This is a genomic window from Methylobacterium nodulans ORS 2060 (genome assembly GCF_000022085.1).
GTDB classification, from domain to species: domain Bacteria; phylum Pseudomonadota; class Alphaproteobacteria; order Rhizobiales; family Beijerinckiaceae; genus Methylobacterium; species Methylobacterium nodulans.
Genome location: NC_011887.1, coordinates 1 through 114,979, shown reverse-complemented (window position 1 = coordinate 114,979; position 114,979 = coordinate 1). Strand labels below are relative to the sequence as shown.

Genomic DNA, 114,979 nt, shown 5'->3' with positions numbered 1-114,979 from the left:
CTGGACATCATCCTCCGTGCATCATCGCCGAAATGAGGCGCGAGGGGCGCGCCTCTCGCTCCAATTGGCCCGGTTAGACGGTCGGCTCGATTTGGGCGTGTCGCACACTCGGGTACAGGCCGCAGAAGGGTCTACTCGGTCCCTCTTTCACGCTTTGTTCGCGACGGGAAGTCCGAAGCAGTGCGCGAGCAGCTGGTTCTGCTCGCGCACGGTCCACGCCCCAGCAAAGCCGAAGCCCTTGCGCAGCCACCGCATGGCTTTGACGCCCTGGATCGTGCGCCGGGCCGTGTTGAACGACCGGAAGCCCCCGACCCGCGGCATCGGCCTCTTGACCCGAACGTGGTCGCTCTCAATGCCCTGCTGCAGGTGCTTGGTGACGTGGTGGGTCGGTGCGCGGGGCAGCAGGCCCTCCTCGTGGCTCTCGGCGATCGCCGGCGGGTAAGGACCAGCACCATCGGTGCCGATGCGATCCGGGGCGAGCAGCGGCTCAGCCGAGAGCATCTTGCGGAAGAACCGCTTGGCCGCATCGAGATCACGGTGGGCGGTGAGGAGGAAATCGACCGCTTCGCCGTGCTTGTCGATGGCCCGGTAGAGATAGCGCCACTGGCCGCGGACGCGGATGTAGGTTTCATCCACGCGCACGGATCCGCAATGTGGTTTGCGGAACCGGCGCAGCCGACGCTCGAGGGCGGGGGCGTAGGCCAGGACCCACCGGTTGAGGGTGGAGTGGTCCACCTCCAACCCGCGCTCCAGCAGCATCTCCTCGATGTCACGGTAGCTCAGGGCGTACTGTAGATACCAGGAGACGGCCTGGACGATGAGGGTTGCCTGGAAGTGCCGGCCCTTGAAGGGGCTTGTCCCGTTGATTGGGCGCTGGCTTGCGGAGGGCTGGCGCGCAGCGTAGCCGGGTCGCATGACCGTGCTCTCGTACTCCGGCTACCGCTTCCCGCGTGACATCATCCAACGCGCTGTGTGGTTGTATCTCCGGTTCACCCTCCGCTTTCGCGACGTCGAAGAACTCCTGGCCGAGCGGGGGATCACAGTGACGTACGAGAGCATCCGACGCTGGGTTCTCACCTTCGGTCCGACGATCGCACGCGGGCTGCGAGCCCGCCGCCCCAAGCCGCACGCGCGATGGCACCTCGACGAGGTGTTCGTGCGCATCAGCGGCACGCAGATGGACCTGTGGCGGGCCGTGGACGCCGAAGGCGAGGTGCTGGACGTGCTGCTCCAGACCAAGCGGGACAGGCGCGCGGCTCAGAAGCTGATGCGCAAGCTTCTGAAGAAGCAGGGCATGGCACCGGAGACCTGGGTCACGGACAAGTGCCCGGCCTACGGAGCCGCGCTTCGTGAGATGAAGCTGAGCCGAGTGGATCACGTCCAGCGCAAGCGGGCGAACAACCGGGCGGAGAGCTCGCATGTGCCGGTGCGACGACGAGAGGCGAAGTTGCAGGGCTTCGAGTCGCCTGGCTCAGCCCAGCGGGTCTTGTCGATGCCCGCGGCCACCTACAACACCTTCACCGTTCCTCGTCACCTCGTCTCGGCTCGCACGCACCGGCTCTTCCGAGCCGAGGCGTTCGCGATGTGGCGCGGTGCGGCGGGCGCGCCGGCCTGAAAGGGGCCAACGTCGGTTTTCTCGCGGCTATTCCGACAACGTGACAAGCCCCCGAGAATGCGGCAGGTACGGAATAGCCGGCATTCTCGACGGCGCCGACGAGCTTGCTGCGATCAACTGGCGCGTTGGTCGTGATGCTCGCGCGCTCGGTCGCTAAATTGACCGAGACCGTCTCCACCCCGGGGATGGCCTTCAGGGCCCTCTCGACACGTCCCACGCAGGATGCGCAGGTCATGCCCTTGATGGGCAGTGAGATTGACGCGGTGGAAAGGTTCGCAGGTCGAACGGGGGCATTCATAGCCACCTCCTTTCTCGTTCGGGAATTTTGCGTTTCGGGCTTCCAATCGTGGGAAGTCGGGTCCGACACGCCCGCGACGTGATCACAGGCGCACGCTTCGCAATCTCAGCGAGTTCCCGATGACGCTGACCGACGACAGGGCCATGGCCGCGGCCGCGATGATCGGCGAAAGCAGGATGCCGAAGGAGGGATAAAGAATGCCCGCCGCCACGGGCACGCCGGCCGCGTTGTAGATGAAGGCGAAGAACAGGTTTTGGCGGATGTTCTTCATCGTCGCCCGGCTGAGCTGCAGCGCACGCTCGATGCCCTGAAGATCCCCTTTCAACAGCGTGACGCCGGCGCTTTCGATCGCCACGTCCGTGCCCGTCCCGATGGCAATACCCACATCGGCAGCCGCGAGCGCCGGAGCGTCGTTGACGCCGTCTCCGGCCATTGCCACGACCCGGCCTTCCTTGCGCAGCCGCGCGACGATCGCGCTCTTGTCCTCGGGAAGGACCTCCGCTTCCACCTCGGAGATGCCGAGCCTGCGGGCGACGGCCTGTGCGGTCGTTCTGTTGTCGCCGGTCAGCATCACCACCCGGATGCCCCGCGCGGTCAGCTCCCGGACGGCCTGAGGCGTTGTGGCTTTCACCGGGTCGGCGATGGTGAAAAGCCCGGAAAGGACGCCGTCCGTCGCCATGAAAATCACCGTGGCCCCTTCGTCGCGGAGCTCTTCGGCCTCGGCGCTCATGGCGGAGATGTCGACCCCTTCCTCGCCCATGATCGTATGACTGCCGAGGATCAGCTTCCGCCCCTCCACCATGCCGGTCACGCCCTTGCCGACCGGACTGTCGAAATCCTGCGCATCGCCGAGAGCAAGGTTGCGCTCGAGCGCGGCGTTGACGACGGCGAGCGCAAGCGGATGCTCGCTGGAGCGTTCGAGGGTCGCGGCCTGACGAAGCAGCTCGGTCTCCGAGATGCCCTCGGCCGGAACGATCGCCGTGACTTTCGGCCGCCCCTCCGTCAGCGTGCCGGTCTTGTCGACCACCAGCGTATCGACCTTCTCGAAGCGTTCCAGGGCCTCGGCGTTCTTGATCAGAACGCCCAGCCCCGCGCCACGGCCGACGCCCACCATGATCGACATCGGCGTCGCGAGGCCGAGCGCGCAGGGGCAAGCGATGATGAGGACGGCGACGGCCGCCACGAGCGCATGAGCAAGGCGTGGTTCTGGCCCGACGAGGAACCAGGCAAAGAAGGCGATGATTGCGATCACGATGACCGCGGGCACAAACCAGCCGGAGACGTCATCCGCCAACCGCTGGATCGGCGCACGCGAGCGCTGCGCGTCGGCGACCATGCGCACGATCTGCGAGAGCATGGTGTCGCGACCGACCTTGGCGGCCTCCATCACGAAGCCGCCCGTCTGGTTCATCGTCCCGCCGATGAGCTTCGCACCGGGCGCCTTGGTCACCGGCATGGACTCGCCGGTAATCATGGATTCGTCGACGGAACTGCGCCCTTCGAGCAGCGTGCCATCCACCGGAACCTTTTCGCCCGGTCGCACGCGCAGCCGGTCGCCGACAACGACCGCATCCAGCTCGATGTCCTCGTCGGTCCCATCCGCCTTCACCCGGCGCGCAGTCTTCGGCGCGAGATCGAGGAGCGCGCGGATCGCGCCGCCGGTCTGCTCGCGGGCGCGCAGCTCGAGCACCTGGCCCAGGAGGACCAGCACGGTGATGACGGAGGCCGCCTCGAAATAGACCGCGACCGACCCGCCCATCGTGCGCAGCGTCTCCGGGAAGATGCCCGGCATGACCGTCGCCACGACGCTGTAGACCCAGGCAACGCCCGTGCCCATGGCGATGAGCGTGAACATGTTGAGGTGTCGGGTCACCAGCGACTGCCAGCCGCGCTCGAAGAAGGGCCACCCTGCCCACAGCACGACCGGCGTGGCGAGAACGAGCTGCACCCAGTTCGATATCTGGGGGCTGAGCCACATGTGCAGGTCGATCAGGTGCCCGCCCATCTCCAGCAGGAAGACCGGCAGCGTCAGCACAAGGCCCACCCAGAAGCGCCGGCGCATGTCGAGGAGTTCGGCGCTCGGGCCGGTCTCCAGCGTCGGCGTTTCCAGCTCGAGTGCCATGCCGCAGATCGGGCAGTTGCCCGGTTGCGGCTGGCGGATCTGCGGATGCATGGGGCAGGTGTAGATGACGCCCTCAGCGACCGGCGCAGCCTTGCGCGGCATCGCCTTGCCGGCCGCATAGGCGGCAGGATCGGCGTCGAACTGTCCTTTGCACCTGACCGAGCAGAAGTGATGGGTCTGGCCACCGTACTCGGTATGATGAGGGGTGGTTGCCGGATCGACGTCCATACCGCAGACCGGATCCTTCGCGGTCCCGGCCGGGGGCGATTTCTTGTGGTGATGGGACCCATGGCCTTCACGGTGATGCGCGTGCTGGTGATTAGACATCGGCGGGCATCTCCTAGCGCGCGTAAGCGACGGAGGTCATCATCCCAGCCGCCATGTGATAGAGGTGGTGGCAATGCAGCGGCCAGTGCCCTGCATTGTCCGCATCGAACGCGACCGTGACGGTCGCCATCGGCGGCACCAGGACCGTATCGCGAACCGCTCCCGAGAAACGGGCGCCGTTGATATCGACGACCTGGAAGTGATGGCCGTGCAGATGCATCGGATGCGCCATCATCGACATGTTGTGCATCGAGATCTCGACGCGGTCGCCCTGCTTCACACCGAGCCCATCGCCTGCGCCCTCGATGTTCCAGGTATAGCCGGACATTGTTCCGGTCAGCATCAGCGCGAAGGTCCGGTCTGCCTGCCGTACCGCCAGCGGCTGCACGGGTCGCAGCCGCTGCTCGAGCGCAAGGTCGAGGACCGGCCCCTTGCCCGCCCCGGTCGTGTCGATCTTTCGCACGCTGGCGCCGGCCGAAGCGAGGATGATGCCGGTCCGCTCCGGAGCGCCCTCCCTGAGCGCGAGCACCGGAAGGGCGCCTCCGTCGCGCGGCACTTCCACACGAAGATCGATCCGCTGCCCCATGGAGACCGGAAAGGTGCGGCCGGCGACCGGCTGCACGTCCTGCCCGTCAACCGCGATCAGCGTGGCGTCGAGCGAACCGGTATCGACGGTGAAGGCGGTCGCGGTCGCACCGTTGATGATGCGCAGCCTGACGCGCCCGCCCTTCTCGACCTGCACGACCTCAGGGTCGGCCAGCGTTCGGTCGTTGGCGAGATAGGCATCGTACTCGATATCGTTGAGGTCCATCGTCCCATGGTCCATCGTCCCAGAGCCCAACGCACCGGGTTTCATCGCGCCATGGTTCATCGTGCTCATGTTCGTTCCGCCATGAGCGCCGCCATGCCCCTCCTTGCCCTTGAGATCGGCGAGCAGCTCTTCCGGTGACTTGAACGAGAAATCGTGCAGCAGGATCACGACCTCCTGCTCGTCTTGCTTCAGGTCCTCGGCAGTGCGCACGATGAGCGGTGCGGCAAGAAGGTCCTGCTCCTGCAGCGTATGAGCGTGCATCCAATGGGTGCCGCCTTTCCCGACCGGAAAGCTGTAGCGCCGCGTCTCAGCCGGCTCCAACATGGCCGCAGGATTGTTCGGGACGCCGTCCTGCTCCCAGGGCGGCGTGAGCCCATGCCAGTGGATCAGCGTCGGCGCGTCGATCTTGCTTTCGAGAGCGACGTCGAAGCGATCGCCCGCGTTGAACGTCAGGCCGGATCGCCCGTGCGGCCCAACCAGACCGAAAACGCGGGCAGAACGGCCGTTCACATCGAGCGTGCGACTGACGAGGGTGAGTGAAGCGGAATTTGGTGCGGCGGCGAACGCTGCCGCACCAAACGGGTGCGTTAGGCCGACGGCCCCACTCGCGACGGCGCCCGCGGAAAGGCCTTGCAGAAAGTCACGACGTGTCATGTGTCTGTCCTCACAGAGTGGCGGCCGTTGACGAAGCGGACGAGCCGCAGGGTCGCAGCCGCGAAAGGGCGCCAGATCGCTTGTCCGCCCGGCATCGGAACGGGCCGATCGGCAGCCTCATTCCCGCGCAAGGAATCTGGCATCGTTGGCCGGCGGGTGAGGACCTGGTGCCCGCAGAGCGCGAACGCCGTGGAGCGCGATCTGGCATCGTCACGGCGACGCCGGATCGTGACACGACCATCTGTCTGGCTCCTTTTTCACACGACAAAGACCTACCTCCGCTCCATTCCGATCCCCGGCAGCGTGCAGGTTCCAACGGTGGGAAGGTCAAGGCCATATTATCGTTTTAGGGGGTTGACCTTCCAACGGTGACAAGCCCCAATTGTCTCGGAGGCGATGTAAGGAGACCTCCATGTATCACTTCAATATTCCCGACATGACCTGCGGCGGTTGCGCTAGGTCGGTCACCAAAGCGCTGCAGAGCGTCGATGCCAACGCCCGGATCGACACCGATCCGGCAAAGCGGGAAGTCCGCGTCGAAAGCTCGGCCGACGAAGCCGCTTTCCGTGCCGTTCTGATGCAGGCGGGCTACCCGGCAGACGAAAAGCTTCCAGCAGCCTGAGCATCTTCGCCGGGCGTCAAGCCGGGCGCACTCGGCGTAGTGAGCTGAGACACCGAGGCGCCCACTGAACGGCCTCTGAACCGTCCGCAACTGAAAAGGTCATTATTTTGCCACAAACGATACCCGCCGCATGATTGCGGGACCGGGTAGAAAACTATTTGGCCTGTGCCCCCCCTTGCACTTGCGTCACCCACACAATGCCGTATGGTCAGCTGTCATGAATCGTGGCTGCCGCACGTTCTGGGCTCTCCTCACCGCGCTCGCTGTTTTCCTGGCGAACGCGAGCTGGGCAATTGACAGTGCCGCCCTTGCACACGGCGCGGCGCCGGTTCATGCCCATCCGTCCGCATCCAAGCATTCGAGCGCCACGGACGGGTACCAGCACGACGAAATGAAGACGGGGGTCGCCGCTCACTGCGCTGACGAAGGGCGGTCAGGCTGCGAACCCGACGGCAATGCTGGGGACCGCGCGCAGTCTTGCTGTGGCACGATAGCCTGTCATGCTGTCATCCCGGCAACGAGCTGCGAGACAGCCTTCACCCCCTTGATCCGGAGCATTCGAGCCTTGCCGTTTGACGACACCGTCAAGCAGCAAATGCTTGGTCGTCTTGATCGCCCTCCTCGGTCCGCCGGCGTGTAAACGTCGGCCGGTAACCATGGCGATCTGAACCTCTGACGGATCCTATCCGTCACAACGTCCTGTCCCCGGATATCAGCCGACGTCCTTCGTGGCTGCGCCCAGCGCCGCCGCTGAAGGGTGCCATCCAAAGCCGAGCAGCGCCGCTCGCTCGGCCGACCTGGCTGATCTTCGAGGGACATAATGAAATTCATCTTCCTGATGGCGACGGCTGTCGTCCTCTCCTCCTGTGCTGAATTCCCAGCAATTCAGGTAGGAGCCGACCCCGCCGATCCCCGCGCGCCTGTGCGGCTCTCCCGCTATACCCCCGTCACAGCGGGAACCGCCGACTATCGGCCGGTCGAGCCGAAATCTTGGATTCAACAAAATGAGCGGGTCGCTCCCCGAAACGGGAGCAAGCCATGAAGCCGCCCATCCGAAACCATGCGGACTCGCGCCTTGCCGTTCCTGCGAAGAGGCTCTCTCTTATCGGCACCATCACCTTGGCATTGGGTGGGTGCGTAACAGTCACGCCCGACGGCGGAATGCAACCCGTCGCGCAAGAGGTCGCCGCGGCGATTTCGAAGGAGACAGTCAAGATTGCTTCGCAGGCAGACGCCGCAGATGCGCAAGCTCGGGCCAAGGCGCTTCTGAACAAGCCGCTCACCGCCGGCACCGCAGTCCAGATCGCGCTCCTCAGCAATCGCGGGCTGCAAGCGGAGTATAATGCGCTCGGCCTATCGGAAGTCGATTTCGTCGAAGCGAGCCTGCCGCCCAATCCGACGGTGACGCTCGGCCGCGCGGTGGTCGATGGTACGCTTGATGTCGAACGGCGCATCATCGCCAATCTCCTGGCGCTGCTGACGCAGCCGACGCGGCGGGCGATCGGCGAATTGCGGTTCGAGGCGGCGCGCTATCGCGCCATCGATGGGACGTTCCGCACGGCTGCCAATGCCCGCAAGGCCTATTATGCGGCCGTCGCGGCGCGGCAGAAGGTGAACTTTCTCGAACAGGCCCGTGCGAGCGCCGATGCGGCCGCCGATCTCACGCGCAGTCTCGGCGAAACGGGTGCAGCGAAGAAGCTCGATCAAGCCCGTACGGCCGCTTTCTATGCGGAGGTCTCCAATGAGCTTGCGGCGGCTCGGCTCGAAGCAGGAACGACGCGGGAAGCCTTGACACGCAGCCTCGGTGTGTGGGGCAGCGACATCAACTACAAACTCCCAAGCGAGTTGCCGCGCCTGCCGCAACGGCTGCTCTCCCAGCAGACGGCGGAAGCCGATGCAATCCGCAAGCGTGTCGATCTCATAGCCTCGCGGCTCGATCTTGATGCGCTTGCCACGTCGCTGCGTCTCGACCAAGCAACCCGCTACGCCTCGGCCTTCGAGCTCGCGGGCTTGTCACGGTTCGAACGCAGCAAGGTCGACGGTATCGTCGAGAAGACGAGCTCGGCGGGTCATTCGCTCGATCTCGCTATCGAGATCCCGATTTTCGATCTCGGCGAGACGACGCGGCGGCGCGCCGTTGAAACCTACATGCAGGCGGTCAACCGCTTTGCCGAACAGGCCGTGAATATCCGCTCGGAGGCGCGTGCGGCTTATCTGACCTATCGCGCCGCCTACGACATCGCGCTCGCCTATCGCAATAAGATCGTGCCACTGCGCCGGACGGTCAACGAACAGTCTCTGCTCGAATACAACGGCATGCTCATCGACATCTTCGTGCTGCTGACGACCTTCCGCGAAGGCATCGACAGCAATATCGCGGCGATCGGCGCACAGCGCGACTTCTTCATCGCCCGTGTCGATTTCGACGCGGCAATTCAGGGTGGCGGCTCAGGGCCCGGCGCGGCGATCCGCGTTGCCGCCGGCCAGTAATCGGGAGAACATCATGTCAGTTTCACGTCGAAATTTTCTCAGTGCTGCTGGCGGTATAACGCTCGTCAGCGCCAGTGCGGTCTCTGGTCGAACGGCCTTCGCTTCGGTGCCTGAGGCGCCGACGATGAAGAGCCCTCAGATGCAGCCGCCGCTCGTGCCCAAAACCGGACCTGACTACAATCCGGTGGTGACGCTCAATGGCTGGACCCTGCCATGGCGCATGAACGGCGATTGGAAGGAGTTTCATCTCGTTGCCGAGCCTGTGGTGCGCGAGTTCGCGCCCGGCATGGTTGGGCATTTGTGGGGCTATAACGGCCAGTCGCCTGGACCGACCATCGAGGCGGTGGAAGGCGACAAGGTCCGCCTCTTCGTCACCAACAAACTGCCTGAACATACGACGATCCATTGGCACGGGCAGCTTCTGCCCAGCGGCATGGACGGCGTCGGCGGTCTCACGCAGCCGCACATCCCCGTCGGCAAGACATTCGTCTACGAGTTTCAACTGCAGAAGAGTGGGACATTCATGTACCACCCGCATGCCGATGAAATGGTGCAGATGGCCATGGGCATGATGGGGTTCTTCGTCGTGCATCCGAAGGATCCAGCCTTCCGGCGGGTCGATCGTGACTTCGTCTTCTTGATGGCGTCATACGACATCGAGCCTGGTACCTATGTGCCGCGCGTCGCCGAGATGACCGACTTCAATATGTGGACGTGGAACACGCGCGTTTTCCCCGGCATCGATCACATCGTTGCTGGCAAAGGCGACAAAGTCCGCATCCGCTTTGGCAATCTTACCATGACGAATCATCTGATCCATATGCATGGCTACGATTTCAAAGTGTCGTGCACGGACGGCGGCTGGGTGCCGGAGGAGGCGGCGTGGCCTGAAGTGACGATCGATTGCGCGGTCGGGCAGATGCGCGCTTTCGACTTCGTTGCCGATAAACCGGGCGACTGGGCGATCCACTGCCACAAGTCGCATCATACGATGAATGCCATGGGGCACGATCTCAATACGTTCATCGGCGTCGACAAACGAAAGGTGGCCAAGAAGATCAAAAGGCTCGTGCCAGACTACATGCCGATGGGCACCGCAGGCATGGCGGACATGGGCGAGATGGAAATGCCACTGCCTGACAACACCCTGCCGATGATGACCGGCTGGGGGCAATTCGGCTCCATCGAAATGGGCGGCATGTTTTCTGTCGTGAAGGTGCGAGAGGGCCTCGCTGCCAATGATTACAAGGATCCGGGATGGTTCAAGCACCCGGAAGGTACGGTCGCCTGCGAATGGAAGGGTGAACCGAAGAAGACCGAACGCGCACCCTCCCCAACGCCTGCGCGCCGAACTGCCGAGTTCAATGTCGTGAAGCCCGGCAGAAAATCCCCCCACGACAATCATTGAGAAGGAGCCATCATGAAGATCCAGATCATCCTCGCTGGCGCCGCGGCCATGTTCTTATCAACCGCTGCGTTAGCAGACCCTGGCCACTCCCATGGCGATGACCGCGCCTATGGCAAGCCGGGCAACCCAAAGCAGCCTGCACGCGTCGTCCAGGTCACCATGCGCGAGTCGGACGGAAAGATGGAGTTCGTCCCAAATCGCCTTGAGGTTCTCCGCGGAGAGCAAGTCAGGTTTGTTCTTCGCAATAACGGCGAACTCGATCACGAGATCGTCCTCGGAACGCTTGAGGAGAATCTTAAGCACGGTGAGGAAATGCGAAAAAATCCGGACATGGAGCATGACGATCCGAATGCAAAACGGCTCGCTCCGAAGAGGACCGGCGAAATTCTCTGGAGGTTCACGAAAGCAGGTGAGTTTGACTTTTCCTGTCTGATCCCGGGGCACCGCGAGGCCGGCATGTTCGGCACAATCATCGTGAAGTAACACACCGTAAGAGAGAGACAAAACATGCGTAAGCTCATTATTGCCGTTGCCGCTGCGGCGTTCTCAACCGCCGTATCGGCGCAGACCGTGCCGAGCAACGGGCAGGTTACCAAGATCGATGCGGCCCAGAATAAGCTGACGCTCAAGCATGGGCCCATCAAGAATCTGGACATGGATGGAATGACCATGGTCTTCTCCGTCGCCGACCCGGCCATGCTGAAGACTCTAAAGGTCGGAGACAAGGTCAAGTTCGATGCCGATCGGGTGAATGGTCGTCTGACAGTCACCAAGATCGAGAAATCGAAGTGAATGGTCGCAGGATCGCGCCGACCAGACGCGCCCCTGCTTCCGTCCAGTGGCGATAGTAGCCACATGGCCGTAGCCTCCAGATCATGCCGGTTCCGGCTTCGCACTGACCTAGCCCGACCAAGCCACGTGTCGAGCGGGTCGTCGTCGCGTTACCCGAATATGCGCAGACGGCGAACTCGTGGAGCGGAACCCGTCATCGAAAGACCGATCATGACGAGACTATTGAACACACCTCTACTGCATCCGTTCATCACGGTATGGGCTTCCTTGTCACGCGCAGGCTTACTTTGGCTCGTGGTTGTCGGTGCCGCTGCTGCCAACGATGGCGGACTGGCTTCTGCGCTTCAAGCAGCTCAATGTCCGCTTGGGCGCGTTGAGCAGATTTACAAGTCGATGACGATGCAGGTGTACAAGGTCGACTGCAAAGACCGGCGTGACGGACAACTGATCGTCACGTGTACGCGAACGGGTTGCCGCCCATCCGATGGACCGACAAGCGCGGAGGAAAACGCATCAGGACCGTAAAGCGTGGAAAGGCAGTTCAACTACGGATTTCCTTTGTCCTCGATCGCGATTTCGGGAACGCGGCGCTTGCGCGCTTCCTCCTTAGGCGCCTGGTGAAATTGGCGCGAATATCTTGCCACATATAGCAAAGTACGATCCGGTAAATCTTAGCGACCGACTGTAGCGCTCATGGGTAGCTGGCGAAGAATTCCGTCGAACCGTCTTTGCGCAATAGGGGTTGCGTGGGAGTCTCTGCAGGATTGCACGCTAAGCGAAGCGGAACCGGGCTGGGTTGAAGCGGCCGGTGCGCAAGGGCCTGAACCTCTCGCGCGGGTGCTCGATCTCCGACCAGAGATAGTCGCCCGTGAGCGCGATGTGGTCCCATTTCACCGGCCCGACGTGCGAGAGTAGCTCGTCATCAAGCTCGACGCCCTGGCCGCGAACGTAGTGGACCGTGCGGGCGAGGTACTTCGTATTCCAGAGGATGGTGGCGTTCACGACCAGGTTGAGGGGCCTGTCGCAAACGCGAACGCGATGATGTTTACGGGTCGTCAGGCATACCCACCCAGCTTGCCGCCTCCGCTCCGGAGCCGGCCCATGATCCTCACCGCCCTCGGGCTTGTCACGTTGTCGGAATAGCCGCGAGAAAGCCGACGTTGGCCCCTTTCAGGCCGGCGCGCCCGCCGCACCGCGCCACATCGCGAACGCCTCGGCTCGGAAGAGCCGGTGCGTGCGAGCCGAGACGAGGTGACGAGGAACGGTGAAGGTGTTGTAGGTGGCCGCGGGCATCGACAAGACCCGCTGGGCTGAGCCAGGCGACTCGAAGCCCTGCAACTTCGCCTCTCGTCGTCGCACCGGCACATGCGAGCTCTCCGCCCGGTTGTTCGCCCGCTTGCGCTGGACGTGATCCACTCGGCTCAGCTTCATCTCACGAAGCGCGGCTCCGTAGGCCGGGCACTTGTCCGTGACCCAGGTCTCCGGTGCCATGCCCTGCTTCTTCAGAAGCTTGCGCATCAGCTTCTGAGCCGCGCGCCTGTCCCGCTTGGTCTGGAGCAGCACGTCCAGCACCTCGCCTTCGGCGTCCACGGCCCGCCACAGGTCCATCTGCGTGCCGCTGATGCGCACGAACACCTCGTCGAGGTGCCATCGCGCGTGCGGCTTGGGGCGGCGGGCTCGCAGCCCGCGTGCGATCGTCGGACCGAAGGTGAGAACCCAGCGTCGGATGCTCTCGTACGTCACTGTGATCCCCCGCTCGGCCAGGAGTTCTTCGACGTCGCGAAAGCGGAGGGTGAACCGGAGATACAACCACACAGCGCGTTGGATGATGTCACGCGGGAAGCGGTAGCCGGAGTACGAGAGCACGGTCATGCGACCCGGCTACGCTGCGCGCCAGCCCTCCGCAAGCCAGCGCCCAATCAACGGGACAAGCCCTGGCGGCCGTCTCCGCCTCCGGGATCGACATGATTCGCCTGGAGGAGGACCGACAGGCCCACCAAAGCGAGATCGCGGCGCTGCTCCAGCGCAACCTCGCCCAAGCCGACTCTCTCGGCCTACAGGGCACACCGGTCTTCCTGATCGGGCCGCTGAAGGTCGCCGCCGCGCTCGACTACGATGGGTTCAGGCAGGCCGTCGCGCAGGCTCGCGCCAGGGGCCGATCGTGATGCGGTCCGCCTCTCGTACCCGGTGCTGATGGCCTCGCTTTCGCTAGGCGCCTACACGGCCTCGCCAGGGGCCCAGGCATCAGTCGCGTCGGTTTGGTCGATTACCGGACGCAACGCCATGCACGGGTACATGGCCTCAACGGACGAGCCGTTCCTGGTGGGGGCGGCCGGCTCTCTTGACCTCAAGGCCCCGACGTGCACCGGGTCGACGAGGAGCCCGAAAGGGAGCCGGCTGGCACCCACAGGCGGTGAGTGGCCACAAATCGCTCCGGAGCAAGATCCGGGCTCGCGAAGTTCTTGTTACGAGCTAGCAGTGGGTGCCTTGATCGGGCGTACGTCCACGCATGTAGGCTTGGGGGCTGAACCCCATCTCGGTCCGAAACGCGTAAACGAACGCTGACGTTGATCCGTAGCCGAGCTCCATGGCTGTTCGGGTCACGTCCAGGCCGCCACCCATCAGCTCGATCGCCTTGAACAGCCGCAGGCGTCGGCGCCACGAGCGGAAGCTCATGCCCACCTCCGTCTCGAAGCGGCGGGCCAGGGTCCGTTCCGACATTCCGAGCTCCCGGCCCCACGCCGCCGGCGCACGTGCGTCGGCCGGGTCAGCGTAGAGCGCCTCGCACAATGCCGTCAGGGATGATCCCCCGCGCGGCCAAGGGAGCGCCCCCGGGAGGGGACGGGCGCGCCGAAGCTGATCTAGGATCAGATCAGACACTCGGCTCGCATAACCGTCACGGTCCGCCTCCCCCTCGATCGCGGCGGCCTCGACGATGAGAGCGTTGAGAAGCGGCGCGACACCGAACACGGTCGGGCTCTCCGGCAGGCCGCGGCCGGCTTCGTCGGCTATCCAGAGGCTGCGGAACTCTGCCCCGAGTAGGGACCCGACCCGGTGCCGAAGACCAGTCGGTAGCCAGACGGCCTGCTCGGGCGAGATCACGAAGGAATGCCCTTCCACCGCCACCGTTAGGACGCCAGAGATCGCGTAGACGACTTGGTTCCAGCGGTGGGCATGCTCCGGGAAGTAGTGTCGCGCCGGGATCGACTGGGCGCGAACTCTGATGGGCTGCGGTGGCGCCAAGCCGGATGGCACCTCGATCGCCTCCCATGTCATGCCGGTCCTCCACTTTGGCTCTTAATCTACACAGTTTGGCAGATCGTCAAAATACGGACAGGAAGCCATCCGCGATAACCAGCGAGAGCCAGCACCTCCCACCACGCTTGGTCAGTCCCCTTGAAGTGGCCCGCCCTGAAGTATGGCTTTGAGCCGACGGAGGACGGAGCGGCTGTGTTGAAGGTCAAGCGGCGAGTGGCCGCCAGGGCGTGCGTTCGCGGACGATGGCGTTGAGCGTCACCAGGAGCTTTCGCATTACGGCCACGAGGGCGACCTTCCTCGGCCGACCGCGCTGAGTGAGCCGCTCATAAAAGGGCCGGAAGGGAGAGCCTCGCCGGATCGCGGTCAGAGCGGCCATGTACAGCACGCCCCGCACTGACGTTCGCCCGCCCGCGATGGACCGGCGGCCTCGCATCAGGCCCGAGTCGCGGTTGATCGGAGCGATGCCGACGAGTGCTGCAAGCTGGTGGCGGCCAATGGTGCCGAGCTCAGGCAACTGAGCCAGAAGCGTGCGCGCGGTGACGTCACCGATCCCGGGGACGGACTTGAGCAACGCCTCGGTCTCGCACCAGACCGGAGAGGCCTTGATGGCTCGGTCGATGTCGCGGTCGAGCTCCACGAGCTCCCGCTCCAAGAAGGCGATGTGCCGGTCGACTCGCCGGATCAGTTGCTTGTCCACGGCTTGATCGCGACGGTTCGTCTCCATACCGATCATCCCGATGATCTGCCGCCGCCGGCTCACAAGCTCGGCAAAATGGCTTCTCTCCGGCTCCGGCAGGGGCCTGGCCGGTGGTCTGATGCGTTCAGCGAAGAGGGCAATGACCTCAGCGTCGAGCGTGTCGGTCTTCGCCAGACGACCCATGGCTCTGGCGAAATCGCGGATCTGGCGTGGGTTGACGATGCAGAGCGGCAGCCCGACCGCTGCCAACGCTGCAGCCACGCTCGCCTCGAAGCCGCCTGTGGCTTCAAGGACGACGAGAGCGACAGGGAGGCGGCCAAGACGGCGAGCGAGGGTATCCAGCCCTTTCGCGTCCCGTGGGACATGCAACGCCTCGTCCGAGGGTCTCAGATGAACGTCGAGGCGGTCCTTGGATACGTCGATGCCGACGAAGATGGTGCGGTGTTCGTCCATGACCCTACCTTGCAAATGCGGGCTCGGGCCCGAGCGGCTGTCCGGGTTCGGGACTGTGAAGGTGAGGGCCGCACCATGCTCTGTCGCGGGCTTGCAAGCCCAAGGCGAACGCGGGCTGACCCTCACCTTGTAGCCTCGCTGGCATCGCTCCAGCGGGCAACTCAGAGATACAAGGCGATAGGAACGAAGAAGCACAAGCCGGAAGAGGTCGTGGCCAAGCTGCGGCAGGTCAACGTGCTGGTTTCGCAGGGGCACAGCGTGGCGGACGCGATCCGCGCGATCGGCGTGAGCGAGGTCACCTACTACCGCTGGCGCAAAGAGTTCGGGGGCCTGAAGACGGATCAGGTGCGCCGGATGAGGGAATTGGAGACCGAGAACGCGCGCCTGCGCAAGGCGATCGCGGACCTCACGCTCGACAAGCTGATCCTGCAGGAGGAGGCCCGGGGAAACTTCTGAGCCCCGCGCGCCGCCGCGCCTGCATCGAGCATGTCCGGACCGTGCTGACGGTCTCCGAGCGCCGCGCCTGTCGCGCGCTCGGTCAGCATCGCTCGACGCAGCGCAAACGGCACTTTCATCGCCCTCCGGGTCGGATCAGCCCCCGGGTTGTCCGGATTTCGACATCACTTGGCATCTCATCGAGATACGGGTGGTAGGCGCTCCGTTATGCACTGCCGGACCCGACGCTTGACTGACCCCGGGTGGGTTCCACACGCCACGTCCGACACCCCGACCGATTTCAGGACCCTGCCATGGCCCCTCTCGACCGCCGCGGCCTGCCCCTCTCGACGACGTCCGATCGTGCCGCCGAATGCTACCGGGAGGGCGTCGACCTCCTCCTCACGGCGTGGCCGGGCGCAGCGGAAGCCCTGGAGGAGGCGGTCGCGGCCGATCCGGACTTCGCCCTCGCCCATGCAGCGCGGGCTCGCCTGCACGCGATGTGCGCCGAACCGGCGCAGGCCAGGGCGCGGATCGCCGCGGCGGCCGAGCGCGTCGCCCGGCGCGGCATTGAACGGGAGCGAAGCCACGTCGAGGTGCTGTCGCTGGCGATCAACGGGCAGCCGGCACGGGCGCTGGAGCGGGCGCTCGGGCACGCTGACGCGTGGCCGCGCGATGCGCTGATCCTGTCCCTGCCCCTCGGCGCCTTCGGGCTCCTCGCCTTCTCCGGGATGACGGATCACGACCAGGCGCGCGTGGACCTCTGCGAGCGCCACGCCCGGCACTACGACGCCGACGACTGGTGGTTCCTGACCTATCGGGGCTGGTCCCACGCCGAGAATGGCGCGGTTAAGCACGGGCGCGCTCTCGCCGAGCGCGGCTTCGCGCTCCGTCGCGCCAACGCCAACGGCGCCCACGCGCTGTCGCACGCGATGTTCGAAGGGGGCGCGGGCGAGGAGGCGGAGGCCCTGATCGCCGAGTGGCTGCCGGGCTACGACCGATCCGGCATCCTGCACGGCCACATCGCCTGGCACGCCGCACTCTCCGCGCTGGAGCGCGACGAGCCGCAGCGCGCATTGGCGATCTACGCCGAGCACGTCCAGCCATCGGTGACGGCAGGGTTGCCCATCAATGTCGTCTCGGACACCGTCTCGCTGCTCTGGCGCATGCAGGCCTACGGCTACAAGGTGCCGGCCGGGCTGTGGGATGACGCCAAGGTCTATTCGAGCAAGTATTTCACTAAAGCCGGCTTCGCGTTCGCCGATGCGCATATGGGCCTGCTGGCGGCGGCGACCGGCGACAAGGCTGCGGCGGTGGCGCGCATCGACGCGCTAACCGATCTCGTGGCGGCCGGCACCCTCGCGGCCGGCCCGGTCGTGCCCGCGATCTGTCGTGCAGTGCTGGCGTTCGCCGAAGAGGACTACGCGGGATGCGTGCGCATCCTGGAGCCGGTCGCGGCGGAGGTGACGCGCATCGGCGGCAGCGGCGCCCAGCGCGAGATCATCGAGGACACGCTGCTCGTTGCGCTGATGCGCAGCGGCGAGGCCGCCAAGGCCCGCGCCCTGCTCGACCGGCGCCTGCACCGCCGCCCGTCGCCGCGCGACACGCGCTGGCACACCCTTCTCATGGCCTGAGAGAGTCCATGTCCCAAGCTGCCATCGAACCGGCGCCTAAGCTCGCGCCCGCTCTCCCTGCGCGGTCCGGAACGGGCAACGTGGCCCGGCTGGCGATCGCCCAGGCGCTCGCCGGCGCGAACTCGACGGTCGTCTACGCGACCGGCGCCATCGTCGGCAACATGCTGGCGCCGAGCCCGGTCCTGGCGACGCTGCCGATCTCGATCTTCGTGGTGGGCATGGCCGCCTGCACCCTGCCGGCCGGCGCCATCGCCCGCCGCCACGGTCGCCGCGCCGCGTTCCTGGCCGGGACGGGATGCGGCGTGCTCGTCGGCCTGCTGTCCGCCCTCGCCATTGTGTCGGGCTCGTTCTGGCTGTTCTGCGCGGCAACGTTCTTCGGCGGTGCCTACGCCGCCGTCGTCCTCTCCTTCCGCTTCGCCGCAGCGGATTGCGTGTCGCCAGAGCAGCGCCCGCGGGCCCTGTCCGCCGTCATGGCGGGCGGCGTGTTCGCCGGGGTGATCGGCCCGCAGCTCGTCACCCACACCATGGACCTATGGCCGCCCTACCTGTTCGCCGCGACCTTCCTGGCCCAAGCCGTGGTGGCGGCCGTGTCGGCTCTCGTCCTGCTCGGCGTCCGGCTCCCGATGCCGAGCGCGGCGGAGACGTCCAGGGGGCGCCCGCTCGGCGCAATAGCGCGCCAGCCCCGCTTCATCACCGCCGTGATCTGCGGGGTGGTCTCCTACCTGCTCATGAACTTTCTCATGACGGCCGCCCCGTTGGCGATGCACCTGTGCGGCCTGTCGCAGGAGGACGCGAACCTCGGCCTGCAATGGCACGTGATCGCGATGTACGCCCCGAGCTTCGTCACCGGGCGGCTGATCGCGCGCTTCGGTGCGCCGCGGGTGGTGGCGGCCGGGCTCGCCCTGACCGCCGCCTCGGCCGCCGTCGGGCTCGCCGGCGTGGACGTGGCACATTTCTGGCTGACCCTGGTCCTGCTCGGCGTCGGCTGGAACTTCGGCTTCGTCGGCGCCTCGGCCCTGGTGCTGGAGTGCCACCGTCCCGAGGAGCGGACGCGGGTGCAGTCGCTCAACGACTTCATCGTGTTCGGAACGATGGCCTTGGGCTCGTTCTCCTCCGGAGGCCTGCTGGCGAGCTACGGCTGGGACGTAGTGCTCTGGATCTCATTTCTGCCCATCCTACTCGCGGTCGGCGCGCTCGTCTGGACAGCGGCTGTGCGCACCACGAACACCCGGCTGGGATAATAATTAAAAGAACGCTAAAGCGTGACAGTGACGGTTACGTGAAAGCCTAGTTATATGATCAGCCCGTCTGCACTCCTGCCGTTTTGTGCTGCCGTGCTCGTCCTCCAGGCTCTGTGTAGAGCATCGGACAAATACGAGAGCGATCATGATCTGGCAGACGATCGCCGCGCCACTTAGTGTACCTTCCCCAAGGCCGATGACGGTCCGTGCCCAGTCCATCCCAGCGCGACACTACTTCTCGAAGCATGTTCACCGTTGGAATCAAGTCGTCTACGCGATCGTCGGCGCGCTGACGGTCGCCACGGAGGGGCGCTCCTTCGTGATATCACCAGAGCAGGCTGTCTGGCTGCCGACTGGCCTGCCGCACCGCGTCGGGTCGCTACTCGGTGCGGAGTTCCGCAATCTGTGGATCGCCGATGAGACCGGCGTGGGCCTTCCGAAGAGCCCGACCGTCTTCAACGTCTTGCCACTGCTACAAGCCCTGATTATTGAGGCTGCGGAGATCGATGGACAGGAAGACCAAGATGGCTACGCGGGCCGCATTGCCGGTCTAATCCTCGATCAACTTCAGCGCGCGCGGCCTCTTCCTGCCGCCCTGTCCTGGCCTCGCAGAGGACCCTTGGCAAGAATATGCGAGGCCGTATACGCCGACCCTCGCGATCCACGCGGGCCCGAGGAACGGGGAAAAGAACTCGGCATGTCGGGGCGAACCCTGGCCCGCCACTTCCAAGCGGAACTGGGTATCAGTTTGCGCTCTTGGCGGCGTCTCCTACGACTTTTCAAAGCGATCGAATTGCTGGGTGGCGGCTTAGACGTGACACGCACGGCAATTGAACTCGATTACGACTCAACATCAGCATTTATCTACGCGTTCCGTGCCGAAATGGGATGTAGCCCACAAGCCTACGTGCGCGGACATGCGGCGCATCGCCGTTTTCCAACCTGCTGCGGAAACGCACCAGCGTAGGGAAGAAGCTCACCAGACTTCAACTCGGTCGAGAAGATTTTTCGCCAAGCTTCAGGATTTAGTTCGAAAGGCTGCAGCCAGCGCATCGTCCGACCAAGCTGACTTCGGTTCGTCGCAGAAATGCGGCTTATACCGCCGCGCGCTTGTGCTGCCCCGTGCTCCTCGACACCCGCATCTCCGCGCAACATGGTTCGTATGAACGGATCAGAGCAAAGGCGCGGCGGTATCATCAAGGCCCAGCGCAAAATCGGATTGCAACGCGGTCAGATCTTGCTCCAGCAGCGAGGAAACTCTCTGCTCAGGCAATTTAACGCATCCTCAGCTGCTTCAAGCGCGGGAAGTGTTGCAGCCACGCCGTGGTAACCGACAACGATGCAGACTGGGCAGCACTCCCCGGCATTGTTCGTCGAGCACGGGATGATAGGTGGGCGCGTCGACTCGTGTCCGGTAATCGATGAAGATTGTCAGCTAGTCGAAAGACAGACGCACTACCATGCGTATAAACGCACTGAGCAGAACCCATTGAGGGCTCGGAGCCAAACATGTGCGGGCGGAGTGGCCAACGAAGGCTACGCGTCCAGCGAGGCTCGCCACCAGTCGATCTAGCCCACGAGGCACAGGCGGTCGATGGCGGCGATAACCAGAAGATTTTCTAGGGAGGTATAGATGAACCGCGTTCTCGCTGGGGCTATCCTGTTCGGCGCGCTCGCCGCCTTTGCTGACCCGTCGTGGGCGCAAGGAAGCGGCTCCAAGACTATCGATGATATCCGCGCTCGCGGCCAGCTTGTCTGCGGCGTCACCGCGGGCGCCGCCGGCTTCTCGCTCCCCGACAGCCGGGGCGTGATGCGCGGAATCGACGCTGACATCTGCCGCGCGGTCGCAGCGGCGACCCTCGGCGAGGCAGACAAGGTCCGCTACGTGCCCACGACCGTCACCAATCGGTTCACGGCGTTGCAGTCCGGCGAGATCGATATCCTCGTGCGCTCGACGACCTGGACGCTAAGCCGCGAGGCCAATCTCGGCCTTGAATTCGCGGGCGTATACTTCTTTGACGGCACCGGCTTCATGGTGAACAAGTCACTTGGTGTAAAGTCCTCCAAAGAACTCAATGGCGCCACGATCTGCATCCAGCCCGGCACCAGTACTGAACTCGCGGTCGCCGACTACTTCCGCGAGCACGGCATGAAGTTCAAGCCGATCCTGATTCAGGACCCAGCGGAAACCCAGAATACGTTCATCTCGGGCCGTTGCGACGCTTACTCGATGGACATATCAGCACTAGCCTCCTTCCGTTTCCAGCAGGGACCGAAGAAGGACGACTACGTCCTGCTGCCTGAGGTTATCAGCAAGGAGCCGGTCGGCGTGATGGTCCGCAAGGGCGACGAGAAGTTCTTCGACCTGGTGCGCTGGTCCATGATCGCACTCCTGCAGGGCGAGGAGAGCGGTGTCACGCAGGCGAACGTCGACCAGATGCTGGATTCCAAGGACCCAACGATTCGCCGCATGCTCGGCTTAGAGGGTGATCTCGGCAAGGCAATGGGTGTTGATAACAAGTGGGCGTACAAAATCCTCAAGTCGGTTGGCAATTTCGGCGAGATCTGGGAGCGCAATATCGCTCCGCTCGGGATTTCGCGCGGCATCAACGCGCTCTGGACCAAGGGCGGCCTGCATTATCCGCCACCGATGCGCTGAGGGTCGCGTCTGCGTCTCCTTCGGGCTTGACCGGGGGAGCGCGACAGGGCCGCGCCGGCCTAGCGGAAGGCGCCATTGCCTGCTCGACCTGTCGTAGATCGCCCCATCCCTTCGTGAGGTGACGATGTCCGGTGCCGTCCTCGATCCCCGCCTGCATCCTGTCCGGGCAGCGCCCCGCAAGAAACTGAACTTCTCATGGTCTGATCCCAGGTTCCGCAACATCGTCTGGCAGGTCGTGATCCTCAGTGCGGTGACGGCGGTCGCATGGTTTCTAATTTCCAATACAAATCGTAATCTTGAGCAGCGCCGCATCGCAACCGGGTTCGCGTTTCTTTCCCGCACCGCCGGCATTCCGATCGGAGAGCATCTGATCGACTATGACCCCGCCGTCAGCACCTACGGGCGCGCGCTGCTGATCGGGGTGCTCAATACCTTGAAAGTGGCTGTGGTCGGGGTGGTGCTGGCCACGCTCTGGGGCACGCTGCTCGGTATCGCCCGTCTATCGCGGAACTGGCTCGTCTCCAAGCTAGCTGCGGTCTACGTTGAGATCATCCGTGACGTGCCTCTGCTGCTACAACTCCTATTCTGGTACTCAATTCTGCAGGCGCTGCCAGCGCCCCGACAGTCCTTCCATCCAGTCCCGGGCGTGTTCCTATCCAACCGTGGCGTGAAGATCCCGTTCGTTGAGTGGGATGAGCCGTATTGGTGGGCACTGTTGGCACTGACAGTGGGCGCAGTCGGGACGTGGGCGTGGTCGCGCGCCGCGACACGTCGGCAGGAGCGGATCGGTACCCGTCCGAAGGTCTGGCCGATGGCGATCTTATTGATGGTCGGCTTTCCGGTGGCAGTCTGGGCGGGACTGGGAGCGCCGTTCGTGGCGGATGTGCCGGAGCTCCGCGGATTCGACTTCAACGGTGGTGGGACGATCAGTCCGGAATACGGCGCGCTCACCATGGGGTTAGTGATCTACACGGCGGCTTTCATCGCCGAGATCGTTCGTTCCGGCATCCTGGCCGTGCCGACGGGCCAATGGGAAGCCGCCGCGGCACTCGGTGTACGGCGCGGCATCATCTTGCGCAAGATCGTGCTTCCGCAAGCTCTGCGGGTGATCATCCCACCGATGACAAGCCAATATCTGAACCTGATCAAGAACAGCTCGCTCGCGGTGGCGATCGGCTACCAGGACATCGTTTCCATTGCTAATACGACGCTCAATCAGACTGGGCAGGCCATCGAGGGAATTGCCATGGTTATGCTGGTCTACCTGGTGATCAGTCTCTCGATTAGCCTATTCATGAATTGGTACAATGGGCGCATCGCGCTCGTGGAGCGCTGAGCCATGTCGCAGACCACCACCGCCAAGATTTCGGAAGCTGCCGGCGACCCGGTACCATCAATCGCCGGCATTCCGGCAGCCCCGATCACGCGCGCCCCACCGCTGGCGGCCGGCGCAGGACCACTGGGCTGGGCGCGGACGAACCTGTTCAGCTCGATCCCGTCCACGATCGTGACATTGGTGCTGCTCATTCTGCTGGCACGATGGGCAACCGAATTCGTGAATTGGGCCATCCTGCATGCCGTCTGGTCCGTACCGAACACCGCGACCGGTCCCGACACTGCCGCCTGCCGCGATGCGAAAGGGATTGGCGCGTGCTGGGCTGTCATTAGCGAGAAGTATCGGTTTATCCTGTTCGGCCGCTACTTGTACGAGGAGCAGTGGCGGCCGGCAATCGTCATCGTACTTTTTATCGGCCTGTATGTTGTATCGGCCATGCGCCAGTTCTGGCGCAAGGAGTTGATTTTAATTTGGATCACCACGCTTACGGTCGTCGGAGTGCTGATGTGGGGTGGAGTCTTCGGACTGACTTACGTACCACAAGATAGTTGGGGCGGACTTCCGATCACGCTGATCCTAGCCACATTCGGTCTTGCCTGTGCCTTTCCGCTTTCGATCCTGGTCGCACTGGGCCGTCGAGCAACTAATCTGCCGGCGATCCGGGTTCTCTGCACGGTTTATGTTGAGCTGATCCGCGGCGTGCCGCTGATCACAGTTCTCTTTATGGCCAGCGTGATGTTCCCGCTGTTCATGCCGGCAGGACTCAATCCGGACAAGCTACTGCGGGCGCAGGTAGCGGTGATCCTGTTCGCCGCGGCCTATCTCGCGGAAGTGGTCCGGGGCGGGCTGCAGACCTTGCCGAAGGGACAGTACGAGGCGGCCGACGCGCTTGGACTTGGTTACTGGCACAAGACAGCCTTCATCATCTTGCCGCAGGCCCTGCGGCTCGTGATACCGCCTTTGGTCAACACCTTCATCGGCTTCTTCAAAGACACTTCGCTCGTGCTCATCATCGGCCTGTTCGACCTGCTGACCGCAGGCAAGGTGGCGATGGCCGACCTCGTCTGGCAGCCCTACAGCACAGAGGTCTATCTCGTGCTCGCGGCCATCTACTTCGCTTTCTGCTACGTCATGGCCCGCTACAGCCGCGGGCTGGAGCAGGGATTCAGCCGTAGCACTAAGCGGTAAGGGGGATCACCATGAGCCAGGCAACGACAATCGACCGGGCCAACGCAGCGACCTGCGAACAGCCAGCCATCATTCTTGACAAAGTAAACAAGTGGTACGGCGCAATGCACGTTCTACGAGACGTGAGCATGACCGTCAGTCAGAAGGAGCGCGTCGTCGTGTGCGGCCCTTCCGGGTCCGGCAAGTCTACCATGATCCGCTGCATCAACCGGCTCGAGATGCATCAGGAAGGTAGAATCATCGTAGATGGCACGGAGCTCACGGATGACCTACGCGCTCTGGACACGATCCGCCGCGAAGTCGGTATGGTCTTCCAGAACTTCAACTTATTCCCGCACCTGACGATTCTGGAGAACTGCACCTTCGCGCCGATCTGGGTACGAAAGATGCCGAAGGCCGAAGCCGAGGAGCTAGCCATGAGCTACTTGCGGCGGGTGAAAATCCCGGAGCAAGCGAAGAAATATCCCGGCCAGCTCTCCGGTGGCCAGCAGCAGCGGGTCGCCATTGCGCGTGCACTGTGCATGCGCCCCAAAATCATGCTGTTCGACGAGCCGACTTCCGCGCTCGACCCGGAGATGATCAAGGAGGTTCTCGACACGATGATCGGCCTCGCTGAGGATGGGATGACCATGGTTTGCGTCACCCACGAAATGGGATTCGCCCGGAAGGTTGCGGATCGCGTCGTGTTTATGGATCGCGGCGAAATCGTCGAGGCTGGATCCCCAGCTTCAATCTTCGAAGATCCGCAGACTGATCGACTCAAGCAATTCTTAAGTCAAATTCTTCGAGGACATTGACCGTGGCGTAGTGCTTGGATGGTTAAGAATGAAGCCTTCGGCGGTCTGGACACACTGAGGCATTGAACCAAACTGCTGCGACTGCCGGCCTCCTAGGACGCGGCGTATGCCGCTGGTCTTGGACGTCCATCTAGGAGCCCGTCCGAGTAAGTACCTCGACGGCGGCGCTTTGGGATGATTCACTCGGCTCATGGCCAAGGTGTTTCGCTCCTGGGACGTCGATCAGGGCTGGCTGCTGCCACCCTCGCTGCATGAGTTCGTGCCGCCCGGGCACATGGCGCACTTCGTGCGCGATACGGTGCGCGAGGCGCTCGACCTCTCAGCCATTCTCGACACCTACACCGAGGAGCGCGGCTACCCGCCCTACCATCCCGGCATGATGGTGGCCCTGCTCCTCTACGGCTACAGCCGCGGTCTGTACTCGTCGCGTCAGCTCGCCCGCGCCTGCGAGGAGCGGGTTGACTTCATGGCCGTGACCGGCCTGAACCGGCCCGACTTCCGCACCATCGCTGACTTCCGCAAGCGGCATCTGACGGCGCTCTCGGACCTGTTCGTGCAGGTGCTGCGGCTGTGCCGGGCGGCCGGGCTGGTCGGCTTTGCCCACGTGGCGGTGGACGGCACCAAGCTGAAGGCCAACGCCTCGCGCCACAAGGCGATGAGCTACGGCCGGATGAAGGCGGCCGAGTCGACGCTGGCCGCCGAGGTCGAGGCTTGGCTGGATCAAGCGCGCGAGGCCGACGCGGCGGAGGATCGGGCTCATGGGACCGACCATCGTGGCGACGAGACACCGGCCTGGATGGCCGACAAGCAGCGGCGGCTGGAGACGATCCGCGCCGCCAAGGCCGCGTTGGAGGCAGAGGCTGCCGATCCGCCCGATCCGGAGGACGAGGACGGGCCGGGGGCCTCGTCGGGCATGCGCTGGCAAGGTCGGCCCTTGCGGGGCGAGGACGGCGGTCCGCCCGACCGGGCGCAGCGCAACTTCACCGACCCGGACAGCCGCATCCTGCCCACGCGCGACGGGTTCGTGCAGGGCTACAACGGCCAGATTGCGGTTGATGCGGCCCATCAGGTGATCGTCGCGCATCGGCTCGTGACGAACCCCGCCGACTCGCGCGCTCTCGTGCCGCTCGTCGACGGCGTCTGCACCCATCTCGGGCGCAAGCCGCGGGAGGTCTCCGGAGATGCCGGCTTTGCCACCGAGGCGAACCTGGCCGCGCTGCAGGAGCGACGGATCACAGCCTATCTCGCTCCGGGCCGTGCCCGTCACGGCGAGGCGGATGCAGCAGGTCGCCGGAGGCTGACGAAGATGCCCCTGATGAGCGCGATGGCCGTCCGCCTGAAGCGGGCTGGGCGCCGGAGCCGTTACCGTCTCAGGAAGCAGGTCGTCGAGCCGGTGTTCGGGCAGATCAAGCAGGCCAGAGGCTTCCGACAGTTCCTGCTACGTGGGCTCGATCAGGTCCGCGGCGAGTGGGCGATGATCTGCACCGCCCATAACCTCCTGAAGCTGGCGCAGGCCGCGCGCTGAGCCTGTGGCGCAGGAGCCATCCGCCCAGATCTCAACCTTAGTCCCAACGCATCAAACCGTTACTCGGACGGGCTCCTAGATCGGCTCGGGCAGGGCGCCCGCTTCGGAGACAGCATGATGAAGATCATCAAGATCGAAACGCTTGAGATCGAACTCTCGGGCCAGTGCGGCATCGCCTCCTGGCGGCCGGTCTTCGTGCGTATCCATACGGACGCAGGAATCACCGGCATGGGCGAGGTTGGGCTTGCCTATGGCACTGGCACCCCGGCCGCTGCCCCGATGATCCGTATCATCGGCGAGCGCCTCGTCCTCGGCAGGGACCCGAACGACACCGAGACTATCTGGGAGCACATGCTGCGCCGTTCGTTCTGGGCTGAAGGTGGAGGGCCGGTCGTTTTCGGGGCGATGAGCGCAATCGACGCAGCGCTCTGGGATATTAAGGGGAAGGCAGCAGGTCTCCCAGTCCACCGCCTCCTCGGAGCGGAGACGCCGCTACCGCTGCGCTGCTATGCCAGTCAGATGCAGTTCGGGTGGGAAGACATCAGCGTCCTGAAAAACAGTCCGTCTGAATATCGTGATACCGCGCAAACTGCGCGAGCACAGGGCTACGACTGCGTCAAAGTCAGCCCCATCTACGTCGCTCCAGATGGTCAACGCGCACGAAATCGCGGTGTCTTCACCCCCGAATTTCGCAAGTTGGCTCGCGCGCGAATGGAGGCTGTCCGGGATGGTGTCGGGCCCGATGCCGATATCATCCTCGAATTGAATTCGCTCACGTCGACAGCCGGCGCTCTTCAACTGGCCGAACTGTTCTCCGACCTCGGCATCCTTTTCATGGAAGAGCCAACTCACTCCAATAGCCCCGAGGCGTTCGTAAAAGTCTCATCGCGCTCGCCGATTCCGCTGGCGACTGGGGAACGGCTTTACACGCGCTGGGGCTTCCTGCCCTACCTCCAAGCCGGCTCCATCGATATGATCCAGCCCGATATGGGATTGGTCGGTGGCGTTTCAGAAGGCATCAAGATCGCGCATCTGGCGCACGCATTCGACGTCGGGTTTCAAGCGCATATCTGCGGCTCTCCTCTAGCTACCGCAATCGCGCTTCAGGTCGAGGCTGCGATTCCGAACCTCGAAATCCATGAGCATCACACCTTCGCCTTGAAATCCTGCAACCGCGATCTGTTCGAGGAGGACCTTCAGCCCGTCAATGGGCACCTGGCTGTCCCTACAGCACCGGGCTTCGGCATGACCTTGAGGAAGGACGCCGAAAAGCGCATGGAAATCTCCGAAGTCAGCTTAGCGTGAGAGCCTCCTCCCACAACCTGCCTGACGGATCTGCGCGATGCAGTCCGCGAGCATCGGCTCGGCCGCCGAGACGCATTGCGGCCGTGGGCATTGGGTTGGAGACATACAGGGGGTTCGTCCACCAGCAGTGCGGACCCGCCCATCGACTTCGGTAGGATCCACCTCGATCGGCGAATTATACGTCGTATCATCTGCGCGCTTGCATCAGTCGTGAAGGGCGATCGGCCCACACGGTAGGTTGCCTAGCCACGAAGAAGGAAGCAAGTTGTGGAGAATGTCGCCGCGAGATCAGGAAGCCCTGTTTCAAAGGTTATTGACGGTTCGATATTTGATGAAATCATTGAGCGCAGGGATACAAATTCGCTGAAGTGGACCTACAGCGAGAAGCTGCTTGCTCCTGAAGAAGTGGCGGCCGGACCACTGCCTATGTGGGTGGCCGACACCGATTGGAGAGCACCGGCTCCGGTCATCGACGCATTGCAAGACGCGATCAAGCATGGGGTTTTCGGCTACCCAGCTGGCGCCACCAACGGCTACATGAAAGCGGTCACGGACTGGCAGGCCAGAAGGTTCGGATGGGAGATAGCGGAAGAGTGGGTCACGCAGACAGCCGGTATCATCACCGCGCTTAAGACGGCCGTACAAGCTTTCTCAAGCCCAGGCGATTCGATACTGATCCAGCCGCCCGTCTATTCGCACTTCCATGACGATGTGTTGGTAAACGGTCGGCAGTTGGCACTCGCTCCCTTGCTCCGCTGGGAGAACGGCTATCGATTCGATGAATCCATCTTTGAGGCTGCAATCGGAGAAGGCACCAAACTTTTTATTCTGAGCAATCCCCACAACCCGACAGGCAATGTATGGTCCGAAGCCGAACTTCGGGTGATGGGGGAGATCTGTCTGCGCCATAACGTTCTAGTGCTTTCTGATGAAATTCATCAGGATCTCATTATCAATCCTGAGAAGCGGCATATTCCATTTGCCTCCATCAGTGAGGAGTTTGCGCAAAATAGCATTACCTGCACCGCTCCGAGCAAAACATTCAATTTGGCAGGTCTACAATGTGCGAATATATTCATCCCAAATGCTAGAATTCGCAATCAATTCGCTAGGCAGTACAATCGTAACGTCTACCCGCGTGTGAACGTGTTGGGCATGGTCGCGACCGAGGCAGCCTATAGTGAAGGCGAGCCATGGCTGGAAGAGATGTTGATCTATCTCCGGACAAATCATGACCATTTCGCAAGTTCAATTAACAATAGTCTTTCAAAGATCAAGGTTCTTCCTGCGGACTCGCTCTACCTAGCTTGGATGGATTGTCGTGGTCTGGGTTTGGATGCAGAGACGCTCGATAAGTTAATGCTTACAAAGGCCAGAGTCTGGCTCGACAAGGGTCAGAAGTTCGGGGCTGAAGGCAGGGGCTACATGCGTGCGAATCTTGGATGCCCTCGTTCGACAGTCGACGTGGCGATAAACCGGCTGATTTCCACGTTCCGTGCTGCGTGAGTGTCAAACTCGGCGTTGCCAAAACTTGAGGCGGCCTTTGCTGCGGTTTTCCGCCGCAAGGCCCATCGTCGCCGGTTCGCGGCGTGAGCGCGATCATCGAGCATACTTCGGAGGACATTTCCCATGCGTGACTCGCGGTTCGGCAATCCCGAAAGGGAGTCCGAGGTGCCTTTCAAGCCTCATTCCTCGCACTGGGGTGTCTTCTCGGCGCGTATGATCGACGGCGAGCTGGAGGTGCGCCCGTACGAGGGTGATCCCGACCCGAATCAGATCATCGAGAACTTTCCGGGAGCGCTCCGTCATCGTGCAAGGATCGCGCAACCGATGGTGCGCCGAGGCTGGCTCGAAAGAGGGCCAGGTCCCGACGAGAAGCGCGGCCAAGACGAGTTTGTCCCGATGGCTTGGCAGGAGGTGCTCGACCTTCTGGGCCGCGAACTCGTCAGGGTACGGGATGGCTTCGGGCCTGAGGCCATTTTTGGGGGGTCGTACGGGTGGTCGAGCGCTGGCCGATTTCACCACGCCCAAAGCCAGATCCACCGTTTTCTCAACATTGCTTGTGGCGGCTACGTCAGATCCGTCACCAGCTACTCCTCTGGTTCGTCCCAGGTGCTTATCCCCCACATTCTCGGCAACCACGAAGAATTGGCCAAACATAATGTAACTTGGGAACAGGTCGAGAAGGATAGTGAGATAGTAATCGCTTTCGGAGGGATGGCGTTAAAGAATAGCATGGTCGCAGGTGGCGGTATCAGCAAGCACGTTGAGCGCGGCGTTATGCAGCGTGCGGCGGCTCGCGGCTGCGAATTCATTTTGGTCAGTCCACTAGCATCAGATCTTCCAGAGGAGGCGCGGCCGGAGTGGGTTTCGCTGATTCCCGCGAGCGACACGGCACTAATGATGGCCATGGTGCATACGTTGGTCGTGGAAGGGCGTCACGATCGAGCTTTCTTGGAGCGCTACACGGTCGGTTGGCCAACTTTCGAGCGATATCTCCTTGGTGAAGCTGATGGCATTCCCAAGGATGCGCACTGGGCCGCACCTTTAACCGGTGTCCCGGCAGATGCGATTATGGCTCTAGCCCGCCGATTGCACGGCAAACGGGCCCTGGTCGTCGTTTCGCACTCGCTGCAACGTGCACGATATGGCGAGCAGCCGGTATGGATGGGTATGGTCCTGGCTGCAGCACTTGGTCAGATTGGGTTGAGCGGAGGCGGGTATGCCTACCCGCTCGGCGCCATTGCTTACTACGGACGCCGCAAAAATGCGGTCAAGCTGCCCACCTTATCCCAGGGATCGAACAGCGTCCGAGAGTTCATACCGGTGGCTCGTATCGCTGATATGCTGCTGGGCCCTGGTGAGGCCTATCGCTTCAATGGAAAAACTCTGACCTATCCGGAAATTAAGCTGATTTACTGGGCGGGAGGGAATCCGTTTCACCATCACCAAGACTTGAACCGGTTGAAGAAAGCTTTCGCCGCGGTCGACACACTCGTTGTGCATGAACTCGCTTGGACCGCAACGGCGCGTCACGCCGACATCGTCCTGCCCTGTACGATGACGCTTGAGCGTGACGACATTGGTGGTAGTTCCAACGACCCCTTGCTAGTGCCCATGCGGCAGATCGCGCCGCCTTATGGCGAAGCTCGTGACGACTTCGCCATCTTCGCCGATTTGGCGGAGCGGCTCGGTGCGCGCGACGCTTTCACTGAAGGCCGCACTGTCCGTCAATGGCTCGAACACCTGTACGAGCCGACGCGGCTGGGTTTGGTTCAGCTGAACCTGCCCGCGCCGAGCTTCGAGGATTTCTGGGAGAGTAGCGGTATCCTTGTTCCGCAAGGTCCGGACGATGGCGGAAACCTTCGCGCCTTCCGTGAAGATCCTCTGGCCTCTCCTTTGGAAACTCCGAGCGGCAAGCTGGAGATCTTCTCGGAGACAATCGCGAGCTTCGGTGAGGCGGACTGTCCAGGCCACCCGGCTTGGCTCGGATCAGGTTACCTTCCGACCGAGTCGGCTCCGCTGGTGCTGGTCTCAAACCAACCCCGCACTCGCTTGCATAGTCAGCTCGACTTCGGCGGGCACAGCGGCAGCGGCAAGCATCGTGGGCGTGAAATCGCAAGTATGCACCCGAAGGACGCCGCCGAGCGCGGAATTGCCGATGGCGACATCGTGCGCCTGTTCAATGAAAGGGGTGCTTGCCTCGCTGCGATTGCCTTGACGGAGGACATCCGTCCGGGAGTGATTCAGTTACCTACAGGTGCCTGGTACGACCCGGCAGACCCAACCGAGGAAAAAACTCTGTGTGTGCACGGTAATCCCAACGTTTTGACCGAAGACGTGGGCACCTCGGCACTGGCTCAGGGTTGCACAGGGCAGCTTACGACGGTCGAAGTAGAGCGCTTCGATGGCAACTTGCCGCCCATCCGGGCGTACGATCCACCTTTGTCACTCCCCGCGCCCGCTTCCCACCTTGATGGCTGACCCGCATTGCGTCGGGGTGGGGCTTGGAAAGCCGCTCCACCTCGGCGGGTGGCACGAGCCTGTATTCGCGCCGGGGTCCAGTCTCGTCGACCGTGCCGTCCTCGCGAATGCAGGTGACCACGTCCTGCAGGGTGTGCCGCTCAGAGGCGGCCTTACCATTTGGGATGACCCTCGCTCGCCGGCGTGCATACACTCCGACCGTCAGATTAAGTGTGAATGGACCATGGATCGCACGCCTCCGGCAGCTTTCGCGAACCGTTATACATGTAGCATTGTTTTCAACGGTGTTTCGACGAAAGATCTTGACTCTTTCTTCGATAACATCGCGGGCTTCCTGGCGGCCGTTGTGATAGATCACCTTGTACTCTCATATGATGAGGTTCGATATGAAGAGATCAACAAAGTGGTTTCGCGCGCACATAGTATCACCGCGGTAGAACTAAGGAAGCAATCTCTCTTTCAAATGCAGCGTTTCAATATCGATAATGAATGGTGCTACGCAGACGACAGTCTATTTTACCTGGTGGATGAGAACGCTCCGGTCGATGAGCGAATCACGTACCTTGAATATTTTCTGATGCTTTGCGCCCGGCGGTTGCAACATCAATGGCATATAATTGAAGGGCGCGTCAACTGGTTGCTCAAAGCTTCGTCAATTCACCTCGAGTATCGGGATTTATACTTCCGCCCGATGACCGCAGGTCTAGTTCGAGGAGATAAGTCATGAGGCACTCCGAAATTATCTCGGCGCCCGTCCCTGAGCCAACGTACATACCGGCGCGCAGCAAGCTTTTGCTCTCAGCGCAACTTCGGCGACTGGCTTTGGCACCGCGGCGTTTCAGGGTAGAGGCTGTGCTGGGGGTTGGCCTGTCCTCGATCTAAATCCTGCTGTCGTTCGGCAGGTTAGCATCATGTGGACGCGACGCCGAAAAAGTTTGGCAGATGCTGTCCGCGAGTTTTGCGACGTCCTGAATACCGAGGGAACCTACGAGAAGTCACCGGCGTGCGGGTGTGCGCAGGGAGCGCCCTCCGGCTACGGCGCGAGGAGTGGCCGAGGTCGGAGCCATACCAGCGCGCTGGGCCTGTTGAAAAAGGGTGGTCAGGCTTTGTCGCGGCGGTAGGGCAGCGACTCCCTTCCAGTGTCGGTGTGACGCGTTTGGCCAGATCGTCGCCGCGTTCGTCCTTAAACCCCATGGTGCCCGCGCGCCGACTTGCGCGTTGAGAACGCAGTCGGACCGGCGTCAGGGTGATCCTGGGTCTAGATGAGGTGCTCGACACCGTGTCGTTGATGAAGACCGCGGGCGCGCGGATCTCCATCTTGGCCAGGGCGCTGCCCTGAGACCGGATCCGCTGATGCAGACCGGCATCGCCGTTCGGCGACACCCTTGCAGACGGGGCGGTCCATACGATTTTTAGACACCGTTGATTGTCGAGGCTGGGTCGGGTCACAGATCCGAAGTAGACAGATCAAAAAATGCAGGATCACTGCGGACGCTCGCGATCAGGATCGCCCCCTCCAGTGTGGCAAGAACCTGCATGGCCCGCGCTTCCGAGAGGCCACCAGCCTTCAGCTTGTCCACACCGTAGGTGAAGAAGCGGCGCACTTCGGCGGCTACCTCTTCCGACAGATCGCCCGATGTGACACCCAGGGCGCCGCACAGGCACATCCGTGCGCCGTCAGCCAGCGCCGCACGAAAGACGTGCCGCCACGCCTCGACAGGCGCGGTACCGGCGGCGATCTGGGCGTCGATAGATGCGGCAATCCGGTCATTATAGCGCCGCGTCACGGCAGCCGCGAGCGCCTCCTTGGTTGGGAAGTGGTAGTGCACGCTGGCGCTTTTGATGCCGATTTCATCTGCGATCTCGCGGAAGCTGAACCCGCTGTAGCCGGCAGATCGGATCCGACGCTCCGCAGCGTCCATGATGGCTTGGGCGGTATCCATGATCCTATTCCTATGACGCACAACATCGATCCTGTCTACCAACCGATAGATAGGCCTTGCCGGGCCGATGCACATGGGTTAGGTCTGAGCCACCTACCTACCGATAGATAAGGCCACATGGATGGAACGGTTTACAGGCAAAGCCGTAGCGATCACCGGAGGCGGTTCCGGCATCGGCAAGGCGACGGCAGCACGCTTTGTGGCCGAAGGCGCCCGGGTCGTCATTAACGGGCGCGACGTGGCCAAGCTTGAAGCCACCGCCCGCGAAATCGACCCGAGCGGCCGGAACGTGGTTGTCTCAGCCGGCGATATCGCTGACCCGGCCACCGGCGCGGCGCTGGTCGAGGCCGCCGTGTCCCGGTTCGGCCAGCTCGACGTTCTGGTCAACAACGCTGGCGTGTTCAACCCGAAGCCGTTCCTCGAGCTGACCGAGGCAGATTACGACTGGTATCTCGATACGATCCTGAAGGGGAAATTCTTCACCGCGCAGGCTGCGGCCAAGGCGATGAAGGACCGGGGCGGGGCCATTGTCCAGACGGGTTCGATGTGGGCAATCCAGGCGATCGGGGCGACCCCGTCGGCCGCCTACTCCGCCGCCAATGCGGGGGTCCACGCGATGGTGCGCAATCTCGCGATCGAACTCGCTCCCTTTAAGATCCGCATCAATGCCGTGGCCCCGGCCGTCATTGAGACGCCAGTCTACAGCACCTTCATGTCGGCGCAGCAGGTCAGGGACGTGCTCCCGACCTTCAACGCGTTCCACCCGCTTGGTCGCAACGGCCAGCCCGGCGACGTGGCTGAGGCCATCCTGTTCCTTGCGTCCGACCAGGCCGCTTGGATCACCGGCACCGTGCTGCCCGTCGATGGCGGCGTGACGGCCGGTCGGCAGTAGCCGGATCTCCACCCGAACGACGCGCTTCGGAATGAACCCAGCCGTCAGCGAGATAGGGGTTCCCATGTCGCTGACGGCACGGGTTGAGGGATCGAGCTGACTCACTCTAACGACCCGAACCCAACTCACAGGAGGCATGACAATGAACAACATGCAGGATTGGAACGCCTATCGCGACGCCCTGGTAGGTCGCGTTGGCGAGTTCGCCAAGCTCAGCCCTGACGTGCTGCGCGGCCTCACGATCATCGAGAACGGCGCGACCAAGAGCGGCAAACTCGAACCCAAGATTCACGAGCTGATCGCCCGGGCTTGTCACGTTGTCGGAATAGCCGCGAGAAAGCCGACGTTGGCCCCTTTCAGGCCGGCGCGCCCGCCGCACCGCGCCACATCGCGAACGCCTCGGCTCGGAAGAGCCGGTGCGTGCGAGCCGAGACGAGGTGACGAGGAACGGTGAAGGTGTTGTAGGTGGCCGCGGGCATCGACAAGACCCGCTGGGCTGAGCCAGGCGACTCGAAGCCCTGCAACTTCGCCTCTCGTCGTCGCACCGGCACATGCGAGCTCTCCGCCCGGTTGTTCGCCCGCTTGCGCTGGACGTGATCCACTCGGCTCAGCTTCATCTCACGAAGCGCGGCTCCGTAGGCCGGGCACTTGTCCGTGACCCAGGTCTCCGGTGCCATGCCCTGCTTCTTCAGAAGCTTGCGCATCAGCTTCTGAGCCGCGCGCCTGTCCCGCTTGGTCTGGAGCAGCACGTCCAGCACCTCGCCTTCGGCGTCCACGGCCCGCCACAGGTCCATCTGCGTGCCGCTGATGCGCACGAACACCTCGTCGAGGTGCCATCGCGCGTGCGGCTTGGGGCGGCGGGCTCGCAGCCCGCGTGCGATCGTCGGACCGAAGGTGAGAACCCAGCGTCGGATGCTCTCGTACGTCACTGTGATCCCCCGCTCGGCCAGGAGTTCTTCGACGTCGCGAAAGCGGAGGGTGAACCGGAGATACAACCACACAGCGCGTTGGATGATGTCACGCGGGAAGCGGTAGCCGGAGTACGAGAGCACGGTCATGCGACCCGGCTACGCTGCGCGCCAGCCCTCCGCAAGCCAGCGCCCAACCAACGTGACAAGCCCCCGCTGATGCTCGGCACCGGCACGGGCTCGGAGATCCGCCAGCCGCTGGGCTACGCCATCGTCGGTGGCCTCCTCGTGTCGCAGGTGCTGACCCTGTTCACGACGCCGGTCGTCTACCTGTACATGGAGCGTCTGAGCCGCTCTCTGTCGTCGCGTTCGAGGCCGGGGCAGGACTTGCCGGCCATGTGACTGGCTGCCGGCAATGCAGAGTCGCCGCTGGAAATGCCGAGTCTCTGCTCTATCGCCAGATTTTCCGGGGCAGGCGAACCGGAACTGCAAGCATCAAATCCCATCCGCGGCACCTCAGCATGAGGAGAGTTGCCTCCTCCAGGCCCGTTCAGCCGACGAGCCGCCTTCCGAGGTGCGTCAGGCGCGCAGCCATCGCCCCCACGAGGCGGATGGGCTTGTCGCAAACGCGAACGGGCCCGCGGTCACGGGTCGTTAGGCATACCCGGCCAGCTTGCCGCTCCGCTCCGGAGCCAGCCCATGATCCTGAACGCCCTCGCCCTCACGCTGAAGAGACAGGCCCAAGGCGACTTCAGGGGCCGACACTTCGAAGCCACCCTCATCGTGCAGGCCGTCTCCTGGTCCCTGCGCGACGCGCTGAGCGACCGCGACATCGCGGAGATGCTCCTGGAGAGGGGCCTCACGGTCGACCACTCCACCCTCACCCGCTGGGTGCTCGCCGACGCGCCGGCCATCGAGCGTCGTCTGCGCCGGTTCCGCAAGCCGCCCTGCGGCTCGGTGCGCGTGGACGAAACGGACATCCGCGTCCGGGGCCAGTGGCGCTCCCCGGACCGGGCCATCGACAAGCCCGGTGAGGCGGTCGACGTCCTGCTCACGGCCAACCGCGACCTCGATGCCGCCAAGCGCTTGTTCCGCAATGGGGCCGGCCCGTACCCGCCGGCGATCGCCGAGAGCCGCAAGGCGGGCCTGCTGCCCCGGACACCGACCCATCACGTCAGCAAGCCCCTGCAGCAAGGGATCGCGAGCGACCCCTTCCGAGTGAAGCGGGCGATGCCGCGGGTGGGCGGGTTCCGGTCGTTCAAGACGGCGCGGCGCACGATCCAGGGCGTCAAAGCCAGGCTGTGGCGGCGCAAGGGCTTCGGGTTCTTGGGCGCATGGACGGTGCGGGAGCAGAACCAGCTGCTCGCGCACTGCTTCGGGCTTCCCGTCGCGAACAAAGCGTGAAAGCGGGGGCGGGTAGCCCCTTCTGCAGCCCGAGCCCGAGTTTGCGACAAGCCCCCCAGGCCGGGGAGGAGAGCGAGGGCTGATCGGGCGGGCATCCTATCCGCGTTAACCGTCCCGGTCAGTCTTGGCGGTATCTTTGCGGCTGTCACGCTGCCCTTCCAGCCCCATCCAGCGAGGTCGGGTGCCGTGACAGCGGCCGGGCCAACAGCCTATCGGTCCGGCCGCTGCGTTCTGATCAGCGCACTCTGCGGATCCAAAGGCGCTTCATGCGCGGACCCCCGCCACCGTGACCCGGGAGTAGCGCACGAGCAGCCAGCCCGCGACCGTCTCAGTTAAGGCCGGCCTTCCCGGTCGCCCGGAGGCGCCGCATCACGACGGCCAGCAGCGTCTCAGCCCTGGCGAAGAGATGTCGGCCAGCTCGCCTTTGACGCGGGCGCGGACGAGGAGGTTCGCGATGCTCGCCGGAATGAGGCCCCAGGGCCGGAGCCATTGGGAAGGCCTTGACCGGCGAGGTGCGCTCGAAGCCGTCCTCTCACGTGAACACTTCGCCGTCGGCATCGCCAGCTTAACAAATGAAGCTGCCGATAGCGCCAAGCTTGATACACTGCCGGTCGAGCCACAGGAGCGACGATGCAGGAGTAATCACCGTAGTCTACGTGGCAGCTTCGGCCGTATCAGCTGGGCTGGATCGCCAAGCACCTCAAGCGCTCGGCAGAGCAGGGTATCGAGGCGCTGATCCAGCGTCGGCAAACGCTGCCAGCTCGCGCGGGAGCGGAGTTCATGTGCCTTGCCATGAGCGCACGGACTGGGCGGCCTTCAGGATTGCCTGATCAGCCGGCACCAGCGCCGACCGGGTGAATTCAGGCATCGCCGGCATTGTACGAACCTAGCCTCATCCCAGATACGGCCACTAAGAAGGTTAATCGCCACACTCGTCATCATCCCTGCATCTAGACAAGTGTAAAAGCAATTAGGTGGTTGCATTCGGGTTTGAAAGCTGGTTTGATATGGATGAAGCTTTCCCCACTGGTCCTGGGAACGAGTAGCTTCAAAACTCCCCCACAGCCGCAAGGCTCGTGGGGAGTTTCTTATGGTTATAATCCTAACCGCTGTGTGTTATTACGGCAACTTACAAAAAATAAGTTGCCCACGACGGCTGATGCGCGTCGTTGTTGTCTCGGTTGATGGTCACCGTGGCGCAGCTGCACTAGCCAGAGGTTGGCAATCAACGCTGTGATCGTCTTGCAACTCCCACGGAGGGAACTTGCAGCTCCTGCGAAAGGGACCAGGACCAGATGATCAGAAAGCTCTTGCTCACCAGCGCGGCCACCGCCCTCCTGACGGGCGCTGCGTCTGCTGCCGACCTGCCGCGCCGCGAGCCTCCCCCGCCGCCGGTGTTCACGCCGGTGCCGGTGTTCACCTGGACCGGCTTCTACGCCGGTTTCAACGCCGGTTACGGCTTCGACACCGGTCCCAACCGCGGGCCCACGGTGATTGGCGTCGGCCCGGCCACCGGCCTCGTCATCGTTCCGACCGTCATCGCCTTCCGGAACGAGAGCAACCTGGACGGCTTCACCGGCGGCGGCCAGATCGGCTACAACTACCAGTTCACGCCGGGCGCGGGCGTGGTGATCGGTCTCGAGGCCGACGCCCAGTACGTCGACTTCGGCCGTGACCGGAACCGCTTCATCGCCACCGGCCCGATCGCCGCCCAGCGGGTGTTCAACCCGGCCGGCCTCGCCGGTCTCGACTTCTTCGGCACGGTGCGCGGCCGGCTCGGCTACGCCTGGGATCGCACCCTGATCTACGGCACCGGCGGTTTCGCCTATGGCAGCGGCGGCGGCCGCGACTTCGGCCTGCCCAACGACGACGACTTCCAGACCGGCTGGACCGCCGGTGGTGGCGTCGAGTACGCCCTGCCCACCGACTCGTTCCTGAACTTCTTCCGGTCGAGCTCGGTGACGGTGAAGGTCGAAGGTCTGTACGTGAACCTGGACCGTGGCCGGCGCTTCAACGGCGCCTTCGCGGTGAACAACGCCGGCGCCATCATCACGACGGCGAGCCCGGGCGTGGTCGTGGTGAACGCCGGTCAGTTCCGCCGCGACACCGAGTTCGCGGTGGTCCGCGCCGGCCTGAACTACAAGTTCGGCACCTGGTAGTCGGTGGCCGACAACGGTTCGGCTGAAGCGTCCCCAGACCCCGATCAAATCTGGCCGCTTGGCCGAACGGCGCCCCGGGTCCTCCCGGGGCGCTTGTGCGCGGCGTCGGATTTGATGCTTCTGACGGGCAACGCCGGGTACGACGGGAGGCGCAGCCCCACGCTTCGGGGCAGGGCGAACGCGAGCTGACGATGATGCGCTGGGGCTTCCCACTGCCCCCGAAGGGCTTGTCACGTTGTCGGAATAGCCGCATGAAAACCGACGTTGGCCCCTTTCAGGCCGGCACGCCCGCCGCACCGCGCCACATCGCGAACGCCTCGGCTCGGAAGAGCCGGTGCGTGCGAGCCGAGACGAGGTGACGAGGAACGGTGAAGGTGTTGTAGGTGGCCGCGGGCATCGACAAGACCCGCTGGGCTGAGCCAGGCGACTCGAAGCCCTGCAACTTCGCCTCTCGTCGTCGCACCGGCACATGCGAGCTCTCCGCCCGGTTGTTCGCCCGCTTGCGCTGGACGTGATCCACTCGGCTCAGCTTCATCTCACGAAGCGCGGCTCCGTAGGCCGGGCACTTGTCCGTGACCCAGGTCTCCGGTGCCATGCCCTGCTTCTTCAGAAGCTTGCGCATCAGCTTCTGAGCCGCGCGCCTGTCCCGCTTGGTCTGGAGCAGCACGTCCAGCACCTCGCCTTCGGCGTCCACGGCCCGCCACAGGTCCATCTGCGTGCCGCTGATGCGCACGAACACCTCGTCGAGGTGCCATCGCGCGTGCGGCTTGGGGCGGCGGGCTCGCAGCCCGCGTGCGATCGTCGGACCGAAGGTGAGAACCCAGCGTCGGATGCTCTCGTACGTCACTGTGATCCCCCGCTCGGCCAGGAGTTCTTCGACGTCGCGAAAGCGGAGGGTGAACCGGAGATACAACCACACAGCGCGTTGGATGATGTCACGCGGGAAGCGGTAGCCGGAGTACGAGAGCACGGTCATGCGACCCGGCTACGCTGCGCGCCAGCCCTCCGCAAGCCAGCGCCCAACCAACGTGACAAGCCCTGTCGGACAGCATTTTCCCCGATCAGTGCCAAATTGGGGCTTGACCTTCCCACGATTGGAAGCCCGATCTTCTGCCGGAACGCAAAATTCCCGAACGAGAAAGGAGGCGGCTATGAATGCCCCCGTTCGACCTGCGGACCTTTCCTCCGCGTCAATCTCACTGCCCATCGAGGGCATGACCTGCGCATCCTGCGTGGGACGTGTCGAGAGGGCCCTGAAGGCCATTCCCGGCGTGGAGACGGTCTCGGCCAATTTAGCGACCGAGCGCGCGAGCATCACGACCAATGCGCCAGTTGATCGCAGCAAGCTCGTCGGCGCCGTCGAGAATGCCGGCTATTCCGTACCTGCCGCATTCTCGGCTCCGGCGTCCTCGATCGAGCTCTCGGTGGAGGGCATGACCTGTGCATCCTGTATCGGGCGTGTGGAGCGCGCCCTGAAAGCGGTGCCGGGCGTCACGCAAGCGAGCGTCAACCTGGCGACCGAGCGGGCCACGATTGAAGGCTCGGCGGACTCGGGCGCGCTCATCGCCGCCATCGAGCAGGCCGGATACGGCGCGACGGTGATCGGCAAGGCGGTCAACGCGGGCGGTCAGGACGACACGGCCGAGCAAGCCGAGAAGAAGGAAACAGAGCGGCGGGAACTGAAGCGCGATTTCACGATCGCCGCGGTCCTGACAGCGCCGGTCTTCGTTCTCGAGATGGGGTCTCACCTCATCCCCGGCGTGCATGGCGCTATCGACGCGACGATCGGCATGCAGTGGAGCTGGTACATCCAGTTTGCGCTGACGACGCTCGTTCTGTTCGTCCCCGGCATCCGCTTCTACGAAAAGGGGCTGCCGGCGCTGTGGCGTCTCGGCCCCGACATGAACTCGCTGGTCGCCGTCGGCACGCTGGCCGCCTATGGCTATTCGCTGGTCGCGACATTCGCCCCCGCCTTCCTGCCTCCCGGCACGATCAACGTCTATTTCGAAGCGGCCGCGGTCATCGTGACCCTGATCCTGCTCGGCCGTCTCCTTGAGGCCCGCGCCAAGGGGCGCACGTCCGAGGCGATCAAGCGCCTGGTGGGACTTCAGGCCAAGACGGCGCGCGTGCGCAGGGACGGCAAGACGGTCGATCTGCCGATCGCCTCCGTAGCCGCCGGAGACATCATCGAAGTCCGGCCCGGGGAACGGATTCCCGTCGACGGCGAGGTGACCGAGGGCGAGAGCTATGTCGACGAGTCGATGATCACCGGCGAGCCGATCCCGGTCTCGAAGGCCCTCGGCAGCGAAGTGGTCGGCGGCACGGTCAACCAGAAGGGCGCCTTCGCCTTCCGCGCGACGGCGGTCGGGGGGAACACCGTCCTGTCCCAGATCATCCGCATGGTCGAGGAAGCCCAGGGTTCGAAGCTGCCGATTCAGGCCATGGTCGACAAGGTGACCATGTGGTTCGTGCCCGCAGTCATGGCCGTGGCGGCGCTGACCTTCGCGGCGTGGCTGTATTTCGGGCCTTCGCCCGCGCTCACCTTCGCGCTCGTCAACGCGGTTGCGGTCCTGATCATCGCCTGCCCTTGCGCCATGGGCCTTGCAACGCCGACTTCCGTCATGGTGGGCACCGGCCGCGGCGCGGAGCTCGGCGTGCTCTTCCGCAAGGGTGAAGCCCTGCAGCTGCTCAAGGATTCCAAGGTCGTCGCGGTCGACAAGACCGGCACGCTGACCGAGGGCAAGCCGGCGCTGACGGATCTCGAGCTGGCGATCGGTTTCGACCGGAAGGCCGTGCTTGGGCTGGTTGCCGCCGTCGAGGCCAAGTCGGAGCACCCGATCGCCCGGGCGATCGTGGAGGCGGCTCACAACGAGGGCTTGGAACTGCCCATGGTCTCCGGGTTCGAATCCGTGACCGGCTTCGGCGTGAAGGCGACGGTGGACGGCAAGCCGATCGAGATTGGCGCCGACCGCTACATGGCCGAGCTCGGCCATGACGTGGCCGGCTTCGCCACGGTCGCCGAACGCCTGGCCAACGAGGGCAAGTCGCCGCTTTATGCGGCGATCGGCGGCAAGCTCGCGGCCATCATTGCCGTGGCGGACCCGATCAAGGAGACGACGCCCCCGGCGATCAGGGCCCTGCACGATCTCGGCCTGAAGGTCGCGATGATCACCGGCGACAATGCGCGCACGGCAAAGGCCATCGCGGCTCGCCTGGGCATCGACGAGGTCGTCGCCGAGGTGCTGCCCGACGGCAAGGTGGAGGCGGTTCGCCGGCTGAAGAGCCAGTACGGCAAGGTTGCCTTCGTCGGCGACGGGATCAACGACGCTCCGGCCCTCGCCGAGGCCGATGTCGGTCTCGCCATTGGCACCGGCACGGATATCGCCATCGAAGCGGCCGAGGTGGTGCTGATGTCGGGCAGCCTGCAGGGCGTGCCGAATGCAATCGCCTTGTCCAAGGCGACGATCGGCAACATCCGCCAGAACCTCTTCTGGGCCTTCGCCTACAACACGGCGCTGATTCCGGTCGCGGCCGGCGTGCTGTTCCCCGCGTTCGGCATCCTGCTTTCGCCGGTGTTCGCCGCGGGAGCCATGGCCCTGTCGAGCGTCTTCGTGCTGGGCAACGCGCTTCGGCTCCGCCGCTTCAAGGTTGCGCACTGACAACGGCAGCAGCCGGCCGTTTCGGGCCGGCTGTGTCGCGAAGGAAGATTACTCATGAACATAGGACAGGCAGCCAAGGCGTCCGGCGTTTCGGCCAAGATGATCCGCTACTACGAGCAGACCGGCCTCATACCGCAGGCCGACCGGAAGGCTTCCGGGTATCGCGACTATTCCGACGTCGACGTGCACATGCTGCGCTTCATCCGCCGCGCACGCGGCCTCGGCTTCTCCGTCGCCAAGATCAATGAGCTGCTGGGATTGTGGCGAGATGAATCCCGGCAGAGCGCCGAGGTCAAGCGGTTGGCGCAGGCCCACATCGACGAGCTCGAAAGGAAGATCAAGGGTCTTCAGGACATCGAGCATACGCTGACGATGCTCGTCAATGCCTGCGAAGGCGACCATCGTCCGCATTGCCCGATCCTCAAGCACCTCGAGAACGGCGAGGATAATGAAGATCTGTCAATTCACCCGCGCAAGGGCGCGGTTGCTGGCTTGGCTTATTGATCGGCCGCATCGGCAAACCGGAAGAGAAGTACCGCCCAGAACCCGCAACCGACACCCTGGTCAGCCAAGCCTCCTAACCGTCCACAAAAACGGTTCTTCCGCACTTTGCGTGGATCAGGCAGCGATGAGGATGCGGCTACGGAGGAGTGCGAAGCTGGCGCGACCGTACATGGTGCGCTTGAGCATCTTCAGCCGACTGATCTGCCCTTCCGCCTGAGCATTGCTCCAGGACGTCGTCAGCGCCGCCCGAACGGCCGCCCCATCCTGCGCCAAACCGGCCGCGAAGGTCTCCAGCGCAGCGACACCGCAGTTCCGGGTTTCGAGCAGCCATCTGTCGAGCTCGCTGGCAGGGTCCGCCGGCCGGTCGCCGCCCAGGCCACAGGCACGCACGAGCATCGTGAACCGCCGCGCCAGATCGGCGATCCGTGCGGCTTCAGGATCCTGCCGGATGCGGGCGAGGTCAGCCGCGGCGCGGGGCTGCAGTGTCGCGAGGGGCTGCACCAGGATCCAGGCCAGTTGCTTGGGTGAGGCGATGGGTGAGGGTCTGATCGCCTCAGTGCTCGTCGAGGCGGGCTGCGACAGCCATTTGCGAGCCGTGCGCCGCTCGGCGACGAAGCGGTGCACCTGCCGATGGGTTCCCGCGAAGCCCTGGCGGCGGATCTCGCGCCAGAGCGCCATAGCGTTCTCGCAGCCCTCGGCCATGCGCTGCTCCAGATGGGCGAGGTAGGGATCGAGGCGAGAGGGATTGGGTCTGCGGATCGCGCGCTCCGGGAAGCTCTCGGCCTGGGCGTACTTGCGCACGGTCGCTCGCGCCAGACCCGTGGCGCGGCCGATCGCCAGGAGGGTCTCGCCAGCGAGATGGCGTCGGCGCACGTCCTCATAGGCCGCCAGCCGGCGGGCGCGGCTGTCGAGGCTGACGGCAATCTCGGCTGCGCTGCGGCGATAGGCGCGCGGGCGCTCCCCTGGCTGTCGTCCGTCACCACTCGCAAGAGGAGGGAGCTGTCGCAGCCGGCCATGGACGCGGCCAAGCCAGCGTTCGAGAACCTGGCGCAGGTTGAGGAGCAGGTGCCATCGGTCGGCGACCTGGAGGGCGGCCGGCGCGCCCGCGGTGGCCGCTCGGGCGTACTCGGTCGAGCGGTCGCGGGCGACGATCTGGATGCTGGGATGGCGACGCAGCCATGCGGCAACGGTCGCCCCTGAGCGGTCGGGCAGCAGGTCGATCGGGCATCGCCGTTCGAGGTCGACGAGAAGCGTGCCGTAGCTCCGACCTTTGCGGATGGCCCAGTCGTCGATGCCCACGGCGCGCGGCGCGTTCGCTCTCGGCAACGGGAGGCGGTGCACGAGGCGCAGGATCGTGTCGGGGCTGGTTTGCATCCCCAGGTGGCCGGTCAGGCGCGCGCCGGCCTCGCCGCCGACTGCAAGCCCGATCCGGGTCTGGGCCTGAGCGAGGCGGCGGGTCCGGCGCGCTCGCGGCGGTATCAGCCGCGGAAGAGGCTCGGCGAACGTGCGGCGGCGGCAAGCGGGATGATGGCAGTAGAAGCGTCGGATACGCAGGCGCAGCGTCACAGGCTGGCCCATGCTCGGCAGATCGGCCGGACGGCGATCATAGCGGCTGTGAACGGCGGAACTGGGCGTGCCACAGGTCGGACATCGACCATGACAACGGCGGCCATGGGCGATGACGACAAGGTGATCGGTGTGGCGAAAGACCCGCTCGATCGTGCAGCCCGGCAGGGATGAGGACAGGATCATCCGCCTCGTGAATCAGCCTGCGCTTCCCGCGTCACCGCGACCGTTCCACGCAAAGTGCGGAAGAACCACAAAAACGGGGCAATCCCAATCCCACGCCTTGGCTTGGGAGCGAGGCGGCCCTCTTGGGCAAAGCTCTCGTGCCAGCGAATGGCACTGGCGGGGCTGCCGCCGAAGGGCTTGGCGGCGCGAGGCGCCCTGTTCGATGGCGGCAACCACGCGCTCGCGCAGGTCAGCGCGAACCGACCATGATCGGGCAAGCGCCGCGACAGGTCGCCGGGCACGTTGTCTTCCCATCCAGCCCGGCCGCGCCCTGTCGGGTCAGGTGCACAGGCGCCGGTACCGCCGACAGTTGCCCATGCCCTCTTCGCCGAGCTCCTCCTTGTAGAGGCAGGCTTGACGCAGTTCGCGACACATGCCCCGCTCTCGCCGATAGCGCCGCTCCTCATAGTAGTCACGGTGCCCATCGTCGATCTGCACCCCGCCGGGCCCGAAGTAGAAGCCTTGAGCGGAGCCAGTGCTGGGCAGAGCCAGAAGCGCAGCAGTAGCGCACAACCCTAAAGCGATTTTCTGCACGGCAATAATCTCCCTGATGGTACGTTCCCGTGGCACGTGGCGCATCTAACGTCGTCACTGCCGAAACCATTCAGAAACACCGTTCGTCCGCAATTGTGCGAAAGGGGCAGCCCTACCGGACTGCGATTGCAGAGGGGCCTGGAGCGGGCTCTGGCCGGCTCGGCGATCGGCGACGTCCGGAACGGTTGGCACCCCGGCTGCTTTCTAAGCCCACGTCCGGGCGAACGGACGCTCCCGGGTATGGTGAGAACGGTGCATCAGGAGATCTGCTGATGGCGCAGCCCTATGAACCCCATGCCGATGCGATCCGTTTCGCCCACCAGATCGTCGATGAGGCCGGATGCAAGCTGGCGCAGGCGATCCACGCGGAAGATCAGCAAGCGATTGCCGGTGCGCGCCACGACCTCGTGGTCAGGATCGCCCAGGCCATCATGGATGCGGAACATGTCGCGGCGGATCAGGCGCGGGGCGAGGGAGAGACCTCACGGGAGAGCATGGACGAACCAGGACCGCAGTCCCGCACCTGGCCCGCGCTCATGTTCGGTTTGCTCCAGTGGGCTTCGGCTGCGGTCAGACCAGCAAGAGGCGCCCGGTGACCCGGGCAGTGTAGCGCCCATGACCGGATTTCTGCGCGGCTTTGTCGCCTCCTACCTGCTGACGGCCGCCTACCTGGGCATCAATCTGGCTGCCCAGACACAGACGCAGAGCGCCACACGCGTCGTCCTTGCGGCGGCCACGTGGCCGTTTGTCTTCACGCCGGCCTTCGTCCACCATCACATGTGCCGCTGATCGCCAGGGACCGACCTGCACAAGGCTCGATCCAGCGATACGAGCGGGCATCGCCGGCGGGAGTGACGGCGGCACCAGCGATGACGTGTGGTGGATTACCCCAGGACCGATTTCGACGACGCCAGCATTCCGGGCCGGCAGCTTGGCCAAACATGCCCGGGAGGTCAAACAAGTGCCCCCTCATCGCCACTACTCCCGCCGTCGAGCACGCCGGCCCAAGATCATGAACCAAGCTCATCGCTTGGTTCTCGATGAGGCCTCCAGCACATACGTGCCAGCAACTCCCCGGTGGAGACCTCAATGCGCCGGATCGGCGAGCAAAAACCGGCTTGTCTTATGCTTGATGACCAGCAGTCCGCTCAAAGCCAGCACGCCGAACGCCGCGCCGGCCAGGAAGCTGGCCGATGAGCCCATGACGTCCCAGAGCGCGCCGGCGACAACGCTCGCCAGAAGGAGGGCCAACCCGGTCACGAGGTTGGACACGCCGGGATGCGCAGCAGGCCGGGATAGGTCACCAGGCCGACGCCTGCCCCGAGCGCGAGACCCAGCAGACCCCCGAGCACAAAGCTTGGCTGCCGCTCGATCATTAAACAATCAGGACGCTTGATCGATTTCTCAGGCATGCACAGCGGATGCAAAGGCTCGCTGCAGGCCGTGCCACACCTCTATTCCATACATGACTTCACCGCCGGCAGGAGGCTGGAAGAAGTCGTAGGTCGGTGCCGGCCGGAACCGCTCAGGACCGTACCCGAAAGCGGCGAGATTACTCGCCTGGCTGCGATGGCACGCGAAGGCCGCCTCTTTGCGGCGAGCCGCCTCTGGCAGCAATGGGACGACGATCTCCGGGCAGGCGACATGATCGACAAAGTGCCCGGTGCGCAGCCGACCCCTGATGTGGTGATAGCTCGTGAATTCCAGCCGCGCCGGTGTGTGATCGCCGCGGCGCGCCAGCTGCCGGCACGCCTCCTGCACCGCGAAGGCCGCCGCGTCATGGTCGAAATGGCCTCCCTCGTAAGGATGGGTGAGGACGGCATCGACCCAGATGAGATCCTCGACCAGCCGCTCGATCGCCACGTCCAAGTGGTCGGCGAGGCGACCGTCGGGAATTTCGTAGAAGACCTGGCGGGCCACGCGACCCTCGACCAGAACCGCGAGCGCATCGACCAGCTCGCTTCGGCGTGCCGCCGCGTAGGCCTGACGCGTCGGGAAGCCCGCTGCGGCGGCGAAGGCCGGGTCGAGGGGCGCGCCATCTGTGAGCTGAAGCAAGGTCAAATTCCGGAGATGAGCCATGACGCCCCCCAGGCCGATCGTCTCATCGTCGGGGTGCGCCGTGACGACGGCCACCGCCAGGTCGATCGGCCGGCGCGCCGCAAGGCTTTTGAGAACCTGTTCGGCAGTGATCGCTGGGCTCGGGGTCATCTCGTTCGGGCAGGCCATGGTCCGTCGGGGCGGTCAGACGCGGCCGCCAACGGCCTCATAGGCGATATGGGTCAAGATTGGACAGCCCCGGGCGGGTCGCCTTGCCGGACCATGCATCGGCAATCGACCCAATATCGACGGCGACGCCGCCGCGCGCTGCAATCTCATGACAGTAGAGCTTGCCGAGATAGCCGGCCGCGACGAGCCAGAAGATCCCGGACCAATCCCGTTGCCGCAGGCGTGCCATCACGTGCCCGAACGCTTCCGGATAATGAGCGCCTTGCATCCCGGTCGCACCGATGATCGGCGCGAACCGCTTCTCTTCCGGAATGAGCAGCGCGGCGGCGATGCGCGTGCCGAACCGCCGGGAGATCGCACCCGCGAGCTGAGGGTGGCAGGAGATCAGGCCAACGGGGTGCCCTGAAGTCATCAGCCGCTGCAGGGCGCCCGAGAGATGCAGATCGAGGTGGATGTCGTGGGTGCAGACGCTCACGCCCTCCCGGTGCAGCAGGGGCGAGACGTGGCGCAATACGTTGGTGCAGCTCGGCACCCCATCGAGGCTCGCGATCCCGTACTCGTGCCGGATCCGCTCCGGATAGGTTACCCCCACCACCGAGGCTGTCGGGATGGTGGCCAGGAACCGGTCGCGCAAGGCGAGGAAATCGGCGCGGTCGATCAGGTCGTCATTCCCGAACCACGTGCGCAGGATGCGCTTGCGGTTGTTGCGATAGAGGCTGCGGAAGCGGCCGCCCTCCTCGTCCGGGTCGCTGATCCAGGCGCCCTCGCCGTCGCCAAGGCGGATCAGCGAGAAGGGACGGCGCTCCTCCAGCGCAGCAGCGATGCGTGCCTCCACGGCCGCGATGCCGAGGTGGCGCGGGCTCGTCCGGATCGCCATGGCGAGGAGCATGGCCTCCGTCTCGGGATGGCGCCGCATGTAGGCGACCAGCTGCTCCAGCCGCTCCGCCCGGCGCACCTGGCCCGGCGTGCGAGGCACGAAGGCCGACAGACAGGCTTGCGCCTCATCCAGCCGGCCCATTCCCGCAGAGTGGCGCACGGACTGCATCAGGGTGTGGAGATCACCCGGATCTGCCGCCAGCGCTCGCGCGAAGTCGCGCGCCGCTCCCTCGGCGTCGCCCGCCCTCTGGCGGAGAACCGCGAGTTCGCGCCAGCCATAGGGCAGGTGGGCAAACAACCGGCACAGCTGCGTCAGGATCGCGGCTGCTTCCAAGACATCGCCGGCGTCCCGGAGGGCCTCGGCGGCCCTGACCGCTTGAACCGGATCATCGCCCGCTCGCGCCCATCCAACCCGCTCCGCCGGTCGGGCGGGATGCGCCTGCGCGGCAGGTATGGACGCGAGAGCCGCCGTCTCCCGAGACCGGCCGGACGTGACCGGTCGCATCAGCGTTACAGGCGGAGCCGTCATCCCACTCCGGCCGATCCGAAACCGCTGCTGCTCACGCTTCCATCCGCTGTCTTCTCAATCTCGAACACGAAATGCGTGCAGAACAGCAGCCGAAGCAGGTTGGTCGTCCGGATATCGAGGCCGAGGCGCCGCCCGGCCTCGATCAGGGTGCGATGAACGAATCCTTCCGGTCCCATCATGCGATTGAGCGGGGTCTCGTCGCTGGCCGTGAGCGTCACGATCAGGCGCCGCAACAGGAACACGAACGCGTCGTGCTTCGGGTCGATGCGAGCGAGGCGCAGGCCTGCATTTTGCGCCGCCACCTTCAGGCCGTAGGGCGTGAAGTTGAAGGTGCCGAAATCCTGCATCTGCTCCAGGTAGGCGACCTGTCCGATCAGCTTGCCGCCGGGCCGGAGCACGCGGGAGATCTCTTTGAAGCTGATGTCGATGTGCTGGACGTGGTGGAGCGATACCATGGCCCAGACGACGTCGAATTCGCCGTCGGCGAAGGGCAGCACCCGCCCATCATAGAGCTGCACGGCCTCGCCGAGACGCGCCACTTCATCCCGGACCAGCGGCGAGACACCGTCGAGGTAGTCCACTCCCTGCCACGTGTAGCCGAGCGACTCGATGAAGGACCGGCCGTGCATCGCTCCGCAGCCGAAGTCGAGGAGCCGCGAACCGGGGCGGTAAGCGGCGGCGAGCAGGTCCTCGGCTGAGCGGGCCTCCAAGCTGTCGCCGTCCACCACGGGGCCGATCTCGCGGAAGAAGGATCCATCCAGGGCGAGTGTCCGCGACGTCGCAGCGGCCGCGGAAATCAGGCGTTCGAACAGAACGTCCACCGTGTCGCCCGCGGGCGAAGGAGGAGCGGCGAGAGTCGAGATGCCCGCTCGCGCCCGATCCGGATCAAGACGCTGAGCGAGATTACGGCGCAGAGTCGTCCAATTGAACCAGTTCCATATGGTCATTGCTGCCGCAGCTTCCCGACGTGTTTGATCATCGCACGGCAATCCTCAGCGGCCGCATTCTCCGTATACCTGCTCCCCGCGCTTCGTGCAGCCGCTGTACCGAGCGCCTGACGCAGATTGGGCTCAGCAATGAGCGCCGAGAGAGCGGCCCGCCACTCCGCCTCCTTGCTGGCGAGTCGGACATCAACCCCGTCCTCCAAGTCTTCGCAATAGGCGCGGGTCGCGCTCGCCAGGGTCGGAATTCCGAAGCGCGCCGCCGCGAGCCAGCCCGTCACTGCTACGCACGCCGCTGCCTCACCCTCGTCCGCCAGCACGAGGTTCAGGTCACTGCCCCGGAGTGCCTCCTCCCAGTCCGGCACGGGACCGTGCTGGCTGATCCGATCTGCGAAGGGCGCGAACGCCTCGTCCAGCGTGACGAAGCCGGCCGTGGTCAACGCAATCCGCGGCTCCCGCCGGAATGCCTCCAGCAGCGCCGCACCCGCGGCCTCCGTCGCCCGCACGTCCTGCAACTGCGGCGCGTGCAGAAACAGGCGGACCTGCTCCCCCACTCCAGGCGACCGCGCCTCCGGCACTATCGCGTCCCGAACGATGAAGCTGCGGCCCCTTGCGACAATCCCGTCCAGGTGCGCAGCAAGCACCCGGTTTGGCGCAAGACCGAAGTCGCAGAGCTTGGCGGCGGCGCGGTAGAGGGCCACCCCGAACACGAGATCCTGATGCACCCGTTCGCCGATCCGGCCGGCGAAGGCCTCTAGCGGCGGCGGGGCGAAGCGCGGATCGACGATCAGCTCGTCGGTTTCGTAGAGGGTCGGGACACCCGCGCGTTTGGCACACACGAGGGCCTGCACGACCGTGGGCCATGCGGGCGTCCGCACCAGGATCGCTGCCGTGGCCGCGGGCACCGCCTCCTCGAAGGCACGAACCGTACCGAGGTCGAAGATACGCGCTTCGAAACCGATCCGGCCGAGGAGTGCGACGCGCTGATCGAGGCGATGACGCGCCCGATCCGGAAGCCTATCCGCCAGGATCGCGATCATTGGCCGCTCTGGCGCGGTCCGTGCACGAGATGACCCGCACGCAGTCATCAAGTCTGCTACTCGCTCGACAGCCTCGGCCAGCACGGCGTCACCCTCCGCCCGGCGATGATCCGCGTAGAGAGCCCGCGCGGTACGGCTGCGATGAGCGAAGTAGGTTTCAGTGGCCTCGCGGGCGATCGTGTCGCCCATTACGCCCGTCTGGGCGAGTGCCTGGGGCAGGAGCGTGAAAAGACGCGGCCAATCCTGGCGCGCCGCGGCTGCGCTCACGAAACAGCGCATGATGGCCTCTTCGCATATCCCGCTTGCGAACAGATGCGCGTAGAGGTCGAGAGCCGCGCTCCAGGCACCAACTCGACCGTAGGCCTCAGCTAACCGCTTCTGGTGCGCCACCGTGGGCGTAGCCCCAAGCGCGACAGCGAGTTCGTAGGCCTGGACCGCTGCGGGATCATTCCGATGAGCGAAATGGTCGCCCAGAGCGATCAGGAATGACGGTGCATCCTCGCCGTAGGGGATCTGAGTGCCGACCTCGGCGAAGCCCTCGCGCAGGAAGTGGGCGAGGGCTGCCCAGCGGTGAGCGGCAGCGCGGGGATAGAGGCGGGTATAGAATCGCCACGGGAAAGCGGCAGGATAGGTTCTGAGGGGCAGGTCGAGGCGCCTGAGATGCTCGACCTGTGTGCCAGGTGGACCGTTCGGTCCGCCCTCTGCCTGCCAAGCGGCCTGGCAGGTGGCGTCGTCTGCGCTGGCGAATGCAGGATGGATCTCGCGGAAGTGGTCGGGATCGAAACCCGGAATCTGATCCGACCGATAGGCAAAGCCTTCAAGCCGCCCGATCGTGGCATAATGGATGCGCGCCGCATCGTCCGAGAGATCACCGAGATTAGGATTGTGGCGACGATACCCTTCCGGATTGAAGTCCGCCGGCAGGCGCGCCAGAGCGTCGCGCATCGCTGCCTCATTGGGAAATCGTCCCTCTGTCCGGCCGTGTTCAGCATAGTGCTTCGCAAGCAAGCGCGGATCGTGCATTCCACTCAGATCACGGTAAAATTCACGATAAAACTTATGGTCGAAACCTTCGCTATGGAACTGGTTGCCGCGCATCCAATTAAATAGAGCACTCTGTAAAGAGATAACTTTCTTTGCTATACAAGTCAAATATCGCATTTCAATTCACATATACCCTGGCCCGATCGCGGGATTGCACATCTTCTATCTTGGCCCTTCTTACGACCGCGGTGCGGGAGCACAGGCGCCTTGAAACGGCAGCATTGTTGACATGCAGCACAGCAATTTTATCAGCAGAACCGCACAATCATAAAGCGAGTTTGCGCAAGGCAATGATTCCTCTAGTCGTGCACGCCCCGGCGGGCGTGTGGTGCCTCTTACGCTATCACTGCCGAAACCGTTCAGAAACACCAATCGTTCGCACTCATCCCCATAAGCCTTGCCCGATTGAGCTGCGGCCGCAGGGACCCAGAAACCGGCTCCGGCCAGTCGGTTGGAGGTTACTGAGCTTCGCGTACCTCAGTGAGCGCGCACTGACGGCAGGTCGTGTCTTCTCTCAGGCTGCGGCGGTCGCCGCCTGCCACGCGTCCGCCGCCCCAGCCCTGAACAGGCGAAGCGTGCGGCGGGAGATCAGATGACGTTGAGCGTAAAACGTGTTCTGGACGGGGTAGCTGAGGGTGAAGCGGAGATAGAGCCAGACGGCGTGCTGGACGATCTCGGCGGGAAACTGGTGGCGGGCGCTCGAGACGAGCTGCATGCCCCCTGCCCTACCCTGGCCTCAGTTCGCCCGCCACCGCTTCGCGTAACAACGCCGGCACCAGGAACATACACGTTCGACCGCTTGGCTGAAGAAGGTCGAAAGCCGCTATCACTGCTCCTGTAGAATGGGCCTCCCCATCCGATAAGGCCGGCTTTCGCTGGGCTCTGAAACTTCAGTCCCATTGTTTGGTCAACCATGCAATAATGGCTCGCTATACGAGGAGGTTGGTCATGGCCTCAGAAAAGAAACGCGGAAACCGCGAAGCCAAGAAGCCGAAAAAACCGGTGCCGAAGACCGTTGCGGCAGCACCATCGACGAAGGACATGGTTAGCGCTGCCGTGAAATCGGCCAATCGGAAATAGGCCTCAGCAGCCACCTCGGGACCTCGGCAGCGAATCCGTTGGCCGCGGCGAGCGAGGTACTACTATGCAACCATGAGTCGGGCGGCTGTCCGACCGTACGACCAAGCGGCTGGTTGAGGACGCGCGTATACCGGGCGGCATCGGATCCCGGCCATGATCAAGCATGGGCAAAACCTACGCCGCTGCAGACGGAATCGCCCAAGGGGCTGATCATGAGCGCGCTGGTCCTCACTTTAATGCTCATCGCAACGCCCGGGGCCGCAGCTCCCGTTTCGGTCTGCCTTCCGCCAAGCTTCAGCATCGAACTCAACGGACCCTTGCAGGAGGCGAAGCCTGTCGGTGAGATCGACTGTAAAGGCCGGCGCTGCTCAACGGACTTTGCTCTCTCTATGGAGTTGAAGGAGCGGCCTGCGGGAACACCCGAGCAGCGCCTCCGCAGCGAGGTCGCTCGGAGAGATCATCCTGGCGGAGAGGGACGGATCATCGGGCCTGTCCACCAGGTCGGTCGTTTGTGGACGGCCCGATGGGACCGTGGCTTCGTCAGTCTCATCGAGGTCGGCGAGCGTGACCTATGGCTCTGGCTCGTCTCGCCCACTGACCCTAATGGGGCAGACCGAGAATGGGAGGAAACCGAGCTCGAACTCCATTTCGGAGATAGACAGGCCGCCTCGCGGCGGCCTGTCCGACCGGTTTGAGGGTGGCCGACTTCAGAAGTCCATGCCGCCCATGCCACCCATTCCGCCGCCCGGCATCGCGGGAGCGGGGCTCTCCTTCTTCGGCGCATCCGCTACCATCGCCTCAGTCGTAACGAGCAGGCCGGCAACCGAAGCTGCATCCTGCAGGGCCGTGCGCACCACCTTGGCCGGATCGACGATGCCGGCCTGGAGCATGTCCTCGTACTCCTCGGTCTGGGCGTTGAAGCCGTAGGTCTCGGAGCCCGTGTTGTCGGAGATCTGGCCAACCACGATCGAGCCCTCAACGCCCGCGTTCTCGGCGATCTGGCGGATCGGGGCCTCAAGGGCCTTCAGGACGATCCTGATGCCAGACTGGACATCCGAGTTGTCGCTATTAAGCGCGGCTACGGCCGCCTTGGCGCGCAGCAGCGCGGTGCCGCCGCCCGGGACAATCCCCTCTTCCACCGCAGCGCGGGTGGCGTGAAGGGCGTCCTCTACGCGGTCCTTCTTCTCCCTGACCTCGACCTCGGTCGAGCCGCCGACCCGGATGATCGCAACACCACCCGCGAGCTTGGCCAGACGCTCCTGCAGCTTCTCCCGGTCGTAGTCCGAGGTGGTCTCCTCGATCTGCGCCTTGATCTGCGCCACCCGCGCCTCGATGTCCGCCTTCTCGCCGGCCCCATCGATGATCGTGGTGGTCTCCTTCTCGATCCGCACCCGCTTGGCCCGGCCGAGCATCGGCAGCGTCACGTTCTCCAGCTTGATGCCGAGATCCTCCGCGATCATCTGCCCGGCGGTCAGGATGGCGATGTCCTCCAGCATCGCCTTGCGGCGGTCGCCAAAGCCCGGCGCCTTCACGGCCGCCACCTTCAGCCCGCCGCGCAGCTTGTTGACCACCAGCGTGGCCAGCGCCTCGCCCTCGATGTCCTCGGCCACGATCAGCAGCGGCTTGCCGGTCTGCACCACCGCCTCCAGCACCGGCAGCATGGCCTGGAGCGAGGACAGCTTCTTCTCGTGGATCAGGATGTAGGGATCCTCGAGCTCGGCGATCATCTTCTCCGCATTGGTGATGAAGTACGGAGACAGGTAGCCGCGGTCGAACTGCATGCCCTCGACCACGTCGAGCTCGGTCTCGGCCGTCTTGGCCTCCTCAGCCGTGATCACGCCCTCGTTGCCGACCTTCTGCATCGCCTGGGCGATCATCTGGCCGATGTCCTTGTCGCCATTGGCCGAGATCGTGCCGACCTGGGCGATCTCCTCCGACGAGGCGACCTTCCTGGCGCGGCCGGTAATGTCCTTCACGGCGGCGGCGACGGCGAGGTCGATGCCGCGCTTGAGGTCCATCGGGTTCATGCCGGCGGCGACGTACTTGGCGCCTTCCTTGACGATGGCCTGGGCCAGCACGGTCGCCGTGGTGGTGCCATCACCGGCGACGTCGCTGGTCTTCGAGGCCACCTCGCGCACCATCTGGGCGCCCATGTTCTCGAACTTGTCGGCGAGCTCGATCTCTTTGGCGACCGTCACGCCGTCCTTGGTGATGCGGGGCGCCCCGAAGCTCTTCTCGAGCACCACGTTGCGGCCCTTCGGGCCGAGCGTCACCTTCACGGCGTTGGCCAGGATGTCGACGCCGCGCAGCATCCTCTCGCGCGCGTCCGAAGAGAAACGAACGTCCTTGGCAGCCATCGGATAGATCCTTTTTGTTAGATTGCAGCCCCAAGGCGCCCCAGATGGGCAGCCTCAAAGGGCGAAGTTCACGAGTCCGTGGGAGGCCGCCTCAGGCGAGGACGCCCATGATGTCGGATTCTTTCATGATCAGCAGGTCCTGACCGTCGATGCGGACCTCGGTGCCGGACCACTTGCCGAACAGCACGCGGTCGCCGGTCTTGACGTCGAGGGGGACGAGCTTGCCGGTTTCGTCGCGGGCGCCCGGGCCGACGGCGACGATCTCGCCCTCCTGCGGCTTCTCCTTGGCGGTGTCCGGGATGATGATGCCGCCCTTGGTCTTCTCCTCCGCCTCGATGCGGCGGACGACGACACGGTCGTGCAGCGGACGAAAAGTCATGGGGCCTCCAGTTTCCTGCCTAATGGGGTGAGCGGCTTGTCAGTGCTGCCGCTTGAGAGAGGCGGACTCCTCTCCGCCAAAAAGCTTAGCACTCCTCGTCCTGGAGTGCTAACGGTCATTGGCCGGTTTCGCAACTTGCTTCCGAGCTGTACGTCTGCGATGACACTGCTCAAGCTGGCCGCCCAGCCCAGGCCATTCTCGCCGCCGGTCCGGGGCTGACACATTGCAGCCGCTGACATGACTGGCTGATTTCGCGCTGGGCTGATTAGAGGATCGGCTCGCGGAACTCTGTCCGGCTTCATCCTAGCAGCTGCTCTGTCCTGCCGATGAACCAAGTTTTCTTCAGCTAAGAACCTGCCTACCCTGAAGGGTATAGGTGGTACGGGTGGTACTCGAAGGGGAACATCTTGGATGAGGTGGTGCCGGCGAGGAACTGGGTGGGACTGGGCAGAATCCTGCTGGTACCACGCTGTACCCCGCCCAGTACCACCTGAGACTGGCAATCCCCTTCGAATACCGCCTGTCCCGCCTGTACCACCGAGTGAAAGAGCTCTGCGGTTCGGCCCACAGGATCTGCCCCTCAAGTAGCCGGCAGCAACCAGTCAATCGACGGACCCACGCTCAAGGCACTGCGACAAACTGGATCTTCTCGAACATGGCCACCTGTCGGTGCTTGCAGTCCCTGTCGACGTCCAGGACCTTGTCGCCCGCAACCCCGGAAGCGATGCAGCTGTAGACGATCTATATCGAAGCGTGCTGGCTCTCGTGGTTGGCGGCCAGGACTGCGTGAGCGCGCGCCCGCTCCGGCTACTTGGCGAGGCGCACTCCCGTTTCCGGTAACGGCTCGCAGCTTAGCGAGATCAGGTCACGGAACAGGAGGGCGAGGACGGCCTTCTTTTTCTGACACCCTGATGGCTGGAGGTCTTCTTTGACCAAACCAACGGATCCCAAGCTCGACGACGATCCACTCCACCCGGCGGTCGGGCTCCGTGCCGATGAGCAGCGCCGGCCGAATCCGCATGGCGAAAGAGCAAACTCGCCGGGAGCAACGGACCCAGCTGATCAGGGCACGCCCGGGCACTGCGCTCTCGAGAACGACGAGCGAGACCGGCCAGACCAAAATGGCAAGCAGGGCTGCCGTGGTGCGTAGCTCATCACTGCGGCGTGGTTGCAGCGTGGAGCACAGCCATGGCGATGAGCGGTTCGGATTCAAAGAAGCCGACGAGTGACCCGGTATCGGAGGGAGTACGCGCTCATCAGCGCGGCAAGCCACGAGACGCTTGCCCATACCCGGCCAAATCAGAGCAGCGTCAGCAGTGGCTTGAGGGCTATGATGGTCGACCGCGCAACTCGCCACCGGACTTGCCGATAGAGCGTAGCTGAGAGGGCAGTCTGCTGAGCGCCCAGCGCGGTGCTGCTCAGATTGCAGACGCCCTGTCCCGCCCCCGCCCCCTGTACCGCCTCAGCTGACCTGCTTCCGCTCTGCAGTACACCAACACCGCCTGCACCATCCGGCGATAAATCCCGCCAAGCGATGGTGATCCCCTCGAACGCGAAGCTGCCCGTTAGCGTTGTTGATACGGCGCCGCCTGTGCGCTGGTAGGACGTGAGGCTACCATGAAGTCGATGTCTGAGATGACCCACGACATCACCGATTCAGTCAAGAAGATGGTTGGCCGGCTGACGGGCCGTGGCGATCATAACACCTACGCAAACAAGCCATCCGGCCAAGCCAGCAAGTTGACTGAAAAGAAGTGACTCGAGCAGAGGTGGAGGCGCCAAGGAAGCCGCCCCCACCTTCCGAACGGCCGGCGCCCTCCGCAAAGGAGCTCGGTGATGGGTTGGCGGAAAGAGCTGTACGGCCCTGTCACAGGAACTCAGCTGTGGTCGCAGCAGCGGAGGGACCGGCTTTCCCTCGGGCCGCAGCCGTCGCCTGGGTCAAGCCGATCCAGGCGGCGAACTGCCGGCCCGACCGGAACGGCCTCGGGCGCCGGGGTCTTCAGGGTCAGCAGGGTCGCCCCGATCGGGCAGACGCCGGGGATCTGCGCCAGACGCCAGCTGCGCTCGTCGGCGCGATGCCAGGCCAGGAGCTTGGCCTCGACCACAGCAAGCTTGGCCTGACTTGGCCTGAACCTGCGCGGACTCGCCTGCTGCAGGGCAAACACCTCTCGTGCGAGCGCGGGCACGTGTGCGAGGCCCGTGGCCCCCGCGATCCGAACTCGGCGGCGTAGCCGCGGATCGCGGTGGCGAGCCGGGTACGGCGGATGAGGCGATCGCGCAGGCCCACCAGCATCAGCGCCGCCTGTTGCTCGGCCGTCTTGACCGGCACGAAGCGCATGGTCGGCTGGCTCATTGCCTCGCACAGCGCTTCGCGCACTCTTCAGGGCTGCACTCGCATTCAGGCTGAGGACTCGGCTCGCGCGTCATGGGCTCACAGGTGAGGAGCGCGCCTGATGCGCACCAACCCACGCTCGCCCCTCTCCATGTTACAGCGGGGCCAGTTCCAAGCTCGCCAAGGCGGCAGGACTGGGCCGGCGCAAGTGGCCTAGGAGAAGCGTGCGGCGGCTATATTGGCCGCAGCGGCTAAAGCGGGCTTGCTGGGAACTACCTGCGTAGTCGTGAGACCAGTTCGGGTGACATCCCAACTTAGTATTAGTCCATAAGTTCGACTGCAGGTTATCGCCTCGCAATATTGACTGTCAAATAAATCGCGTTAAAACTACATCGTTTCGGAGATTTCATCCATGAACGACAAAGCAGATGTTAGCACATCGCAGCCAGGGGCAGATACAATCGAACTGGTCGCCGCGATCATTTCCGCTTACGTGTCGAATAACATCGTGCCTCCGGCTGACCTGCCGGCCCTGATCGCGACTGCGGGCCAGACGCTTGGTGAGTTGGGCAAACCCTCCGCGCCTGCTGCGGAAGAGACGCCGAAGCTGACTGCCGCTCAGATCCGGAAGTCCGTCACACCAGACCACATCATCAGCTTCATCGATGGTAAGCCTTACAAGGCGATGAAGCGGCACCTGACCAAGAATGGTCTGACTCCGGCCGAGTACCGCCAGACGTATGGCTTGCCGGGTGACTATCCGATTGTGGCGCCAAACTATGCGGCTCAGCGCTCGGAACTCGCCAAGAGCCTGGGCCTCGGCCAGTTGCGCCGGAAGATGGCCGAGAAGCGAGCGGCAGACGAAGCTAAGGGGAGCGCACCCGCTGGCTCAAAGAAAGGACGTGGGCGTCCTCGCAGGGCTGCCGCCTCAGAGTAAGGCGTCCAAGGTTGGCACCGCTTCGTCAAGGTTTGTTGCCCTGCCGTTCACCGCGCTTCTTAGCTGACGGTTCAAGGTTGCCTCCTATTTTGCCCCTACGCCTTCGGGGCTGGGAGGCAGAACCCGAGGCGGCCGGGCAATCTCCCGGATCAACAGAGACAGCGACATTGAGAAGGCCTCGCCCTGCGGCGGGGCCTTCTGCCATTTCCATAGCGGTACCCAGATTTCAGCTCAGGCCCCGATGACGATCGCCGTCGAGGTGGCCTTTCGCGCCCTCCGGATTGAGGGATACCCCGCTCGCTATGAGGTCAGGGGCGAGTGCGGCACTGTCGTCATGGACTCGCCCTCCCCACCTGCTGCAACAGCCTGAGCGCAGCCATCTCGCGCGGTGAGCTGTTCATCGGTAGCGTCCCGCCATGCCCGACTCGGCCATGCTTAGCGCCCCCTCCCCCGCCGTCCTCGCATGGAGCTGCGGGCTCGCCAGCCTGTCGCCGGGCCAGCCGCCGTGCCCCGGGTTCAGGCCAGACGAATGGGGCGAGACCCTCGCGAACTGCCGTCGGTTCGTGGACGACTTCGGCATACAAGCCGCCGAGCTGGGGTGGGACACCCTCACGCCCTTCGGTGTCCATCCGCAGCACGAGATCATACGAGGCGACTGGTCGGGCGTGCTGATGCCCTGCGCCTATCGGGTGTGACCGCGCTCAGGTTCCCGTGACAATGCCCAGCAGACGCATGGCGCTCAGCGACTGCGTTGCGTGTGCAAGGCGCCACACTGACGATCTTGCGCTCCGCTCAGGTTCCCCCGTGACAATGCCCACTTCAGGCTTGTCTTCTGACCAGGTTGATGGCGTCTTCCACGCGTCCGAGCATGCTCTCCTCGCCGCCGTAAAACCCTTCTCCCTCGGACGCCGATAAGCGCCGCGCATCCTGTTCCCATTCGCGCAAGATCGCGAGCTTCATCTCCCGCGACAGTGCCGGATGCGCAACAACGTCCTGCGGTTCCGCGAAACAGGATTTGGGGCTCCGCAGCGCCGCTTCGAAGTCGAGTTCAGAGGCTGCTTGCGTCATTGGTCAACCCTCCCCAAACGAGCGCACCCCATTCAACCCGAGAGGGAATTAAGTCCCTGGCGCATGGGTATGGGGCAGGTCATAGACCGCGTTCTGTAGGCCCAACCTCGGCCGAGCTGTCGTGTTCTCAGGAATAAGCTTTACCTTGTTCGACCGCTCAGTATCTCTCTCTAGACCTTCGCACACCATGTCACACCGCCGGGTGAGGCCACAGTCGGCAAACACTTATACACCGGGATGCCACTGCAGAGTAGCTTTGCAGAACGGCAATTGCTCGCGTTGCCATCGGACATGGCGGAGATCACCAAAGCGCCGCATTAAGGCCAAGGTTAATGGAAAATGAGCCCGATCATGTGGGAGCAACCCGTTCGTCGGCCCTCACCGGACAAATCCTGAGCGAGCGGGCCGGTTGTGGCGGGCAAGCAGGGCCAGCACTTCAGATCCCCCAGCCAACTGTGGGCGTGACGGCTCAAACCCGTCGCGCCTCTCCCGCGCAGTCACGAGCCGCCGCGCGCCCTCGAAGGCGGTCTCCAAGTCTGGAGCCCTGCGCAGAGACCGATTAAAGAAGGCGTCCCCAAAATAGGTCCACCTCGCACCATCCTGGCAGCCGAACGATGGGCGATCGGCAGCAGCGGCCGTGATCACAAGCGTTCGAGGATCGGCGAGCGCGGGCACGAATACGCCCGAGTAGCAGGCCGAAATAATCACGATGCGGTACTTCGCCCCGCTCGCGTCGAGCATTCTGCGTAGATCCGGTGGTGTGAGGGTGTCGCTAGTGGTTCCCGCCACAATGGCGAGACCTTCGGGAGTGCCGTGTGAGGTCAAGACCACCACGAGAGTGCCATTATCCGGATCCATCGCTGCGCCAGCGGTCCGAAGGGCCGCAGCGAGGGTCCGTGCTGTCGCTGCACCGCCCCACTTGCTGTTGAAGCTGACAAGCGGCGATGGCCTTGCTCGAAGCCATTCCCGCAGGATCCGCGCGGCTCCCCGTGCCTCGCTCTCGAAGACGCTCTCTCCGCCGAACAGCCCAAACGACACAATGTACGTTTCTGTGCTGTTCTGCCGTGATTGTGGGGAAGGCGAAGTCTGCTGCGGCGCCGCGATCCCACCGCCCGCGAGCACCGGACCCGGACCTTCGGCGGCTGCCCACCAAGCCAGGACGGCCAAGATGAGGTAGGTTGAGCGAGACGGCATGCCTCGTACTCTCAGGCCACGCGCTAAGCTGGGTCAAGGGCGCCAATCATTACTGGGGCTTGTCACGTTGGCCAAGTAGAATGCGCTTTGAGGGCTGGAGCGCGACCGCTCAGGCCCGCCAAGCCTTTGAAATCGTGTGATCCACCGCAACCAGGGCTGACGACTTGGCAAGTAAAACCGCCGAACGTGACAAGCCCATGAGCAGGGCCTGCGCCAGAACAACCGGGCCGAGAACTCACATCAGGCGGTGCGCCGACGAAAGCGCAACCAACAAGGCTTCAAGTTGTCAAGCTCAGCCCAGCGCCTTCTGTGTTCGGTCTCGGCATGCGCGCGCATCCTCTTCCTCGTTCACCGACTGGTTGTCGACGAATTGTGTGCCGTCGTCGGTCAGCCCCGTATGTACCGTGTACGGCACCGCTGCAAGGCGGAGAGAAAGTCGGCGGCCGCGCGGCGAGTTGCTCTCTCGTATAGCTTGACGAAGGCGAACTTGCTGGTGCGGTCGATCGCGACGAGCGCCTGCAACAAACACTGTGTGGACACTTGTTGATACTGTGTATAAGCTCGAAGAGCAGGGCGTGTGACCAGGTTCAGGGCAAGCATATTTCATACGGCTCAGGGAAGAAGAACTCTTCGAGATTGTTGCCGTCTCCCGCCCGGTCGACGACGAGAAAGTCCTGTGGTTCGCCAATTGGCGTCAGCACGCCGTGCCACACATTGGGCGGATAGTTCACTCCCTGCCCTGGTCTCGTAAGAAACGCCTGAGGCCTGCCAGGGCGATTTCCATCATCACGCGCGACGACGACCAGGAACGGACGGGGCGATAGCGGGATGAATGCCTGGCTGCCAAGAGGATGGCGTTCGACCATATGCAGCTTCAAGGGCAGGGTATAGGGTGCCCCCTTGAAGATGCTGATGATTACACGGGCGCCCGGACCGATCGCGTCCGTGCGGGCCAGGGCGTGATAGCGCTCGCAGCGTCCGTTATTGATCGGGAAGTGGTCGGCACCTTCTGTATCGATCACCTCCCCGTAAGGGGAGAAGGCCTCCCGGGTCAGGGGCTGCGCGACGATCGTGTTCATCGCCGCAACTCACCGCCGAGCTTCATGTGCCGGTTGACATCCTTATAAAGCAGATATCGAAAATTGCCCGGGCCGCCAGCGTAACAGGCTTGCGGACAGAAAGCGCGGAGCCACATGAAGTCACCGGCTTCGACCTCGACCCAGTCCTGGTTAAGCCGATAGACGGCCTTGCCTTCCAGGACGTAGAGCCCGTGTTCCATCACATGCGTTTCGGCGAAGGGGATGACGGCTCCCGGCTGGAGCGTCACGATGGTGACGTGCATGTCATGGCGCATGTCCGAGGGATCGACAAACCGGGTGGTTGCCCATTTGCCCTCCGTGTCAGGCATCGGATTCGGCACGATGTCGAGCTCGTTCGCGAAAATCGGGTCGGGCGCAGGAATGCCGGCGACATAGTCATAGGCTTTGCGGATCCAGTGGAACCGCACCTTTTGGCCACTCTGGTTGCGCACTTGCCAATCGCTGGCCGGAGGTATGTAGGCATAGCCCCCCGGCGCTAGTAAATTGTCTTTACCACCGAGAGTAACGGTGAGCTCTCCGTCCACTACGAACAGGACACCCTCGGCACCGACATCCAGTTCCGGTTTGTCGCTGCCGCCGCCGGGAGACACTTCCATGACGTATTGGGAGAAGGTCTCCGAAAAGCCGGAGAGTGGACGCGCGATGACCCAGCAGCGTGTTTTTTCCCAAAATGGCAGATAGCTGGTGACAATGTCGCTATAGACCCCTTTGGGGATGACGGCATAGGCCTCCGTGAACGTGGCTCGGTCGGTCAGAAGCTGCGTCTGGGGAGGCAGTCCTCCAAGCGAGGCAAAATAGGTTCGGACTGTCATTGGGTATCCTTCGGCTTATCAGTCTGTCCTTGTGGGATGCCTCGTTTCCACTTCCGGCGAAAATTTGTTTTCGCTAAAAGTATTCGTGATTCGAATCAAAGGAGCAGCAATCCGGCTCTGCCATGAGAGCAGCGACAGCGGAACGCCACCGACATTTACATAGTACGAGATCTGACTGAAGGCGAGGTAGCGCTGACGGCAGCCCAGGTGAATTTCACGATACGGAATCGGGAGCGCTCGAGCTGGTGAGGCCGCCGCGATGCCTGCCCCGGGAGCTGTCACGGGAACTGGGATGCGGTCGCAGGAACGGCAGGACCCGCCTCATCTCAGGCCGCAGCAGTGGCCACTCGCCATGCGTCTGCGGCCTCGGCCCTGAACAGGCCAGCGTGCGGCGGCAGATCAGGTGACGTTGAATGGAGACCGTGTTCTGGACGGCTGCCTGCATCGAGAGAAACCGCTGGGTTGATCCGGCGACTTGAAGCCCTGCTGTTTGCGCTCTCGTCATCGCACTGCATGATGTGAGTTCTCGGCCCGGTTGTTCTGGCGCAGACCCTGCTCCTGATGGGCGTTCATGCCGAGGTCTCGGTGCGCGGCCGCATCGGAGCGGAGCTTGCCCGTTACCAGCTTCTCTGGGGCGAAGCCTGTTTCTTGATCAGCTTGCGAAGCAGCTTCAGGGCCGCCTTCTTGCCGCGCTTGGACTGAACCAGGAGATCGAGCACCTCGCCTTCCGCATCCACGGCCCGCCACAGAGATAGGGCCGGCCCTGGACCGAGACCACCATCTCCCAAATGCCATGTGCTCGCAGGCCGCGGCCTCAACCGCCGTAAGTTGCGGGCAAAGGCAGGCGCGAACGTCATGACCCAGCACCGGACACTTTCGTAGGCCACGCTGATGCCGCGCTCGGCCAGGAGTTCCTCGACATCGCGGCAGCTGAGCGTGAAGCCCCCTGCCCTACTCCGGCCTTCGGCCACCTGCCACAGCTTCCTGTGACAAGGCCACGAACCCGCCAACCTCAAGGCGCTCTGTCAGCGGTGCTATATCCTGCACGACCGACCCGAGCACCTGCGCCAGCGCTGGCTCACCTACCGACTCAGAAAGGCGCTCGGCGACCTGTTCCTCGGCCCCTACCCGCCGGCCCTCGCCGCGAGCCACGAGGAGGGTCTGCTGCGCCCGATCGGGGCGGTGAAGGTCGGATCGTCGAGCTTGAGGTTGAGGTAATCGTGACGCCGAGTCACTCACTCAGAGGCAGGCGACGCACTCGATTTCGATGTCGAACGGCAGGGGCCACGGTTTGATCGCCGCGAAGGTACGCGCCGGCCATCCGTCCGGGAAGAACTCCTGGTAGACGGTGTTCACCCCACCCATCAGTACCGGATCGGTGACGTAGACTGTGGCCTTGACGACCTTCGCGAGCGACGACCCGGCATGGTCGAGGGTGACGCGCAAGGCGTCGAGCGAGGCGCGGGTCTGGGCTTCGATCGGCCCGGTCACGATCCGGCCGGTACGGGTGTCGATCGGCGGCATCCCACAGGTGAACAGGAGGTCGCCTGCCCGCACGAGGGCCGAGGTCGGCGCCCCAAGGCCCCGGATCGCCTCGGAGATCACCGGAATTTCCAAGATCTCCCTCATCTGTCGAGGTCCTCGCGCGTCAGGCCGTAGAGGTCGGCGAGGCGCTCGCCCCGCCGGAGGCGGGCGATGAATGCCGGCTCGCCCTCCTGAAGAGTGAGCGCCTCCTCCGCGAGGGCGAAGGCACGCTCGGGATCGAGCACGAGCACGCCGTTCTCGTCGGCGAGGACGAGGTCGCCCGTCCGGACCGTGACCCCGCCGCAGCGGATCGTGCCGCCGACGCGGCCGCCAGGTCGGCGCTTGATCGTCAGCGGGGAGCGGCCCCGGCACCAGACCGGCAGACCGCTCGCGCGGATCGCGGCCGCGTCGGTCACCGGACCGTCGATGACGATTCCGGCAAGCCCCACCGCGAGGGCCGCCTCGGTCATCACCGCGCCCCAGCAAGCGTGGCATGCGTCCCCCTGGCGGTCGACGACCAGGACGTCGCCGCGCCGGGCCGTCGAGACGGCCCAGGCCAGGGCCGCGCCGCCCTCCGGCGGCAGGGCGACCGTGACGGCCGGGCCGCAGATCCGGGCCTCCCCGCCCAGGCCCTGGATCGCCGGATCCATGAAGCCGTGGCTGAGGACATGCCCGATCGTCGCGGTCTCGACCGCGGCGAGGCGGTGCATCGCCTCGCTCGTTCCTGTCCGGTCCAGGGTCATCGTCAGTTCTCCAGATGGTGGCGCGGGGACGTCAGGATGCGTCCGTGAGGTCGCGCCGCACCGTCTCGACGAGGAGCATCAGCGCCCCAGCCGACAGAACCGCCGAGCCGATCATGTACCAGGCGACCGAGGAGCCCTGGCCGGTCGCGGCAAGGAGCCAGGTCGTCACGAAGGGGGTGGCGGCGCTGCCGAGCACGCCGGACAGCATGTAGGCGATCGAAAGACCCGAGTAGCGCACCCGGGTGCCGAACAGCTCGGCCAGGAAGGTCGCGATCGGTCCGTAATTCGCCGCGAAGGCCATCATCATCAGGAGGTAGCCGGCCAGCGCACCGGCGAAGGTCTTGGTGTCCATCAGCCAGAACAGCGGGAAGGCGACCAGGGCCTCGGCGAGGATGCCGCCGACGATGACCGGGCGGCGGCCCCAGCGGTCGGACAGCCAGCCGAAGAACGGCAGCAGCGCCACGCAGGCCGCGCAGGACAACAGCACGATCGCCAGCATGGTGTTGCGGGTGAAGCCGAGGTTCTGCGTGCCGTAGCTGAGGCCGAAGGCGACGATCAGGTTGAAGGAGGAGCCGGTCGACATCGTGGCGACGCCGCCAAGCACAACCGTCTTCCAGGACTTCCGCATCAGCTCGGCGAACGGCACCTTCACCTGTTCGGAGGCCCGCTTGACCTTGGCGAAGGACGGCGTCTCGGAGACGTTGAGGCGGATATAGCCGCCGACCAGGACGAGCAGGATGCTGGCGAGGAACGGGATGCGCCAGCCCCAGGCGAGCATGTCCTCGGCGGGCAGGACCGCGTTGATGAGGAGGAAGACCAGGTTGGCGAGCAGCGTCCCGGCCGGCACGCCGATCTGGACCCAGGAGCCGTAGAGGCCGCGCTGGTGGCGCGGCGCATGCTCGACCGCCATCAGGACCGCGCCGCCCCACTCGCCGCCGAGCGCCAGCCCCTGCACCACGCGTAAGGACAGCAGCAGGATCGGGGCCCAGATGCCGATCGCGGCATAGTTCGGCAACAGGCCGATCGCGAAGGTCGCAACCCCCATCAGCACGAGAGAGAACAGCAGCATCGACTTGCGGCCGAGCCGGTCGCCGAAATGGCCGAACAGGGCTGCCCCGACGATGCGCGCCAGATAGGCCGACGCGAAGGTGCCGAAGGCGAGCAGCGTGCCGACCAGCGGATCGAAGCTCGGGAAGAACACCTTGTTGAACACCAGCGCCGAGGCGGTGGCGAAGACGAAGAGATCGTACCACTCGACCGTGGTGCCGATCACGCTGGCAATCGCGATGCGCCGCATCCGGTGCGGCTCTGCCACCGCCGGCGGCTCGGCCACGATCGAGGGGGTGGTTGTGGTGGCCATGGTCAGGGTCTCGCCTCGACTGGGGTGGGGAACACGGATGCGGGGCGGGCGCGGTGGCGCTCGACGCACAGGATGGCTGCGGCGAGGTCCTCGATCGAGGCGCCGACCGACTTGAACAGCGTGATCTCGTCGACCGAGGTCCGGCCGGGGTGGCGGCCGCTCGCCAGATCGGCGAGGTCGCCGGCCACCGCCGTCGGCGCGATGATCCCGCGGGCGAGCGGGATCGCGAGGTCGCCGGCCTCGTGCAGGGCCGCCGGGGTGTCGATGAAGAGGGTGGCCCGGGCCACGGCCCCATCGTCGACCTCGCGCATCGCCGGCGTGAAGCCGCCGATCAGGTCGAGATGGGTGCCCGGCCGGAGCCAGCGACCCTCGACCAGGGGCTCGCGGCTGAGGGTGCAGCAGGTGATGATGTCGGCTCGGGCGCAGGCTTCGGCCAAGTCGGTGGCCGGGCTGGCGTTGACGCCCGCGCGGGTGAGGTCGGCGGCGACCGCCTGTGCCTTCGCAGGGCTGCGCCCCCAGACCTCGACCGACCGGATCGGGCGCAAAGCCGCGTGAGACGCGGCGACGTGGCGGGCAATCTCGCCGGTGCCGACGATGAGGAGGCGGCCGGCCCCCGGGAGCGCGAGGAAGCGCGCGGCGAGCGACGAGGCCGCGACCGTCCGGCGGCTGGTCAGCTCGTTGCCGTCGAGTGCCGCCCGCAGCCGCCCCGTCCGGCCACAGAACAGGAGGTATTGCGACTGCACGGCGGGCAGGAAGCGGGCATTGTTGCCCGGCACGACCGCCGCCACCTTCACGCCAAAATGCCGCCCCACGCTCCAGGCCGGCATCAGCAACAGCGTCGCGTCGGGCTCGCCCGGGATCGGGATGGCGTGGTGGTGGCGCCGCGGCGCCTCGCAGCCGCCCCGGAAGGCGGCCGCCAGGGCCTCGATCAGCGCTTCCCGGTCCAGCGCCGCCGCGACCTCCGCGGCACAGAGCACGAGGGGCGGGCCCGCCGCGAGACTCTCGTCGGCGCGGTAGCGGCTCTCCGGCCCACCGCCTGCGTTCGGCATCGTCACGTCCATGGCTCCAGGGCGTCCGCGCGCGACGCCGCGGCCGCTGCCGCGGCCTGACGTCAGGTCCGGTGTGAGGAATGGAGCCGAATGTTGCCTACCGCCCGACGGCTGCCAAATAGGAAATTTCGATGTGAAGAATAGCCGGACTCGCCGCCGACATTTGCTATTCTGTGCGGCAATTGCGAACGTTTCATGCAGGAGATGGCGCGAGAGATGGCTATATCAAACATAGGTCGTTTGTATTTTACGGCTGGCGGGCGAGCCGCTATCGGCCGTGATCGACGCCCCGCTCGAAACAAGGTCCGCCGATGAGCCGCAGCAGCAACATCCGCCCGAACATCTCCCGCCTGTGGTCGTCGCTGATGCGATCGGCGGAGATCGGCGCAACGCCGAGAGGGGGCTTGCGGCGGCTCGCCCTGACCGAGGAGGACGGCGAGGTGCGCCGCGAGTTCATCCGCTGGTGCGAGGAGGCAGGCTGCGTGGTCCGCGTCGATGGGATCGGCAACATCTTCGCGTTCCGGGCCGGGCAGGATCCGGACGCCAAGGCGGTGCTCGTCGGCAGCCACCTCGACACCCAGATCAAGGGCGGCCGGTTCGACGGCATCCTCGGCGTGCTCGCCGGGCTGGAGCTGGTGCGGACGCTCAACGACCACGGCGTGACGACCCGCCGCCCGATCGCGGTCGTCAACTGGACCAACGAGGAGGGCGCCCGCTTCGAGCCGCCGATGATCGGGTCCGCCGTTTTCACCGGGCGGGCGTCTCTCGACTTTGCGCACGGGCGCGCCGACAAGGACGGCATCACCCTGGGGCAGGCCCTCGACGCGATCGGCTTCAGGGGAACGGACCGCCTCTCGCCCGAGGCCTTCGACAGCCTGTTCGAGCTGCACATCGAGCAGGGGCCGCATCTCGACGAGGCGAAGCGTCAGGTCGGGGTCGTGACGGGCGCCTTCTCGGTCCGCGGCATGGTCGTCGAGGTGGTGGGCGAGACCGGGCATGTCGGCCCGACGCCGATGCCCAAGCGCCGCAACGCGATCGTCGGGGCCGCCCGAGTGACGCTCGCCGTCGACGACATCGGCTGGAGCCGGCACGAGACCGGCGGCAAGTCGACGACGATGCGGCTGCGGGTTGAGCCGAACCTGCTCGGCATCCTGCCGGACCGGGTCGAGATGACCTGCGACTTCCGCCATCCCGACGACGCGGTCGCGACCGAGATGCTGGCTTCGCTCAAGGCGCAGATCCCGGATATCGAGCAGCGCTCGGGCTGCAAGGTCTCGATCCGGGAGCAGTGGAGCTATGGCGGCATGCAATACGATCCGGGCTGCGTCGGACTCGTGCGCGAGGTGGCTCAGGCGCTCGGATACAGCACGATGGACCTCCTGACCGAAGCGGGCCACGACGCCATGCACGCCGCCGACCACCTCCCGACCGCGATGATCTTCACCCCCTGCGAGGGCGGACTGTCCCACAACGAGGCTGAGAACGTCACGCCGGACGACATCGAGCCCGGCGTCAACGTCCTCCTGCAGAGTGTCCTGCGCCGAGCCGAGGTGGTGTGAGTTCGCCACCGGCCGGGCCGACCTTGGCGGATCCCGGCCGCAAGCCGCCCCCGATGGCAGCCGCCGCGCTCCTCATGCTGAGGTGCGAGCGCAGCGAGCCTCGAAGCACCCCTGAACGGTGGTCCCACCCGGCCCTCATGCCGGGAATACCGGTCCGGGGTGCTTCGAGGCCCGCTGCGGTGCGATCTTCGATCGCCAGCACCTCAGCATGAGGGCCGGTGGGGCTGCCACGCAGGTCAGGTTCTATTCAGGCGCGGATCAGACCCAGACCGGTTCCGCCGGCCCCTCCGGATCGGGGACGAGGCTCAGGAAGAGGTCGAGGAACGCCTTTTCGGCCCGGTCGAGCGCCATCTCCGGATTGCGGAGGAAGTAGAGGTCGGCCCCGATCTGACCCTCGAGCACCGGCAGACGCCAGAGCAGGTCCTTGTCGGCCATCCGCTCCGCCGCAGTGACCGGCAATATGCCGATCCCGATCCCGGCGGCGATCATGCGGGCGACCTCGCCGAGGTGGGACGACACCCCGGCCGTCCGCGCGCCGAGCCCAGCCCCGTCTCGCAGGGCGACCATTGGTTCGAGCGCACCGCCGGGCTGGCCGCAGGTGAAGGCGACGAATGGCTCCGCCCGCAGATCCTCCAGGGTCACGTCTTGGCGCTCGAACAACGGATGGGTGCGGCCGCAATAGATCCCGAACTCCTCCCGCATCAGCATCCGGCATTCGAGGGCCGCGAGGGGCTTGGGCAGGAGGCAGAGCCCGAAGGGAACGGTGCGCTGCGCGACGGCCCGCGCGATCTCCTGGCTGTTCGCCACGTCGATCGAGAGGGTGACGGAGGGGTGGCGGCGATGCATGAGGCCGAGGGCGCGATCCAGCGTCGGCAGCATCACCTCGGTGACGATCAGCATCCGGACCAGTCCGGACAGATCGTCCTCGTCGGTCGAGAGCCGCTCACCGATCCGCTCGACATGCTGATGGATCTCGACGCATTCCTTGCGCAGGGCCTCGCCGCGGCTGGTAAGAACGAAGCGGCGGCTGTCCCTCAGGATGAGCTGCGTCCCGAGCGTTTCTTCGAGTTTCTGGAGCGAAGCCGTGACGGTCGGCTGCCTCAGGTGAAGGCGCTCTGCAGCCTTGGTGATGCTGCGCTCCTCGACGATGACCAAAAAGGTCCGCAGCAGATTCCAATTCAGGTGACGGACGCGTGGGGACTGGGCTGCCATTTGGAGTTTCGACCTAGACTGATTTCCAGGCTGTGGCATCTGAGGTGGCTACGTAACACGTGGCAGCCTTGGGCTGAAGCGGGGATACTGTTCGCGAAATTCGACTGGTCCTGTCCCGAACTCAGGAGCGGCATGGGTCCTCGCCGACGACGCGACCGGCTAGAGCTGTGCCCGTTTCGGTTGAAACGGCCCCCACTTCGGCGGGGAGCGCTCTAGCGGGCTCAGACCTGCGATCCGACCAACCACTTGAGACGCAATGGCTCTACAAGGATATTGACCTTTTCCGTCCATGTGAACTCCCGCAACAGATATTACTCATTTTTCCGCTTTTATGACGGATAGGAATGATCGATCATGATCATTCCAATGATAGGATGGCGAGGTTCCCGACATGAGGCGTCCAACGATCGCAGATCTGGCAGAGGCTGCGGGCGTCAGCGTGGCAACCGTAGATCGGGTTCTGAATGGTCGGTATCGCGTGCGGGAAGAGACTGCGCGTCGCGTCCTAGAGGCAGCGCATAAGATCGGCTTCTATGGTGCCAACGTCATTCGTGCGCGCGTCTTGGCGGAGCAGCCAGAATATCATTTGGGGTTCATTCTGCAGAAGGAGCGTCACGCGTTTTATCAGACATTTGCCCGGCAGATTGAGGAGGCCGTAGGCGCCGTACCCAACAAGCGCCTGCGCGCCACGATCCGGTTCGTGCAGTCGGCGGCTCCGGCGGAACTGGCTGATCTGATTCGAAGTATGAAAGGCAAGGTGCAGGCCGTTGCTGCGACCGGCCTTGATCATCATGATGCCACCGCAGCCGTGGCGGAATTGCGGGCCGTCGGCGTACCGACATTTTCTTTGCTGTCGGACTTCGCGCAGGGCGTTCGCGAAAGCTATATCGGTACTAATAACTTGCGCGTCGGCAGATCGGCTGCCTGGCTGATGTCGAAGATGGCGTGTCGCCCCGGCAAGATCGTCATTTTCATCGGCGGGCATCGGTATCATGGGCATGCGCTTCGAGAAACCGGTTTTCGAAGCTATTTCCGGGAATTCGCGCCCGATTTCGAATTATTGGACAGCATTGTCAACATCGAGACGCGCCAGCTGACTTGCGAAGCCACGCTCGGCCTTCTGGCGCGGCATGACGACGTGGTTGGAATCTACGTGGCCGGCGGCGGGATGGAAGGGGCGGTTGCAGCATTGCGTGAGGTCCGCCAGCCAGACGACGTCGCGTGCATCGTCAATGAATTGACTCCGGAGTCTACACAGGGGCTTTTGGACCGATTTGTTTCAATCGTCATGGCGACGCCGTTACCGACGCTGTGTTCGGATCTGGTAGCCATGATGGTTCATGCGATCGAACACGGGATGGCGGAATATCCCGGCCAGCGATTCCTGCCGATTGAGCTCTGGACACCAGAGAGCCTCTGATTGGATTCCATCATGCCAAAAGATGCGAATCTATCAAATTTGACGTACAAGCTTCAGTTGCCGGCATTGACCCTCTTCGCGAGTTGAGAGATTTTCGCCATGCCCCAAGGCAATGGAGGTTGTGAGGCCGCTCATTTTTGGGGCATCTCCTAAGTCGCCAGCAGGGAGAAAGCCTCGGATCTGCCAAGTCGGGCATTCATACCGCCACACTTTGAACGGCGCCTTTCTTTGAGCCGCGCATGCGATTGACGTGCGTTTGCGCGGCGAGTTCGTGCGCCTCTGCCAGGGATACTGTGAGACGGCGATGAGTGTTCGCGGGTTGCAAAACGACCTAAACGAGGAAACGCGTGAACAAGATTCCGCACAACAATGGAGGGATGGAAATAGAGTGAAAGAGATTCTGTTGGTTGCGGTTTTGATGTCGTCGATAGCGTCCTCCGCTTTGGCAGAAAACATCGGTGTTTCGATGTCGCTCTTCGACGATAATCTTCTGACGGTTATGCGCAATGACATGACCAACTACGCCACGACGCTCAACGGCGTCACGTTGCAGATCGAGGACGCCCAGAACGACGTCGCCAAGCAGCAGAGCCAGGTCCAGAACTTCATTGCGGCCGGCGTCGACGCCATCATCGTCAACCCGGTCGACACCGACGCGACCGCAGCGATATCGAAGATCGCATCCAATGCCGGCATTCCGCTGGTGTACGTCAACCGTCTCCCCGTCAACCTGGGTAAGCTGCCGCCCAAGCAGGCTTTCGTCGGGCCGGATGAGCGTGAATCGGGGACGCTCCAGACGAAGGAGATTTGCCGTCTGCTCAAGCAGGCCGGTAAGACCAAGGCGAATATCGTCGTGATGATGGGCGAGCTGTCGAACCAGGCGGCGCGCCAGCGCACGCAGGACGTGCACGAGGTGATCGCGACGCCGGAATGCTCGTTCATGAAGATCGTCGAGGAGCAGACCGCTAACTGGTCGCGCACTCAGGGAGCCGATCTGATGAGCAACTGGCTGTCCGCCGGCGTCCAGTTCGACGCAGTGGTCTCCAACAACGACGAGATGGCGATCGGCGCGATCCAGGCGATGAAAGCGGCCCGCGTCGACATGAAGACGATGATCGTCGGTGGTGTCGACGCCACCCAGGATGCGCTGGCCGCGATGGCGGCCGGGGATCTCGATGTGACGGTCTTCCAGAATGTGGTGGGCCAGGGCCGGGGTGCGCTCGATGCGGCGCTCAAGCTCGCCAGAGGCAAGAAGGTCGAGCAGAAAGTCTTCGTGCCGTTCGAGCTGGTGACCCCGGCAAATCTCCAAAACTACCGAGCGAAGAACTGATCCCGAGACAACGGGGTCGTCGGGCGCGGGCGAGGATGCCTGCGCCTCGTTGAGGAAATCGCCTCCGGAGGAGAAGCCCACGATGATCAGATCATCGACGATGGCGGCTGTCCGCGATAGCGCCGCCGCCCCCAATTCCGAGTATCTGCTGACGATCGAGAATGCCCGGAAGGAATTCCCGGGAGTTCTGGCGCTCGACAACGTCCAGTTCAAGCTCAGGCGTGGAACGGTTCATGCGCTGATGGGCGAGAACGGCGCCGGCAAGTCGACCCTGATGAAGATCATCGCCGGCATCTACCAGCCCGACCGCGGCGAAATCCATTTGCGGGGCGCCCCGATCGAGCTGAAGTCGCCGCTCGATGCCCTCGAAAACGGCATTGCCATGATCCATCAGGAACTGAACCTGATGCCGTTCATGACGGTGGCGGAAAACATCTGGATCCGGCGAGAGCCGCTCAATCGGCTCGGCCTCGTCGACCACGCCAAGATGAACGAGATGACTGCCGAGTTGTTCCGGCGGCTCAACATCAACATCCATCCGCAGGTTCAGGTCCGCGATCTGTCGGTGGCCAACCGGCAGATGGTCGAGATCGCCAAGGCCGTGTCCTACGAGTCGGATGTTCTGATCATGGACGAGCCGACCTCGGCTTTGACCGAGCGCGAGGTCGAGCATCTCTTCGAGATCATCCGCGAGCTGCGGGCTCAAGGGAAAGGCATCATCTATATCACCCACAAGATGAATGAGCTGTTCGAGATCGCCGACGAATTCTCGGTGTTCCGCGACGGCCGCTATATCGCCACCCATCCATCGAGCGAGGTCACGCGCGACGACATCATTCGCATGATGGTCGGGCGCGAGATCACGCAGATGTTCCCGAAGGAAGAGGTGCCCATCGGCGACGTCGTGCTGTCGGTCAAGAACCTCTCCCTCGAAGGAGTTTTTCAGGACGTGTCCTTCGACATCCGCGCAGGCGAGATCTTCGGCATTGCCGGCCTCGTCGGCTCGGGCCGGTCGAATGTTGCAGAGACCATCTTTGGGGTGACACCGGCAACGTCCGGCACGATCGAAATCCTCGGCAAGCCTGTCAATATCGGCTCACCCAGCACCGCAATCCGCCATCAGATGGCGCTGCTGACGGAGGACCGCAAGGAGACCGGCTGTCTGCTGATCCTGGACATCCTGGAGAACATGCAGATCGCCGTGCTGCAGCAGGATTTCGTCAGGGGCGGCTTCGTATTCGAAAAGACCCTGACCGGTGCCTGCGCGACGATGAGTGAAAAGCTTAAGGTCAAGACGCCGAACCTGCAGGAGCGCATCGAGAACCTCTCCGGTGGCAACCAGCAGAAGGTGCTCATCGGCCGCTGGCTGCTGACCAAGCCGAAGATCTTGATCCTCGATGAGCCAACGCGTGGCATCGACGTCGGCGCCAAGGCCGAGATCCACAAGCTGCTGGTCGAACTCGCCAGGAATGGCGTGGCCATCATGATGATCTCATCCGAGATGCCCGAAGTGCTGGGGATGAGCGATCGCATCATGGTGATGCATGAAGGCCGCATGACCGGAATACTGGACCGCGCCGAGGCCGATCAGCTCAAGATCATGGAACTGGCGGCAAAGTAGTTCCGAAAAAAAGGGAGGGGATAAAATGTTCGTCAATAACTCATCTGCGGAGGGCGTGGCCGTCGCAGCTCCGGTTGCGACCAGGCGCCGTCTGCCGGTTGAGGCAAACATTCTCCTGATCCTCATCGGCATCGCACTGGTCTTCGAGCTTCTCGGCTGGGTTGTCGTCGGCCAGAGCTTCCTGATGAATCCGCAGCGTTTGACGATCCTGATCCTGCAGGTCTCGGTAATCGGCATCATCGCGATCGGCGTCACCCAGGTCATCATCACCGGTGGCATCGACCTGTCGTCCGGTTCGGTGGTGGGGCTGAGCGCCATGGTCGCGGCAAGCGACGCGCAATCCTCGGCTTGGACCAAGGTGCTCTATCCGTCGATGACCGATCTTCCGGTGGCCGTGCCGATTCTGGTCGGCCTGGCGATCGGCCTTCTCGCCGGCGTCATCAACGGCATGCTGATCGTCTATACCAAGATTCCACCTTTCATCGCCACCCTCGGCATGATGGTATCGGCCCGCGGCCTCTCCAAGTGGTACACCAAAGGGCAGCCGGTCTCGGGGCTGACGGACGAATTCAGCGTCATTGGATCGGGCATCTGGCCAGTCGTCATCTTCCTGTCGGTCGCGGTCATCTTTCACGTCCTGCTGCGTTACACGCGCTACGGCAAGTTCACCTATGCGATCGGCGCCAATGAGCAGGCGGCGCGCATCTCGGGCATCGAGGTCGACCGGCACCTAATCAAGGTCTACGGCGTCGCCGGGCTGCTCGGCGGTCTTGCGGGCATCGTGACCGCAGCTCGCGCCCAGACGGCGCAGGCCGGCATGGGCACCATGTATGAGCTCGATGCCATCGCGGCGGCGGTCATCGGCGGCGCCTCACTGTCCGGCGGTGTCGGCCGCATCACCGGAACCGTGATCGGCACGATCATCCTGGGCACCATGACCTCGGGCTTCACCTTCCTACGCGTCGATGCCTTCTACCAAGAGATCATCAAGGGCCTGATCATCATCGCTGCGGTGGCGGCCGATGTGTACCGACAGAAGAAGCGGGTGAAGAAAGCGTAAGCCCGCGCTTAAGCCCGCGGCTTTCCTCGCACTCGCTAACACAAATTCACTGTACGGACGCTGACAGGTCGCCGTACATCGTGGAACAACAAGTATCGGAAGCAAGGATCCCAGGATGACCGTCAGAGTTGGTATAATCGGCACAGGTGCGATCGGTCGTGAACACGCGCGCCGGATCGAGCAGGTGTTATCTGGCGGCAAGGTCGTCGCGCTCAGCGACGTCAACGCGACCTCGGCCGAGGCCGTCAGGGCGGAGATCGCCCGGGATGCCCGACTCTTCGAAACGGGGGAGGCCCTGATCGCCTCGCCCGATGTGGACGCAGTGCTCGTCACGTCGTGGGGTGCCACTCATGAGCAGTATGTCCTCGCGGCAATCGCTGCCGGCAAACCCTGCTTCTGCGAAAAGCCGCTCGCAACGACAGCAGAGGGCGCAAGGCGGATCGTCGATGCCGAGGTGGCGCATGGCAAACGCCTGGTGCAGGTTGGTTTCATGCGCCGCTACGACGCGGGCTATATTGCGCTGAAACAGGCGGTGAAATCCCATACCGGCGCTCCGATTCTGGTCCATGCGGCGCACCGCAATCCGGCCGTGCCGGAGCAATACGTCACGCCGATGGCGATCCACGACACGCTGATTCACGAGATCGACGTGCTACGCTGGCTCCTCGACGACGATTATGTCTCCGCCCGCGTCCTCTTCCCGCGCAAAGCTGCGCGTTCACACGCCAAGCTGCGCGATCCGCAGGTCGTGGTGCTGGAGACGAAGAAGGGCGTGCTGATCGACGTCGAGATCTTCGTGAACTGCCACTACGGCTACGACATCCAATGCGAGGTCGTGGGTGAAGACGGCATCGCCAGGCTGCCTGAGCCGATGGCCGTCGAGATGCGCCTCGATGCGAAGCGTCAGAACGCGATCCTGACCGACTGGAAGGACCGCTTCATCGCCTCCTACGACGTCGAGCTGCAGGATTTCCTGAAGGCCGCAGCCGCCGGCACCGCCTCCGGTCCGACCTCCTGGGACGGCTATGTGGCGGCGATCACCTCGGATGCATGCGTCGAGGCGCAGGAGCGAGCAGGCGAGGCCGTCGCCATCACCCTGCCCGCCCGTCCTTCGCTCTACAACTGAGGTGATGTCATGCGTTTCGCACTGAATCATATTCTTGCGCCGAAGCTCCCGCTCGAGGAATTCTTCGCTTCTGCCCGCGCGCTCGGCGCGACGGAGGTCGAGATCCGCAACGACCTGCCTGATGTCGTCGGTACCGTTGCGCCCGAAGAGGTAAGGACCGCCGCCGAAAAGACAGGTGTGTCGATCATTTCGATCAAAGCGCTCTATCCGTTCAACGTCTGGACGGACGATATGGCGAAGCGCGCCGCCAAGCTCGCTGCCTATGCGGCGGCCTGCGGCGCGAAGGCTCTGGTGATGTGCCCGCTCAATGAGGGCAAGGCCGTCGCGTTCGACGTCCTCGTCGCCTCGCTCAAGGCGATGAAGCCCATCCTTCTGGACCACCGCCTGACCGGCCTTGTCGAGCCGCTCGGCTTCCCGGTTTCCTCTCTTCGCACCAAGAAGGAGGCGATTGCAGCGATCAGGGCGGCCGATGGGGCGGACACCTACAGGCTGGTGCACGACACGTTCCACCATCATCTCGCCGGCGAGACGGAATTCTTTCCCGAGTGGACGGGGCTCGTGCACATCTCCGGCGTGACCGACCCCATCGTTGCGGTCGCCGACATGCTCGATGCGCATCGCGTCCTCGTCGACGGCGCCGACCGTCTGGAGAACATCCCCCAGATCAGAAGGCTGATCGCGGCGGGCTATTCGGGTCCCTTCAGCTTCGAACCCTTCGCGACCGAGGTTCATGAGCTTGAGGATCCCAAAGGCGCAGCGAAGCGGAGCATGGACTTCGTGTCCGCTTCTCTCTGAAAGCAGCGCTCCGGGACCAACAAAAAGAAGGCGTCGGCCCATGCCTGGGCCGGCAGCTGGTCTGACGAAATGGAACTGGCCATGAAGCGACTTTTGCTTGCCGCGGCTCTGACTGCCTGCGCGCTCCCCGCCTATGCGGGGGGCCGGATCGGGGTCAGCATGACGTCACTCGACAACCCGTTCCTCACCATCCTGTTGAACGGAATGAAGGGTGAGGCCGCGCGAACCAAAGGCGTCGAGCTGATGCTGGAGGACGCTCAGCGCGACGTGTCCCGCCAGTTGAGCCAAGTCCAGAACTTCGTCGCGAACCGCGTCGATGCCATTGTGGTGAACGCGGTCGATGGTGACTCCACCGCCGCGATCACCCGGGCTGCCAAGGCCGCCGGCATTCCGTTGGTTTATGTCAACCATCCGCCGGCGGAGCTGGGCCGTGGAATGCCGAAAGGCACCGCCTTCGTCGGCTCGAACGAGCTCGATTCAGGCACGATGCAGGCCAGGGCCGTCTGCAAGATGCTCGCGGGCAAGGGCCGGGCCGTGATCCTGATGGGCCCGCTCGAAAATCATTCGGCGCTGGTGCGCACGAAGGATGTCGTAGATGTCTTTCGAACGCCGGACTGCCCGATCCACATCCTGGACAAGCAGACCGCGAACTGGATGCGTGTCGAGGCGCAAGATCTGGTGGCCTCGTGGCTGACGGCGGGCATGAGGTTCGACGCGGTCATCGCCAACAGCGACGAGATGGCGATCGGCGCCGCGCAGGCGCTGAAGAGCGCGGGTGTGGCGATGAAGGACGTGGTGATTGCGGGCATCGACGCAACGCCTGACGGACTCGCCGCCATGGCCACGGGCGACCTCGACGTCACCGTGTTCCAGAACGCCACCAGGCAGGGCGAGGTCGCGGTCCAGACCGCCGTCGCCATGGCGGCGGGCGAAAAGGCTGAGGACGCGATCTGGGTGCCGTTCGAACTCGTCACCAAGGACAACCTGGCCGAGTACCGCAAGTAACCGGCCGAGGCGCGCGCGAGAGCCGCTGCTCTGTTTGCGCTGCGGCAGCAACCGACCGCCCCGGATTGTCGCACCAATGCTGAGCCGGGATCACCGACAGGAGGATTGCCGAATGAAATACACGCTCGACCCGCACATGTTCCGCCATCTGTCTCTGGAGGAAACCTGCCGGAAGACAGCCGAACTGGGCTATGACTCCATCGAGCTGTCGCCTCGCCCGGACTTCCTGGCATGGTGGACGCGGCCGAAGGTCTATCCGGAGCGGATCAGGAGCTTCAAGAAGGCGCTCAAGGATCACGGCGTGGGACTGGCGACGCTGCAGCCGATGTATCGCTGGGCCAGCCCCTATCCGGACGAATGGGAGCTTGCGATCGACAATTGGAAGCGGGCCATCGCGATCGCTGTCGAGATGGAATGCCCGATGTTCGTGTCAGAGTTCGGCCGCGGCGGCTCGCCCGAGCGCAGCCTGAACGACCGGTCCGGCCTGCATCGGCCTGAGACCTGCGAGGGGCAGTTCTTCCGCGCGATGGACATCCTCGTGCCGATCCTCGAACGCGAGGGCATCGTGCTGTCGCTCGAGGCCCATCCGGAGCATTGGGTCGAGGAAGTGGCGCCCGCAATCGACATCATCAAGACGATCAATTCGCCCATGGTGAAGGCGTCCTTCATCGCGCCGCACACCTTCTTCTACGGGCCGGACATGGTGGCCAACCTGCGCGCCACCGCGGGATACCTCGCGCATGTGCGGCTGGCCGATACCTATGACCACAACAAGTCTTCGCAACTGCGTTACATCGTGAACCCGCCCGGCGCAAAGGTCCGCGTGCACCAACATCTCGACATCGGCCAGGGCGAGATCGACTGGGACCTCTTCTTCTCGACGCTCGCCGACATGAAATTCGATGGCGTCCTGTCGAACTGCGTGTTCGCCTGGGAGGACCGGGCGGAGGACAGCGCCCGCTTCATGCTCGCGGAAATGAAGCGCTACGTGGGGACATACTGGAAAGCCTGATCAGGGTGGGCAGGCGACGGAGAGGCAGAGATGAAGACGTTGGATGTCATCACCATCGGCCGTTCGTCGGTCGACCTCTACGGGACCCAGATTGGCGGCCGGCTCGAGGACATGCGGTCGTTCCAGAAGTATATCGGCGGGTCTCCGACCAATATCGCGGCGGGGACGGCGCGGCTGGGGCTGAAGTCGGCGTTGATCACCCGGGTCGGCGACGAGCATATGGGGCGGTTCATTCGCGAGGAGCTGCTCAAGGAGGGCGTGGACGTGCGCGGGGTCAAGACCGACCCCGAGCGCCTGACCGCGCTGGTGCTGCTGGGTATTCGCGACCAGGAGCGCTTTCCGCTGATCTTCTACCGCAGCGACTGCGCGGACATGGCGCTGTGCGAGGACGATATCGACGAGAGCCTGATTGCGCAGGCGCGCTCGGTCGTGGCCACCGGCACGCATCTGAGCCACCCGCGGACCGAGGCGGCCGTGCTGAAGGCCTTTCGGCTCGCCAGGACGCATGGCGCGCGCACGGCGCTCGACATCGACTATCGCCCGAACCTCTGGGGCCTCGCTGGCCATGATGCCGGCGAGAGTCGTTTCATCGCGAGCAAGGCGGTGACGGCAAAACTGCAAAGCCACCTGCCTTTGTTCGACCTGATCGTCGGCACCGAGGAGGAGTTCCACATCGCCGGTGGGGATACGAACACGCTTGCCGCGCTGCGGGCCGTGCGCGCCGTCTCCTCCGCGGTGCTAGTCTGCAAGCGCGGGGCGGCGGGGGCCGTGGCCTTCACCGGCGAGATCCCCGACAGCCTCGATGAGGGCGAGATGGGTCCGGGCTTTCCGATCGAGGTGTTCAATGTCCTCGGCGCGGGCGACGGTTTCATGTCGGGCCTGATCAAGGGATGGCTCGAGGAGGCGCCGTGGCCGCGGGCCTTGGCATATGCCAATGCCTGCGGGGCGTTTGCGGTCAGCCGTCATGGCTGCACGCCGGCCTATCCCTCGCTGACGGAGCTGGAATTCTTCCTCGAACGCGGCGTGGTCACGCCGGCTTTGCGCCATGACGCGGCGCTGGAGCAGCTTCACTGGTCCACCAACCGCCACGGCGACTGGTCGACCATGCGGGTCTTCGCCTTCGATCACCGGATGCAGCTGGAGGTGATGGAGGGCGCCAGCCCGGCGAAGATCGGCGCCTTCAAGGAACTGTGCCTGCAGGCTGCTCTCGAAGTCCAGGATGGACGGCCAGGCTATGGCATCCTGTGCGACGACCGGCTGGGACGGGACGCGCTGCAGGCCGCCGCGGGAACCGGCCTCTGGATCGGCCGGCCGGTGGAGTGGCCGGGCTCGCGGCCGCTGACGCTCGAACCCGAGCTCGGTCCCGACTACGGCGGGCTGGCCGAATGGCCGCTCGACCATGTGGTGAAGGTGCTGTGTTTCTGCCATCCGGACGATACCCTGGAGATGCGGGCGCAGCAGGAGGCGGTGGTGACGCGGCTCTTCCATGCCGCGCGCCGCCAGCGGCTCGAATTTCTGTTGGAGATTATCCCCTCGAAGGTCGGGCCGGTCGATGACCGCACGACCGCAACCCTGATCCGCCGCTTCTACGAGATCGGGATCTACCCGGACTGGTGGAAGCTGGAGCCGATGGCGAGCGCGGTGGCCTGGGCCGAGGCTTGCGCGGCCATTGAGGAACACGACCGCCATACGCGCGGCATCGTCGTGCTGGGGCTGGATGCGCCCGAGGCGGAGCTGGCCGAGAGCTTCCGGATCGCGGCCGGGTTTAGTCTCGTGAAAGGCTTTGCCGTGGGGCGGACCATCTTCGGCCAGGTGGCGCGCGACTGGCTGGCAGGCCGGATCGGCGATGAGGACGCGGTTGCGGAGATGGTGCGCCGCTATGCGCGGCTTTGCGCAGTCTGGGATGCCGGGAAGGGCCTTGCGAGTGCAACGGCCGGACGGGAGCAGGCATGATGACGACGGTGCGGTTGACGGCGGCGCAGACCATGATGCGCTGGCTTTCGGTGCAGATGACCGAAGAAGGCGAGCGGTTCATCGAGGGGGTCTGGGCGATCTTCGGCCATGGCAACGTGGCCGGAATCGGCGAGGCGCTGGAGAAGATCGGCGACGCATTGCCCACCTGGCGCGGCCAGAACGAGCAGACGATGGCCCATGCGGCCATCGCCTATGCCAAGACCAAGCGCCGCCGGAAGGCGATGGCCGTCACCTCGTCGATCGGGCCGGGGGCCACCAACATGGTGACGGCGGCGGCACTGGCGCATGTGAACCGCCTGCCGGTGCTGTTGATCCCGGGCGATGTCTTCGCCAACCGGCGCCCCGATCCGGTGCTGCAGCAGATCGAGGATTTCGACGACGGCACGGTCTCGGCCAATGACTGCTTCCGGCCGGTCAGCCGCTATTTCGACCGGATCACCCGGCCAGAGCACCTGCTGACGGCGTTGCCGCGCGCCCTGCAGGTGATGACCGACCCGGCCCAGTGCGGGCCGGTGACGCTGGCCTTCTGCCAGGACGTGCAGGCCGAGGCGTACGACTGGCCCGAGGCGTTCTTCGCGCCGAAGGTCTGGCACATCCGTCGCCCGGAACCGGACCGGCGCGAGCTCGCGGCCGTGATCGAGATGATCCGCGCGGCGCAGAAGCCGGTGATCGTGTCGGGCGGGGGCGTGCTCTATTCCGGGGCCGATCAGGACCTCGCCGCCTTCGCGGAAAAGCACAACATCCCGGTGGTCGAGACGCAGGCCGGCAAGGGCGCGCTCGACTGGCAGCACCCGCTCAACTTCGGCTCTCCCGGCGTGACGGGCAGCGACTGCGCCAACCGGATCTGTGCCGAGGCCGACCTGATCATCGGCGCGGGCACGCGCTTCCAGGACTTCACCACCGGCAGCTGGGCCGCCTTCCGCAACCCTCAGCGCAAACTCGTTTCGGTCAACCTGACCGGTTATGACGCCGCCAAGCACAGTGCGGTGCCGTTAGTTGCCGATGCGAAGATCGCGCTCACGGCGATCACCGCCGGGCTGGAAGGTCACCGGTTCGCGGGGCCGGATGCGAGCCTGCGCACGGCCTGGTTTAAGGCGGCCGACCGGGTGATGGCGGCGCCGCAGGGCGAGAACCCGAACGATCTGCCCACCGACGCGCAGGTAGTCGGGGCGGTGCAGCGCTATGCGGGCGCCGACACAGTGGTGATGTGCGCGGCCGGCACCATGCCCGGCGCGCTGCAGGTGCTGTGGCGCGCGGCACCCGGCGGCTACCACATGGAATACGGCTATTCCTGCATGGGCTACGAGGTGGCCGGCGCCATGGGCATCGCGCTGGCCGTGCCCGAGAAGGAAGTCATCTGCTTCGTGGGCGATGGCAGCTACATGATGGCCAATTCCGAACTGGCCACGGCGGCGATGATGCATGTGCCCTTCACCATCGTGCTGACGGACAATCGCGGTTATGGCTGCATCAACCGGCTGCAGATCGAGTGCGGCGGCGCGCCCTTCAACAACATGTATGTGGACAGCCGCCACAAGACCTTCCCCGAGATCGATTTCGTCGCGCACGCCCGCGCGATGGGCGCCGAGGCGGTGAAGGTCGCCGGCATTGCCGGGCTGGAGGCGGAACTGGCCCGGCCCCGTGACCGCAAGGTCCCGCGCGTGATCCTGATCGACACCGAGGCCGAGAGCAGCCTCGGCGTCGGTGGGGCCTGGTGGGACGTGGCCGTGCCCGAAGTGGGGACAACCGAAGCCCTGCGCGCGGCCCGCGAACGCTACGACAGCCATGCCGCCTTCCAGCGGACGTTCGACTGACGGGATCGGGGCGCCCCGACGCGTCGGGCCCATCCGGAACGAGGCCGGACGAGCGCAGGCGCACTGGTCCAAGCCGTGGCCGACGGAGATCATATGATGGCAAACCTGTTACGCCGACCCTTTGGTGCGCACGGCAAGGTGCACGAGATCACGCCGCATTCGGCGGGCTGGCGCTATGTGGGCTTCTCGCTCTACCGGCTGCGGCCGGGCGAGACGGTGGGCGAGGCGACCGGCGCCATGGAGGCGATCCTCGTCATGGTCGAGGGCAAGGCCGCCGTCACGGCTGCCGGCAACGACTGGGGCGAGCTCGGCGACCGCATGGACGTGTTCGAGAAGACGCCGCCGCATTGCCTCTACATCCCGAATGGCGAAAACTGGACTGCCGTCGCCATCACCGACTGCACGATCGGCGTTTGTCTCGCGCCGGGCCAAAGCGGACATGCGGCGCGGCGGATCGGGCCCGAGGGCATCACGCTGACCCGGCGCGGCCAGGGGTCGAACACCCGCTTCATCAACAACATCGCTATGGAGGCCGAGGATTATTGCGACAGCCTGCTGGTGACCGAGGTATTCACGCCGGCGGGTCACTGGTCGTCCTATCCCTCGCACCGCCATGACGAGGACGACTATCCGCGCATCACCTATCTCGAGGAGACCTACTATCACCGCCTCAACCCGGCGCAGGGGTTCGGGATCCAGCGGGTCTATACCGACGATGGCAGCCTCGACGAGACCATGGCGGTGCACAATCACGACGTGGTGCTGGTGCCACGCGGTCACCACCCTTGCGCGGCCGCCCATGGATACGAGATGTACTATCTCAATGTCATGGCGGGCCCCTTGCGCCAATGGCGCTTCGAGCCCGATCCGGCGCATCGCTGGCTTCTGGAAGGCGAGGCCAAGACATAAGGGCAGCGCAGCACGGCCCTAAGCAGGTTTCGGAACAGTGCCTTGCGGTTTTCCGAAAAAACCTGCGACACATCAAAAATCTAGAGCATTTTCCGACGAAGAGGATCCCGGTTCGTCGCAGATAATACGGTAAACTCAAAGACTTAAGAGCAGAATCCGTTCATGGTGGAACGGCTTCTGCTCTCGGGCGAGGAACGGGGAGGCTCGCACCCATGGGGCCAAGCCCCAGCGTCCCCTCACGAATTCCGGAACATAAGGGGAGCGGCACCGAAGGTCCGGGCCCTGAGGACAGGATAATCATGATTCTCTACGGTACCAACCCCATCGCCTGGTCGAATGACGACGACCAGAGCATCGGCGCACATCTGACGCTGGACGATTGTCTCTCGGACTGCCGAAAAATCGGCTTCGACGGAATCGAGAAGGGTCACAAGATGCCCGACGACGGCATGGCGCTGAAGGCGCGGCTGGCCGAATACGGGCTGCGTTATGCCGCCGGCTGGCATTCGACCAATCTTCTGGTCAACGACATTGACACGGAGAAGACCGCGCTGGCGCGGTTCATTGAGATGACGAAGGCGGCGGGTGGCGACCACATCAATGCCTGCGAATGCTCCAACACAGTCCACGGCAATGCCGCGGTGCCGGTCAACGACCGCCCGATCATGACCGACCCCCAATGGGAGCGCTTCTCCGCCGGATACGAGGAATTGTCGCGCTTCGCGGCCGATCGGGGCGTGAAGATGGGCTACCATCACCACATGGGAACGATCATCGAAAGCGGCGCGGATATCGATCGCTTCATGGCCATGGCCGGGCCGCACACGCATCTGTTGCTCGACACCGGCCACTGTACTTTTGGTGGCGCGGATCCGGCGGCGGTCGCAGAGAAATACATGAATCGCGTCACCCACATCCATTGCAAGAACATCCGGCCTGAGATCATGCGGCAGGTGCGCGAGGAAAATCTCTCCTTCCTGGAAGGGGTACGTCGCGGCGTCTTCACCGTGCCTGGGGATCCAGAGGGCTGCGTCGATTTCGCGCCGGTGTTGCGGATCGCCGCGGAACAGGGCTATTCGGGCTGGCTGGTGATCGAGGCGGAGCAAGATAGCCTCATGCGCGAGCCGTTCTTTTACCAGAACATGGGGCTCGCGGCACTGAGGAACATGGCGGGCGCGGCCGGGCTTGACAAGGTTGCAGCTTGAGGCCGCAAGAGGCGGCAGGTCGGTTCTCTGCCGGCCTCTCTGTCGCCGCGCTTGGCGGCATCCGCGCCTCCGCCGCCCGAACGTTCGGAATTCGAGCGGCATTTTGCCCGTCTAACGATCTCACCGAGGCGGGCCGGCGGTTGGCCGTCGACTGATCAACAGTTCGCTTGAGATCTGCCCCGCCACCGCTCGGCGTTAGTCAATCGAGTATTTGCACCCGAATCGGCGCTTTTGAAAAAGCCCCTCTGCGTCCAACCATTCAAGGGACGAGTTTTCTGCGTCCAGCTTGATGAAGGACGGACATCGCACATGTGGGAGGCTGTTTTCGTTCGATGAAATCAGAATGCTGAATAGATGTGAGGCAAAGATCATAGTAATTTGCCAGAGAACAAACTATGCAAACTTAATATCATTCAACACTGTATTGAGAGAAATATCAGAACTACCAGCGGGGGTTGGCAACCCATTGCAAGTGGCTTGCCAGCCCTGGAATCGAAGTTGTGTTGAACAATCGACGCACGACAATCGGAAGTGAACTGAGCGTATTCGCGACGGTTGGTTCTCTCATCATGTTCCGTTCCGTCATCCGCCCAGTGTTCGTCGGATCATTACTTGCGGCAGCTGGCGCTGACGTCTTCATCGTCGCGTCCTTCAGCGAACCGGTGCGGGCGGAACTCCGAAGTTAAATTGTTACCATGTCCTGGGCGGCAAGACAGAAACCATGGGTCATGTGTCGGTGATTCCCAAAGTGAAGGAGGAAACACAATGAACAGGGTCTCCCAAAATACATTGATCTCGCTGCGCGAGAGCGGGGCCGTGAAGCGTCTGCTCCTCGGGTCCGCGGCTGGTCTGACGGTCGTGGCGGGGGCACAGGCAGCGGATCTGCCGGTCAAGAAGGCGGCGCCGGTTGAGTACGTGCGGGTCTGCTCGGCCTATGGCGCCGGCTTCTTCTACATCCCCGGCACCGATACCTGCCTGCGTGTCAGCGGCCGCGCCCGCTTCGAGGCGATCTACGTCCAGCCCGTGCTGCGCAGCGACACGGTCGGCTATCGCGGCCTCGGCCGTCTGAACATCGACGCCCGCACCCAGACCGGCTACGGCACCCTGCGCGCCTTCGTCCGCTTCGATCTCGCCAGCGCCACCGGCCCCTTTAGGTCGACCCCCCAGGAGCGCCTTGGAACGCCTTCGCGGCGACCGGCGTCGACACGGCTGCGCGCGTCCAGCAATACGTGAACGTCGACAAGGCCTTCATCCAGTTCGCCGGCCTCACCGCCGGGCGCGCGGCCTCGTTCTTCGACTTCTACGCCCACGACTTCGAAATCATCGCCGTCTCGCTGGGCTCCGACACCTACTCGACGAACCTCCTCGCCTACACGGCGACCTTCGGCGAGGGCTTCTCGGCGACGATCTCGATGGAAGACCCGAACCTCCGCCGGACGCCGGTCTTCGGGGGTGGCTCGACGGGCTTCACGGGCAGTCAGGCGGTGAGCGCCAACTTCGCGCCCGTCCTCGTGACCAACGCGGCCGGGGTGCCGGTGTCGGTGACCGCGGCCGACGTGATCCAGCGCTCGCGCATGCCCGATTTCGTCGGTGCGCTGCGCTACGATGCGGCCTGGGGCTCGGCGCAGCTCTCGGCGGCGGTCCACGAGATCAACGCCGGCAACACCTCCACGCTGGTGGGGCTGACGGCTGCTCAGACGGCGCTCCTGCCGGCGGTGGCGAACCCCGCGGCTCGCCCGGCGAACGCCTATGGCTGGGCCGTGCAGGGCGGCCTGAAGCTCAACCTGCCCTTCATCGCAGTGGGTGACTCCCTCTACCTCCAGGGCGCCTACGGTGAAGGCGCGCAGACCTACACCGGCTACTCCGCCCATAACGGCAGCTACACGCTGACCGGCAGCCCGGCCGCCGGCCTGTTCAACACCTACTATGCCGATGCGGTGGTCGACCCGGTCACCGGCCAGCTCAGCCTGTCCACCAGCTGGACGGTGGTGGCGTCGTACCTGCATTACTGGACGCCGCAGTGGCGCTCGGCCTTCTACGGCAGCTACGGCGAGATGAGCTACAACAAGGCGGCGCGCTTCAACAGCGCCCTGTTCGGTGTGAACGGCCTGCCGTCGCCGACCACGGCGGCGGGCGTGGCGGCTCTGGCGATCAGCCCGGTGCTGCGCGACACCAACCAGATCGTGGCCGGCGCGAGCCTGATCTGGTCGCCGGTCAAGGACCTCGATATCGGTGTCGAGGGCCTCTATGCCCGCTCGGCGGTGAGCAGCGGCCGGGTGATCAACCCGAACAAGGCGAGCAGCGCCACGCTGGCGAGTGCGGGGGCGGCCGGTGGGCCGAGCCTGGCGGCGGTGCTGGCGACCCCGACCGTCGTCAGCCAGGACACGTTCCAGGTCCGCATGCGCGTGCAGCGCGATTTCTGACCGGGAGCGGACGATCGTGACCAGGGGCCCCGGCGCTGCCGGGGCCTGTCGCAAACACGAATGGGCCGGCTTCACGGGCCGTCAGGCATACCCGCCCAGCTTGCCGCTTTGACTTCGGAGCCGGCCCACAATCCTCACCGCCCTCGCCCTCAAGCTGAAGAGACAGGCCCGCGGCGATTTCCGAGGACGCCACTTCGAGGCACCTCTCATCGTGCAGGCCGTCTCCTAGTGGTTTGAGTTAGCAATCTGTTCGCAGAAACGCGCCACGTTGGCCAGAATCTCGTCGGCGGTTTTGGTCCACACGAACGGCTTGGGATGAGGGGCTTGTCACGTTGGGCGAGCATGGGTCGTCTGGCAACCCAAAACGGCGCTGCCCCAACCCGCTAAGTCGTTGGAAACACACGGACCACTATGGTCCGGGGTGCCAGCAATGACAAGAAATTACGCTCAACGTGACAAGCCTGGCCAGACGGCGTGTTGGACGACCTCGGGTGGGAATTGGTGGCGGGCGTACGAGATGGGCTGCATGCCCCCTGCCCTACCGCGGCCTGAGCCGGGGTGCCATCGCTTCGCGTGACAATGCCCTCGGACGTTTTCGACCGATGCGCGGCGACCCGCAGCAGGATCTCGTTCATCGCCCGGTCGAAGGGCGTTAGCTCCTCGGTATCCGCTGGGCGGACCGCCCGAGCCGATTGGACTTCTCTGGCAATGTCGGGGCGCAACATTTCTCGTGTCTGGCCTACGGAACCCACCAGGGGGTTATCCCCGAGAACAGAAGACGGGGGCTGCGCCGCCTCAACGAGCGCAGCCCCCGTCTTCTGCGATCCTCGCGCAACGCTTACGGACGAAGCATCAGAAACTTCGTTTTCCCTTGTTTTAGAATCCTTTATGGCTTGGGTGGGCGCAAATTCCTGCGCCCTACCCTCCTGCGACCGGGTGTCCGTTCCTGCCTGTTTTTTGCGAGGCATCGGAGGCTCCACGAGGTGCGTGAGGACGATGGTGGTCGCGCCGGTCTGCGGGTCGGGCGCGGAGCGCGCGATGTAGCCGGCGCCCTCCAGAGCAGCGTAGTGAGCCTGCACGGTGCGCTGCGCGATCCCGAGGTCGGTCGCCACGAGGCAGGTACGCTTGGTGAAAGCCTGACCGCGCCCACAGCGGGCAATGAGGTAGATCAGCGTAGTGCGGGCGCCTGCCGAAAGGCGGGCGTCAAGGAAAGGGTCGAGGGCGTGCCTCCGCACGTAGCGAAAGCCTGCAAGGTGGCGCCGCTGGCGCAGACGGTTGTCGCGCTGCCGGCGCTTGCGGCGCTCCTGGGCTGGCTCGACGCGAACGGTCGGAATATCGGTCATGTGCCCGACCACAAGATCGGAGCGCTGACGGGGCGTTAGGGCCTCGAAGGCGGCGACGTCGCTTTCGCTCCACTGCGGCGGCTCGGCGAGCAGGCCCGCGTAGGCGATCTGGGTCCATTGCTCCTCGGGCTTCCCGTGACAAGCGAGGCAGAGAAGGGCACTGATTCTCGGCATTACGGGCTCTCGCGCATACGTCGATTTGCCTGATCAAGGAAAGTTGGTACGGATGAGTCAAATTTCGGCTTTGAAGACTCAAGGCTACAAGTCGCGCGAAGTTGGTTATTACCCGCGTGAACCAGGCTATTGCTCGCGCGGAACGGGTTATTGCTCGTTGGGTATTGGTTTTCACTCGCGCGATCGATCGCGCGAGCAATGACCCCGAGTCGCAAGGGCCCGAATCCGGGTTATTATCCGCGCCAAATGGGTTATTGCTCGCGGCATGGGTTCCGGTCCCCTTCCCCGGTGAGCCGCGCTGCGCTGGTTGCCCGTATGGGTGGTAAATCGGTTAACGAAATTGGGGAACAAAGTCCGTTTTTCAGGCATGATTCGCCGGAACGTAGCCAAGTCTCAGCAGTCGGCCGTTTATCCCTCGCGCGGTATGGGTTTTCACTCGCGCAGGCACTAACGGCCTGTGGTCGCATTGCATTTTGAGAGCATTCGCGAGGCTGGTGCTGGAGCAACGCAGCCGCGAGCCTGATCTCGGACCCGGTTGGTGCCGGGGAAGCGCAAGCCCCCTCCCAACCGCGCGAGCAATGACCTCTGACCGGCGTTAGTAGGGGCTTGGGAATCGCGCGAGCAGAAACCCATATGGTGGGACGGAAACGTTTCGGTTTTGTTCGCGTCTTTGGATCCGTCCTCACCTCTCATTGCGCGAGCAATAACCCGGCAGGACCTTGGCGGGGTTGTGACACGGCGCGAGCAATAACCCTGAACTGACCCCAAGTTTTTTGCGGCGTGACGCCATTGGCCTTTGACAGGTATTGGGCTGCCGCGTTCACTGCCACGGCTGGAGGGCTGTATGCCGCGACGCTCGAAACCCACGGGTCCGTCAACATCGACCGCTCTCACCCGGGGTGCGAGCGCCACCGAGCCATCGAAGCCGACCCCGATTGAGCAGCCGATCCAATTCGACTTTCTCGCGCAGCAGGACGAGCGGGTCACGAAGATCCTGCGGTTCTGGGACCACGTTCCGTGGGCGGTGCTCTACAAGCACGATGTTATGCGGAGCGGCGCCTATCTGAAGATGGTCACGCGGGCTTTCGACGTCGGCGGGCGTCTTCACCAGTTGCAGATGACCCCGGCGCGTCTAGTGCGGGATGGCCAGGAGTTGGATGACTATCCGGGAGATCGCGAGCAGCTTATTGAACTTGCTATCCGCAGGCTCGCGGCGATGAAGCGGGAGTTCCGCTTGCATCGGAAGAATGCAAGCAATGTGATCGGTTCGAAAGTTGTAGAAGTCGTTGCTCTTAATTTGGGCATATACGAAATTCAGAATGAGTTGAAACGTAACGGCCATGAGTACAACTACACTCAAATTCTAGAGTCAATCGACATTCTAAACAAAACACATTGCAGCATCACAGCGTACGACACCGATCAGGACGGCGACGGTGTGGCGCATGTGATGAACGGTCCAATCTTCACACAGGTTTATTTCACGCGGAACGATAAGGAAGAGAAAAACGCTGCCATGCGGGTTACGATCCACGTGAACTCGCTTGTAGCAGATGCGATCCGCGGGCTCGACTTTTACGATGTGAGCTATGAAGCTCTCATGAAGCTCAAGCCGGTGTCGCGCTGGATCTTCAAGCGCCTGCATCACGCGATGGTTTTCCCGACGAGCAATGAAGATCCGCGTATTCAGACTATCCGCGCTAGCACTATCCTGGCTTATAGCGGCATGGGCGAATATGCTCGCCTGCGGGATGCTTTGAAACAGATCATGATTTACCTCGACGACCTGAAGCGAAACGGCATTATCGAGGAGATCATGGCTGAGGACGAATGGGAGGGATCCGGACGCTCGAAGCGCAAAGCGGACGTAAGCTATACGATCCGGATGTCGGAGGAGTTTTACCGGCAGTCGATCCAGGCACAGCAGAGTCGGATCGAAGCACTGACTGACTTCCGCGATATCACGGGACAGGCCACGCCGGAGGTTTGGACCCCTGCTACGCCGACAGCCCGCTTGGAGGTCGCTAAGAGGCGCACGTCGCGCCGGACCAAGGGTACGAGCGACCTCCCGCTATTCGGCAGCGTTCAGGACTGAGGCGACCGGGCTGCGCCAGAGAACTCCCAGGCGCGGGAATCGCCGACCTCGCAGCGGTCGGCAGCCACCGCTTCCATTTCTCGACGGCCACGAGGACCCGGTGGGCGGTATCTGAGAAGATGCGCGGCTCCTGTTCGGGGGATAGATGAGGTCACCTCGGCTTGTTCTGTCGAAAGTCTCAGGCGTATATACCAAGGCGGACAAGGCGATGGACGTTGTAGACAGGCCCTTTTAGCAGCGCCTGTAAGTGCAGCGTCGCCTCAGTTCTGGCCGAGAGAGCTTCACCCCAGCAGCGCTTGGCGATCGGCATCACCGTCTCGACCGTCCAGCGCTGCCGGTAAGCGTGGCGGCTGGTCTTATCGCCGGACGTGCCGAGCAGGCGGTGCATCTTCCGTGAGACGGCGTGGTCGCCATAACGCGCACGGATCGCGGCTTCTTGGCGGGGCCCGGCTGCGCCACCTGCCGCCCTATTCGCCTGGCTTCAACCCGATCGAGCTCGCCTTCGCAAAGCTGAAAGCACTGTTGCGGAGTGCGGCGGCCTGCACCATCCCGGATCTCTGGGCCGCGATCCGCCAAACCTTCGCGTGCTTCTCGCCAGCCGGGTGCCGCAACTCCATCACGGCCGCTGGAGATGAAGACGATGCTTACGTTTCAACGTGATCGGGCGCCACTCTAGCCCGTCTTATTTCCGACAGCCGTGTCCTGAGGGCGGCGAGCGTGGCGTAAAGCCTTGATGTGGCTTAAGGATTGGGTGCTGACGTCAATACCTCAGACCAATCGAGCCCGCCACGCCCCCCACCCTACGGCTGCCGCGTTCACGTTTCCACCGGTGCGCGGCCGCAAGCTCACAGCCGCTTTCGATGGTGGTCGCCTGCCCTCCGACGGCGGTGTCCTCCTGCTCGCCCAGGCCACGCGCCGGCTCGGCATCGCCGACAGGCTCGCCGCCGTAATCCCGGACTGGCGCGACCCACATCGGATCCGCCACCCGCTCACCGAGATCCTGCTCGCCCGCATCCTGGCCAGCGCCTGCAGTCACGAGAATGCCGACGATCTCGACCATCTGTGCACCGGCGCCGTCTTCAAGCTCGCCTGCGCGCGTCTGCCGGAGAGCGGCCCCGACCTGATGAGCCAGCCCACCGTCTCGCACCTCGAGAACACGCCTTGTCTGCGCGACCTGATCCGGCTCGGGCGCGTGCTGGTCGATTTCTTCTGCGTTAGCTCCCCCGAGCCGCCGACCGCCATCACCCTGGACATCGACGACACGCTCGACGTGGTCCATGGCCACCAGCAGCTCTCGTTGTTCAACGCCCATCACGACGAGCGCTGCTTTTTGCCCATCCACGTCTACGACCCTGTCACCGGGCGCGCCGTCGCGGTGATCCTGCGGCCCGGCAAGACGCCGTCAGGGCGGGAAGTCCGCGGGCATCTGCGCAGGCTGGTGCGGGCCATCCGCCGGCATTGCACGCCGAGAACCTGATCAAGCTGCACAAGACGCAGCTCGCGTCCGACCGCACCTCCTGCCAGAGTGCGACTGCCAACCCAATGCGGCTGGTGCTGCACACGGCTGCGCGCTGGCTGATCCTGGCCATGCGTGAGGCCGTCCCGAAGACGCATCCGCGGGCCTCAGCCGAGTTCGCCACGATCTGGTTGCGGCTGCTCAAGCTCGGGGCTCGCATCCGCGAGAGCGCCAGCCGGGTCCGGCTGGCCTTTGCGGCCGCCTGCCCCGAAGCCGGGTTGCTGCGCCATCCGGCCGGCGTGCTCGGCCCAGCCCCCACCTGAGCCCCGGGGCTGCAACGCCCCGGCGAACCCGTTCCTGTTCCTCCAGCACCGTCAGACGAATCCGCATCTCACAGGCGTTTTGGAAGGCGCCCGCCGGCACCCGTCGACACCCCAAAACACCGCTCCACTGCAGCCCTCATGAATAAGGCGGGCTAGGAGCCCGTCCGAGTAAGTACCTCGACGGCGGCGCTTTGGGATGATTCACTCGGCTCATGGCCAAGGTGTTTCGCTCCTGGGACGTCGATCAGGGCTGGCTGCTGCCACCCTCGCTGCATGAGTTCGTGCCGCCCGGGCACATGGCGCACTTCGTGCGCGATACGGTGCGCGAGGCGCTCGACCTCTCAGCCATTCTCGACACCTACACCGAGGAGCGCGGCTACCCGCCCTACCATCCCGGCATGATGGTGGCCCTGCTCCTCTACGGCTACAGCCGCGGTCTGTACTCGTCGCGTCAGCTCGCCCGCGCCTGCGAGGAGCGGGTTGACTTCATGGCCGTGACCGGCCTGAACCGGCCCGACTTCCGCACCATCGCTGACTTCCGCAAGCGGCATCTGACGGCGCTCTCGGACCTGTTCGTGCAGGTGCTGCGGCTGTGCCGGGCGGCCGGGCTGGTCGGCTTTGCCCACGTGGCGGTGGACGGCACCAAGCTGAAGGCCAACGCCTCGCGCCACAAGGCGATGAGCTACGGCCGGATGAAGGCGGCCGAGTCGACGCTGGCCGCCGAGGTCGAGGCTTGGCTGGATCAAGCGCGCGAGGCCGACGCGGCGGAGGATCGGGCTCATGGGACCGACCATCGTGGCGACGAGACACCGGCCTGGATGGCCGACAAGCAGCGGCGGCTGGAGACGATCCGCGCCGCCAAGGCCGCGTTGGAGGCAGAGGCTGCCGATCCGCCCGATCCGGAGGACGAGGACGGGCCGGGGGCCTCGTCGGGCATGCGCTGGCAAGGTCGGCCCTTGCGGGGCGAGGACGGCGGTCCGCCCGACCGGGCGCAGCGCAACTTCACCGACCCGGACAGCCGCATCCTGCCCACGCGCGACGGGTTCGTGCAGGGCTACAACGGCCAGATTGCGGTTGATGCGGCCCATCAGGTGATCGTCGCGCATCGGCTCGTGACGAACCCCGCCGACTCGCGCGCTCTCGTGCCGCTCGTCGACGGCGTCTGCACCCATCTCGGGCGCAAGCCGCGGGAGGTCTCCGGAGATGCCGGCTTTGCCACCGAGGCGAACCTGGCCGCGCTGCAGGAGCGACGGATCACAGCCTATCTCGCTCCGGGCCGTGCCCGTCACGGCGAGGCGGATGCAGCAGGTCGCCGGAGGCTGACGAAGATGCCCCTGATGAGCGCGATGGCCGTCCGCCTGAAGCGGGCTGGGCGCCGGAGCCGTTACCGTCTCAGGAAGCAGGTCGTCGAGCCGGTGTTCGGGCAGATCAAGCAGGCCAGAGGCTTCCGACAGTTCCTGCTACGTGGGCTCGATCAGGTCCGCGGCGAGTGGGCGATGATCTGCACCGCCCATAACCTCCTGAAGCTGGCGCAGGCCGCGCGCTGAGCCTGTGGCGCAGGAGCCATCCGCCCAGATCTCAACCTTAGTCCCAACGCATCAAACCGTTACTCGGACGGGCTCCTAGTTGTCTGGATGCTAAACCTCCTTGGCAGCAGCAACCATCTGGAGCGCTTTGGGGAGCGCTTCTGGGTCGGGCGGTTTCGTGACAGGCTTGGCCAGCTCGGGTTTCGCCCGAAGGCGCTCGCGCAGCACCAGGTCCGGGGAGCGGTCCTTCAGGACACGCTGACGGCGGCCGTTGTAGGCCGCGGTGAAGCCGGCCAGCAGGGTTTCGAGATCCTGATGGCTGTAGAGCGTGATACTCAAGACCTCGCGCTGTACCCGGTCATTGAAGCGCTCGACCATACTGTTGGTGCGCGGCGTATAGGGTCGGGTCGTGCGGTGCTCCACACCGTGCCGCCGGCAGGCCGTCTCGAACTCATCGGCGGTGAAGCAGGAGCCGCGGTCGGTCAGCACCTGCGTAACCCGAAACGGCAGGGCCGCGAGCGCCTCCTCCAAAAAGGCGATCGCCGAGGCAGCCATCTCGTCGTCTTTGACGGCCAGATGCACGAAGCGGGAGGCGCGGTCGATGGCGACATAGAGGGAGCGCTTGCGGGTGACCCCGTCCCGATCCTGCAGCTTGGGCAGAGGCGTCACGTCCAGGTGCACGAAGCCGACCTCGTCCTCCTTGAACGCGCTGTGCGGCTTGCGGGTGCGGTCGGCAGGGGTGAGCCGGTTGAGGCCTGCGGCCTTGAGGATGCGGTAGACCGCGTCGCGGTTCAGATGCGGCAGAAAGTGGCTGACGATGAAGGTGAGATCATCGAGCGGGAAGCCGGTGGCGCGGCGGAGCGCGCACACGACGGCGCGCTCCGCCGCGCTGGCTTTCCAGGGCAGCTTGTGGGGTCGAGCGGAGCGGTCCTGGCAGTCGGCCGGGCCGCGCTTGCGCCATTTGCGGATGGTCTCGGTGGAGACGCCGAAGCGCTGGGCCAGCACCCCGGAGGGCTCGGGGGAGCGGGCGATTTCGGCGCGCACGGCCGGGGTGGTGCGGGCGTTCGGGTGGATCGCGAGCATCAGCGCGTCCTCCTGGAGGAGGAGCGCCGGGTCGGCTTGAAGCGCCAAGCCTGCTCCTCGATCGGCCAATATACCTGATCCCAGCGACGTTCCGCGACCAGACAACTAACTCGCGAAGGACACGACATTGTCTCGCCTCAGGTGCCGCTGCAGCACGACATGGCCGGTCTGGTCCATGTCGACGAGGCTGCAGGTGTTCTTACCCAAATCAACGTTCAAAACCGTCACCGGCATCGCTTCGCTCCCTTTGCTTGCCGTCAGCCTAACGCTGAGGGAACAAGAGGAGCAGTCCATTCCATAAAGTGCGGAAGCGCCATGCGAGCGGGGCGCTCCGATCGGTAAAGAGGCCTCCGGGCAGGACGTGCCCGGTGGCGTGCACGACATGGGACAACGCAATGCAGGGCGCTTAGCGACGTGCCGGAAGGCTTCATATGGGACTGGCGGTCCTTGGGCCTTGGCTGGCACAGTCGAATGACGGTCCGCCGCACAGCGTGGAGCAGAGAGTTGGCTTGTCCTGGCCCGAAAGCCCGAGCCGCCCCACGAGTTGCCCGCTACGTGCGGAGCGAGCGAAGGGACTGCGAGTTGGCCGTGGCCAACTTGCTTGCAGCGGCGCGACCGGCATCGGCACGCAGGCGGTAAGGATCTGTTAACCTTTAAGTTCTTGCCCGAATCGGGAAAGCATGGCTGTTTGAGACGGTTTCTGGCCGGTTTTGGCCGGAAAACCGTTTCGGGGGCTACGCGTGGCAACAGCAGCAATCCGTACCAAACCGGGGCCGACATCCGACGACCGGGTCTCGGCGCACGCGCGGCTCCTTTCCTCCCAGCTTCAAGGGTTACGCGAGCGGCTCTTCCCGCCCGAGTCACAAAAGGTCCTTCGTAAGTTCACTTCGGGTGAGGCTGCGCGCCTGATCGGGGTTTCAGACAGTTACCTGCGGCAGCTCTCACTCGATGGCCAGGGGCCAGTCCCAGAGATGCTTCCGAACGGCCGGCGTCTTTACACGCTGCGTCAGATCAATGAGCTGCGCCGTTTCATAGCGGAGACGAGGCCCAAGGAGGCGCGTGCGGTTCTGCCTTTGCGGCGAGAGGGCGAGCGGCTCCAGACCCTCGCCTGCGTCAACTTCAAGGGCGGCTCCGCCAAGACCACTACAACGCTCTATCTTGCCCAATGGCTTGCCCTGCAGGGTTATCGCGTGCTCGCGCTCGACCTCGATCCGCAAGCCTCACTGAGCGCAATGTTCGGCGTTCAGCCCGAGTTCGACCTCCGCTGGGGCGACACGCTCTATGGCGCGATCCGCTACGACGACAAGCGCCGGTCGCTGCGTGAAATCATCCGCCCAACCAATTTCGATGGGCTCGATCTCGTTCCAGGCAACCTCGAACTGATGGAGTTCGAACACGAGACGCCGCGGGAGCTCTCCGCCGGCCGCGTCTCATCGGGCGGTCTTTTTTTCCAGCGCGTCGGGGCGGCACTCGCGGAGGTGCAGGACGCCTACGATCTCGTCGTCATCGATTGCCCCCCGCAGCTCGGCTACCTAACCCTCGGCGCCGTGTGCGCGGCGACCTCGCTTCTCATCACGATCCATCCGCAAATGGTGGATGTCGCATCGATGTCGCAGTTCCTTCTGATGACCTCGGACCTGATGAGTGTGGTGCGTAAGGCCGGGGGCGACCTCTCGCACGATTTCATTCGATACGTGGTGACGCGGCATGAGCCGCACGACGGGCCTCAGAGCCAGATCGTGGCGCTGTTGCGCAATCTCTTCGGCGACGAGGTGCTGGCTGCGTCGGTCTGGAAGTCGACCGCGATCGCGGATGCTGGTCTGACCAAGCAGAGCCTCTACGAGCTTGAGCGCAACAGCGTTGGCCGCGCGACATACGATCGCGCCATCGAGAGCCTCGAGGCGGTGCATCGCGAGATCCTGGGGTTGGTCCACCAAGCATGGGGGAGGGCGGCGTGAAGCGACGCGACGCGATCAAGAACCTCTACACTGCACCCCCTGAGCCGGAGAAGTTGGCCGTGGCCAACACGCGTGCTGTCGTGGAGAATCCGCCGGAGCGGGTGCTCGCCGGCCCGGTGCGCACAATGGGACTCGCACTTGGCCGTCTCGAGGAGGAGAGCCGGGCACTGCAGGATGCACTGGCCAGCGGTGCCTCCGTCGTCGAACTCGAGCCCGAGCACATTGAGAGCTCATTCGTTCGCGATAGACTTGAGGATTCAGGAACAGGCTATGAGGAGTTTCGGCGGTCCATAGCGGAGCGCGGCCAGGAGGTACCAATCCTGGTGCGCCCGCATCCCGATAAGGCGGGACGTTACCAGGTCGCCTATGGGCATCGCCGCCTCCGCGCAGTGGCAGAGCTCGGCCGGCGCGTGCGCGCTCTTGTGCGCACGATGAGCGACGCCGAACTCGTCGTCGCGCAAGGGATCGAGAACTCCGCCCGTCAGGATCTCACCTACATCGAGAAGGCGCTATTCGCCCGTCGGCTCGAAGACCGCGGATTCGAGCGAACGGTGATCATGGACGCGCTCTCCACCGACAAGGGAGAACTGTCCAAGCTGATCTCTGTCGCCCGCGCTATACCCGAGGAGCTTGTCCAGACCATCGGACCGGCGCCAAAGGCCGGGCGGCGACGGTGGCTCGCTCTTGCGGAGCTTCTCTCCGATGCAGCATGCGCAGCGAGCGCCCTGCGAATGGCGCGTGATCCCGATCTTGCGGGCCTCGACAGCGATACGCGCTTCGTACGCGTCCTCGGCGCGGCAGCGCCACGGCCGGCGGCGAGGGAGCGTCCGACAGCATGGCAGAGCGACGGCGGCGTGACACGCGCGCGCATCTCCCGCGCCGGATCAACCGTCACGCTCGCGATCGAGCGCGATCCTGCGTTCGGGGAGTTCATTGCCTCACGGCTGGATGACCTCTATGCCGCCTACCGTAGGGATACCGACTCATCCTCGGCATCATCCGGCCCAGGTCGCGATGGAAGTGGTGTTCGCGAAAACTGAACCCGCTCGGGCCAAGCGCCCGTTCATTCGCACCGGGACAGTTGTCCTGTGAACCGCCCCGGGTTTCCCGGAGGCTCCAACTCTTGCGAGGATGGAGCCATGACGAAGCACACGCCCCCCTTCTCCGCCGAGGTCCGCGAGCGGGCGGTGCGGATGGTGCTGGAGTACCAGGGCGAGCACGGCTCGCAGGACGCGGCGATCCGCTCGATTGCGGCCAAGATCGGCTGCTCGGGCGAGGCGCTGCGCAATTGGGTGCGCCAGGCTGAACGCGACCAGGGCCTGCGGGCCGGGCCGACCACGGGCGAGCGCGCGCGGATCACGGCGCTGGAGCGGGAGAACCGCGAACTGCGGCAGGCGAACGAGATCCTCAGGAAGGCCAGCGCGTCTTGTGCGATGGCGGAGCTCGACCGCCGGTCGCGGCCATGATCGCCTTCATCGACGAGTACCGCGCGGTCTACGGGGTTGTCCTTCGACAGGCTCAGGATGAGGCCGATCTGCAGAGTTCTGCCGATCGCCCCGTCGACGTCTCACGCCCATGCCGCACGGCGCGCCGATCCCGGCCGGCGGCCGGCCCGCGCCCGGAGCGACGCGGCGCTGATGGTCGCGATCCGCCGCGTCTTCGAGGCGAACTTCTGCGTCTATGGCGTGCAAGGTCTGGCGGCAGCTCGGCCGGGACGGGATCGCGGTCGCCCGCTGCACGGTCGCACGGCTGATGCGAACCCTGGGTCTGAAAGGGGCTGTGCGGGGTGGGAAGAGACGATCAACGGCCTGTTCAAGGCCGAGGTCATCCACCGCCGAGGCCCGTAGCGGAGTTTCGAAGCGGTGGAGTCTGCCACTCTGGAATGGGTCGCCTGGTTCAACACCCGCCGGCTGCTCGCACCGATCGGCAACCTGCCTCCCGCCGAGGCCGAAGCGCGGTACTATGCCCAAGCCGAGGTGCCAGCCCTGGCCGCCTGACCCAAACCAAACGGCCTCCGAGAAACCCGGAGCGGTTCACCTGCCTAACGGCCCGGGAACTTGCCCCGGTTACAGAGCGGGTGTGGCGTAGATAGGGGCGAATAGGGCTGCAGGGCGCCACGTTTGGTACAGAAGTGCACGATGAGTTTAGGCGAGCGACCATCAAGCCGTGCAGGCTGACGAGGGTGGTCTAAAGATTGCAATGAGCACTCCGTGAGAGCGCGCAAGGTTACACGGGCCAAGTCGCATCGCGGTAGGCCGAATCCCAGAACATCCACTCGAGTTGGGCCGCGCGGGTAAAGGCCGCGTGCATCGCAGCCCGCTCCTTCGCGCCCGCCTCGGCCCAGACCACGTCCGTGACCTCGATCATGGCGTCCACCGCGCGGGAAAACTCCTCCCCGGCGTAAGTGTCGATCCAAGCCCGGTACGGATTGTCGAGGCTGGCGCGTGCGTGGATGTCGCGCCCGATCTCGCGATACATCCAGAAGCACGGCAGCATGGCGGCGAGATGAACCGCGAGCGGCTCCCGGAATCCGCTCGCCAGCAGGAAGCAGATGTAATGATGCGCGGCTGGCGTCGGCGGGGTCGCGGCCACCTCTTCCGTCGACACGCCGAAGCGGGAGAAGAAGTCCGTGTGCAGCGTCCGCTCCACCTCGATGGCAGCGGCGGCCGCGGCCGCGAACTGCACCACGTAGCCGGGTTGATCGGACTTGGCGGCTGCGAGCGCCAGCGCCTGAGCGAAGCCCACGAGATAGTGCGCGTCCTGGATCATGTAGTGGCGAAAGGCCGGCATGGGCAGCGTGCCGTCCGCAAGCGCGCGGTTGAACGGCAGCGTGCGGGCGGCCTCGTAGAGCAGCGCATTGCGGGTCCAGGCGTCGGTCGAGAACAACGGGCTCACTCCTTCATGCGCATTGTAGGGCGGCCTGGGGCCATCGCTACCCGGGTCGTGACGGCGCCGGTTAGGCCGCAGCAGCAGGGATCGGGCGCGTTCCCAGCGCCTCGCAGGCGTCAGCGCAATGAGCGCCGTGCTCCGGATGGAATCGGCGAGAATCTCCACCGCCTGCCGTCCGTGAGCTGCGGGGTGGTACAACCCAGACGACCGCTCCCTCAAACGATGGCGCTGAGTGGCCGAAACCTCCTTTGCTCTGGACGCAACCCCACGCCCTGTCTCTCTCTCTCTCTCTCTCTCTCTCTCTCCGTATCGCATCAGGCGCATTGCGACGCTGGCCCGTAGAGCACAGGCAGGGTGAGTGGAGCCGTGGACAGGGGAGGGCGATCGGGGCTGCTGGGCGCGAGGTTGTGTCCAGAAAAGAACGGCGAGTTTACACACGACCTCATCGCAGGAACTGCACCGAGGAATGGGCCCGGGGGTAGTCCCCGCCGTGACTCCCCGTACCTCCTCCTCGCGAACGAGACCGGTCCGTCCACCGGAGCGAGCACCCCAAGCTCTACCGGCTGCCACGCGAGCGGAGCCCATGTCGGCAGCTCGGCGCGCCGCATCGCGCGCATGGAGAAGTCGGAACGTGGAGCGCAGGCCAGTGGGGGTGAGGGAGCAGACCAGCAAAGCGCTGCCCCAAAGTCAATCGGGGAGTGGCGCAGACACGGCGGCAGCGTGTTACCGTGAAGCTGGGCTCAGGGCGCCTCGGAACAGTGGTCCGTTCAACATGCCGGCTGGTGTCGACTGCAGCGCCCCGGCAGCCGGTCACGTTTCAGACGACGGTCTCATCTGGCACTTTCGAAGCAGCGCCCGCGGAAATGGACTCGCGGCTCCGCCCCGACCGGCAGCGACACACACGCCGATATCTGCTCTACAGGATCGCATGCACGCCGCTGGCGCTGATGCTTTCAGGGGGAGGGATGCTCATGACGTGCACGCGGCTCCGACGGCTTCATGCTCGCCAGATCCTCGATTCTCGCGGGCGCCCAACCGTCGAGGCAGAAATCAGCTTGGACAATGGTATCCAGGTCCGCGCCTCTGTCCCGTCTGGCGCTTCTACGGGAAAGGCTGAAGCCGTCGAACTGCGCGATGGCGGTGAGGCCTGGGGCGGTCTCGGGGTCAGTCGCGCCGTTTCCAACATCCGTGGCGAGATCGCGGCTCTGCTCGAGGGCTGCGACGTTCTTGACCAAGTCGGCCTCGACAACCGAATCCGCGAGGCGGATGGCACTCACAACCTTGCTCGTTTTGGAGCAAACGCGACGCTGGCTGTGAGCATCGCGGCTGTACGCGCTTCCGCTGTCGCTACAGGAATACCCCTTCATCGCCGGCTGGCCGAGTTGTGCGGCACGACCCCGTCCATGCCGATGCCGATGGTCAACATCCTCTCGGGCGGGCTGCATGCTGGGCGCGGCATGGACGTCCAGGATTTCCTGGTGATCCCCATCGGTGCTTCCTCCTATTCTGAGGCCCTTGATTGGATCTGTCGGGTCCGCACAGCCGCAGCCAGCATCTGTGCCAAGCGCGGCATTTCCACCTTACTCGCCGACGAAGGAGGCTTGTCCCCCGGATTTGCCACGTCAGAGGAGGCATTGTCTCTTATGGTCGAGGCGTTCGAGCAAGCAGGCCTTGAGCCCGGCGTTCAGGCGGCTATTGCCCTGGACGTTGCCTCGTCCTCGCTCGCCAGCGCGAACGGTGCCTACGCGTTTGCTCGGCAGGGCCGCAGTTTCGGTGCACGCGAGATGATCGAACTACAACGACAATGGGCCGCCTCCTTTCCGATCGTGTCGATCGAGGATGGTCTCGGCGAAGATGACTGGGCAAACTGGCCAGCTCTGACGCGAGCGCTCGGCCATCTTCAGCTTGTGGGCGACGACCTATTCGCAACACAGCCTGATCGCATCCGTCGAGGGATCGACGAGAATATCGCGAACGCTGCCCTCATCAAAGTCAATCAGAACGGAACGTTGTCCGGCACGCTGGAGGCGATCACGACTGCCCGGGCGGCTGGTTATGCCACCGTCATCTCGGCCCGCTCGGGCGAGACGGAGGATGATTTCCTGGCCGATTTGGCAGTCGGTGTGGCGGGTAGGCAGATCAAGGTCGGCTCGGTGCGCAACTCCGAGCGGCTGGCCAAGTACAATCAACTGCTCCGCCTTGAGGAGGAAGGGCTTGCCTGGTCCGGCCGAACAGGTCTGGCACCCCTATGAATGCTCCCGAGCCCCTTCTCGCTGACTTTCTGCGCCGAATGAGGCTTGCGCCTCCAGGCGAGGAGGGCTGCTGGATCCCGCTCTCAGGCGGCGTGTCATCCGATATTTGGCGAGTCGACATCGCCGGCCGCAGTCTTTGTGTGAAGCGCGCACTCGCTCGGCTCAAGGTTGCAGCCGAATGGACTGCTCCAATCGAGCGAAATGCCTACGAGTGGGCATATCTCGAGGTCGCGAACGAGATCGCACCAGGGCACGTACCACAGCCCATCGCACAGGATCCGGAACACGGGCTGTTCGCGATGGCGTGGCTCGCGCCTGACCGGCATCGCTTGTGGAAGGCCGAACTCTTGTCCGGCCAGGTCAACTCCAGCGACGCTGCGGCTGTTGGAGATCTCGTAGGCCGCATTCATGCAGCGACGGCGGATGATCCGCGATTGCGAGCGATATTCGCCACTGACGCGAACTTTCACGCGATCCGGATTGAGCCCTACCTGCTGGCGACCGCGCGTGCGCACCCTGATTTGGCGGATCATATCGGCGCGGTTGCCAGTACGACGGCTGCGACCAAGCGGGTGCTTGTTCATGGTGATGTCAGCCCGAAGAACATTCTACTCGGTCCCGATGGTCCTATCCTCCTGGATGCAGAGTGCGCGTGGTTTGGCGACCCTGCTTTTGATCTGGCATTCTGCCTGAATCATCTTATTGCTAAAGCGCATGTTGTTTCTAGCGCTTGCGCTGAATTGTCTCGGTCATTTGATGTTTTAGTTGAGACCTATCTTCGGCAGGTTAGCTGGGAGCCGCCGTCCGAAGTAGAGAGAAGAGCGGCTCAACTTCTTCCATGTTTGCTTCTCGCGAGAGTTGATGGAAAGTCGCCACTTGAGTATCTGAATGACAAGCAGCGAGGCATTTTGAGAACCAATGCCCGCCATGGGATAATCGAGGAACGCACGACGCTGTGCGACGTAAAACGCTTACTGCTCGAAAGACCTGTTCAGTCATAAGGCGCTGCTATCTGCGCTGAACACGCAAGTTCGCTTGGTGGCAAGGATGAAATGGGCCGATTGTCATTTTGATCGCGTAACTGATCGCCAGTTCTTCCACAAACGAGAACTGCTATCCCAGCTCGAAGGTTGATATCCCGTAGGTCCGGGCAAGCGGCAGGTCCGGCCTCTCTCCGCGATACATTCGGGCTGTCTCGAACACGGGTGACAGGCCGTAGGAGGCTGCAAGCTGAACGGCAGCCTGGTTCGGCTCAGGCAAATCGAGGAAGACCAGAGAGCCTTTGGCCTGGGATGCCAGCGCTTGAAACAGCAAATCAGCCCCGCGTTCGCTATCGGCAAAGAGCGGTCCGATTTTGTAGCCGCTTCGGCAGGCTCGGATGACGCCATAGCCCTTAACGGTCCCGTCTTCGACGAAGGCAACGGCGGTGCGCGTATCAGGTTTGAGCCAGCAGCGCAGGAAGGTCTCGCGTGGCGCGGCAAAGAACGGTCGATCGTAGGCCAAAACGGCTTCGATGAGGTCAGGGCCCACCAACTTCAGGCGCTCATCGTGGGGAGCCTCAACCTGCGGGCTTCCGCCGAAGCGCACGTTGCGATGCGCCAGCACGAACCCGGATCGGGCATAATTGTCTTGCTGGGCCACAACACCATCTAGACCCACCGTGCGATCCTCCAGGTAGGCAATGCCGGCCCGCCAGAGGCGATAGCCGAAACCTCGTCCGCGCTGATCCGGTCGGACAATGTAGAAGCCGAGAAAGCCAAACGTGCTGGAGTACCGAACGACCGAGATCGAGGCGATCGGCTCGTCACCGAGGCAGCCGACCAGAAAACCCGTTGGGTCAACAGCCTTAAAGCAATCAGCATCCTTGAGGCCCGGGTTCCAGCCCTCGGCCGCAGCCCAATCGATCGCCAGGCCCAGGTCATGGCGCTTCATGACGCGGATTGTCAGCTTGCCGGAGGCGTCCTGTGTCATGTTCGGCCTCGTCAGGTCTTCCTAACCCAACCACAGGATAAATAGGACATCAGGCTAGATACAACCTCAGAAATCATGTGGGATGCGCTCCGATGATGGAGCGCATCCCTCCTGGCTTGCGGTTATAGCGATCGAAGAAATCCTGGGTGGCCTTTGGCCTCAGCCGGCAGGTCGAGAACCGAGCAGAAGTCCTCCAGGGCGAAGCGCCTCTCATCGTCAGGGCCTCGGCGGATGTCGAATGGCTCGACGATCAAGGCCGGCGGCATGCCCTCGGGCATATCCGCTAGGGCCACGCTGGGACCTCAAAACCTGTGGCGCGGCCCAGCTCAATGCAGAACCACTCGACGAGTGGGAGGTGCTCAAAGCCCGCCGTGCCGGCCGGCTTGAGGATGTGGGTGAACGGCGTATCGACAGCCGGAACCAGATGCCCGTCGATGCTCAGTGACATCGGCGCCTTGATCTGGACGCCCGATAATCTGGGCGTCTCAGCGCGGGCGAAGATGTCGGCCAAACGCTGCTCGAACGAATCTTCGATCTCGCCTCAAGCGGGACCAGTGTACTCGCCTTCGAGCCGGCCGAGTTTGCTCAATTGCGAGAGCGGGGCGGTCAGCACGTCAGCGGGAAGTCTGGCGATCTCCTTCGGGTCGGTGACGACGGCGATGTTCGACATGTACCGCGTGCCCCGCTTCAGGACTTCGCGCGCATCGGGCGCCTTCAGGACCTGGGCGAGCCAGCCTTCCGGGAGCAGGGACTCGACAAAGGGCGGAAGCTTGCCCGGGGTGGTCTCCCGGACGAGCGGAGGCGCCGAGCTCTTGGCCGCGGTCCAGCGCCACTCGTAGCCGTCGTGGCGCAACCGGCCGAGCGGCTCGCCATGTCAGGCGATGGTGAACTCAAGCGCGGCCTTGTTGACCGGCACGGCCGCCCGGGCAGGCCGGTTAATGAGGTATCGTTCGGCGGCCTCGCCCTCGCGAGGTTCGCCGTACTCGTCCGAAGTCAATAACTTTCACGCATCTGAGATTCGCGGAAGTTGGCTGCGGTCCGCGGTGCTGCTCAGGATGCGGGGCGCGCCCGTGGGCTGCGCCGCCGCGCCTTGGACCCGAGCCCGGCGACCCTACTGCCCAGCGGCGTCTCAAAGCACGCTCGGATCTGTGCGGGGGCGCTCCGCGATGGGTGCCCCTACCGCGATCGTGGCGTTCCCTGATCTCGATATCGGAAGTTTGCAGGACAGGTAAATTAGCTCTCATATCGATAACCTGTTCCGTCGGATGATCGCCAACATGCGCGTCGTTGGCGAATTTCTCAAAGGGAAGATCAGGCTGTATACAGGAGATATCCTTTTTGTTGTCAGTGTCTCCCTGTGCGTGATCGGGTTGTAGGCTGTAGGGGCCTCAACCTGCATTCCCGATCGGACGGCGCGCCATCGACGAGCCCGAACAGATCATCGGTGCTCCGTGGTTGGTCGCAGGGCCGCCGCCCTCCACCGTCAGCAGGCGACGGAAGGGGTTGACGCAGCGCAGGCGAGGATCCGGCGCCGCAGCTCATGATAGGGGAGCGTCGAGGAGATGACCCGCTGTCCGATCACCAGGCTCGGGATTGAGCGGATCGCGAGCGCTCGGGCGCGAGCACGATCCTGTTCGACCAGTTCCCGCGTCGCAGGATCTGCCATGTCGGCCTCGAAGCGGGCCATGTCGAGGCCGACCGCCGCGGCGCAGTCGGTCAGGACCCGCGGATCGGCGATATTGCGGTTCTCAGTCAGATGGGCAGCTTGAATGCGGTCGAAGAGAGCGCCATGCGCCGTGGAGCCGCCTTGCCGCTCCGCGCTCTTGCAGGCCAGGGTGCCGGCAAGGCCGCTCGGATAGGCGAAGGATTGTCGCCGCATGCCCTCGATGTTGATCCGCCCCGGGATGTCGTCGGCTGCCGCGCACTGGACCCAGTGGCCGAGAATGACCTCCTTGGCACGCGGCAACGAGCCGAAGACGCGCTCCATCTCCGCCGGGCTGTCCTGAAGAACGAAGCAGCGGTGCTCGATATCCACCGGCAGGTCTGCGGCGATCCGCTTCAGCCGCGGCGACAGCACGAAGCACCAGCCGCACACGACATCATGAAAAAACTCGATTCTGATCCGATCCATGACGACCCTTTCTCCGAACGGGAGCATGCCGCACATGCTGTCGTGATCACGGAGAGAAGGACAGCGCATAAAATTCGCCATTCATGCAAATCTCCGTCATAGGCCGGGTTGATTCGGAGCCTTCATCTGCGTCGCACCCTGCAGACAACTCGCGAAACTGTTGCCGACGAAGTGCGTGGAGGTTAACCGTAGCAGGGGGTCGTTCCGGGAGGCCGCGATGACGAAGATCACGCTCGAACAATGGCGCATGTTTGTTGCAACCGCGCAACAGGGAAGCTTCCTTCAAGCGGCGGAAAAATTGGGAAAGACGCAATCCGCGATCAGCCACGCGATCCGAAAGATGGAGGAAACTCTCGGCCAGGAGCTCTTTGCCATCGAGGGCCGGCGCGCTCGCCTCACCACCGTGGGAGAGATGATCTATCCCCGCGCTCGCGAGCTCATCGGTCACGCGGCGCAGATCGAGAGATTGTGCGTCAGCTTCGATCCGGAGGCCGAAGGGGAGATCTCGATTGCGGTTGACGTCATCTTCCCGATGCAGCTCCTGCATCGAGCTCTCGAAGAGTACGAGAAGCTGTATCCGCATTTCTCGGTGCGGGTTTGGGAGACGACCCTGTCCGGGGCGAGCGAGATCCTGGAGGATGGGCGGGCCGTCATCGGCATCGCCGGGCAGCTGCCGCCCGGGACCGTGATGGAACCTCTTCTGAAAGTGAGTTTTCTCTGCGTCGCCGTCGCCGATCACCCCCTGCATCGGGAGGGCGACCTCACCCACGCGATGCTCAAGGAGCATCGGCAGATCGTGCTGAGCGATTCCGGCCGGCGCAACCTCAGCAGCGGCTGGCTCGGGGCGCGCAAGCGCTGGACCGTCGGCCATCTGGCGACCTCGGTGGCCCTCGTGCGCGCGGGACAGGGCTACGCGTGGCTTCCCGAGCATAGTATCGGTGCAGACATCGCGGCCGGGACGATCCGTCCCCTCCGCCTGCACTCGGGAGGCCGCCGGACGGTCCAGCTCCATCTCGGCTATACCGAAATCGGCCAGAACCTCCGCCAGGCCCTCGACCTCCTGGGCGTGTTCCGCGATACGGTGGCGGACCATGCTCCACTCGCGACGCAGGCCGGCTTCGATGTCCCGCCCGCCGCCGTGGCCGGCTGACCGCTCCCCCTGTCCCGGGCGCATGCAGCGGCAGCGGAACGCGACCCGAGACCCAGCACAAGACGTCGCGCAGCGACCGCTTGTCAGCCCCGCTGGACAACCGGAGCCGCTTCGCGGCACGTCCTCGTGCTGGTTCCCGGATCTCCTTCCGCTGGCGCTGCAGTCGTCCGGGAAAGCATCTGTGTTTGGCGTCAAGCCTGTTGGGGCTGATTTGGCGTCCAGAGGCGGTCCTGAGCGATGAGGCTGTTGGCCAGCACGGCGAGCTTGCGGGCCACGGCGATGATGGCGCACTTTGGCTTCTTGCCGTTGGCGATCAGGCGTTCGTGGAAGGCTTTCAGGCCGGCGTTGTGGCGGGCGGCCGAGAGCGCCGCGAGGTAGAGGACGCGGCGCACGGGCGGGCGGCCGCCCCAGATGACCCGCACGCCCTGGCGCGCGCCGGAATCGTCGGCGACCGGCGCCAGGCCCGCCAGCAGGCCGATCTGCCGGCTGCTGCAGGTGCCCAGCTCGGCCAGGCTGGCCACCAGGGTGGCCGCGATCGTGTCCCCGATCGAGGGGATCGAGACCAGGATGGCATGCCGCCGGGCCAGTCCGGGATCGGCCGCGATGAGCCGGCGGATCTCGCCGGCAAGGGCCTCGATGTCCGCGGCGATCCTGGCCAGACGGTCCTGGAACTGGCGGATCAGGAACGGGCTTGCGGCCGCGGCCAGCTGGTTCTTGAGGGCGGTTTGTTCGGCCACGGCGCTGTCGCGGGCCGCGACCAGTTCCTGGAGCGCTTCGAGCGCGTCCGAGGCCGGCGGGCGCTGCGGGGGGGCCATCACCGCGGCAAACTGCGCCAGCACGCGGGCATCGAGCCGATCGGTCTTGGCCCAGATGCCTTGCGCCTTGGCGAACATGCGCACCCGAAACGGATCGACGACGGCGACCGGCAGGCCCGAGGCATGCAGGCTGCGGCGGGTCTGGCGGTGCCACTTGCCGGTGGCCTCGACCACGACCAGCCCCAGAGCAAAGCGCCCAAGCCAGCGCTTGAGCTGCCGGATGCCGACCTCGGTATTGGCGAACCGCTGGGCTTGGCCGGAGGGGAGGACGTGGACGTCGAGCCAGCTCTTGCTGACGTCGATCCCCACGCTAGACTTGCCCGCGGTCTCTTGTTTGGACACTTCCTTGCCTTGCATACGGGACTTGCTCCCCAGCATCTGTTCAGGACAAGAGCCAGAGGGCGGCCGGATCCTGCTTTCCCACGGTGCCAATCCTAGAGGGAGATCGATCCCGGCCGCCCGCGTCGCGGCCGGTGGCCACCGGCCGCGACGCACCTCACAGCTTGGTGCGCTGGTCGGCCCGTCAAACATGCAAGAGGGAGCGCGAAGGGGCGGAGAATCCGGGATGGGGCGGAGAACCATCCGCCTGAGCCAAGCCGACATCCGCCTGGCGAAGCCATCATCGGGTGTCGGATGCCGCCGACGGGTCAGGCCGCGCGGGTCAAGGCGCGAATGTCCTGGCGCAGACGCGCTTTCGTGATCTGCCCGGTGGCGAAGACGGTTCTCCGGCCATCCTGCCCGATCCGCACGGCCCGGCAGCTGGTGAAGATCATCGTGCGGCCCGCGCGAACGACCTGGCTTTCGAATTCCGCCTCTGTATTGCGCGGGACCGCGGTCAGGATCGAAACCGCCATGCTGGTGCTGACGGCATATTCGTCGGGTCCGAGAAGCGGCAGGGTCGCCAGCATGCTGGTCACGTCGAGCATGGCGTAGGTCACGCCGCCATGCAGGCAATGGCTGAGATTGTCGATGGCGGGCGTGACGGTCAGGCGGCACAGGCACCGGCCGGGCTCCTGCTCCACGAGCGTGAGGCCGCACTGGCGCTGGAACACATGGTCGAGCAGCGCGCGGCTGTGGCGCAACGCGTGATCGGGGATCGTCGTCATGGGGCTGGCGTCTCCTTGGCGAGGCTGCGGGCGATGATCTCGTTCATGACTTCGGTGGTGCCGCCGCCGATGGCGATGAGCGGCGCGTCGCGCTGGGTGCGTTCGACCACCGAGGGCGCGACGCATCCGGCCGCGCCGAGGATCTGCACGGCCGTTCGGGCCGCCTCCTCGAGCGCCGCGACCGCGGCGTTCTTGGCCATGGCGATGCGGGAGGCCTCGGCGGTCGCGGCGGTCGAATCGACGAAGCAGCGGGCGAGGGCGATGCGGGTGGCGATCTCCGCCAGGCGCTGGCGGATATGGGACATCGCATCCAGGGAGGCGCCGCGCACCATCCGCGTGCGGGCATGATGCAACGCAGCGTCGCGCACGCATTCCGCGGAGGCCAGCGCCATCACGGCGAGGTTGAGCCGTTCCTGGGCGAGCGCCCGCTGCAGCACCCGGGCTGCCCGGTCCGGCGCCACGACGAGGCGCGCCGGAACCCCGGCGAAGCGCAGCGCCGCGAGCGGCAGGCAGCGCCAGCCCGCCGCCGCCAGAGGCTCGGCGGTCAGGCCCGGCTGCGGGCGCTCCACCAGGAACAGGCCGAGCCCGGCCTCCGTCACCGCCCCGACCACGAGGCAATCGGCCCGCGTGCCGTTGCAGATGAAACGCTTCTCGCCGGTGATGGTCCAGCCGTCTGCTACCGGCTCCGCCCGCGCCCTCAGGGCCGCGAGGTCGGAGCCGGCCTGCGGCTCGGTGAGAGCGAGCGCGATGGTCCGCTCCCCGGACTGCACGGTGCGGATCACCGGCCCGGCCCAGTCCGGGTCGGCCTGCGCCAGGATGGCGAGGCTCACTCCGTGCGAGGCGAGTCCCATGGTCAGGCCCTGCGACCCGCCGCGGGTGATCTCCTCGATCAGGATGCGCCGGCGCGCCGGATGCTCGACCGGGGCGGGCCCGGGCGGCTCACCGAAGGCGAGGAGGCCGGCGGCCCCCGCCTCGGCATGCAGGCTCGCCGGATAGGCGCCCGCCCGCTCCCATTCCTCGATCGCGGGGGCGATCCGTGCAGCCACGAAGGCGCGCACCGCATGGCGATAGGCATCGTCGCTCATCAGAACAGCGTCGTTTCGGCGAGGGTGCGGAACCGCGCCATATGGGCCTGAAGACTGTCCCGGGTGACGGCGCCCTCCTTCTGGAAGTAGAACAGGTCCGTCAGGTCGCTCATCACCGCCACCATCTCGCGGGAGCGCAGGCGCACCCGCCGATCGAAGCGCCGCAGGCCGCTCTCGAGCGTGGCGTCGCAGTTGCAGAGCAGCGCCTGGGCCAGGGCGAACCCGTTCTCCAGGCCGAGGGTGAAGCCGTAGCCCAGGGTCGGCAGCATGGCGTGGGCGCTGTCGCCGAGAAGGACGACCCGTCCCCTGTGCCAGGCATCGAGCCCGTCGACGCGATGCAGGCGGTTGCTGATCATCGCATCCGGCCCGGTGGCGGCGATCATCGCCGGGAGCGGTTCGGCCAGCCCGGAGACCTGCGCCATGATGGCCGCCTTGCCGAGAAGCGGGCGACCGCCGTGCCGGTAGGCGTAGAACCAGTAGCGCAGCCCCTGGCGCACATCGAGTGGATAGGTCACCACCCGCGCCCCGTCATAGCTGAAGATCTGGCAGCGATCGCCGTGCAGCGCCGGATCCGAGAAGGTCACGATCCCGCGGCAGGCGGCCACCCCGGTGTCGGTCGCCACCGCCTCGGGAGCGATGCAGCCGCGCACGCCGGAGAAGACGCCGTCCGCGCCGACCAGGAGGTCGAAGCGGCGGCTGCGCCCGTCCGCGAAATGGGCCGTGACCCCATCCGCGTCCTGCTCGATCCCTGTGCAGGCGCTGTTGTAGGCGACCGCATCCGCGTCGAGCGCCTCCCGCAGGAGGCGGAACAGGCGCGTGCGGTGGAACATCACCGCCGGGGCCGGGAACTCGAACCCTTCGAGCCGGACCGGCTGACGGTGGATCAGCCGGCCGCCGCGGTCATGGGTGTCGAGATACTCGATCGGCTGGCCGGCCGCGAGGACGCGATCGTCGCCGATCATGAAGCGCAGCACCTGCACCCCCTGCGGCCAGAGATAGATGCCCGAGCCCGCATCGCGCGGTCCGTCGCCGCGCTCGAAGATCTCCGCCTTGAGGCCGAAACGCTTCAGCAGCAGGGCGAAGGCGAGGCCGTTGAGGCCCGCACCGACGATCCCGATCTTCATGCCGCGGCCTCCCGGACGCTCGCCTCGGGCGAGAGGGTGGCCGGGTGCGTCGCGAGGCCGAAGCGCCGCTGCATCAGGCACAGGCTCGTGATCTCGGTGAACATGGGATCGAGAAGGGCTTGGCGCTCGGGCGGCAGGGCGGCGGCCTCGGCGTGAGCCTTGCGGACCGCCCGAGCATCGAAGAAGGGAAGATCCTCCAGGTGGCGGCTCGCCAGCGTGTCGGCGACGAGCTGTGCCAGCCGGTTCCGCTGCGCCGACATCGCCGGGGGCGCGCGGAAATAGTGCTTCTTGCGGCGATAGAGCGCCTCGGGGAGGAAGGGCCGCATGGCCTCCCGGAACACATGCTTCTCGGTGGCGCCCCGGATCTTGAGCCAGACCGGAAGCCGGGCCGCGTATTCGGCGACGTGATGATCGAGGAGCGGCACGCGGCCCTCGATGCTGTTGGCCATCTCCATCCGGTCGCCCAGCGTCGTGAGGACGAAGTTGGGCAGGAAGCTCTTGGCCCAGAGATACATGGAGCGGTGCAGCGGATCTCGGCCCGCCATGCGGGCGTGGTCGAGGCCGTTGTAGAAGCGGCGATAGGCGCCGATCCCGGCGCTGCGCCGCCGCGTCGGCCCGTCGTAGAGCGCCCGCAGGGCATCGAACCAGGCCGATTGGTTGCCGACCCAGGACACGCCGTGTCCCAGGCGGTCGGTCATCCAGGCCGCGTCGGCGGGAAGCGTGGTGCCGCCATATCCGCCCTCGCTGCGGGCGAGGCGGGCGCGCAGATCCGCCACCAGGCCGGGATCCTGGCGCTCGGCATTGTACAGGAGCATGTCGCGGCGAAAATGCGGGTAGCCGGCGAATATCTCGTCGGCCCCTTCGCCGGTGATCACGACCTTGAACCTGGCCTGCGCGACGACGCGGCTGAGCCGGTACTTGGCGACCCCGTGCGCGTTGAAGAACGGCACTTCGTTGTGCCAGAGCGCCTCCTCGAAATCGTCGGCGAGATCGTCCTGCGTCACCGGGATCGGGTGGAAGCGGGCGCCGTTGAAGCTGGCGGCTTCGGCGGCGAAGCGGCGCTCGTCGTAATCGCCGTCATCCGTGAAGGACAGGGTGAAGGCGTCGAGGGGCGTGCCGCGCAGACGGGTGGCGCAGCCCAGCATGGCCGAGGAATCGATCCCGCCGCTGAGATAGACGGCGATGGGGACATCCGCCCGCAGGCGCAGGCCGACGGCTTCGAGGATCTCGGCGCGCAAGCCCTCGACCGCCTCCGCCTCGTCGATGGCGGCGCTATCCAGTGCCGCCGCGGCGGGGAAATCGAGATCCCAATAGGCGCGCTCGCGGATATGGCCCGGCGAGGCGATCAGGAGATGGCCGGGCGCGAGGCTGCGGATGCCCTGGAACAGGGTGCGGTTGCCGAGATAGAACCCCCGCGAGACATAGGCATCGAGGTCCCAGAAAGCCGGCACGCCCGCCGCCACCAGGGCCTTGATTTCGGACCCGACCCAGAGGGCGCCGTCGTGCTCGGCCACGAAGAGCGGCTTGATGCCGAAGCGATCCCGCATCACCACGAGCTGACGCTCGACGGCATCGTAGAGCACCAGGGCGAACTCGCCGCGTAGCCGCCCGAGGCCCGCCGTGCCGAATTCGCGGTAGAGGTGCAGCGCGATCTCGCTGTCGCTCTGCGTGCGGAAGACGCAGCCCCGCGCCTGGAGCTCGGCACGGATCCGCTCGAAATCGTAGAACTCGCCGTTCACGATCAGCTGCAGCGCCCCGTCCTGCGAGGCGATCGGCTGGCGGCCATTGGAAAGGCCGATGATGCTGAGCCTTGTATGGCCGAGGGCGACCCCCGCTTCCGGGTCGAGCCAGATGTCGCGCTCGTCGGGACCGCGGTGACGGATCGCCGACAGGCCGGCGAGGATGGTCGAGGGCGCCAGGGGGCGCGGGCCGCCATGGAAGACGGCGAGGAAGCCGCACATGTCTGCTGTCCTTCTCGTGAGATCGGGGGAGGGGGC

General features: G+C 64.6%; 93 protein-coding genes, 14 pseudogenes and 1 other annotated feature. Of the genes and pseudogenes, 57 read left to right on the top strand and 50 right to left on the bottom strand.

What is annotated here, in order from left to right; genetic code table 11:
- Positions 1–147 precede the first annotated feature (147 nt).
- Positions 148–915: an IS6 family transposase gene (locus MNOD_RS38970; RefSeq protein ID WP_244424887.1), complete on the bottom strand. Its 768-nt coding sequence runs from the start codon at positions 913–915 to the stop codon at positions 148–150.
- Between MNOD_RS38970 and MNOD_RS38965 the strand changes: the two genes are divergently transcribed.
- Positions 914–1,615, top strand: coding sequence for an IS6-like element ISMno6 family transposase (locus MNOD_RS38965; RefSeq protein WP_012631082.1), 702 nt, complete (start codon positions 914–916; stop codon positions 1,613–1,615). The two genes, MNOD_RS38970 and MNOD_RS38965, sit on opposite strands and share 2 nt — an antisense overlap.
- A 58-nt stretch (positions 1,616–1,673) precedes the next feature.
- Here the strand turns inward: MNOD_RS38965 and MNOD_RS45135 are convergent.
- From MNOD_RS45135 to MNOD_RS38950, 3 genes and pseudogenes are all read right to left on the bottom strand, one after another.
- A pseudogene (locus tag MNOD_RS45135) lies at positions 1,674–1,913 on the bottom strand (heavy-metal-associated domain-containing protein); the annotation flags it as partial.
- A gap of 82 nt (positions 1,914–1,995) precedes the next feature.
- Positions 1,996–4,362, bottom strand: a complete 2,367-nt coding sequence (locus MNOD_RS38955; protein WP_012631108.1) for a heavy metal translocating P-type ATPase — start codon at positions 4,360–4,362, stop codon at positions 1,996–1,998.
- A 13-nt stretch (positions 4,363–4,375) separates the two neighbouring features.
- Positions 4,376–5,827: a multicopper oxidase family protein gene (locus tag MNOD_RS38950; RefSeq protein ID WP_012631107.1), complete on the bottom strand. Its 1,452-nt coding sequence runs from the start codon at positions 5,825–5,827 to the stop codon at positions 4,376–4,378.
- 412 nt (positions 5,828–6,239) lie between these two features.
- On the opposite strand from MNOD_RS38950, the gene MNOD_RS38945 reads away from it, so the two are divergent.
- From MNOD_RS38945 to MNOD_RS38925, 5 genes are all read left to right on the top strand, one after another.
- Positions 6,240–6,449 (top strand): heavy-metal-associated domain-containing protein, encoded by a 210-nt coding sequence (locus MNOD_RS38945; RefSeq protein WP_012631106.1) that lies wholly within the window; start codon positions 6,240–6,242, stop codon positions 6,447–6,449.
- A gap of 1,038 nt (positions 6,450–7,487) precedes the next feature.
- The gene (locus tag MNOD_RS38940; protein WP_012631103.1) at positions 7,488–8,939 is read left to right on the top strand and encodes a TolC family protein; all 1,452 of its coding nucleotides are present in this window, start codon (positions 7,488–7,490) and stop codon (positions 8,937–8,939) included.
- Positions 8,940–8,952: 13 nt separating this feature from the next.
- On the top strand, positions 8,953–10,347 hold the full coding sequence (locus MNOD_RS38935; RefSeq protein ID WP_012631102.1) for a multicopper oxidase family protein: 1,395 nt from the start codon (positions 8,953–8,955) through the stop codon (positions 10,345–10,347).
- A gap of 12 nt (positions 10,348–10,359) precedes the next feature.
- The gene (locus MNOD_RS45120) at positions 10,360–10,830 is read left to right on the top strand and encodes a cupredoxin domain-containing protein (protein ID WP_012631101.1); all 471 of its coding nucleotides are present in this window, start codon (positions 10,360–10,362) and stop codon (positions 10,828–10,830) included.
- 24 nt (positions 10,831–10,854) lie between these two features.
- Entirely contained in the window at positions 10,855–11,139 is a 285-nt protein-coding gene (locus MNOD_RS38925; RefSeq protein WP_012631100.1) for a copper-binding protein, read from the top strand.
- Positions 11,140–11,910: 771 nt separating this feature from the next.
- Here MNOD_RS38925 and MNOD_RS38920 read toward each other — a convergent pair.
- Together MNOD_RS38920 and MNOD_RS38915 are read right to left on the bottom strand one after the other, a co-directional pair.
- A pseudogene (locus MNOD_RS38920) lies at positions 11,911–12,153 on the bottom strand (Tn3 family transposase); the annotation flags it as partial.
- A gap of 156 nt (positions 12,154–12,309) precedes the next feature.
- Positions 12,310–13,011, bottom strand: coding sequence for an IS6-like element ISMno6 family transposase (locus MNOD_RS38915; RefSeq protein ID WP_012631082.1), 702 nt, complete (start codon positions 13,009–13,011; stop codon positions 12,310–12,312).
- Positions 13,012–13,073: 62 nt separating this feature from the next.
- Here MNOD_RS38915 and MNOD_RS38910 point away from each other — a divergent pair.
- A pseudogene (locus tag MNOD_RS38910) lies at positions 13,074–13,304 on the top strand (thioredoxin domain-containing protein); the annotation flags it as partial.
- A 307-nt stretch (positions 13,305–13,611) separates the two neighbouring features.
- Here the strand turns inward: MNOD_RS38910 and MNOD_RS38900 are convergent.
- Positions 13,612–14,415, bottom strand: coding sequence for an AraC family transcriptional regulator (locus MNOD_RS38900; protein ID WP_012631099.1), 804 nt, complete (start codon positions 14,413–14,415; stop codon positions 13,612–13,614).
- 184 nt (positions 14,416–14,599) lie between these two features.
- Positions 14,600–15,547: an IS110-like element ISMno7 family transposase gene (locus MNOD_RS38895; RefSeq protein ID WP_012631098.1), complete on the bottom strand. Its 948-nt coding sequence runs from the start codon at positions 15,545–15,547 to the stop codon at positions 14,600–14,602.
- Between the two features lie 177 nt (positions 15,548–15,724).
- On the opposite strand from MNOD_RS38895, the pseudogene MNOD_RS38890 reads away from it, so the two are divergent.
- The 13 genes and pseudogenes from MNOD_RS38890 to MNOD_RS45105 form a co-directional block, all read left to right on the top strand.
- Positions 15,725–16,110: pseudogene (locus MNOD_RS38890) on the top strand (transposase); the annotation flags it as partial.
- A 186-nt stretch (positions 16,111–16,296) separates the two neighbouring features.
- A complete protein-coding gene (locus MNOD_RS38885) occupies positions 16,297–17,616 on the top strand; it encodes a tetratricopeptide repeat protein (RefSeq protein ID WP_012631095.1) in 1,320 nt (439 codons plus the stop codon).
- An 8-nt stretch (positions 17,617–17,624) separates the two neighbouring features.
- Positions 17,625–18,857: an MFS transporter gene (locus MNOD_RS38880; protein WP_012631094.1), complete on the top strand. Its 1,233-nt coding sequence runs from the start codon at positions 17,625–17,627 to the stop codon at positions 18,855–18,857.
- A 145-nt stretch (positions 18,858–19,002) separates the two neighbouring features.
- Positions 19,003–19,824 (top strand): AraC family transcriptional regulator, encoded by an 822-nt coding sequence (locus MNOD_RS45115; protein ID WP_012631093.1) that lies wholly within the window; start codon positions 19,003–19,005, stop codon positions 19,822–19,824.
- Positions 19,825–20,490: 666 nt separating this feature from the next.
- Positions 20,491–21,516 (top strand): amino acid ABC transporter substrate-binding protein, encoded by a 1,026-nt coding sequence (locus MNOD_RS38875; protein ID WP_012631092.1) that lies wholly within the window; start codon positions 20,491–20,493, stop codon positions 21,514–21,516.
- A gap of 124 nt (positions 21,517–21,640) precedes the next feature.
- Positions 21,641–22,852 (top strand): amino acid ABC transporter permease, encoded by a 1,212-nt coding sequence (locus tag MNOD_RS38870; protein ID WP_012631091.1) that lies wholly within the window; start codon positions 21,641–21,643, stop codon positions 22,850–22,852.
- 3 nt (positions 22,853–22,855) lie between these two features.
- Entirely contained in the window at positions 22,856–24,040 is a 1,185-nt protein-coding gene (locus tag MNOD_RS38865; RefSeq protein WP_012631090.1) for an amino acid ABC transporter permease, read from the top strand.
- 11 nt (positions 24,041–24,051) lie between these two features.
- Positions 24,052–24,837 carry an amino acid ABC transporter ATP-binding protein gene (locus MNOD_RS38860; protein ID WP_012631089.1) on the top strand — a complete coding sequence of 262 codons (786 nt, stop codon included), beginning with the start codon at positions 24,052–24,054 and terminating at the stop codon, positions 24,835–24,837.
- A gap of 190 nt (positions 24,838–25,027) precedes the next feature.
- Positions 25,028–26,362 (top strand): IS1182-like element ISMno38 family transposase, encoded by a 1,335-nt coding sequence (locus tag MNOD_RS38855; protein WP_012631034.1) that lies wholly within the window; start codon positions 25,028–25,030, stop codon positions 26,360–26,362.
- A gap of 114 nt (positions 26,363–26,476) precedes the next feature.
- On the top strand, positions 26,477–27,667 hold the full coding sequence (locus MNOD_RS38850) for a mandelate racemase/muconate lactonizing enzyme family protein (RefSeq protein WP_012631088.1): 1,191 nt from the start codon (positions 26,477–26,479) through the stop codon (positions 27,665–27,667).
- 267 nt (positions 27,668–27,934) lie between these two features.
- Complete coding sequence (locus MNOD_RS45110) at positions 27,935–29,173, top strand: MalY/PatB family protein (RefSeq protein WP_012631087.1); 1,239 nt, start codon at positions 27,935–27,937, stop codon at positions 29,171–29,173.
- 123 nt (positions 29,174–29,296) lie between these two features.
- Positions 29,297–31,651, top strand: coding sequence for a molybdopterin-dependent oxidoreductase (locus tag MNOD_RS38845; RefSeq protein WP_012631086.1), 2,355 nt, complete (start codon positions 29,297–29,299; stop codon positions 31,649–31,651).
- A 223-nt stretch (positions 31,652–31,874) separates the two neighbouring features.
- The gene (locus tag MNOD_RS45105; RefSeq protein ID WP_157091828.1) at positions 31,875–32,378 is read left to right on the top strand and encodes a hypothetical protein; all 504 of its coding nucleotides are present in this window, start codon (positions 31,875–31,877) and stop codon (positions 32,376–32,378) included.
- A 718-nt stretch (positions 32,379–33,096) separates the two neighbouring features.
- Here MNOD_RS45105 and MNOD_RS38840 read toward each other — a convergent pair.
- Positions 33,097–33,594 (bottom strand): TetR/AcrR family transcriptional regulator, encoded by a 498-nt coding sequence (locus MNOD_RS38840; protein ID WP_012631084.1) that lies wholly within the window; start codon positions 33,592–33,594, stop codon positions 33,097–33,099.
- Between the two features lie 121 nt (positions 33,595–33,715).
- Between MNOD_RS38840 and MNOD_RS38835 the strand changes: the two genes are divergently transcribed.
- Positions 33,716–34,486 (top strand): SDR family NAD(P)-dependent oxidoreductase, encoded by a 771-nt coding sequence (locus tag MNOD_RS38835; RefSeq protein ID WP_012631083.1) that lies wholly within the window; start codon positions 33,716–33,718, stop codon positions 34,484–34,486.
- A 142-nt stretch (positions 34,487–34,628) separates the two neighbouring features.
- A pseudogene (locus tag MNOD_RS49735) lies at positions 34,629–34,805 on the top strand (carboxymuconolactone decarboxylase family protein); the annotation flags it as partial.
- 37 nt (positions 34,806–34,842) lie between these two features.
- Here MNOD_RS49735 and MNOD_RS38830 read toward each other — a convergent pair.
- On the bottom strand, positions 34,843–35,544 hold the full coding sequence (locus MNOD_RS38830; RefSeq protein ID WP_012631082.1) for an IS6-like element ISMno6 family transposase: 702 nt from the start codon (positions 35,542–35,544) through the stop codon (positions 34,843–34,845).
- On the opposite strand from MNOD_RS38830, the gene MNOD_RS50885 reads away from it, so the two are divergent.
- The 3 genes from MNOD_RS50885 (at position 35,494) to MNOD_RS38815 (ending at position 38,957) form a co-directional block, all read left to right on the top strand.
- Positions 35,494–35,796: an efflux RND transporter permease subunit gene (locus MNOD_RS50885; RefSeq protein ID WP_425277536.1), complete on the top strand. Its 303-nt coding sequence runs from the start codon at positions 35,494–35,496 to the stop codon at positions 35,794–35,796. The two genes, MNOD_RS38830 and MNOD_RS50885, sit on opposite strands and share 51 nt — an antisense overlap.
- A 297-nt stretch (positions 35,797–36,093) precedes the next feature.
- Complete coding sequence (locus MNOD_RS38820; RefSeq protein ID WP_012631081.1) at positions 36,094–36,798, top strand: IS6 family transposase; 705 nt, start codon at positions 36,094–36,096, stop codon at positions 36,796–36,798.
- Between the two features lie 1,295 nt (positions 36,799–38,093).
- Positions 38,094–38,957, top strand: a complete 864-nt coding sequence (locus MNOD_RS38815) for an outer membrane protein (RefSeq protein WP_012631080.1) — start codon at positions 38,094–38,096, stop codon at positions 38,955–38,957.
- Between the two features lie 274 nt (positions 38,958–39,231).
- Here MNOD_RS38815 and MNOD_RS38810 read toward each other — a convergent pair whose 3' ends face one another.
- A complete protein-coding gene (locus tag MNOD_RS38810; protein WP_012631079.1) occupies positions 39,232–39,933 on the bottom strand; it encodes an IS6-like element ISMno6 family transposase in 702 nt (233 codons plus the stop codon).
- A 175-nt stretch (positions 39,934–40,108) separates the two neighbouring features.
- On the opposite strand from MNOD_RS38810, the gene MNOD_RS38805 reads away from it, so the two are divergent.
- Positions 40,109–42,616 carry a heavy metal translocating P-type ATPase gene (locus MNOD_RS38805; RefSeq protein WP_012631078.1) on the top strand — a complete coding sequence of 836 codons (2,508 nt, stop codon included), beginning with the start codon at positions 40,109–40,111 and terminating at the stop codon, positions 42,614–42,616.
- A gap of 54 nt (positions 42,617–42,670) precedes the next feature.
- Positions 42,671–43,120, top strand: a complete 450-nt coding sequence (cueR, locus tag MNOD_RS38800; RefSeq protein WP_012631077.1) for a Cu(I)-responsive transcriptional regulator — start codon at positions 42,671–42,673, stop codon at positions 43,118–43,120.
- Between the two features lie 114 nt (positions 43,121–43,234).
- Here cueR and MNOD_RS38795 read toward each other — a convergent pair whose 3' ends face one another.
- The 4 genes and pseudogenes from MNOD_RS38795 to MNOD_RS47630 all read right to left on the bottom strand — a co-directional run bounded on the left by MNOD_RS38795 (position 43,235) and on the right by MNOD_RS47630 (position 45,891).
- On the bottom strand, positions 43,235–44,872 hold the full coding sequence (locus MNOD_RS38795; RefSeq protein ID WP_012631076.1) for an ISL3-like element ISMno5 family transposase: 1,638 nt from the start codon (positions 44,870–44,872) through the stop codon (positions 43,235–43,237).
- Between the two features lie 89 nt (positions 44,873–44,961).
- Positions 44,962–45,166: pseudogene (locus tag MNOD_RS45095) on the bottom strand (hypothetical protein); the annotation flags it as partial.
- 24 nt (positions 45,167–45,190) lie between these two features.
- Complete coding sequence (locus MNOD_RS38790) at positions 45,191–45,445, bottom strand: hypothetical protein (protein WP_012631075.1); 255 nt, start codon at positions 45,443–45,445, stop codon at positions 45,191–45,193.
- A gap of 257 nt (positions 45,446–45,702) precedes the next feature.
- Positions 45,703–45,891 (bottom strand): hypothetical protein, encoded by a 189-nt coding sequence (locus MNOD_RS47630; protein ID WP_043753908.1) that lies wholly within the window; start codon positions 45,889–45,891, stop codon positions 45,703–45,705.
- A gap of 169 nt (positions 45,892–46,060) precedes the next feature.
- On the opposite strand from MNOD_RS47630, the gene MNOD_RS47625 reads away from it, so the two are divergent.
- Positions 46,061–46,234, top strand: a complete 174-nt coding sequence (locus tag MNOD_RS47625) for a hypothetical protein (RefSeq protein ID WP_012631073.1) — start codon at positions 46,061–46,063, stop codon at positions 46,232–46,234.
- A 297-nt stretch (positions 46,235–46,531) separates the two neighbouring features.
- Here MNOD_RS47625 and MNOD_RS47620 read toward each other — a convergent pair whose 3' ends face one another.
- From MNOD_RS47620 to groES, 9 genes are all read right to left on the bottom strand, one after another.
- Positions 46,532–46,717 (bottom strand): hypothetical protein, encoded by a 186-nt coding sequence (locus MNOD_RS47620; protein ID WP_157091827.1) that lies wholly within the window; start codon positions 46,715–46,717, stop codon positions 46,532–46,534.
- 132 nt (positions 46,718–46,849) lie between these two features.
- Positions 46,850–47,671, bottom strand: a complete 822-nt coding sequence (locus MNOD_RS42220; RefSeq protein WP_012631071.1) for a PIG-L deacetylase family protein — start codon at positions 47,669–47,671, stop codon at positions 46,850–46,852.
- A gap of 37 nt (positions 47,672–47,708) precedes the next feature.
- Positions 47,709–48,881 carry a GT-D fold domain-containing protein gene (locus MNOD_RS38775; RefSeq protein WP_043753905.1) on the bottom strand — a complete coding sequence of 391 codons (1,173 nt, stop codon included), beginning with the start codon at positions 48,879–48,881 and terminating at the stop codon, positions 47,709–47,711.
- A gap of 191 nt (positions 48,882–49,072) precedes the next feature.
- A complete protein-coding gene (locus MNOD_RS38770) occupies positions 49,073–49,897 on the bottom strand; it encodes a class I SAM-dependent methyltransferase (RefSeq protein WP_198157704.1) in 825 nt (274 codons plus the stop codon).
- A gap of 122 nt (positions 49,898–50,019) precedes the next feature.
- Positions 50,020–52,155, bottom strand: coding sequence for a glycosyltransferase (locus MNOD_RS38765; RefSeq protein ID WP_157091826.1), 2,136 nt, complete (start codon positions 52,153–52,155; stop codon positions 50,020–50,022).
- 460 nt (positions 52,156–52,615) lie between these two features.
- On the bottom strand, positions 52,616–52,816 hold the full coding sequence (locus MNOD_RS38760; protein WP_012631067.1) for a hypothetical protein: 201 nt from the start codon (positions 52,814–52,816) through the stop codon (positions 52,616–52,618).
- A gap of 214 nt (positions 52,817–53,030) precedes the next feature.
- Positions 53,031–53,195, bottom strand: a complete 165-nt coding sequence (locus tag MNOD_RS47615; RefSeq protein WP_012631066.1) for a hypothetical protein — start codon at positions 53,193–53,195, stop codon at positions 53,031–53,033.
- Positions 53,196–53,888: 693 nt separating this feature from the next.
- The gene (gene groL / locus MNOD_RS38750) at positions 53,889–55,538 is read right to left on the bottom strand and encodes a chaperonin GroEL (RefSeq protein WP_012631065.1); all 1,650 of its coding nucleotides are present in this window, start codon (positions 55,536–55,538) and stop codon (positions 53,889–53,891) included.
- A 91-nt stretch (positions 55,539–55,629) separates the two neighbouring features.
- Complete coding sequence (gene groES, locus MNOD_RS38745; protein ID WP_012631064.1) at positions 55,630–55,917, bottom strand: co-chaperone GroES; 288 nt, start codon at positions 55,915–55,917, stop codon at positions 55,630–55,632.
- 1,188 nt (positions 55,918–57,105) lie between these two features.
- Between groES and MNOD_RS49730 the strand changes: the two genes are divergently transcribed.
- Positions 57,106–57,300: a ribosome modulation factor gene (locus MNOD_RS49730; protein ID WP_341874511.1), complete on the top strand. Its 195-nt coding sequence runs from the start codon at positions 57,106–57,108 to the stop codon at positions 57,298–57,300.
- Positions 57,301–57,552: 252 nt separating this feature from the next.
- Positions 57,553–57,675 carry a hypothetical protein gene (locus MNOD_RS50215; protein ID WP_280113519.1) on the top strand — a complete coding sequence of 41 codons (123 nt, stop codon included), beginning with the start codon at positions 57,553–57,555 and terminating at the stop codon, positions 57,673–57,675.
- A gap of 151 nt (positions 57,676–57,826) precedes the next feature.
- On the opposite strand, the pseudogene MNOD_RS48555 reads toward MNOD_RS50215, so the two are convergent.
- Positions 57,827–58,288: pseudogene (locus MNOD_RS48555) on the bottom strand (transposase); the annotation flags it as partial.
- 373 nt (positions 58,289–58,661) lie between these two features.
- Here MNOD_RS48555 and MNOD_RS38730 point away from each other — a divergent pair.
- Positions 58,662–59,186: a Ros/MucR family transcriptional regulator gene (locus MNOD_RS38730; protein WP_012631062.1), complete on the top strand. Its 525-nt coding sequence runs from the start codon at positions 58,662–58,664 to the stop codon at positions 59,184–59,186.
- A gap of 431 nt (positions 59,187–59,617) precedes the next feature.
- Entirely contained in the window at positions 59,618–59,881 is a 264-nt protein-coding gene (locus tag MNOD_RS38725; RefSeq protein WP_043754126.1) for a hypothetical protein, read from the top strand.
- A gap of 124 nt (positions 59,882–60,005) precedes the next feature.
- Here the strand turns inward: MNOD_RS38725 and MNOD_RS38720 are convergent, their stop codons facing one another.
- The 11 genes and pseudogenes from MNOD_RS38720 to lhpI form a co-directional block, all read right to left on the bottom strand.
- Complete coding sequence (locus tag MNOD_RS38720; RefSeq protein WP_012631060.1) at positions 60,006–60,254, bottom strand: hypothetical protein; 249 nt, start codon at positions 60,252–60,254, stop codon at positions 60,006–60,008.
- Positions 60,255–60,632: 378 nt separating this feature from the next.
- Positions 60,633–61,112, bottom strand: a complete 480-nt coding sequence (locus tag MNOD_RS42210) for a C13 family peptidase (RefSeq protein WP_244424886.1) — start codon at positions 61,110–61,112, stop codon at positions 60,633–60,635.
- Between the two features lie 697 nt (positions 61,113–61,809).
- Positions 61,810–61,970, bottom strand: a pseudogene (locus MNOD_RS45900) (IS481 family transposase); the annotation flags it as partial.
- A gap of 65 nt (positions 61,971–62,035) precedes the next feature.
- Positions 62,036–62,527, bottom strand: a complete 492-nt coding sequence (locus tag MNOD_RS38710; RefSeq protein WP_012631058.1) for an ureidoglycolate lyase — start codon at positions 62,525–62,527, stop codon at positions 62,036–62,038.
- Entirely contained in the window at positions 62,524–63,360 is an 837-nt protein-coding gene (locus MNOD_RS38705; protein WP_012631057.1) for a bifunctional allantoicase/(S)-ureidoglycine aminohydrolase, read from the bottom strand. Before MNOD_RS38705 ends, MNOD_RS38710 begins: the two co-directional genes overlap by 4 nt.
- 617 nt (positions 63,361–63,977) lie before the next feature.
- Positions 63,978–64,331 carry a DDE-type integrase/transposase/recombinase gene (locus MNOD_RS50880; protein WP_425277535.1) on the bottom strand — a complete coding sequence of 118 codons (354 nt, stop codon included), beginning with the start codon at positions 64,329–64,331 and terminating at the stop codon, positions 63,978–63,980.
- Between the two features lie 153 nt (positions 64,332–64,484).
- Positions 64,485–64,595 carry a DUF736 domain-containing protein gene (locus tag MNOD_RS49720; RefSeq protein ID WP_244424885.1) on the bottom strand — a complete coding sequence of 37 codons (111 nt, stop codon included), beginning with the start codon at positions 64,593–64,595 and terminating at the stop codon, positions 64,485–64,487.
- A gap of 4 nt (positions 64,596–64,599) precedes the next feature.
- Positions 64,600–64,989: a RidA family protein gene (locus MNOD_RS38700; RefSeq protein ID WP_012631056.1), complete on the bottom strand. Its 390-nt coding sequence runs from the start codon at positions 64,987–64,989 to the stop codon at positions 64,600–64,602.
- Positions 64,986–65,627, bottom strand: a complete 642-nt coding sequence (locus MNOD_RS38695; RefSeq protein ID WP_012631055.1) for an RraA family protein — start codon at positions 65,625–65,627, stop codon at positions 64,986–64,988. The genes MNOD_RS38700 and MNOD_RS38695 overlap by 4 nt, the downstream gene beginning before the upstream one ends.
- 31 nt (positions 65,628–65,658) lie before the next feature.
- Positions 65,659–66,987: an MFS transporter gene (locus MNOD_RS38690; RefSeq protein ID WP_012631054.1), complete on the bottom strand. Its 1,329-nt coding sequence runs from the start codon at positions 66,985–66,987 to the stop codon at positions 65,659–65,661.
- Between the two features lie 2 nt (positions 66,988–66,989).
- Positions 66,990–68,036, bottom strand: coding sequence for a bifunctional Delta(1)-pyrroline-2-carboxylate/Delta(1)-piperideine-2-carboxylate reductase (gene lhpI / locus MNOD_RS38685; protein WP_012631053.1), 1,047 nt, complete (start codon positions 68,034–68,036; stop codon positions 66,990–66,992).
- A 311-nt stretch (positions 68,037–68,347) separates the two neighbouring features.
- Here lhpI and MNOD_RS38680 point away from each other — a divergent pair, with 311 nt between their 5' ends.
- Positions 68,348–69,595 (top strand): Zn-dependent hydrolase, encoded by a 1,248-nt coding sequence (locus MNOD_RS38680; RefSeq protein ID WP_012631052.1) that lies wholly within the window; start codon positions 68,348–68,350, stop codon positions 69,593–69,595.
- Between the two features lie 258 nt (positions 69,596–69,853).
- On the opposite strand, the gene MNOD_RS38675 is transcribed toward MNOD_RS38680, so the two are convergent.
- Positions 69,854–70,807 carry a LysR family transcriptional regulator gene (locus tag MNOD_RS38675; protein WP_012631051.1) on the bottom strand — a complete coding sequence of 318 codons (954 nt, stop codon included), beginning with the start codon at positions 70,805–70,807 and terminating at the stop codon, positions 69,854–69,856.
- A gap of 391 nt (positions 70,808–71,198) precedes the next feature.
- Here MNOD_RS38675 and MNOD_RS38670 point away from each other — a divergent pair, with 391 nt between their 5' ends.
- From MNOD_RS38670 to MNOD_RS47610, 14 genes and pseudogenes are all read left to right on the top strand, one after another.
- Entirely contained in the window at positions 71,199–72,227 is a 1,029-nt protein-coding gene (locus MNOD_RS38670) for a LacI family DNA-binding transcriptional regulator (RefSeq protein WP_012631050.1), read from the top strand.
- 418 nt (positions 72,228–72,645) lie between these two features.
- On the top strand, positions 72,646–73,557 hold the full coding sequence (locus MNOD_RS38665) for a sugar ABC transporter substrate-binding protein (protein WP_085985016.1): 912 nt from the start codon (positions 72,646–72,648) through the stop codon (positions 73,555–73,557).
- An 82-nt stretch (positions 73,558–73,639) separates the two neighbouring features.
- Positions 73,640–75,178 (top strand): sugar ABC transporter ATP-binding protein, encoded by a 1,539-nt coding sequence (locus MNOD_RS38660; RefSeq protein WP_012631048.1) that lies wholly within the window; start codon positions 73,640–73,642, stop codon positions 75,176–75,178.
- 25 nt (positions 75,179–75,203) lie between these two features.
- Entirely contained in the window at positions 75,204–76,238 is a 1,035-nt protein-coding gene (locus tag MNOD_RS38655) for an ABC transporter permease (RefSeq protein ID WP_012631047.1), read from the top strand.
- 115 nt (positions 76,239–76,353) lie between these two features.
- A complete protein-coding gene (locus MNOD_RS38650) occupies positions 76,354–77,364 on the top strand; it encodes a Gfo/Idh/MocA family protein (protein WP_012631046.1) in 1,011 nt (336 codons plus the stop codon).
- A 9-nt stretch (positions 77,365–77,373) separates the two neighbouring features.
- On the top strand, positions 77,374–78,159 hold the full coding sequence (locus tag MNOD_RS38645; protein WP_012631045.1) for a TIM barrel protein: 786 nt from the start codon (positions 77,374–77,376) through the stop codon (positions 78,157–78,159).
- A gap of 81 nt (positions 78,160–78,240) precedes the next feature.
- Positions 78,241–79,164 (top strand): substrate-binding domain-containing protein, encoded by a 924-nt coding sequence (locus MNOD_RS38640; protein WP_012631044.1) that lies wholly within the window; start codon positions 78,241–78,243, stop codon positions 79,162–79,164.
- Positions 79,165–79,276: 112 nt separating this feature from the next.
- Positions 79,277–80,176 (top strand): sugar phosphate isomerase/epimerase family protein, encoded by a 900-nt coding sequence (locus MNOD_RS38635; RefSeq protein ID WP_012631043.1) that lies wholly within the window; start codon positions 79,277–79,279, stop codon positions 80,174–80,176.
- A 30-nt stretch (positions 80,177–80,206) separates the two neighbouring features.
- Complete coding sequence (locus tag MNOD_RS38630; protein ID WP_012631042.1) at positions 80,207–82,129, top strand: bifunctional 5-dehydro-2-deoxygluconokinase/5-dehydro-2-deoxyphosphogluconate aldolase; 1,923 nt, start codon at positions 80,207–80,209, stop codon at positions 82,127–82,129.
- A complete protein-coding gene (gene iolD, locus MNOD_RS38625; RefSeq protein ID WP_012631041.1) occupies positions 82,126–83,964 on the top strand; it encodes a 3D-(3,5/4)-trihydroxycyclohexane-1,2-dione acylhydrolase (decyclizing) in 1,839 nt (612 codons plus the stop codon). Before MNOD_RS38630 ends, iolD begins: the two co-directional genes overlap by 4 nt.
- 96 nt (positions 83,965–84,060) lie before the next feature.
- Positions 84,061–84,873: a 5-deoxy-glucuronate isomerase gene (iolB, locus tag MNOD_RS38620; protein ID WP_043753892.1), complete on the top strand. Its 813-nt coding sequence runs from the start codon at positions 84,061–84,063 to the stop codon at positions 84,871–84,873.
- Positions 84,874–85,172: 299 nt separating this feature from the next.
- Positions 85,173–86,078 carry a myo-inosose-2 dehydratase gene (gene iolE, locus MNOD_RS38615; protein WP_012631039.1) on the top strand — a complete coding sequence of 302 codons (906 nt, stop codon included), beginning with the start codon at positions 85,173–85,175 and terminating at the stop codon, positions 86,076–86,078.
- 765 nt (positions 86,079–86,843) lie between these two features.
- Positions 86,844–88,501: pseudogene (locus tag MNOD_RS38610) on the top strand (porin).
- A 130-nt stretch (positions 88,502–88,631) separates the two neighbouring features.
- Positions 88,632–88,727 (top strand): annotated as a pseudogene (locus MNOD_RS47610) (IS6 family transposase); the annotation flags it as partial.
- Between the two features lie 157 nt (positions 88,728–88,884).
- Here MNOD_RS47610 and MNOD_RS38605 read toward each other — a convergent pair.
- Complete coding sequence (locus MNOD_RS38605) at positions 88,885–90,018, bottom strand: helix-turn-helix domain-containing protein (RefSeq protein WP_012631038.1); 1,134 nt, start codon at positions 90,016–90,018, stop codon at positions 88,885–88,887.
- Between the two features lie 844 nt (positions 90,019–90,862).
- Between MNOD_RS38605 and MNOD_RS38600 the strand changes: the two genes are divergently transcribed.
- Positions 90,863–92,113: a hypothetical protein gene (locus MNOD_RS38600; protein WP_012631037.1), complete on the top strand. Its 1,251-nt coding sequence runs from the start codon at positions 90,863–90,865 to the stop codon at positions 92,111–92,113.
- Positions 92,114–92,291: 178 nt separating this feature from the next.
- Here MNOD_RS38600 and MNOD_RS38595 read toward each other — a convergent pair whose 3' ends face one another.
- Entirely contained in the window at positions 92,292–92,540 is a 249-nt protein-coding gene (locus tag MNOD_RS38595) for a transposase (RefSeq protein ID WP_341874513.1), read from the bottom strand.
- Between the two features lie 14 nt (positions 92,541–92,554).
- Here MNOD_RS38595 and MNOD_RS45895 point away from each other — a divergent pair.
- From MNOD_RS45895 to MNOD_RS38585, 3 genes and pseudogenes are all read left to right on the top strand, one after another.
- A pseudogene (locus tag MNOD_RS45895) lies at positions 92,555–92,773 on the top strand (IS630 family transposase); the annotation flags it as partial.
- A 73-nt stretch (positions 92,774–92,846) separates the two neighbouring features.
- Positions 92,847–93,892 (top strand): annotated as a pseudogene (locus MNOD_RS42480) (transposase).
- Between the two features lie 212 nt (positions 93,893–94,104).
- Positions 94,105–95,439, top strand: a complete 1,335-nt coding sequence (locus MNOD_RS38585; RefSeq protein WP_012631034.1) for an IS1182-like element ISMno38 family transposase — start codon at positions 94,105–94,107, stop codon at positions 95,437–95,439.
- Between the two features lie 90 nt (positions 95,440–95,529).
- Here MNOD_RS38585 and MNOD_RS38580 read toward each other — a convergent pair whose 3' ends face one another.
- Complete coding sequence (locus MNOD_RS38580; RefSeq protein WP_012631033.1) at positions 95,530–96,501, bottom strand: IS481 family transposase; 972 nt, start codon at positions 96,499–96,501, stop codon at positions 95,530–95,532.
- A gap of 105 nt (positions 96,502–96,606) precedes the next feature.
- Positions 96,607–96,735 carry a hypothetical protein gene (locus tag MNOD_RS50210; protein ID WP_280113516.1) on the bottom strand — a complete coding sequence of 43 codons (129 nt, stop codon included), beginning with the start codon at positions 96,733–96,735 and terminating at the stop codon, positions 96,607–96,609.
- A gap of 506 nt (positions 96,736–97,241) precedes the next feature.
- Here MNOD_RS50210 and repA point away from each other — a divergent pair.
- From repA to MNOD_RS45070, 3 genes and pseudogenes are all read left to right on the top strand, one after another.
- Entirely contained in the window at positions 97,242–98,459 is a 1,218-nt protein-coding gene (repA, locus tag MNOD_RS38575; protein WP_012631032.1) for a plasmid partitioning protein RepA, read from the top strand.
- A complete protein-coding gene (repB, locus tag MNOD_RS38570; RefSeq protein WP_012631031.1) occupies positions 98,456–99,499 on the top strand; it encodes a plasmid partitioning protein RepB in 1,044 nt (347 codons plus the stop codon). Before repA ends, repB begins: the two co-directional genes overlap by 4 nt.
- A gap of 99 nt (positions 99,500–99,598) precedes the next feature.
- A pseudogene (locus MNOD_RS45070) lies at positions 99,599–100,456 on the top strand (IS3 family transposase).
- Positions 99,880–100,018: a sequence feature (AL1L pseudoknot), on the top strand. It overlaps the preceding pseudogene by 139 nt.
- A 229-nt stretch (positions 100,457–100,685) precedes the next feature.
- Here MNOD_RS45070 and tenA read toward each other — a convergent pair.
- Positions 100,686–101,345, bottom strand: a complete 660-nt coding sequence (gene tenA, locus MNOD_RS38555; protein ID WP_012631027.1) for a thiaminase II — start codon at positions 101,343–101,345, stop codon at positions 100,686–100,688.
- A gap of 974 nt (positions 101,346–102,319) precedes the next feature.
- On the opposite strand from tenA, the gene eno reads away from it, so the two are divergent.
- A complete protein-coding gene (gene eno, locus MNOD_RS38550) occupies positions 102,320–103,600 on the top strand; it encodes a phosphopyruvate hydratase (RefSeq protein WP_012631026.1) in 1,281 nt (426 codons plus the stop codon).
- Complete coding sequence (locus MNOD_RS45065; protein ID WP_012631025.1) at positions 103,597–104,601, top strand: phosphotransferase family protein; 1,005 nt, start codon at positions 103,597–103,599, stop codon at positions 104,599–104,601. The genes eno and MNOD_RS45065 overlap by 4 nt, the downstream gene beginning before the upstream one ends.
- Before the next feature lie 112 nt (positions 104,602–104,713).
- Here the strand turns inward: MNOD_RS45065 and MNOD_RS38545 are convergent, their stop codons facing one another.
- From MNOD_RS38545 to MNOD_RS38530, 3 genes and pseudogenes are all read right to left on the bottom strand, one after another.
- On the bottom strand, positions 104,714–105,571 hold the full coding sequence (locus tag MNOD_RS38545; protein ID WP_012631024.1) for a GNAT family N-acetyltransferase: 858 nt from the start codon (positions 105,569–105,571) through the stop codon (positions 104,714–104,716).
- Between the two features lie 152 nt (positions 105,572–105,723).
- A pseudogene (locus MNOD_RS49715) lies at positions 105,724–106,541 on the bottom strand (HipA domain-containing protein); the annotation flags it as partial.
- A 513-nt stretch (positions 106,542–107,054) separates the two neighbouring features.
- Positions 107,055–107,702 (bottom strand): DsbA family oxidoreductase, encoded by a 648-nt coding sequence (locus MNOD_RS38530; protein WP_012631023.1) that lies wholly within the window; start codon positions 107,700–107,702, stop codon positions 107,055–107,057.
- A gap of 217 nt (positions 107,703–107,919) precedes the next feature.
- Between MNOD_RS38530 and MNOD_RS38525 the strand changes: the two genes are divergently transcribed.
- Complete coding sequence (locus MNOD_RS38525) at positions 107,920–108,852, top strand: LysR family transcriptional regulator (protein ID WP_012631022.1); 933 nt, start codon at positions 107,920–107,922, stop codon at positions 108,850–108,852.
- A gap of 191 nt (positions 108,853–109,043) precedes the next feature.
- On the opposite strand, the gene MNOD_RS38520 is transcribed toward MNOD_RS38525, so the two are convergent.
- From MNOD_RS38520 to asnB, 5 genes are all read right to left on the bottom strand, one after another.
- A complete protein-coding gene (locus MNOD_RS38520) occupies positions 109,044–110,024 on the bottom strand; it encodes an IS110-like element ISMno29 family transposase (RefSeq protein ID WP_012631021.1) in 981 nt (326 codons plus the stop codon).
- Positions 110,025–110,314: 290 nt separating this feature from the next.
- Positions 110,315–110,773, bottom strand: a complete 459-nt coding sequence (locus tag MNOD_RS38515) for a PaaI family thioesterase (RefSeq protein WP_012631020.1) — start codon at positions 110,771–110,773, stop codon at positions 110,315–110,317.
- Positions 110,770–111,858, bottom strand: coding sequence for an acyl-CoA dehydrogenase family protein (locus tag MNOD_RS38510; RefSeq protein WP_012631019.1), 1,089 nt, complete (start codon positions 111,856–111,858; stop codon positions 110,770–110,772). The genes MNOD_RS38515 and MNOD_RS38510 overlap by 4 nt, the downstream gene beginning before the upstream one ends.
- On the bottom strand, positions 111,858–112,982 hold the full coding sequence (locus tag MNOD_RS38505; RefSeq protein WP_012631018.1) for an FAD-dependent oxidoreductase: 1,125 nt from the start codon (positions 112,980–112,982) through the stop codon (positions 111,858–111,860). The genes MNOD_RS38510 and MNOD_RS38505 overlap by 1 nt, the downstream gene beginning before the upstream one ends.
- Positions 112,979–114,943, bottom strand: a complete 1,965-nt coding sequence (gene asnB / locus MNOD_RS38500) for an asparagine synthase (glutamine-hydrolyzing) (protein ID WP_012631017.1) — start codon at positions 114,941–114,943, stop codon at positions 112,979–112,981. Before asnB ends, MNOD_RS38505 begins: the two co-directional genes overlap by 4 nt.
- Between the last annotated feature and the right edge of the window lie 36 nt (positions 114,944–114,979).

Bases quoted from the DNA above. Each gene is read 5' to 3' on its own strand.
- MNOD_RS47625 (WP_012631073.1), top strand. From the start codon at position 46,061: ATGACCGGATTTCTGCGCGGCTTTGTCGCCTCCTACCTGCTGACGGCC.
- MNOD_RS38605 (WP_012631038.1), bottom strand. From the start codon at position 90,018: ATGCCGAGAATCAGTGCCCTTCTCTGCCTCGCTTGTCACGGGAAGCCC.
- MNOD_RS38700 (WP_012631056.1), bottom strand. From the start codon at position 64,989: ATGAGGGAGATCTTGGAAATTCCGGTGATCTCCGAGGCGATCCGGGGC.
- MNOD_RS38640 (WP_012631044.1), top strand. From the start codon at position 78,241: ATGAAGCGACTTTTGCTTGCCGCGGCTCTGACTGCCTGCGCGCTCCCC.
- MNOD_RS38760 (WP_012631067.1), bottom strand. From the start codon at position 52,816: ATGCAGCTCGTCTCGAGCGCCCGCCACCAGTTTCCCGCCGAGATCGTC.
- MNOD_RS38845 (WP_012631086.1), top strand. From the start codon at position 29,297: ATGCGTGACTCGCGGTTCGGCAATCCCGAAAGGGAGTCCGAGGTGCCT.
- MNOD_RS45120 (WP_012631101.1), top strand. From the start codon at position 10,360: ATGAAGATCCAGATCATCCTCGCTGGCGCCGCGGCCATGTTCTTATCA.
- iolE (WP_012631039.1), top strand. From the start codon at position 85,173: ATGATTCTCTACGGTACCAACCCCATCGCCTGGTCGAATGACGACGAC.
- MNOD_RS38860 (WP_012631089.1), top strand. From the start codon at position 24,052: ATGAGCCAGGCAACGACAATCGACCGGGCCAACGCAGCGACCTGCGAA.
- MNOD_RS38810 (WP_012631079.1), bottom strand. From the start codon at position 39,933: ATGACCGTGCTCTCGTACTCCGGCTACCGCTTCCCGCGTGACATCATC.
- MNOD_RS38635 (WP_012631043.1), top strand. From the start codon at position 79,277: ATGAAATACACGCTCGACCCGCACATGTTCCGCCATCTGTCTCTGGAG.
- MNOD_RS38695 (WP_012631055.1), bottom strand. From the start codon at position 65,627: ATGACCCTGGACCGGACAGGAACGAGCGAGGCGATGCACCGCCTCGCC.
- MNOD_RS45105 (WP_157091828.1), top strand. From the start codon at position 31,875: ATGGATCGCACGCCTCCGGCAGCTTTCGCGAACCGTTATACATGTAGC.
- MNOD_RS38870 (WP_012631091.1), top strand. From the start codon at position 21,641: ATGTCCGGTGCCGTCCTCGATCCCCGCCTGCATCCTGTCCGGGCAGCG.
- groL (WP_012631065.1), bottom strand. From the start codon at position 55,538: ATGGCTGCCAAGGACGTTCGTTTCTCTTCGGACGCGCGCGAGAGGATG.
- MNOD_RS38855 (WP_012631034.1), top strand. From the start codon at position 25,028: ATGGCCAAGGTGTTTCGCTCCTGGGACGTCGATCAGGGCTGGCTGCTG.
- MNOD_RS38835 (WP_012631083.1), top strand. From the start codon at position 33,716: ATGGAACGGTTTACAGGCAAAGCCGTAGCGATCACCGGAGGCGGTTCC.
- MNOD_RS38970 (WP_244424887.1), bottom strand. From the start codon at position 915: ATGCGACCCGGCTACGCTGCGCGCCAGCCCTCCGCAAGCCAGCGCCCA.
- MNOD_RS38915 (WP_012631082.1), bottom strand. From the start codon at position 13,011: ATGACCGTGCTCTCGTACTCCGGCTACCGCTTCCCGCGTGACATCATC.
- MNOD_RS38720 (WP_012631060.1), bottom strand. From the start codon at position 60,254: ATGACGCAAGCAGCCTCTGAACTCGACTTCGAAGCGGCGCTGCGGAGC.
- iolB (WP_043753892.1), top strand. From the start codon at position 84,061: ATGGCAAACCTGTTACGCCGACCCTTTGGTGCGCACGGCAAGGTGCAC.
- MNOD_RS38730 (WP_012631062.1), top strand. From the start codon at position 58,662: ATGAACGACAAAGCAGATGTTAGCACATCGCAGCCAGGGGCAGATACA.
- MNOD_RS38965 (WP_012631082.1), top strand. From the start codon at position 914: ATGACCGTGCTCTCGTACTCCGGCTACCGCTTCCCGCGTGACATCATC.
- MNOD_RS38725 (WP_043754126.1), top strand. From the start codon at position 59,618: ATGCTTAGCGCCCCCTCCCCCGCCGTCCTCGCATGGAGCTGCGGGCTC.
- MNOD_RS38645 (WP_012631045.1), top strand. From the start codon at position 77,374: ATGCGTTTCGCACTGAATCATATTCTTGCGCCGAAGCTCCCGCTCGAG.
- MNOD_RS38820 (WP_012631081.1), top strand. From the start codon at position 36,094: ATGATCCTGAACGCCCTCGCCCTCACGCTGAAGAGACAGGCCCAAGGC.
- MNOD_RS38600 (WP_012631037.1), top strand. From the start codon at position 90,863: ATGCCGCGACGCTCGAAACCCACGGGTCCGTCAACATCGACCGCTCTC.
- MNOD_RS38840 (WP_012631084.1), bottom strand. From the start codon at position 33,594: ATGGATACCGCCCAAGCCATCATGGACGCTGCGGAGCGTCGGATCCGA.
- MNOD_RS38580 (WP_012631033.1), bottom strand. From the start codon at position 96,501: ATGCTCGCGATCCACCCGAACGCCCGCACCACCCCGGCCGTGCGCGCC.
- MNOD_RS49730 (WP_341874511.1), top strand. From the start codon at position 57,106: ATGGCGATGAGCGGTTCGGATTCAAAGAAGCCGACGAGTGACCCGGTA.
- MNOD_RS38925 (WP_012631100.1), top strand. From the start codon at position 10,855: ATGCGTAAGCTCATTATTGCCGTTGCCGCTGCGGCGTTCTCAACCGCC.
- MNOD_RS38655 (WP_012631047.1), top strand. From the start codon at position 75,204: ATGTTCGTCAATAACTCATCTGCGGAGGGCGTGGCCGTCGCAGCTCCG.
- MNOD_RS47630 (WP_043753908.1), bottom strand. From the start codon at position 45,891: ATGTTCCGCATCCATGATGGCCTGGGCGATCCTGACCACGAGGTCGTG.
- MNOD_RS38680 (WP_012631052.1), top strand. From the start codon at position 68,348: ATGAGCCGCAGCAGCAACATCCGCCCGAACATCTCCCGCCTGTGGTCG.
- MNOD_RS38585 (WP_012631034.1), top strand. From the start codon at position 94,105: ATGGCCAAGGTGTTTCGCTCCTGGGACGTCGATCAGGGCTGGCTGCTG.
- MNOD_RS50210 (WP_280113516.1), bottom strand. From the start codon at position 96,735: ATGCCGGTGACGGTTTTGAACGTTGATTTGGGTAAGAACACCTGCAGC.
- MNOD_RS38520 (WP_012631021.1), bottom strand. From the start codon at position 110,024: ATGCAAGGCAAGGAAGTGTCCAAACAAGAGACCGCGGGCAAGTCTAGC.
- MNOD_RS38710 (WP_012631058.1), bottom strand. From the start codon at position 62,527: ATGAACACGATCGTCGCGCAGCCCCTGACCCGGGAGGCCTTCTCCCCT.
- MNOD_RS38865 (WP_012631090.1), top strand. From the start codon at position 22,856: ATGTCGCAGACCACCACCGCCAAGATTTCGGAAGCTGCCGGCGACCCG.
- MNOD_RS50215 (WP_280113519.1), top strand. From the start codon at position 57,553: ATGACCCACGACATCACCGATTCAGTCAAGAAGATGGTTGGCCGGCTG.
- MNOD_RS38510 (WP_012631019.1), bottom strand. From the start codon at position 111,858: ATGAGCGACGATGCCTATCGCCATGCGGTGCGCGCCTTCGTGGCTGCA.
- MNOD_RS38875 (WP_012631092.1), top strand. From the start codon at position 20,491: ATGAACCGCGTTCTCGCTGGGGCTATCCTGTTCGGCGCGCTCGCCGCC.
- MNOD_RS38805 (WP_012631078.1), top strand. From the start codon at position 40,109: ATGAATGCCCCCGTTCGACCTGCGGACCTTTCCTCCGCGTCAATCTCA.
- MNOD_RS38650 (WP_012631046.1), top strand. From the start codon at position 76,354: ATGACCGTCAGAGTTGGTATAATCGGCACAGGTGCGATCGGTCGTGAA.
- eno (WP_012631026.1), top strand. From the start codon at position 102,320: ATGACGTGCACGCGGCTCCGACGGCTTCATGCTCGCCAGATCCTCGAT.
- cueR (WP_012631077.1), top strand. From the start codon at position 42,671: ATGAACATAGGACAGGCAGCCAAGGCGTCCGGCGTTTCGGCCAAGATG.
- MNOD_RS38705 (WP_012631057.1), bottom strand. From the start codon at position 63,360: ATGACAGTCCGAACCTATTTTGCCTCGCTTGGAGGACTGCCTCCCCAG.
- groES (WP_012631064.1), bottom strand. From the start codon at position 55,917: ATGACTTTTCGTCCGCTGCACGACCGTGTCGTCGTCCGCCGCATCGAG.
- MNOD_RS38795 (WP_012631076.1), bottom strand. From the start codon at position 44,872: ATGATCCTGTCCTCATCCCTGCCGGGCTGCACGATCGAGCGGGTCTTT.
- MNOD_RS38630 (WP_012631042.1), top strand. From the start codon at position 80,207: ATGAAGACGTTGGATGTCATCACCATCGGCCGTTCGTCGGTCGACCTC.
- MNOD_RS45115 (WP_012631093.1), top strand. From the start codon at position 19,003: ATGATCTGGCAGACGATCGCCGCGCCACTTAGTGTACCTTCCCCAAGG.
- MNOD_RS38850 (WP_012631088.1), top strand. From the start codon at position 26,477: ATGATGAAGATCATCAAGATCGAAACGCTTGAGATCGAACTCTCGGGC.
- MNOD_RS38955 (WP_012631108.1), bottom strand. From the start codon at position 4,362: ATGTCTAATCACCAGCACGCGCATCACCGTGAAGGCCATGGGTCCCAT.
- MNOD_RS38940 (WP_012631103.1), top strand. From the start codon at position 7,488: ATGAAGCCGCCCATCCGAAACCATGCGGACTCGCGCCTTGCCGTTCCT.
- MNOD_RS38530 (WP_012631023.1), bottom strand. From the start codon at position 107,702: ATGGATCGGATCAGAATCGAGTTTTTTCATGATGTCGTGTGCGGCTGG.
- MNOD_RS42210 (WP_244424886.1), bottom strand. From the start codon at position 61,112: ATGGATCCGGATAATGGCACTCTCGTGGTGGTCTTGACCTCACACGGC.
- MNOD_RS38895 (WP_012631098.1), bottom strand. From the start codon at position 15,547: ATGGACGAACACCGCACCATCTTCGTCGGCATCGACGTATCCAAGGAC.
- MNOD_RS38830 (WP_012631082.1), bottom strand. From the start codon at position 35,544: ATGACCGTGCTCTCGTACTCCGGCTACCGCTTCCCGCGTGACATCATC.
- MNOD_RS38670 (WP_012631050.1), top strand. From the start codon at position 71,199: ATGAGGCGTCCAACGATCGCAGATCTGGCAGAGGCTGCGGGCGTCAGC.
- lhpI (WP_012631053.1), bottom strand. From the start codon at position 68,036: ATGCCGAACGCAGGCGGTGGGCCGGAGAGCCGCTACCGCGCCGACGAG.
- MNOD_RS38545 (WP_012631024.1), bottom strand. From the start codon at position 105,571: ATGACACAGGACGCCTCCGGCAAGCTGACAATCCGCGTCATGAAGCGC.
- MNOD_RS38950 (WP_012631107.1), bottom strand. From the start codon at position 5,827: ATGACACGTCGTGACTTTCTGCAAGGCCTTTCCGCGGGCGCCGTCGCG.
- MNOD_RS38690 (WP_012631054.1), bottom strand. From the start codon at position 66,987: ATGGCCACCACAACCACCCCCTCGATCGTGGCCGAGCCGCCGGCGGTG.
- MNOD_RS38880 (WP_012631094.1), top strand. From the start codon at position 17,625: ATGTCCCAAGCTGCCATCGAACCGGCGCCTAAGCTCGCGCCCGCTCTC.
- MNOD_RS38660 (WP_012631048.1), top strand. From the start codon at position 73,640: ATGATCAGATCATCGACGATGGCGGCTGTCCGCGATAGCGCCGCCGCC.
- MNOD_RS38675 (WP_012631051.1), bottom strand. From the start codon at position 70,807: ATGGCAGCCCAGTCCCCACGCGTCCGTCACCTGAATTGGAATCTGCTG.
- MNOD_RS38885 (WP_012631095.1), top strand. From the start codon at position 16,297: ATGGCCCCTCTCGACCGCCGCGGCCTGCCCCTCTCGACGACGTCCGAT.
- MNOD_RS38900 (WP_012631099.1), bottom strand. From the start codon at position 14,415: ATGACATGGGAGGCGATCGAGGTGCCATCCGGCTTGGCGCCACCGCAG.
- MNOD_RS38765 (WP_157091826.1), bottom strand. From the start codon at position 52,155: ATGCGCGGCAACCAGTTCCATAGCGAAGGTTTCGACCATAAGTTTTAT.
- asnB (WP_012631017.1), bottom strand. From the start codon at position 114,943: ATGTGCGGCTTCCTCGCCGTCTTCCATGGCGGCCCGCGCCCCCTGGCG.
- MNOD_RS45065 (WP_012631025.1), top strand. From the start codon at position 103,597: ATGAATGCTCCCGAGCCCCTTCTCGCTGACTTTCTGCGCCGAATGAGG.
- MNOD_RS38505 (WP_012631018.1), bottom strand. From the start codon at position 112,982: ATGAAGATCGGGATCGTCGGTGCGGGCCTCAACGGCCTCGCCTTCGCC.
- MNOD_RS38815 (WP_012631080.1), top strand. From the start codon at position 38,094: ATGATCAGAAAGCTCTTGCTCACCAGCGCGGCCACCGCCCTCCTGACG.
- MNOD_RS38665 (WP_085985016.1), top strand. From the start codon at position 72,646: ATGTCGTCGATAGCGTCCTCCGCTTTGGCAGAAAACATCGGTGTTTCG.
- MNOD_RS38935 (WP_012631102.1), top strand. From the start codon at position 8,953: ATGTCAGTTTCACGTCGAAATTTTCTCAGTGCTGCTGGCGGTATAACG.
- MNOD_RS38945 (WP_012631106.1), top strand. From the start codon at position 6,240: ATGTATCACTTCAATATTCCCGACATGACCTGCGGCGGTTGCGCTAGG.
- MNOD_RS42220 (WP_012631071.1), bottom strand. From the start codon at position 47,671: ATGGCCTGCCCGAACGAGATGACCCCGAGCCCAGCGATCACTGCCGAA.
- MNOD_RS38515 (WP_012631020.1), bottom strand. From the start codon at position 110,773: ATGACGACGATCCCCGATCACGCGTTGCGCCACAGCCGCGCGCTGCTC.
- iolD (WP_012631041.1), top strand. From the start codon at position 82,126: ATGATGACGACGGTGCGGTTGACGGCGGCGCAGACCATGATGCGCTGG.
- MNOD_RS38525 (WP_012631022.1), top strand. From the start codon at position 107,920: ATGACGAAGATCACGCTCGAACAATGGCGCATGTTTGTTGCAACCGCG.